The following is a 113989-nucleotide window of genomic DNA, read 5'->3' as shown; positions in this document are numbered from 1 at the left end:
TGGCCGCGATCCGCGACGCAGGCGGCGCCGCACATGCCGTTCGCACCGACGTTGCCGACGAAGCGCAAGTCGAAGCACTCGTCGCCGAGACAGTCCACACGTTCGGCAGGCTCGATTGCGCCGTCAACAACGCGGCGATCACACCCGATAATCTGCCGATCCACGAAGCGGACATGGCCGTGTTCGACAAGGTGCTCAGCGTCGACCTGCGCTCGGTCATGCTATGCATGAAATACGAGATCAGACAGTTGCTTGCGCAGGGTTCTTCAGGTTCCATCGTCAACATCGGCTCGGTCAGTTCAGTCCGTCCGCAGCCGAACAACGCAGCCTATGTCGCGGCCAAGCATGGCGTGATCGGCCTGACCAAGACCGGCAGCCTCGAATATGCAGGGCGTGGCATCCGGGTGAACGCGGTGCTGCCCGGCGCGATCGACACGCCGATGCTGCGCGGTGCGCTGGAGACGACCGGCTTCACCGAAGAGGACTTCGCCCCTGCCCTCAGCCTGTTCGGGCGCTTCGGAAGGCCCGAGGAAGTGGCAGAGGCCAGCGCTTGGCTGTGCTCCGACGCTTCAAGCTATGTCACCGGGCACAGCCTGGCCGTGGAAGGAGGATACCTGACGCGCTAGGCGCTTTCGCGGGCGACGAGCCGGAAGCCGACATCGACCCAGCGTTCGGCAGGCGGTTGATGCGGGCGATGCTTGCGGATGGCGGCGATGGCCTCGCGCGCGATACGGGCACCGTCCACTTCAACCGATGTGATCGTGGGGCGCATCTCGCCCGCAATGGAGCTGTTGCCGAAGCCGACGACAGCGATATCCTCCGGCACCCGCAGCCCGGCGGCCAGTGCCTCCACAATTACGCCTTGGGCAAGATAGTCGGACCCGCAGACCACCACGTCGGGCGTTTCGGGCAGGCGGCGGATTTCGGCGAAGATCCGACGGGCGTGGCCGAAGCTGGATGGCACCTTCACCGTGGATTCGCTGGGCGGCTCATGCCCGGTAGACTGCCATTCCTCGACAAAGCCGGCACGGCGCATGTTGGCGCGGGCGCCTTCCGCCGTGACCACATGAGGCCGACGATAGCCTCGCGACATCAGGAATCGGGCAATATCGCGCCCGGCGGCATGATGCGAGAAGCCTACCGCCATGCCGATCGGATCTTCCGGCAGGTCCCACACCTGAATGAACAGCGCCGGGCTGCGGCGCACCATGGCATCGACCTGCGGGGTGACAGGGCCGGTAAAGATGATCGCGTCGACACGGCGGCTGAGGGCAGCGCGGATCAGGTCCTCGGTGCGCTTTTCCGATACGCCCGTAAGGCCGAGCATGACCGTGGTCCCTGCAGCGGAGAGTTCCTCGACCATGGTCTGGATCGTGTCATTGAAGATCGAATCGGTGAGATAGGGGATGAGCACCGCGACCATCTTCGACTTGCTGGATGCCAGACCGCCCGCAAGCAGATTGGGAATGTAGCCGGTTGCCGCGATGGCGGAGCTGATGCGCTCAGCCGTGCCCTTGGCGACGACCTCGGGGTTGTTGATGAAGCGGCTGACCGTGGCGGTCGACACGCCGGCCATCAGCGCCACATCATCAAGGGTTGGCGTCTTCTCGATAGGTGCGCTCATCGCGCCGACGCTAGCGCGATGTTCGCCGACAATGCAATCGCTCTCTTTTGCGGATCAGGCGAAGCGCAGCGGCACCGAGAGCGCACCGATCTCTGGCCAGCGGCTCACGGTGACAGGGCCATCGAGTTCGAACCCTCTGGTCGAGGACAGAATTTCCTCGAGCGCGACGCGCAATTGCATGCGGCCAAGGTGGATGCCGGGGCAATTGTGCGGGCCGCGACCGAAGGCGAGGTGCTGCGCGATGTTGGGGCGATCGAGGATGAACTTGTCGGGTTCGGGGAACACCGCCTCGTCGCGGTTTGCCGATGCATAGATCAGCGCAATGGCCTCGCCCGGCTCGATAGTGCGACCACCAAGTTCCACAGGGCAGACCGAGGTGCGCGCAAAGCCGCGATAGGGCGTGTAGAGGCGCAGGAATTCCTCGATTGCCGCCGGGATCAGCGAAGGGTCAGACCGCAGTTGCTGCTGCAAGCCCTTGTCGCGCGAGAGGTGGACGCAGATGTTCCCGATCATCACCATGGGCGCAACCATGCCGACGACGAGAACCTGACGGACCGTGCCGACGAGCAGTTCATCGGGCAACGGCTGGCCTTCGTGGCGCGCTTCGAGAAGAGCGCTGGTGGGATCGAGCGCTGGGTCCTGCGGCTGTTCATGGCGCAGCGCGATCAGCGCGCGGGCCATGTCATAAAGCCGGAGAGAGGTTTCCTTCATCACTTCGGGACGGTTCGAGTGTACCGCCAGGATAAAGGCGCGGCCATTGTCGTGCAGCGTATCCAGCCAGTCCTCGGGAATGCGCATCCATTCGCCGAAGACGTGAACCGGAAGGTGGCTCGACAGTTCGACGCAGATGTCACCGCCGCCATTGCCCACCATCGGCGCCAGCAATGCGCGGGTCAGTTCGCGGGCGCGGGGCGCGAAGCTTTCCGCCCGTTCGGCCGACAGGAGCGGGTTCAACGCCTTGCGATAGGGCGTGTGTTCGGGCGGATCGAGGTGCAATGGCGGCCGACGCCCGGTATAGGCAACCTTGGGAATGACATTCTGGACCGAGGTGATGAATGTGGCTGAATCGGATGCCACGCGCTTGACGTCATCGTACCGCGTCACCGCCCAGAAGCTGCCAAGGCCTTCGGTCCACGCAACCGGGCATTGCTGGCGCAGGCGTGCGTATTCCGCGTGTGGGCTGTCAAAGTCTTCCGGAAGTTCGGGGTCGAAGTCCTGCAGGCGATCGGTCATGAACGGTTGCATAAGGACGCATTCACGCCCATGCAAGCGCTATCATTGTGTTGGGAAAGCATATGCGCCAAGGTACGTGCGAACATGAAATGTTGAGCACGAAGCGAGGCTACTGGGCAACCATCCTGACCCTGGCGGCGATTGCCGCAACGGGGTCGATCGCTATCCACATGCTGGTGCCTGCACTGCCGCTGATCGCTTCCGAGCTGGCAATCGGCGAAGCCAAGGCCCAGCAGGTGGTCAGCGTCTATCTTGCCGGACTGGGAGCGGGCCAACTGCTGGCCGGGCCCCTGATCGACCGCCTCGGGCGGCGGCCGCTGATGCTGGCAGGCCTGTGGCTGTTCATCATCGGCGCGCTGGCGGGAGCCTTGGCAACGACCACCGGCCTGCTGCTTGCGGCGCGAGCCATGCAGGCAGCGGGCGGCGCCTTTGGCGTCGTGACCGCGAGGGTGATGGTGGGCGATCTGTTCGGCAAGGACAAGGCAGCAGGCGTGCAGGCCACCTTGATGACCATTGTGCTGATCTCCCCTGCAATTGCACCCGTCATCGGCGGAAGTCTGGCCGATCTTGCCGGGTGGCGGGCGATTTTTGCCGTGCTGGCCCTGGGCGGTGCGGCAACGCTTGCAGCAGCGTTTCGGCGTTTGCCGGAAACGGCGCAGGCCGGAGCAGAGACGGCGCGCACAGGCCTGATCGCATCCTATGGCAAACTGGCAAGAAATCGCCAGTTCCTGCTCACGGCTGTAACCCTGGGCGCGGCCAGCAGCGGGCTTTTCATGTTCCTTGGCGCGGCTCCATTCCTGCTGATCCACCGCTTCGGCCTTTCCTCTGGTGAAGCAGGAATGGCGCTGCTGTGGGTGGCGGCAGCGAGCATCGTCGGAACACGCCTGGTCGTGCTGGTCGAGCGGCGATCGAGTGCTCTGGTCGTCGGCACTGTCAGTTCTGCAGTTGGCGCGACCATCGCGCTGGTGCTCGCACTGGCGGGGATCGAAGGCGTGGTGCCGCTGATTGCGCCAATCATGCTGCTGGGCCTTGGTGCCGGGCTCACCGGCCCGGTGGCCTTCAACGCCGTGGGCTTTGCCGAACCCGGCCTTGCAGCAACGGCAACCAGCCTCGCCGGTGCATTCCAGATGCTGGCGAGCGGCACTGCGATGAGCGTGCTGGGGCTGTTTGCCCCCATCGATCCGCTGCGGCTGGCGATGGCGATGGTAATGACCACCGCAACCGCGCTGTCTTGCGCGCTGGCACGTTCCCGGGCGGTTTAGGCCATGCTGATGTCTGCAATGACGGCATCGAGAGCTTGTGCCGCGTCCTCTCCGGCAAGAAACACCTGCAGCCCGCGCTGCCCCCCGTTGATGAAGATCGCGTCCCACAGCAGCGCGGTTTCATCGAGGACGACGGGCACCTTGCGCATCTGGCCGAACGGGCTGATCCCGCCGACCTTGTAACCGGTCAGGCGTTCGGCATCGGCGGGGCGCATCATCGTGGCGGATTTGGCGCCGAGCGCTGCGGCAACGCGCTTCATCGAAACTTCACCGTCGCTGGGAGCGATTGCACAAGCTGGCTTGCCGTCGATCAGCACCATCAGCGTCTTGAACACCTGCGCCGGTTCGACGCCGAGGGCGGACGCGGCGGCCTGCCCGATGGAGTCCGCATCGGGATCATAATCGTAGCTGCGCAGTTCGAACCGTGTACCAGCCTGTTCGAGCGCTTTCGTTGCCCGGGTTGCCTGTGCCATAGGCGGTCCTTTGGCAGGGCGTCTTCCGGAATGCCAGCCTGTTTGGAGTTCAGTGGATGAGTGTCGCGTTTCGCCGCGAAAGTGATGACGAGCATCTCGAGCCCGTGTTCGAACTGCCGATTCCGCCGGGTCCGAACCTCGTTACCGAGCGTGGCCTTGCGCTGATCCGTGCGCAAGTGGCAGCTTGCGAGGACAAGGTGCAGGCACTGGTGACGGCAGGTGCGGAGGAGGCCGAGATCAAGAAGGCGCGGCGCGAGCAGCGCTATTGGAGCACGCGGGCGGCGACCGCGGAGCTGGTGCCCGCGCCCGATGGAGAGGCCGTGGGCTTCGGGTGTTCAGTCCACTTCCGGCTGAATGGCAAGGCGCGCTGGATCACCATCGTTGGCGATGACGAGGCCGATCCGGCTGCAGGGCTGATCGCGTGGTCAGCACCGCTGGCGCGGGCCATGATGGAAGCCGAAGAAGGCGAATTGGTGGATTTCGGCGGGAAGGCAGAAGCCATCGAGGTGCTGGAAATAAAGCCCGCAAGCGTGGGGCCTGATGGAATTTACCCAGTCGGCTGAAACAGCGCGCCGACATCGTCCAGCAGATCGAGACCGAGGATCGCATCCGCAAGGCGGTCTGCGGCATCGGGCTTCAGTGGTGACGCCGCGCGGTCCACGCAATCGACGAACTTGGCCCGCTGTGCCGATGGCGGAAGCGGTCGCGTGGGGCAGCCAAGGGCATTCTTGAGCCAGGCATGCCGGCTTTCGCCATTGGTCAGCATGATCCGCATCGCGCCGCCAACGCCGGGTTGCCATTCGGGCCGATGCTCCAGCAATGGCTGGATGCGGGCAGCCATGGCCAGAACTTCGGGATCGGCGAGACTTGCGGCGTCGAAATCTTCAAGCCTGACTGCGCCGCGAACCAGAGCCAGCGCTGTCGTGAAAGGAACCGAGAACTTGGCGTCGATCGCCGTTTCCGGCGCCTGCTTGCGCGCCAATGGATCGACCAGCATGGACTGGATGCCATCGACGCTGACTTCGACGCGCTCAATTACGGACGGCGCGATGCCGTGGCGGGCGGAAAGATCGAGCGCCATTTCGATGAAGGGATGGGTGCCCCGGCACGAGGGCCATGGCTTGAACGTGAGTTCGCCGCCCCAATAGTGCACGCCAAGGCCATCGGTAAGGTCTGCCGGATCGAACTGTCCGCCTGCATAGAGCGCGAAGAAGGCAGACTTGCCCTCGAGCGGTTCTTCGAAACCGGGCACACCTTCGCGCGCCAGCAGCACGGATGTGAGCGCGGCCTGCGCGGGGAAGGCTTCGCGCACGGCGCGCAAGGTGGTGCGGCGGCTGTGCTTGATCTCGCCCGGCATCGTTACCTGGCACAGCGTGAGCGAGAGCGCGTCCCTGGTCTGCTGCGGAGACAAGCCGAGCAGATTGGCTGCGCCCGCCACTGCGCCGAACGCGGCGACGATCGGCGGCGGATACCATCCCCCCTGCTCCATCGGCTGGCGCAGCGATAGGGCAATCCGGCAGGCCACATCGCCGCCGACGGCCAGCGCCGTCAGGAAACGACGGCCATCAACCGGGCCTTCGGACTGCGCAAGCGCCAGAAGGACGGGGACGAGCGAGGCGTTGGGATGGGCGGGTGCGCGATCGAAGGCGTCCTCATAATCAACCGCGTGGGCAAGCGCGCCATTGGCAAGCGCTGCGCCGATCGGCTGGACTCGATGCTGGGTCCCGATGATGGCGCAGGGCCCTGCTCCATTAGCGCGGGCAAGCGCGATGAACGGCGCAGCCTCGGGCGCAAGGCCGCTGGCGGCATGGATCACGCCTATGGCATCGAGGGCCACGCTCCTTGCCCCTTCGCGCGCAAGATCGGGCAGAGTCTCCCAGCGGGCTGTGGCGATATGGCGGCAGAGAAGGTCGCTCAAGCTATCGGTCATCGTTTCAGCCGGGCAGAGGGCCATGCAAGCAGGGCGGGATCATGACGGCATGTCCATTCGCCACGGTCAAGCCGGGCCGATGCAGGGAAGGCACAGATCGGGCGCGTGAAGCTTGTGCCATCGGCGATCTTGCGAGCCTCGATACGCGCGGGTGCGAAGCCTTGTTCGACCCAGCGGATCAGCGCCCAGAGCATGTCGTTTTCCGGGTTTTCGCTGATTGGCACATGACCGGAAGCGCCGAACGTATCTGCACCCGGACCGCCGCGGCAGTGGTACATGCCGGGAACCATGAACAGACGCACGGCATCGGAAAGCTTGGCCAGTCCGCCGTTATCACGGGCCAGCGCGCCGTAGTAGTCGAGCGTCGGCCCGGCATTGGTCGAAGGGTCCTGCCAGCCCTGATACATGATCGCGCGGTGGCCGGCGGCGATGAACGGGCTGATCGCGGTACTGTCTGCCCGCAGCTGCGGCATCACGCGGTTGATCGTGGCAAGATCGCCGGTGCGGCTGAAGGTCAGCGCGTCCCATTCGGGATCATCGTGCGCTGCATCGGCCCACATGGCGCGCAGCAGCGGCGATGGCGGGCCGGGGCGGGTGCGAACGGCCGGGAACAGGCCCCGATCCATCGCCCTGCCCCTCTCATCGCGCAATGGGGCAATGACGGAATTGAGCATGGCAAGTTTCGGCGCGGTCAGGCAGCTTTCGCCCTGCCCCGGCTTGCACAGCAGCCTCGCCGTGCGGAAGCGGCACTGCAGGGGGTTGGTGACGATGCCATCGACCTTGCCATCCAGCGGATCGCAGGTACGGGTGACGGCGCTTTCATAGAGCGACCAGTCGGCATCGCTGAGCGCGGCGGCTGGCTTGCGCTGTGCCTCAAGCGCGAACCACATCATGCGCACCGATTGCAGCGGCATGTTCGGCCCCGGCGCACCGGCGATCACGCCATCGTAATCATGCGGATGGACCTGCATTTCCTTGAGCGACTGCCGCCCGCCGCCGGAACAGCCGGTGAAGTAGCTGCGCTCGACCGGCCTGGCATAGAACTGCGCGGCAAGTGCCTTGGCCGCCTTTGCCGCAAGATGCACGGCGCGGTGTTCGTAATCGGTGCGGGCCTTGGGCACACGCATCCAGTGCGCATCGGTTACCCTGTGTCCGCTGTCGGTGGTGATGGTGGCGAAGCCCTGTCCCACGCGCAGGCTCATGTCGAGGTAGTTGAACACCCCGGCATCGCCGCCGACACCCGCGCCCAGCAAGCGCCCGTTCCACGCCATCGGCAGCCACAGTTCGAAGCCGATGGTTCCCTCTATCCGCCCCTCGACCCGGCAGAACGCCGCATCGACGGGGACGGACTTGTAGAAGGTGGCCTTGTCATCGGGCTTGAATTTGGTCCCTGCAGGGATCGCCGTGGCCTTTTCAACCACAACGTCCCCGCTGGCGCCCTCAAGCGCGCTGCAATCGCCGGGGCTGGCATTGGCAACTGTCGCCGCCAGAACAAGCGATAGCAGCGCCGCCATCAGAACTTTACGCCCGCCGTCATCGAGAACATGCGCGGGATCGGGTTGGCCGACTGCGCATCGTAACCGCGCGTGGTATCAACGAAGGGCGGATCCTCGTTGAGAAGGTTGCGCACGTCAAAGCCGATGCGCAGGCGCTCGTTCACCTCAACGTTCAGACCCAGATCGAAAGTATCGTAGTTGGAGACCTTCTGCACCGGGGTGACCGTGGTGTTGGTGTAGGACGCCAGATGGTTCCACGTCAGGCGGCCCGAGAAGATGCCGACCTTCGCACCGATATCCGCCTGTGAGCGGAACTTCTGCGGGAAGTTGATCAGGCCGACGACGTTGGCCACAGCCGCACCCGGCAGAGGCTGGAACAGGTACTTGGTATAGTACGTACCCGAAACGCCGGCATCGAACTGTACCGCGCCCATTTCCCATTTGGCGTATGCGGAAAAATCGATCCCGCGCACGCGCGAACGGCCAAGGTTCTGGCGGCGGCCATCGACGATGAACTGCACCGCACTGGCATTGATCGGCTGGTTGATCGGCAGGCCCGAAGCAATCAGCGCGTTCACTTCGGTCTGCGAGGGATTCAGCTTCACGAACGATGCGTAGAGCGAGTTGGTGAGGATGCCGGGCGTGCCGCGCAGGGCCTGGATCTGGTCCTTGTAGTCAATATCGAAGTAGGTCAGCGACAGGCGCAGCGCACTGATCGGGCGGAACTCTGCGCCCACCGACCATGTCGTTGCCGTTTCGGGCTTCAGCCCCGGATTGCCGCCAGCGATGCCGATGCCCGTGAAGTTGCCCGAGGCGCCCGGCAGCGTATCGTAGTAAAGGCCCGCCCCGCCCGCGATGGTCGAGACTTCGGTGAAGGTCGGCGCGCGGAACGAAGTGCCGTAGCTGCCGCGCAGGGTCAGCGATTCCACCGGCTTCCACGTCAGGCCGATCTTGGGATTGGTCGTGCTGCCGAAGTCGCTGTACTTCTCATAACGCCCTGCGATCGACAGCGAGAGCTGTTCGATCCCGGGCATGGCATTGCCGCTGCCGACGATAGGCACGAACAGTTCACCAAACACCGCCTTGACGTTGCGCGTGCCGGAATCGGCCACGCTGCGCGGGGTGGCGGCCTGCCCGGTCTTGAGATCGGTGTAGGTGTACTCCTCGCGATATTCGCCGCCCAGCGCTACGCGCACTGCGCCGCCGGGAAGATCGAACAGCGAGCCATCAAGCTGGACGTTGGCAACGTCGAGCTTCGTGCGGCCGGTGATGATGAACAGGTTGTCGCGGATCTTCGCCAGCGTCGCCGGGTTGTTCGGCCCACCGAACACGTTGAGCGCCGTGGCAGGATTGGTATCGGCGAGCGCGGCGTTGAGCGCGGCAGTGTTCACGCCCAGGCGGCGGTCGGCGACATCTTCGGATTCACCGTGCGCGTAGTAGGCGGTAGCCTTGAAATCGCCGACCAGCTTGGCCTCGATCCCGCCGACGACGTTCCAGGATTCACCATGATAGGGGTTGAAATCAGGCCCCAGCGTCGGAACCATCGACCACAGCACCGTCTGCTGTGTGGTGCCGGGCACGGGGGTGACGAAGAACGGGTTGGTGCTGCGCACGGTGGCGCTGATGTTGTTGATGCCCGATATGGTGCCGTTGCGATAGGAATAGAACCCATCGGCAAAGACGCGCACGCTTTCGCCCACGTCCTGCGAGAAGGCGGCAGTAACGTTGTAGCGCTTCTGCTCCGGGATGACGGTGTCCAGCGCGTTGTAGAAGCAGCGGTTGGCGGTGCCTGCGACAAGCGAGCCGACATTGGCCGAAGTCACCCCGCCTTGCGGAATGGCATAAGTCCTGCCGCCAAGGCTGATCGTGCCCGGATCACAGTTCTGGACGCGAAGGTCGCGTCCGCCGCGGTTGCGGTTGTCATCCTGATAGAAATCGAGATCGTAGCCGCGCAGGTGGGTGTTGTGGGTGTATTCGGCGGCAATCATCGCCGAGCCGCCATCCCACTTCTTGCCGAAGAGTCCGGCGAACTGCTTTTCGGTGTATCCCCCTTCGGCCATCCCGGCGCGAGCGCGCACTTCCACGCCATCGAAGTTGCGACGCAGGATGAAGTTCACGACACCGGCAATCGCGTCCGAACCATAGACGGCCGAGGCGCCGTCAGCCACGACCTCGACACGTTCGAGCGCGATGGCGGGGAGCACCGAGGGATCGGTGTATTGCCCTTGCGTGCCCTGCGGCGGGAAGCGGCGGCCATCGTAGAGCAGCAGCGTGGCATTGGTGGAGATGCCGCGCAGGTTGATGCCCGCGCCACGCGTGGCGTTGGCCGCGCCGTTCTGGGCCGAGCCGCCGTTGCGGTTGGCCCCCAGCGAGACGACCTGCGGCACCCGGCGCAACAGGTCATTGGTCGAGGTGACCGGCTCCTGCGCGATGTCGTCTGCGCCGATGGCGATAACGTTCGAGCCGACCGGAGCGATGCCGCGGATGCGGCTTCCGGTGACCACGATCGACTGGTCGTTCGGCGCATCGGCTGCGGTGTCCTGCGCTTCCTGCGCGTGAACGGTTGAAATGCAAGCGATTGCAGAGGTTGCTGAAAGCAGCACCTTGAAAGCGTTCCGGTTCCCCATCTTCAGTCTCCCATTTGTATCTTCACAGCCCGGCGCAGATGGACGGGCAAGGCATTGCAATCAGGCGATTTCACTTCGTGCAGCAGCACGGGCTGCGTTGCGGGCCGACATCCTGGGCGCAAGCGAGAGCAGGACGATGGCACCGACGAGCACGCCTGCGCCGATCAATTCGGCATCGCGCGGCATCTTCAGGCCCCAGAACCATGCCAGCAGCACCGAGCCGCCAATTCCGGCAACAAGGCTCGCCGCGCGTTCTAGCGGCACGCAATAGGCGTTCTCGCGCGGGTCGAGCAGGATGATGATCGCCAGCACCGAGATCACGGTGAGCGTGGCACCGATCCAGAACAGGTCGAGCAGCACCGGATCGCTCCACACGCCGATGAAGCCCCAGGCAAGCTCGCCGGATTGTCCGCCGATGCCGCTGGCCGAAATAGCGCCGAGGATCACCACCGACAGCGGCAGCGCGATCATCTTTTCCTCGACGAAATAGCGCCTTACCGATGCCGGATCGCCGCTTTTCGAGATCTTGGTCATCACGAACAGGCGCAGGAAATAGCCCAGGGTGTAAAGCACCACGGTGAGAATCGCGATCGGCGGCAGCTTCAGCCCGCCCCGGTCGGACACGGTGATGACCAGCGCGAAGAGCACCATGGCCAGTGCGGTCCAGCTCCACCAGCGCACGCGGCGACCGAACAACACGTCAACCAGCGGCGCGATGATCAGGATATCGCCGCGCATGACCAGCTGGATGAAGGGAATGCTGACATTGGGGATCGTGAAGCTGAGCGGCACGGTGAACAGCACCAGCGAGGTGCCGAGGCCCGAAAGGAACGTGTAGAACCTTGGGAACGGCAGGCGGATCGGACCAATCGCGATCTTGTTGGCATCGCGGTGCCAACCCGAGAGCCAGATGAAGCCCCAGGTCAGGACCATGTTGATGATCAGCGAGGCGGGCAGCGTTTCCAGCCCTGTCAGTGGGCGGCCAAGGCCGGCATGCGGCTGAGAGGTGACCAGCTTCGTCACGATCACGTTCGGCAGATACGCCAGCAGATAGAGCAGGACGTAGCCTTCAAGCGGAAATGCGGTGGCGCGGGCCTTCATGCTGCCTGCTCCAGCACGACCATCTCATCGACCGGACGATAGCGGGCGTTCAGGCCCGCCTCTTGCGTGACTGCGGTGAGATATTCGATAACCGCGGCGTGATCCTCGCCACCCGGTTCGGCGAGGCGCGGCACAGCGTCTCGGCCGATGACGAGCGGGAGAAGACCTGCCCGCAGGACCTTGCCGCCGGCGATTTCAAGCCGCGCGATCATCGACAGGCGCGCAGCCTTGGGAAAGTTGTAGAGGCTTTCGAAATCCGGCTCCCACTCTTCGGCAAGGACGCGGATCTCGTTGAAACTCTTCGAATTGGCGTGGGCTTCGTCCATCGCAAGATCGGTGGCGAAGTTGCAGAGCGAGTAGAACACCGGCTTGCCGTCGATCAGTTCGCACCCCTTGAGGATATGGGCGTGGCCGCCGAAGATCGCGTCTGCCCCGGCGGCGATCGCAGCGCGGGCAACATCACGCTGGTAATCGGCAATCACCGCGCGAACGAAGTGGATGCCCCAGTGGTGCGAGACGAGCACCACGTCGGCCTGCTGTTTCGCGGCGCGGATATCGGCCTCCATCGCAGCCAGATCTTCGCGGTGCGGGTAAGTGTGGACGCGCGCGGGGGTGCCGGGCTGGTCATGCTCGATCTGTTCGTAGACGGTGAAGGCCCGCATCGGCGCGCAACCGGGACGGCGCTCGTCCGCCCAGTAGGAATGCGGGAGGATGCTGGAATAGGCGAGGAAGGCGACGCGGGTGCCATCGCCCAGAGTACGGATCACCGGGCGGCGGGCTTCGTCGATGTTGGCGCCGGCCCCGACGACGCTCATGCCGGCGCTTTCAAGGTGACCACGCGTTTCGAAGAAGGCTTCGTGGCCCCAGTCCATCACGTGGTTGCCTGCCATCGAGATCACATCGAAGCCTGCGCGGCCAAGCGCTGCGGCGCCTTCAGGCCGGGCGAGAACGGCGTGGCGCGCCTGGGGCAGACGGACACCCTCTTCGGCAAAGCTGGTTTCGAGCTGGCCAAACACCACGTCGGCCGCGCGCAGGAGATCGGCCGTCCCGGCAAAGCAGGCGTCATAATCATCGCGGTCCATCGCGAGATCGCCGGTGGCCAGCACGGTATGAATCACCCCTCTCCCTTCATTGTTATGACACATTGCTTAAATGCGCCCCGCGATTTACGCAAGCGCTTGCATTGCAGAATATGTTGGACAAATGTACTCGGGAAACGATGGAGGATCGCTTGAAGAACCAGATCGCTGCCACTCTTGCCCTGACCCTTGCTGCCGCGCCATTGGCGGCACAGGAACAACCCAGCGCCTATGACACGATGCCGGTCGGCCCGGGCACCGGAGCGCATCCAGCGGTCATGACGCAGGATGCAAGCCTGCCCGCGCACGTGATCTACCGCCCCGCTGACATGGCAACGTCGAAGGAGCTGGGCGTGCTCGTATGGGGTAATGGCGGGTGCAGTGCCGATGGCGCCAGCGCGCGGCAGCACCTGATCGAGATTGCCAGCCACGGCTATATCGTGATCGCGCCGGGCGAGATCATGAGCGGCCCGGGCGCGACCAGAAAGAGAGAGCCGCGCATGGCAGACAAGTCTGGCCAATTGCCCCCGGTCGCCACCACCAGCGCCGACGTCAAAGCGGGGCTCGATTGGGCTCTGACGGAGAACGCGCGCAAGGGCAGCGCGCTCTATGGCCGGATCGATACCAGGGCGCTGGCCGTCGCCGGGCACAGCTGCGGCGGACTGCAGGCGCTCGAACTCGCGCCCGATCCCCGCATTCGCGCGGTTTTGGTCCACAACAGCGGCGTGTTCACCGACGGTACCAACCCGATCCGCGGCATCAGCGTGAACAAGGCGATGCTGGAAAAGCTGCACACCCCGGTGCTCTATGTCCTTGGCGGACCGGAAGACATCGCGTTCCCCAATGGCACTGACGATTTCAAGCGGATCGCCAAGGTCCCGGCAGCGCTGGTGCAGTTGCCCGTGGGCCATGGCGGGACGTTCCATTCTGCCAACGGCGGCGCGGTAGCCGCGCTTTCGGTTGACTGGCTGGAATGGCAGCTTCGCGGTGACAGGACCGCGGCGCGGAGTTTTACGGGCAGCAATTGCCGCCTCTGCGTGGTGCCCGGTTGGACGATCGAAAAGAAGGGGATCGACTGACATCGGGCTTGGCCGACTATCGGCAGCGCGGGCCAGAGGCTCCGCCCTGCCGAACGCACAGTCGCAGCATGGGCGGCGGTGTATGGTCGACGAACTGCTGCGGGCGTGCCGGCCAATGGCCAGTGGCAAGACGCGTTTCGAGATGGGTGATCGCCGCCAGAACCTGCTCTGCGGGCAGGCGGCAATGACCTGCACCCTTGTGCCATAGCGGCTGCATCATCCTGAGCGGCGCGGCATCGGCATAGGCGCGTTGCAGTGAGGGCGAGGTCAGCCCATCCCCCACCGCCTGCAGCGATACCAGCGGCACGCGCGGACGCGCCGTGGGCGTGTAGTTTTTCAGCATGTAGCGCACGGCGGAAGGCTTGGCGGTGATGCGTGGGGTCTTGGCCAATGTGGCGAGATCGCGCGTCAGGCTCAGCCCGGCCTTGCGGTACAGCGCTTCGATGAATGGCCGGCGCCCCGAACGGTCGAGCTGCCGCGCGTAGTCGACGCCCGTGTTCCACGAGAACGCTCCGCCAGCGCGGCTCTCCTGATCGTTGCGCGGCATGAAGGTGCCCATGACCAGCGTCGCGGCGATCTCGTCGACTTGCGTTTCTACATCGTCGGCAGCGGGTTCGGGGTGGTCGGGACGGGTCCAGCCGGGAATGCCGCCGAGCACGCCAGCCAGTGCGATCCGCGCCCGCCCTTCACGGGTCTGGCGGGCAGCGTCGACTGCCGCCATCGCCTTGCGGCCATTGGCCATGTCGTCTGCCACGTTGACCAGCGACAGGCCAGAGTTGGGCGCGATCAGGGTGGCGGTAGCGAAGGCCCCGTCCAGTCCCATGTTCATCATGCCGACCGCGCCGCCGATCGACGGGCACATTGCCAGCGCGCCGTCGATCACTGGCCGATCCTGCTCGGCCAGTGCGGTGGAAATCAGGCCGCCCATCGAGGCGCCCCAGGCCAGCACCCTTGCCGGCCGGCCCTCGCGCGCGGCAAAGGCTTCGACCGTGGCGCGCTGCGACGGGACCGCCTGTTCCAGCGACCAGCCACCCGCACCATAGTCAGACGCTATTAGCGCATAGCCTTTTGCCAGAAGCAGATCGCGATATTGCGCAGGCGCGGGTTCGGCAGGATCGATGCGGGGAGAGTAGCCGTGGCTCCACAGGAGCAGGCTGCCATTGAAGTTTGCCGGAACCAGCGCCTGCCACTTCGCCCCAATGGCAAGAGTGCCTTCGATCATGCGCGGCTGCGGGCTGTCCTGCGCAAAGGTCGGTGCAGCGATCAGCGCGAGCGATGCCAGCAGCAATCGCGATTTCACGCTGCAGGCTCCTGCGCCAGCCACGCAAGGATATCGGCGCGGTCGGCATCAAGGCGCGGTGGCGCGGCGAGTGCCGGTCCAGCTTGCCCTGCCACGCGATAGCCGGGGCCGGGGATCTGCACGCGTTCCTGCGGGAGGCCGGGGATTTCAAGCTCCATCAGCGCGCCCTCGCCCGCCAGTGCGCCAGCTTCGTCAACCCGGCGCACCATGCCACAGGGGATGCCGGCACTGCTCAGGCGCTGTTCCCAGTCGGCGGCATCGCCCGTCGCGAAAACGGCAGAAAGTTCTGCATGCATCGCATCGAAATTGGCGCGGCGGCCGTCGGGCGTGGCGAAGCGTTCGTCGGTCAGCCAATCCTCATGCCTGAGTTCGCGGGCAAGCGCGGCGAACTGCAGGGGTTGCACCACGCCGAGCGAAATCTGCCTGCCATCGCGCGCGGCAAAAAGCGATGCGGTGGGAAGTCCGCTGTAGCCGGTGTTGCCCATGCGGTTCATCGGCTTACCGGTGACGAGAAACGGAGTCAGCGCCGAAGTCATGAAAGCAAGGCTGGCATCGAACATCGAAACGTCGAGCTTGCTGCCACCTCCACCGCGCTCACGCTGCATCAATGCACCAAGGATCGCCATGGCAGCGGTCTGGCCGGTAAGGGTATCGACGATCGGGAAGCCCACGCGCACCGGCGGATCGCCCTCGTCCCCGCTGAGCATCATCATGCCGCTGGTCGCCTGCACGATGTTGTCGATGGCGGGCCAATCGCGATGCGGACCGTCCTGGCCATAGCCGGAAACCGAGCAATAGATCAGATCGGGGCGCAGATCGCAGGCGGCTTCATAGCCGAGGCCGAGCCGCGCCATCACACCGGGGCGGAAATTCTCCAGCAGCACGTCGGACCGGGCGACAACGCCCCTGGCAATGGCAAGGTCGGCCTCATCCTTGAGATCGAGCGCGATGGACTTCTTGCCCGCGTTGGCAGCGATGAACGCGGGCGACATGCCATCATAGCGCCGGTCAGCGCCATAGTTGCGGAAGCCGTCACCGCCCTTAGGCTCGATCTTGATGACTTCGGCCCCCATCATCCGCAGCAGGTGCGAGGCATAGGGCCCAGCCATGACATGGCTGAAATCGGCGATCCGGATGCCGGAGAGGGGGCCGGCGGTTGAAGACGACGTCATGGCTTCTCCGGGAATTGCTTGCGGACCACGGTCCATTGCTTGTCCTTGCACAGGCCGCAGTCTGGGCCGGTAAACATCGCGCCCGCCGCTGGCTTGTGCTTCAACTGCCAATCGAGCCAAGCTGCGCCGATCCGGCCATAATCGCCGCCATTGGCGAGGCCGAAAGTACCGCCGTGGCCAATGGGCGAATTGGCGAAGAACACCGGCACATGGGCGATGCGGGCAACATCGTCAGACCCGTTGGGGTAGGCGATGTCGTCAGGTCCGCCGAGGATATAGGCGACGGGGGTGTGGAGTTTGGCAAGGTCGTCCTTGGTAATGCCCACACCGCTCAAGCCCGATCCGGCGCGGACGTAAACCCCGCTGTTGAAGGCGACCACGGCATCGATACGCGGGTCAGCCGCAGCAGCAAGAGCCTGCAACCCGCCGCAGGAATGGCCCATAACGGCAATCCGGCCGAGGTCTGCGTGACGCGCAAGATCGCTGCGCTTGACCCAGTCGATCGCGCCGAGGAGTTGGCTGGCCTGCGTCTCGTCAGGCGTCGCGCGGGGTGGCGGTGCACCGGTCGGACGCGGACCGTTGGCGGGCGGAAGCGAAGTCATGACCGGGCGCTCCTCGCGCGGGGCACCATTGGCGATGACCAGATAGCCGTGGCTGGCGATCTCGCGCAGGAAGTGGCTGGCCGAGAGGCCATTGTCGCGGCAGCCGCCATTGCCCCACAGCACCAGCGGCAGACGCTGCCTTGGCCACTTTGCAGGGCGGTAGATCGTGTAGCCCGGTGCGTCGGCCCGGCCTTGCGCGATGGCGGGCATCCGGCCTGTGCCAGCGGGGGTGCCGATCGTGCGGACGCTTTGCACATGAGCCGCGACTGGCGATACGCTGAGCGCAAAGGCGAGCGTGAGCGATGTCAGCGTCTTCATGATCCGCTCCCGCAGATAATCCGGTCCCGCCCCTTCACCGCTGCGCGGGCAGACCGGAACGCCGCTTCGCCATCGATGCCGAAGGCGGCAAGGCCGCGTGCGTTGGCTTCGGAATCGCGCAGGTAGATGGCGTCAAAGCGCTGCTGGTCTGCGGCGCTGGCAGGATTGAAGCTGACCTTGGCCGATACCGCCTCGGCTTTGCCCTTTTCCACCGCCGCGCGCACCTGCCGGGCCAGTGCCGCTTCCCACACCGCAATGCCTTCGTTCAACACCTCACGGTCAGCGTCGGACAGCGCGTTCCAGCGCTTTTCGCTCATCGCGCGGGCAGGATAGGCGCCGCGGGGCACGGCGATCTGGTAGAAATGCTTCGAGATTTCGGCGAAGTGCAGCGACTTGAAGGTGTCTTCCGGCGCAATCACCCCGTCGATCACGCCCTTGGCCATGGCCGAATAGACCTCGCCCATCGGCATGTTCACCGGGTCTGCACCCAGGGAATCCAGCACGCTCAGCAGTTCGGTCGGCGCGCGGATGCGCAGTCCCTTGATGTCGGCCAGGCTTCGCACCTGCCTGTTCGCAGTGATCACCCCCGGCAGCGTGCCGCCCTGCACCGCCAGCACTTTCAGGCCGGCCAGTTCACGCGCCACCTGGGGGTTGGCGTCCACGATGCAGCCATAGAGCGCCACCTGCGATTCAACGCTGTCCGCCCCCTGATAGAACCCGGTCTGGATACGCAGCAGGTGCGTGCCACCGCGCACATAGATCGGCGTGATCAGGCCGATGTCGGCCACCCCATGGCGCAGCTCCTCCATCGACATGTCCGACGAAAGCAGCGCGCCCGACCAAACCGGCTTGATCCGGATGCGGCCGTTCGAGCGCTTCTCGACAAAGGCCATCCATTCCTGATCCGCCTTCGAGAACGGATGGCTGGGCGTGTAGGGCGAAGCATAGGTCAGTTCCGTCACGCCCGGATCGACCGGACGGGCGCAGGCGGCCAGCAGCAGGATCAGCAGGGCAGCGAAAAGCCTCACGCCAGCCCTCGCTTCTGCAGGAATTCGGCCACCATGCCGACCATCCTGTCGTGATCCCAATTGGCGGCATCGACCATGTCGGCATCGATCATCAGCACCGGCACGCCCGCCTTTTCCAGCGCCTCGGCCGTGATCTTGGTGCCCGATTGCGACAGGCGGTTTTCCGGCGGCAGCAGCACCACGCAGGCATCGATGCCGCAGCGTTCCGCCTCGCTCGTCATCCATCCGTTCATCCATGGCGGCAGGTGCAGCACCTCGTTCATCGAACAGATGCGGCTGGCCAGCGCCTCCATCGGCCTGCCCTGCACCTCGCGGATGTACTGGGGACCTGCAAAGGGCATGTACATCGACCAGACGAACACCGCGCCCATGCGCTCTTCCAGCGCCTGATAGAAGCCGGGATCGTGCCACACCCCCGCGCCGATCCACATCAGGCGGATCTTCTCGTTGGTGGCACTGCCCTCACCCGCCGCAATGCGTTCCATCACCTCGTCGCGGAAGCGCCTGGCGTGACCCACAGCCCAGTCCGAACCGCGGTGCCATTGCGGGATCATGGTGTTGGGCATCTGTTCGGCAATAGAGACCGGGCACGGCCGCGCCGTGCCGATGGCCTGCGCCGCTTCCCAGATATAGCCTTCCTGTTCGTTGATCCGCTCCATCAGGTAATGGAGCTTGGCCTCGTCGAACTTGCGGCCGGTGCGGTTTTCCAGCAGCGTGATGAGATCGCGCATTTCCGACACCGCCAAGGCAATGCGATCTGCGTCATAGACCTGTTCCCACTGGTCCTTCGAATGGGCGAACCAGCGCGGGTCCTTGTGCTCCCACGCGGGCGCTTCCATCGGGAAGAATTCGCTGCCCAGCGCATCGGCCCACTGCCCGAACACGTGCTGGATGCAATCGCAGGTCATCCGCGCGACCAGCACAGTGGGCTTGGGCAAGCCGCCCCAGGGCGCGGTCTTCGGATCGTTGGCCAGCGTGCAGGCAAGGCCCAGCGAGCAGTACTTGCAGCTGTTCTTGGGGTAACCGGCCTGCGCCATCACTTCGAAGTAATGGTTCGAAAGCTGCTTGGCCGAGATATAGGCCGACCACCACTGGTTGGTGATGATCGGGATGCCCATAACGTGAAAGATCTCGTGCGGGGTATCGGCCTGGACAATGGCGAAGGGCTCGCCCTCGTCCACCACGCGGCGCTTGAGATCGGCGCCGAACTGCTTCTGATAGGCGCTGGCCGCGGCGGTGCAGGCAAGATCCTTGCGGCTGCGCTGGCCCGACGTTTTCGTGGTGGGTTCGGCGCTCACTGGAAAACTCCTGCGTGTTCAAGTTCGGCGATCCGGGCCTCTGACAGGCCGCACAGATCGCGCGCGATTTCATGGACGTGCTCACCCATGCCGGGCGCGCGGAACGGCTCGAACGCATCGCGCGAGAAGCGCAGCGGGGTGGCGATGTGGCCGAATGGCCCGAGCAGCGGGTGGTCAAGCGTGACCAGCGCGCCACGCCCGATCAACTGGGCATCGCACTCGATCATGTCCTCGCAATCCTGAACCACGCCGCAGGCAATGCCATGGGCCTGAAGTTCCGTGGCGATGGCGTGATCCTCGCGGGTTATCGTCCATGCGGCAGGGTCTGCGCCGGTCAGCGCCAGCAGCCTTGCGTGGTCGTCCTGCGTCGGGCAGGAAATCGCCACCCAGCGATCCTCGCCAGCCGCAGGGAGCACGTCCTGCCAGAACACCCGCGCATCGGCATTGCCCATGCGTTGCGGGCGCGCACCACTTTTCGCCATGGCGAGGTAATCGCGCATCTGCTGCACGCAGATCTCGTACATCGAAGCGTCGATATGGCAGCCACGTCCGGTCTCGCGCCGATATTGCAGCGCGCCCGCGACCCCTGCCGCCATGACATAGGGCACGATCACATCGCCGAACGGCACTGCGCCGGGGATCACCGGATCGCGATCCGGCCAGCCAGTCAGGTAGGTGCGGCCCGATAGCGCACCGCCCGTACCATCGACGCCCCACTCCTGCGCCATCAGCCCGGTCTGGCCGAACACGCTGCCCGAGACCATGACAATGCCGGGATTGCGCAGCGCAAGGCTGTCGTAATCGAGGCCCAGCTTCGCCATCGTGCCGGGCGAGAAATTCTCCACCACTACATCTGCCCAATCGATCAGCGGATCGATCAGCTCGCGTGCCTCTGCCTTCTTCATGTTGAGCGAGACACTGCGCTTGGAGGTATTGAGGTGCGCAAACCACGGCTTGTCGTCCCAGTTGCCGGGCTTCGAGGCCGAAACCTGCACGTCCAGACGCGCCAGATCGGGCCGGGTGCGCGTCTCGATCTTGACGATCTCCGCGCCAAGATCGCCCAGCGTCTTGGTGGTGATCGAGCCGACCAGCGCCCACGCGAAATCGAGCACCTTAACGCCCGAGAGCGGCCCCGGACGGGTGCCGGTGTGGATGGCGGGCGCAGCAACCTGCGTGCTGCCTTCGCGGAACGAGGCAAAGCGTTCGGGCAGGCCATCAGGCGTATCGAAGAACCCGCGCGCCGCCAGGTGCGGATCAGCCAGCACGTCAGCGGGTTCATTGGCCACGCAGGCGTTGATCCCGCGCCGCAGGCCTTCGGTCGCGATCTCGTGCTTGGTGCGCGAAAGGAAGAAGGCGGCAATGGCCGCTTCCCACACGGCGCGGGTGTCTGCAGGCAGGGTGGACCGGTTGTAGGAGAGCCAGTCTGTCCCCGCGAGCGGGTTGGGCATGCCCACTTCGTCGATCCAGTCTGACAGCGCCTGGTTGGCCGGAGCGCCGAGGCGGCCGGTCATCAGCGAATGGAAGCACCAGCCATCGGCAAGGCGCCAGATCGCCCGCACCGTCGCCTTGCCATAGGCAAGGGCGCCGCCCACGCGCATGAGCTTGCGCTTGTCGAACTGCCAGACCAGCACGCCGTTGAAATTGCGGCTGAAGGCGACCTGCTGGATCGAAACGTCGACGTGCTGCCCCTTGCCGTGCGATCCGCGCGCATAGTGCGCTGCCAGCGCGCCCGAGGCGGCAACCATGTCAGCGTGGAACGTGCAGGCGTCCCCGGCCTCCTTGACCGGCGGCAGGCCGGGTTCGCCGGTCACGCGCAAGGCCCCGCCCATGGCCGACGCGACCAGCTCACCGCCCTTCCACGCCGATTGCGGCCCGCCCGAGCCGAACGGGGTGACCGAAACATGCACGGCACCTTCCGGGATGCTCACGCCAGCGAGGCCTTCGAGCCCAAGGTCATCGATCACGAACGATGCGCCTTCGACCGGCCCGCCAAGTTCCGCGCCCAGCGAGGCGAGGAAGCGCGCCAGCGCCCGATCCGCCATGCCGCCGAGTACGGCGACGCGATGTCCAGTGAGCGGCTTCACGAGGCTACTCCTGCAAGGAAGGCGGCAATTTCGGTGTCTATCCCGTCAGCACAGGACCAATCGCGCCGGGTGGCCACCATGACAGGCAGGCCTTGCGCCTCGAGCGCGGTGCGCATCGCGGGCAGGTGCCACACGGTCGTGTCGTCCTCCTCGATCAGCCACAGGATCGCGGCATTTGCGCCCGAATTCCGCGCAACGTCTGTCAGCGCGCCCGACCGGTCGAAGAAACCGCGCGTGTCGAGGCGACGGGCGTGGAGCTGTCGGGCGAGCGCAGCGAAGGAATCACCGTCTTCATCCACCAAGTTTCCAGCGTCCTGCCATTCGTCGGCCAAGGTGCGCCCGACCGCGCTCCACCCTGATCGCGCCACCATGCGGTGCATCCGCGCATCAGGCAGCGGGCTTCCCGCGATGAGGCAGACCTTTTCGCCAAGAGGCTCGATCGTTGAAGCCGCCCGCTTTTCATTTCCGGCGAGGATGGCAACGGAAAGCGCCGCTTCGTCCACGCCGAACCGCTCCGCCAGCTTGCGCAGGGCCACCTCGTCACGGGCAATGCTGCTTTCGCGCGGGCTCTTGGCGATATCGAGCACCAGCGGTTCTGGCCCCCTGATCGACCCCGCGCGGCGCAATTCGCACAGGTAGTAGTAAAGCCGCTGCGCGCTGTCGTCGGCGCGGGAGAACACGACCGCTTCAAGATGATCGAGCGCGCCGTCCGCCCAGTCCTGCAGCGTCGAGCGGGTCCATGGCGCGAACTTGCTTTCCAGCCAGCGATCCGCCGCAGGCATCGCGCGGTCGATGTTCCACGTCAGCGGCCCGGCATTGCGGCCCGTCGCCTCGAACAGGTCATGCGGCAGGTTTGGTCCGGCGTAAGCAAACATGGTCAGTTTCCAAGCAATTCGGGCAGCCCCAGCGCGAGGGCAGGGAACAGGATCAGGATGAGGAGATGCAGCAGATCGCTTGCCAGGAACGGCAGCACGCCCTTGAAGATGCGGTTAATGGAAACGTCCTTGGCCACGCCCTGGATCACGAACAGGTTCATGCCCAGTGGCGGGTGGACGAAGCCGATTTCCATGGCGCGGCACAGGAAGATGCCGAACCAGATGGCCGACATGCCGACGCCTTCGACCACCGGCAGCAGGATCGGCGTGGTCAGCAGCATCAGCGCGAGGCCATCGAGCACCGAGCCAAGCAGCAACAGGATCACCGCGACAAGGATCAGCGTAGGTATGGTGCCGAGGCCAAGGCCCGTGACCCATGCGCCTATGGCATCGGTAAGGCCCGTTACCGAAACGAACACCGAGAACACCAGCGCACCGATGATGACCATCAGGATCAACCCGCTGGTGCGCAGGGTTTCCTCGAAGGCCTGCATCAGCATCGCGCGGTTGAGGCGCCTGCGCCACGCGGCAATGGCCAGCGCGCCCGCCGCGCCGATGGAGGCAGCCTCGGACGGGCTGAACCAGCCGAGCGCAATGCCGCCGATGACCAGCGCGATCAGCACGATCATGTCTGCGATCCTGCCGATGGCCTGCCAGCGCTCCGCCCACGAGGCACGCTCGCTGGCAGGGGCGATGTGCGGGCGCAGGCGCACGGCAATCCAGATCACCGCGCAATAGAACAGCGCCTGCGTCAGCCCCGGCACGATGGCGGCGGTGAACAGCTTGCCGATGGACTGTTCGGCGATGATCCCGAACACGATCAGCGCGCCCGAAGGCGGGATCATCTGGCCCAGCGTGCCGCCCGCCGCAACCGTACCTGTTGCCAGCGCATCCGAATAGCCGCGCTTGCGCATTTCCGGCAGGGCAACGAGGCCGATGGTCGCTGCCGTGGCGAGGCTCGACCCGTTGATCGCCCCGAAGCCCGCACAGCCGCCGACCGAAGCATAGGCCAGCCCGCCGCGCCGATGGCCGACCATCTTCGCGGCTGCATCGAACAGATCCCGGCTGGCGTTGGAGGAAAAGAACAGGTGCGCCATGAACATGAACAGCGGCAGCGTGCCGAGTTCGTAGCGGGTCAGCGTATCGACCAGCACCACGCCGCCCTTGATCAGTGCCGGTTCAAGCCCGAGCACGAGGCACAGCCCGCCAAGGCCGACGAGGCCCAATGCCACGCCGATGGGAAGGCCCGACAGCAGCAGCGCAAAAAGGATCAGGACACCGACAATGCCGGTCGTCGGAGTCGCAAACATCACTTGCGCCCCCTGACGGCCTGATTGAGGAGCACCGCGATAGTCGTCAGCAATGCAAGGTTGGCGAACAGGCGCATCAGGCGCCACGAAATGCCGAGCAGCTCGCTCTGTTCGTGTCCGTTCCACAGATCAGCCATGAGCCAAAGCGATCCGGCGAGAAGCCCGGCAAAGAACACCGCGCCCAGCATCCCGGAGAGCCGCGCCATGACGGCCTTTCCGGCATCGCCCATGCGGTCCACCACCATATGCACCTTGGCATGCGCCTGTTCCGCCGTAGCCACCAGCAAGGCCAGCGACCCGGCGATGAGGACGAAGAGCTGGACCAGTTCGATCGAGCCGCGCAGCGGCAGTCCGATATGCCGGCCGATCACGGCCACGGTATCGGTCGCGGTTGCGCCCAAAAGAGCGATGCCGCCGATCAGGATGATCGCCTTGCGCACCACGCTCATGCGCTCACCGTGCCATCATGGGCGATGGTGATGGGCGGCAGACCTGCCGCCGCGGTGATGTTTTCGATATATCGGGCGATCGCGTCTTTCCTCTCCGCTTCGGCCAGCACCGGCCTTCCGGGCGCAATCACGTCCACCGGGATGATTCCGGCTTCGATCCGTCCATCGTCATGTACCGTCAGCCGGCCCAGCATGGCATTGACCGCCTCCGGGTGAAACGGCGCGAGCGTATAGGCCGGGTCCGGTTCGAACCCGAACAGCGCCTTGCGCCGCTCTGCCCATTCGCGGCGGGCGGGATGGTCCTGTGCGGGGCTAAGCGCGCTTGTCACCACACAGCCGTTGCCAAGGCCGTGGAAGATCGGCTTGCTGCGGTGGAACTCGATCCCGCGCACGATGTGGGCATGATGCCCGATCACCACATCGGCCCCGGCATCGATGGCCGCGTGGCTGATGGCGCGCTCATAGGGTGCAAGACGCGCCGGTGTGTGGACCACCCCCTTGTGCAGCGCGATCATCACGAAATCTGCCTTCTCCCGCAGGGCTGCAATGTCCGCCCTCAAGACCTCAAGCGCCTCGTCCGTCACCCGGACAAGATCGGCGGCAGGCGCAATCGGCGCTCCATCGGCGGTCTCGATCCGCAGATAGGCGCACCCCGCCTGCCGTTCGCTCGCCCAGCTGTTCTCCGGCCCGACGCAGTTGTAGCTGAGCAAGCCGATGCGCCGATCACTGACGACAAGGATTGCCGGTTTTCGAGCCTCAGCCAGCGAGAGGCCTGCACCGGCTCCCACCAGGCCGGCATCGGCCATGAGCGAAAGCGTGTCAGCAATGCCATCGGCCCCGCAATCGGCGATGTGGTTTCCGGCAAGGCTCAGCATGTGAAACCCGGCCCCGGCAATCGCCGCGACGTTTTCAGGCGGCGCACCCGGTGCGGGAACATCGCCTTGCATTTCCTGCCCCCGCGCGGTGTGCGGCACCTCGAGATGACCGACCGCAAGGTCTGCCCCTTTCAGCGCCGGGGCGATGCCCGCCAGCCAGTGCGGGGCATCCGGCTCATCGAGCACGAGATCCCCCGCCAGCACTATCGTCACCGCCCTTTTCACTTGCGACCCTTCAGCTTTCAGAACGACTTGCGCAGGCTTACCGCAAACAGCCGTCCGATGGGATCGCTGGCCGTGGCGTCATAGCCTCCGCTGCCGTTGCCGCTTGGCGCAAGGTTCACGTAAGGCGGATCGGTATCGAACACATTGCGCACTTCGAGGCCGAGCGTCATGCCCTTCTCGAAGAAGCCGCTCGCCTGCTGGTCACCGATGCGGAACGTCAGGTTGAGGTCGACCGGGGTGTAGCTCTTCACGTTCTGCCCGCCTGCGGTCAGGTTGTTGAAGTACCCGCCCACGTGGATTGCCTGGACGCGTGCGGTCATCGGCCCGTGATCCCAGGTAATGCTGCCGCGCGCCTTGAACTTCAGCGGATTGAAAATGAAGTCCAGCCGATCGATCAGCGGGGCCTTGGGCGTCAGCGCCACGCGATACTTGGTCAGATACGTGCCCGAAGCGTTGAACGTCAGCGCATCCTCACCGCCAAGTTCGGCGCGCCATGTCGCGGTAAAATCGAAGCCGCGCGTGATCGATACGCCAAGGTTCTGGCTGCGACCGTCAACGAACAGGGTGACGTTGGCCGGATTGCCACCGGGGAAGGAGCCACCCGCTAGCGTAATCCCCTGCGCCAGCAACTGCTGCACGCGGGTTGCCGCATCGGTGCCGCGCAAGATGATGCCGGTCCCGGCATACTGCGCCTCGGTGCCAAGGATGGCGAGGTTTGAAAGATTCGCCAGCACCTGGTTCTTGTAGTTCACGTCCCAATAGGTGACCGAGAAGCGCAAGTTGCGGGTCGGTTCGAAATCCGCACCGACCGACCATGACGTTGCCGTTTCGGGCTTCAGATCAAGGTTCGGGCCCGAAAGGGCATAGCCCTGCAGCGGCGCACCGCCTGCCGGGTTTTGATAGGACTGGCCAAACAGGTTGTTCGAATTGCCGTAGATCTCGGGGATCGTCGGCGCACGGAATGACGTGCCATAGCTGCCGCGCAGCTTGATGCCATCAAACGGCACCCAGTTCACGCCGAACTTGGGGTTCGTGGTGCTGCCAACGTCGCTGTACTTGTCATGGCGGACAGCGGCGTTGATCTCGAGCCGCTGGAAACCGGGCATGGCATTGTCCGGCCCGAACACCGGGATGAACAGCTCGCCATAGAACGAGTCGACCTTGCGGCCGAAGTTGCGGAAGGTGATCGGGTTGGTGGGTGCGCCGCGTGCCGAGCCCAGGGCAACCTTGAAATCCTGCCGCTCGTATCCCGTTGCCAGCTTCACCTCGCCGCCCGGCAGCGCGAACAGCCCGCCGTTGAGGCGCGCTTCATAAGTGCGCAGGCGGCCATTGGTCGGCGCAAGGAAGATCTGGTTGGCAATGCCATCAAGCACGGCCTGGCTGGTGCGACCAAGGCCATAGGGATCGAACGCCGTCGCCGGATCGCTGCTGGCGAGCGCGGCGTTGAGCGCCGCGTTGTTCACGCCGAAGTAGGAGCCGGAAAAGTCGTTGGTCTTGCCATAGCCGAACAGGGCTTCGGCTTCCCAGCCTCCGGGCAGCTTGGCCTTGATACCCGGCGTGATCTGCCACGAACGGGCATAGCCATAGGAATCGTTGGTCGGCAGGTCGTCGCGGAAGTTGTAGTCGAGCGTGTAGCTCGAACCCGTGAACCCTGCAGGCCGCACGAAGTACGCGTTGGTCTGCGGCACCGTCAGGCGCGCGTTCGAATAGGCCGATATGCGGTAGAACGAACGCTTGGAATAGAAGCCGTCGTAGAACACGTCGAGCCAGTCGGTCAGCTCGTAGCGGCCGGTGCTGTTGACCGAGTCATACTTCTGGCGCGGGATCAGGTCCTGATTGTCCAGCTCGTCACACTTGTTGAGCGTGCCTGCAGTCAGCGAACCGGCACTGCCCTGCGTGACCCCACTGGTGGGAATCGCGTAAGTCGTGCCATTGGCGTTGATGTTGCCCGGTGCGCAGCGGACGATGCGATAATCGCCGCCGCCAAACCGGCGCTGGTCGCTGGTGAAGAAATCACGGTCGTCGCCTGAAAGGTTGGAGCGTTCGACATGCTCGTAGGCGACCATGATCTGGCCGCGTTCGAACACTTTGCCCAGCGCGGCGCCAAGGGTGTATTCATGAAAATCGCCCCGGCTCGAGATGCCGGTACGGGCAAACACTTCACCACCATCGAGCGAGCGGCGCGGGATCAGGTTGACCACGCCCGCCACCGCGTCGGACCCGTAGATTGCCGAAGCGCCATCGGCGACGACTTCCACGCGCTCGATCCCGAGCGACGGGATGACCGAGGGATCGATTGATCGGCTGTTGTTGGTGACGCGGTGCCCGTCGACCAGAACCAGCGTGGCGTAGGGCCCGATGCCGCGCAGGTTGACCGAGTTGCCATAGGTGATGTTGCCGCTGCCGCCCGATTGCCCGCGCGAGTTCTCGGACACGCCAAGGTCGAAGACCTGCGGAATTTCCTTGATCATGCGATCGACGGTGACCTGGCTCGAAGCCTCGATCTCCTTGCGGCCCAGCGTCGTGACGGTGGAGCCGACCGGCGCCTCGCCACGCACGCGGCTGCCCGTGACGATGATCTCGGCGTTGCTCGCCGCAGCCTCTTCAGGCGTGTCCTGCGCCGCTTCCTGCGCAAATGCCGCACCCGAGATTGTGATTGCCAGCGCGCAGCAACCCAGCTTCAGCATGGTCCTTGAGACCCCGATCCCCTTGCCGTTCATATTCCCCTACTCCTTCCCTGAGCCGTCAGTGCGGCTTTACATTTCGATGATAATTCAGTTGTTTACCGGCAGGTCGAGCCGGGATGCAGTGGCGCCGCCGCGATGCACCGTGATGATCGGCGCAGGCGTGACGCGAATGTCCTTGAGATTGCGCTGGCGCGGATCGGCCCCCGCCACGGTCAGCCGCAGCCGCGCACCCGCAGGCACCACGCGCGAGACCGGCGTCATGTCGATGTTGACACGCACCACCTGCCCTGGCCGGACCGGCGAGACATCAGCCTTCAACCCCGAATGCCATGGCAGGCCCATCGTGTCGTAGGGCGCCTTGGCCTCCTTGCGATGCGACAGCGCGAGGCGCCCGAATGCCACGACCTCGGCCTTGCCGGTGGCATCGACCTGATCGAGATAGACGAACACGTTGGCGTCGGTCTTGTCGGCAGAGACCGAAAGACGCGCTACCGGGAAGCCGACCAGCTTCATCGGAGCGGTCAGCGCAGGCGTCGTGTAGGACAGGCCGTTGGCATCCATCGGCTGCGCCCAGAACGCAAAATATTCAGGGTCCGGCAGGTCGTAGTTCACGGTGAAGCGATCCACGCCCCGGCCCGCTGGCGCCTTGCCCAGCACGGCATCGTTTGCCGAACGTGCCGTGCCGCTCCTGCCGCTACCGAGGAACCACGAAACCGGCTTGGCCCCCTCGCCCGGCAGCAGGTTGGAACGGACATAGCCGCCCTTGCCGTCCAGCCCTTCTAGCCAGTACGTCGCCCGCGGGGCTGACTCCATGCCGTAGGCCACGCCCTTGAGGTGAAGGTCGAAGTAGCGGGTCACTTCGCCGGTAAAGTCGAACCCCGGCGGCGGCACGCAATGGCTTCCGGGCCCTGCCAGGAACTTCGATCCCGGCATGTTGGCGGCGCTGATCAGGGCCTGCGCGGTCGGTTCGTCCTGCCAGTTGCTCCAGAAATAGGTGGCAATGCCCGCCTTGCGGATGCGATCGAGGTAGTTGAAAGTGCCGACCTCGTTCCAGAACTGGTTTCCGGTGAAGGCCGAAACGCTGTCGCGATAGGGCATACCGTACCACAGCGGAGCCATCGGCGTGTTGGCCGCATGTTCGGCGACTGCCGCCCTCAGCATCGCGCCATCGATGTCGGCGTCCAAGGGCACACTGGCGAGATCGACGTCTGCCGGTTCGTCCGGCCGCGTGTTGAACTGCGCCGGAATCCCGCCGCGCCGCACGAAGGCATACTTGTCGAGATCGGACGCGCCGATGAACACGGCTTTCAGCGACGGCGGCGTGGTCGATGTGGTGTGGAACGTCGATCCGCCGAGATAGGAACAGCCGATCATCCCGACCTTGCCGGTAGAGAACGGTTGGCGCGCCAGCCATTCGACCAGATCGTAGCCGTCATAGGCCTCCGTCCGATCCTGAAAACCCCGGCGATGCCCGAACGATGCACCCTTGCCGCGAATGTCCGCCGTGGCGACGACATAGCCCGCCCGGATCAGCGAGCGCATGGCAAGCCGGTCATCCAGGGCCAGCTCGACAACCTTGCCGTCCCCACCTCCGTTGGCCTTATCCCTGAAGCGCGCGCGATAGGGCGTGAATGAAAAGATCACCGGCAGGCGTTCTTGCGCCGCGGTCGTACCTCTTGCCGGGCGATAGATGTTCACCGCCAGCTTCGTGCCATCGCGCACCGGCACGTAGATCGACGAGCGCACGACATCGGGATAGCCGTCCGCAACCGCGGCAACGGGCATCGCCACGCTGGCCAGCGCCACGACGGCGCCTGTAAGATTGCGGAATCCCTTCACGATGCTCTCCCGGACGGATCGATCCGCCGCTCTTGCCAGCTTGTGATCACCTATCCCGCAAGCGCTTACAACCGAAAAATGGACAACGATATTGTTGACAATTTCGTCCATAACAGGAGATAGGGTTGCGCATGGCCCAAGATGCACCAATCGATCGCGCCCCCACTGGCCAGGAAATCGCCGACTGGGTGCGCCAACGCATCCGCACCGGGCGCTTCGTCCCCGGCCAGCGGCTGGTGGAGGTCGACATCATCCGTCAGACCGGGGCGAGCCGGTCAAAGGTACGCGAAGCGCTAAAACGCCTCGAAGGCGAAGGCCTTGTCGAAATCGAGGAATTCCGCGGCGCTTCCGTGCGAAGCTCGACGCTCGACGAAGTGCGCCAGATCTATCGTGCGCGCATGGCGCTCGAAGGCATGGCGGCGCACGATTTCACCGTGAACGCCGATGCCGCCACCCTCGAACGGTTGAAGGCACTGCAAGCCCAACTCGATACATGCGTGCACGAACGTGCACCCGACCGCTTCGGGCGGCTCAATAACGAATGGCATCGCCTGATCGTCGAGGGTTCTGGCAACAAGGTGATCGCCGACCACCTCCAGCGCCTCAACGTGCCGATCCACCGCCTCCTGTTCGAAAGCTTCTACGACGAGGAGCGCCTGAAGACCGCCAACGCCGATCATCAGGCCATGTTGACCTTGATTCTGGCAGGCGATGCCGAAGGCGCCGAGCGCGCCATGCGCCAGCACATCGGCGATGGTTTCGACACCCTCGCCCGCATTGAGGACGAGTTCTACAGTTGATGCATTCGCGGGTCAGTTGAATTGGATGGGCAGGTTCGGCCCGGACCTGCCCGCATGTCCTCAAATCTCATTGTCGCGACGCCGCACCAAAGTCCGTCAGACCTGACTGAACCCACCGTCCATCACGAACTCGGTGCAGGTCACGAAGCTCGCTGCGTCCGAGCAAAGATAGACCACGCCGCCGCCCATCTCGTCAGGCCGGCCCATGCGTCCGATGGGGTGGCTAGCGATCATGCCTTGGACCGCAACCTCGCGCGAAGGCACGGCGCCCAGCTCGACATACTTGTCCATGATCGAGGCGAGCATCGGCGTGTCGATCCCGCCGGGATGGACCGAGTTGACGCGGATGTTGTGGCCCAGCGCCGCGAATTCCGCACCAAGGCACTTGGACAGCATCTTCACCGCGGCCTTGCTGGTGCAATAGGCCGCGTTGAAGGCCGCGCCGCGCAATCCGCCGACGCTGGAGAAGTTGACCACCGAAGCGCCCCCTGCCCGCGCCTTGCCGCCTTCCTTCAGCAGCGGTAGCAGCACTTGCGTGCCGATGATGATCGAATCCACGTTGATCGCGTTGACCCGGTGGAAATCCGAAAGCGGCGTTTCTTCGAACTTGGTGACAATCGAATAGCCGGCATTGTTCACCAGCGCATCGAGCCTGCCATACTTGTCCTGCACGAGCGACGCCACGGCGCGCCAGTCAGCCTCGCTCGTCACGTCATGCTTGAGGTAATGCTGCGCGCCTTCGATCTGCGCTTCGGCGGCAAGGTCGGTGGCGATGACGATGGCGTTGGCCGCCTTCATTGCCTTGACCAGCTCACGCCCGATGCCGCCCGCCGCGCCGGTGACCACGGCTACCACATTATCCAGAGCAATCGTCATTGTGCGGTCCATCCCCCGTCAATCACCAGCTCCGCGCCGGTCATGTAGCTTGAATCCTCGCTGGCGAGGAAGAATGCGGCCGAGGCCAGTTCTTCTGGCTGTGCGAGACGGCCAATTGGTGTTGCGCCCACCACACCCGCCACCAGATCGTCAGGCTTTTCGGCAAAGCCCTGATCGACCCAGCGCTGGAACCCGGCCTTCAGCAGCGGGGTTTCGACAAAACCGGGATGCAGCGAATTGGCGCGGATCGGGGTCTTCTTCTGGCAGAACTCGATGGCGATGCCCTTGGTGAACAGCCGCACCGCGCCCTTGCTGGCATTGTAGGCCGAAACCTCGTTCATGCCGACGAGGCCCATGATCGAGCTGACGTTGATGATCGAGGCGCCGCCGCGGAAATCCTTGCCGCTTTCTGCCATCAGCGGCACGAAATGCTTGGTGCCAAGGAACACGCCATCGACGTTGATCGACATGATCCGCCGCCAGCCTTCCATGCTCAGGCTCTCGACCGGACCGGTCAGATCGATCCCGGCATTGTTGACGAGCACGTGGCACTTGCCGTGGCGTTCCTTGACCAGGGCGACCGCGCGCTCCCAGTCCTCTTCCTTCGCCACGTTGGCGCTGATGTAGCTGGCAGCCTGCCCCAGCTTGCCCATCACCTCACGCGCGGTATCGCTGTCCTCTGCATCAAGGTCGGACAGCACCACCTCGGCACCTTCGGCGAGGAAACGGGTCGCACAGGCAAGGCCGATGCCGCGAAGGCCGCCCGAGATGAAGGCGACGCGCCCTTTCAGGCGCTGTGCGAGAAGTTCCATGGTACTCAGACCCCCATCATGCCGGCGGTCGTCGCGCCATCGATTGCGTATTCCGCGCCGGAGATGAATCCGGCCTCATCGCTCGAAAGGTAGGCAACGAGGCCCGCCACCTCGTTCAGCTGCGCCATGCGCTTCAGCGGGGCCATGCCTTCGTAGATCGCGCGCGCCGCGGCGGGATCGGGTTGCGCGTTCATGATCTGCTGGATCAGCGGCGTTTCCACCACGCCGGGCAGGATCGCGTTGACGCGAATGGCATAGCCCTGCTGCCCGCAATGGACGGCGGCGGACTTGGCAAGTGCACAAACAGCCGCCTTCGTCACCGAATAGGTCACGTAATTGCCCAGGGGGCGCGTGGCGTTCATCGACGAGTTGATGATGATCGAGCCTTTGGGCCCATCGGGATTGCGCTTCATACCCCTTATCGCGGCCTGCACGGTCAGCATCACGCCGGTCTGGTTGACCGCCACGACATTGTCCCACCCTTCGATGGAAACGTCCTCGATGCTGGCATCGCCGCTTTCGGTCCCGGCATTGGCAAACACGATGTCAAGGCGACCTTCGGCAACAATGATCTCGTCGATCAGGCCCGGCCAGCCCGCAGCGTCCTGCACGCGCAGCTTGCGAAACACTGCGCCCGTTTCCGCGCAGAGCGCAGTGGCCGCCTCTTCCTTCGATCCGGTGAACCAGACCTTGGCACCTTCCTGCGTCAACCGGGCCACGGTGGCCGCGCCGATGCCGGTGGTGCCGCCAGTGATTAGGGCGACTTTCCCTTCAAGCCTCTTGGACAATTGCTCTCTCCCGCGAGATTCCGCATGCATTTATAGCGTCAGTGGTTACGCCCGCGCGTACCTTCTGCAACCTATGCTTTCAGCAAGGTGACGCGCGTGCGCGGGACCGGCAAAACCGGCAGGAATACCGGAAATCTGGGTGAGGAATCATAATGGCTGACAGCGATCCGAACATGGGCGGCGGCAAGAATCGTTGCGAGGCAATCAGCTGGCAGGAACTGCTGGCGCAGGATTCGCGCCCTGCTCCCGCCATCCTGACCGAAGAAAGCTACCAGTATCGCGGGTCCGACCCGATTGCTGCAGAGCGCTATACCTCGGAAGAATTTGCCAAGCTCGAACGCGAGAAGATGTGGCCCCACGTCTGGCAGTTTGCCGCGCGCGAGGAGGACATTCCCGAACCCGGCGATTACACCGTGTTCGAGAATGCGGGCCGGTCGTGGCTGATCTCCCGCCAGGAAGACGGCAGCGTCAAGGCGATGCACAACGTCTGCCTCCACCGCGGACGCAAGCTGCGGACAGAGGACGGCACGGCGGACAAGTTCACCTGCCCCTTCCACGGCTTTGCCTGGAACAAGGACGGCAGCTTTGCCGGGATGCCCTGTTCGTGGGACTTCAAGCACCTGTCCGCCGAGAAGATGCAGTTGCCCGAAGCCGAAGTCGGCCGCTGGGGCGGATATATCTTCCTGCGCGAGGAACCGGGCGGCCCCACCCTCGAGGAATATCTCGCCCCCATCCCCGAATTCTTCAAGCGCTGGCGGCATGAGGAATGCACCACGGTGATCTGGGTAGCCAAGGAAGTCCCGGCCAACTGGAAGGTCACGGCCGAAGCCTTCATGGAAGCCTGGCACACCGTCGTCACCCACCCGCAATTGCTGCCGTTCACCGGAGACGCCAACGCCGCCTACTGGACCTATGGCGACAACGTGAACGTCAACCATGTGCCCTTCGGCATCATGTCCCCGCACGTCGATCCGAACGGCAAGACCCAGCAGTGGATCGTCGACGAGTTCTGCAAGTACAATGGCCGCTCGGCTGACAACTACGATGCCTCGGGCGATCCCTTCGCCGTCAGCGTGCCCGAAGGCATGACAGCCCGCGCGGCGTTGGGCGCCGCGATGCGCGCAGGCTACACGGCGCAGACCGGCTATGATCACGACCATGCCACCGATGCCGAACTGCTCGATGGCCTCGTCTACAACGTCTTCCCCAACTTCGCGCCATGGGGCGGGTTCATGCCGAACATCGTCTATCGCTGGCGCCCCGGAAAGACGCCCGACACCTGCCTGATGGAAGTGCGCATCCTCGCCCGCGTGAAGAAGGGTGATCCGATGCCGCACGGCGTGCCGATGAAGCTGCTGTCGCCCGATCAGAAGTGGACCGATGCGCCCGAACTCGGCGTGCTGGGCCACGTGTTCGAACAGGACATGGACAACCTGCCCTACGTGCAGACCGGCCTCCACGCCTCGAAGACCGGCGAGGTCAACCTTGGCGACTATCAGGAAATCCGCATCCGCCAGTTCCACCAGACGCTCGACAAGTACCTGAACGGCGAACTTGGAGCCAAGGCGTGAGCGAGCAGGCTGAGGTCCGCCCGCCCCGGATCGATTGCGTCCTCGTCTGCGGCGGGGTGTGGCATGACATGGACTTCGCCCGGCTTGAACTGCTCAAGCTGCTGGCCGAAGACCCGGCGATCCGCACCCGCGTGTTCGAGGATTACGAGAATATCGAGGCGATCCGCGCGGCAGACATCCTGATCACCTACACCTGCGACGTCACGCCCTCATTGAAGGCGCAGGAAGCCTTGCGGGACTGGCTGCAGGCGGGCGGGCGCTGGTATGCGCTCCACGGCACCAATTCGGTCCTGCGCTTCCTGACGGAAGGACCCAACAAGGACCTGTGGGACGCGCCGCGCTGGGCCCCGCTGATGATGGACCTGCTCGGCAGCCAGTTCCTCAGCCACCCCCCGATCGCACCATACACGGTGACGGTTGCCGATCCCGATCACCCGCTGGTTCAGGGCATCGAGCCATTCGAGACGACCGACGAACTCTATCACATGGAGTACCACGGAAACATGCACGTCCTGCTCGAAACCGACTGCACAGTTGAAGGGACCGGCTTTGTCGAGGCGGCTGACGCCATCGGCAAGCATGCCGTCATGTACCTGAAGGATCACGGAAAAGGCGGCGTGCTCTATAACACGCTGGGCCATTGCCGCGGGCATTACGATCTGCAACCCATGCTCGACTGGTGGCCCACGGTGGACCGCTGCGCCTGGGACCTGCCGGTGTTCTACGATCTGCTGCGGCGCGGGATTGTCTGGCTGAAGGAGCGTCCAGCGAAAGCTTGATCCTAAGTCCAATTTTTGCGGCAAGGGGGTCGTGTCAAACCTCTCGGGGTAACGAATCCGGGAGAGACGACATGACCAACCTCCGCCTCGCGCTCATCGCCGGCGCCCTTTTGACCGCAACCGCTGCGCAAGCTGGTCCCGCCGCGCCGCCATCGACCTGGGCACGCTGCGCCGTCTGCCACAGCAACACCAAAGGCGCGCCCGACAAGATCGGACCCAACCTCTATGGCGTCTACGGCCACAAGATGGGCGTGAAGGGCACCTACAAGTTCTCCGACGCGGTGAAGAAATCGGGCCTCAAGCTTGATGACGCCACGCTCGACAAGTGGCTGGAAAGCCCCGCAAAACTCGTCCCCGGCAACCGCATGAGCTTCCCCGGAATCAAGGACAAGGCCAAGCGCGCCGAATTGATCGCCTACCTCAAGACGCTGAAGTAATCAGGGGGCAATAACAACTGGCCGGGCAGGCACCAGCGCCCGGCCAGCATCGTGCCAGCCCTCGATCCCCTCGGCGAGCCAGAGGACGTTGCCGAAACCATCGCGGGCAAGGCGGCGGGCGGCGTTCCAGCCCATCCAGCAATCTGTGCGGCAGAACAGCACGACCGGCATCCCCGGCGACTTCTCGCGCACCGCCGCCACCGCATCGTGCAGACCGTGCCACAACGCCACCTCCGGCTGGCCGCGCCCGGTTTCCGGATGCCAGAGCGCGCCGGGGATAGTCTCGTGCGCGCTCGCCAGAGTCCAGATTCCGGTGGCGGGATCGCGGACGCCACCTTCGGCGGGAAGGACATCGATGAACAGGGCATCGACTCCTGGTTTGAGCTTCAGCGCCTTCTCCAGCGCGATGCGGGTCGCAGGTGTCGGCAGGCGATCGACCGGAGCGCGGTAACGGGCGATGCGATAGCCGTTTGCGTCGAAGACATCGCTGAGAGTTGGGGGGGAGTTGGCGGTTTGCCCCGCAGAGTTGCCGGGGAGTTGGAGAATGCCGACAAGAGCCAGCGCAAGGGTTCGGATCGTGACTGCCATGTGCCCTTCCCGCCCCTCGTTGTCATTGGTCCAAGGTCCAATATGCCCGCGCGCGCGATGGCGGCATAGTGAACTTTGGGAGAATGCGTGAAATGCGAAGACTGACGATTGCCGCCCTGTCATCTGTCGCGTCATTTGTCGTTGCCGCCAATGCGCAGGCAGCGCCGGTTGACCCGCTGAAATCGCCGATGTGGGAGCATCACGCCGCGCGCCTGTTCGGTTCCGACAAGATCGTGTTCGATCCCCGCGTGGCTGTGCGCATTCCAGAAATCGCTGAAAATCAACGTGTTTTCCCGGTCACGGTCGATGCACGCAGCGTGCCGGACGTGCGGCGCATCGTGCTCTTCGCCGATCTCAATCCGATCCCGGTCGCCCTCGATTATCGCCTCGCCGAGGCTGAACCCTTTGTCGCCACGCGGATCAAGCTTGACCAGCGCACGCCGGTGCGGGCAGCGGTGCAGACGGCCGACGGGACGTGGCATGTGGGCGGCGCGTGGATCGATGCGGCGGGCGGCGGCTGCTCGGCCCCGCCGGTTTCCCGCGTGAAGGGGGACTGGGCGGACCATCTGGGCGAAGTGCGGGGCGCGCAATGGCTTGAAAAGGCTGGCGAAACGCGGCTGCGCATGACCTTCCGCCACCCGATGGACACCGGGCTGGTCGAGAACATCCCGGCCTACAACATCGAGCACCTGTCGATCCGCGATGACAGCGGCAAGTCGCTGGGCGAAATGGAAATTTTCGGCTCAGTGGCCGAAGACCCGGCCTTCACCGTGGTGGTCAATGCGCGCGGCGCGATCAGCTTCGAGGCGCGCGACAGCGCAGGCCTGCGCTTCCCCGGCAAGGTCGGCGCATGAGGCTTGACCGGCGGGCTTTGGTGCTGGCGGGACTGCTCTCCCCAATCGCCGCGTTCGCTGAGCAATTCGCAGGCAAATACAATCCCTTGGCCGATCCCGTAGGCGATGGCCTGTGGATGGTGCGCGGGGCGGACGAGGCGATCGGCTTTGCCAATGGCGGAGCAATTGCCAACAGCGCGATCATCGCCACGGACGCAGGCGCGGTGCTGTTCGATCCCGGCGTCTCGCGCGAACATGGGCTGGCGCTGGGCGCATTGGCGCAGCGGCTGACGGGCAAGGCGGTGGGGCGGGTCTATGTCAGCCACCTGCATCCCGACCATGCGATGGGTGCGGCCGCGTTTGATCCGGCGATTGTCCACGCCCTGCCCGCCACCCGCGCCGAACTGGAGCGCGATGGTGAGGGGTTTTCGGACGCGATGTATCGCCTGCTCGCCGACTGGATGAAAGGCACCGCCGTGGTCCTGCCGCAGGGCGATCTGTCTGACGGACAAGCCGAATTCGGCGGGCGCAAGTTTCGCCTGCTGGCGTTGAAGGGCCATTCGGGCGGCGATCTGGCATTGCTCGACGAGGCGACCGGCACACTGATCGCGGGTGACCTGGTGTTCCACGACCGCGCGCCGTCAACGCCGCACGCGAGCCTGCCCGACTGGCGCAAGTCACTCGATGTCCTCGCCGCCCTGCCCCACAGGCTGCTGCTGCCGGGGCACGGGCCGATTGACCGCGATGGCAGCGCGATTGCGCAGACGCGGGATTGGCTGGACTGGCTTGAGGCTACCCTGCGGGACTCTGTGGCTCAAGGCTTCGACATGAGCGAGGCGGGCGAATTGCCGATCCCACCGCGCTTCGCGGCGCTCAAGGCCGCGCGCTATGAATTGCAGCGCAGCGTCTCGCACTTCTATCCAGCACTTGAGGCGGAACTGTTGCCGAGGTTGTGACTGACCGGCCTCCAGCCCTGTGATCGTCATTGCGAGCCCGCGCAGCGGGAGAAGCAATCCAGGGCGGTTTGCGCGACTCTGGATTGCTTCGTCGGCTTTGCCTCCTCGCAATGACGAAGGGACGGTCAGAATTCCGCGCGGAGCGACACCGTCAGCCTGCGCGGGGCGCCGGGGGCGTAGGCGCGGGGGTTTTCGGCGCCGGGGGCCTCGGCAAGGTCGATCTCGTCAACTTCGGAGAAGGTGCCGAACGTGGCGTAGCGCTTGTCCAGCACGTTGCGCAGTTGGGCGACGAGGCGGATGCCCGGAGCGAGATTTACCGCGCCGTCGAGATCGAACACGGCATAGCCAGGAGTGCGGGGATTGTCATTGCCTTCGTCTCCCGCAAGATACTGGCCTGAACGAGCGCGCAGGGTGAGGCCTGCCGACCATGAGCGTTCCTCGCGCGCGAGGCGCAGGTTCAGGGCGTGGCGTGGCACGGCGGGGAGCTGGTCGCCGCGGCGGACCATGATCGCACCTTCGTCGTCCGCCGCCGGGTTGGACGGGCTCGACATGGTGAAGGCATCGCGGAAGCGCGCGTCGGTGAAGGCGTAATTGGCCGAGGCGTGCCAGCCATCGCGGCGCCATTCAGCCGAGGCTTCCACGCCTTGCCTGCGGGTGTGGCCGAGATTGGCGAAATAGGCACGGCCACGCACGGTGGAGGCAATCATGCGGATGTCGTTGCTGGTTTGCGACCGCCACACATTGATGCGCCAGGCAAACGCCTTGCCCATGGCATTGATCCCGCCGTGCCAGTTGGTTGCCGTCACCTGGCTGAGGTGAGGGTCGGCGATAAAGAAGTTGGCCAGCGTGCACGGGGCGTCGGGATCGGCGCAGCTCAATTCTGCAGGCGTGGGATTACGGCTGGTGAGCGCGAAACCTGCGGTGGCGTGAATGCCCTCGGCCAGTGCATAGTCGAACTCGACCGAAGGGTTGAACCGGTCAAACGTGTGGTTGCCATCGAGCGCGGTGCCGAGGCGGTCATCCATGACGACGCGGTTGCGGGAATAGCGCGCACCGGCCTCGACCGAGAGTGCTCTCGTCAGCGGGATCTGCGCGCTGGCAAAGAGGGCTACGTCATCCAAACGGGTGACCAGATCGACGGGCAGGATCGCGCCGCCTGCCGAAACCAGCGGCAAGCCGAGGTCCTCGACCGAGCGGTCCTCTTCCAGCTCGCCAAGGTCGGTCTGTGCGCCGAAGCGCGTTCTGGCGCGTTCCCATGTGCCGCCAAGCGCGATGCGGCGAGGGCCGATGGCGGTTTCGTGCACGTCGAGCCATTGCAGGGTGGCGCCATAGGCGTGGGTGCGCTCCTTGCCGCGATTGAACACGGCGGGATCATCGCCTGCTGCGTCGGCCGCAATAGGAGTGCCGCCCGAAAATAGCGGGTCGCTGAAACCGTCGTCGTCATCCTCGACGCAGAGCCGCGCCAGGTTGGCATCGCAGGCGCCGAAATCGGCAAGGTCACCGTTGGCATTGCGGCGATCGAGGTATTGCCAGTGGGCGCGCAGTTCCAGGCGGCCGGTATCGCCCGTGGCCAGCCATGGCGCCGCAATCAGCCGGGCAAAGCGGGTGCGGGTGGTATCGGGCCGGGTGAACACTGCGTTGTATTTGGCGTCGAGCAGTTCGATCGGGGCGACGCCGTTGCCGGTAAGGTCGGTCGATGCGCCGAGCGCGGAGAGTTCGACGCCCCAGCCATCGCCCTGATGGATGCCCTTGGCGAAGGCGCGATAGAGCTTCGAGGGGCTGGCGACGCGCCAGCCCGCGTCGCGGCGGGCCTCAAAAGCGACGAGCAGATTGCTTTGGGCGGTGCCGGTGCCGTAGCTGACCGCGCCGCCGACCATGCCTTCGCTATCCAGATCGCCCTGCGCCTTGAGGCCGGCAAGGCTCAGTCCATCGCCGGTCTGGACGAGCAGCGATCCGGCGAGAGCATTGCGGCCAAGGACCGGGTTGGCATCATTGACCTGCGCGCTGACCAGCACGGTATCGGGCATGAGATCGAGCAGGACGACATCGCCGAACGGCTGGTTGAAGCGCACGCCATCGAGATAGACGGCAAGGCCCTGCTCCATGCCCTGCAGTGCGCCAGCGGAAAACCCGCGCCAGTTCAGCGTCGCCTGCCACGGATTGCCCGCGGCCTCGCCCAGCGTCATGCCGGGGATGGCGCGTTCGAGCGCGCGGCCGAGATCGGCACGGCCCGAGGCGTCGATGGCGGCAAGATCGAGTCCCCGCGCTTCATCAAGGTCAATCGTGCCGCCCGGCGCGTTGACGACGATCTGCTGCGCTTCCTGCGCGAGGGCCGGAATGGGAGCGACGGAAATGAGAAGGGGGATCAGCTTACGCATCGCTTCAGATCTTCACGCGAAGGCCCGCCCATACCGTGCGCGGGTTGCCAAGGTCCATCGAGCCGCCCGCATTGCGCGTGACGATATCGGTATCGAACACGTTCTCCGCCCGCAGGATCAGGCTGATGCCCTTGGGCAAGGGCACTTGCGCGAAGAGATCGAGCGTTGTCGCAGCCTTGAGGCTGTCGATCTGGAGATCGTCTTCATACTGCTGGCCGACGTGGCGGAGCGTGGCAGCGAAGTCCCACCCTGCGGCAGGTGCAAGGCCGAGCGTGGCCGATGCGGCGATGCGCGGGGTCTGGGCGGGGCGCTTGCCGGTGAGCGTGGACGCAGCACCGTTGCGCACTTCCGCATCGGTCCATGCCAGCGAGCCGTCGAAGCGGACGATGCCGATTTCGGCATGGGCTGCAGCCTCGATGCCGCGGGCGCGGATCTGGTCGACATTCTGGCGCTGGCGCAAGTTGGTGCCGATGGTCACGTTGGCCACGGCGTTCTCGATCCGGTTGTCGAACCCGGTAACCGAGAGGCGGATGCCCTCGGCAGGGGTGAGGTCGATCCCGGCCTCGAAGCCTTTCTGCTTTTCGTTGCGCAGAGCTGCGTTGGCCTGTGTCGTCACCGGGAAGACGGTGAACGGGCGGTAGAGTTCGTTCAAGGTCGGCTGGCGCAGGCCGGTGTAGGCTGCGGCGCGCAGGGCGATCATGTCGTTGGCGCGGAAGACCGCGCCGCCGCGCCAGGTGACGGTCCAGTCGCTCTGCGTCGCATAGTCGCTACGGCTGGTGACGGCGCCCGCGTTGTTGCGTACCTCGAAGTAGCCATCGGCAATCACGGTGCGGTCGGCCCGCAGGCCGCCGGTGAGGACGAGCTTGCCCAGCGTCAGGTCGTTCTCGGCGTAGAAGCCGAGGTCGGTATTGACACCCCCTGCCCGGCGGCGCGCGGTGATCGCGCCGGTGGCAGCGCTGATCGCGTTTTCCTTCATCGTGCCCGATGCGCGGCGCCAATCCACGCCGAGGCGCAAGACATCGTTCTGCCCCATCGGCGGGCGCAGTTCGAACTTCCCGCCGAGGCCTTGGGCGGGCGTATCGTACTGATCCAGCGTGGGTTTGAAACTGGTGGCGGAGACGACGATGTTGTCGAAATTGCGAACCTGGACATAGGCAAGCGCATCGAACTGCCAATCGCCGCGACCGACGAGGCGCAGGCTGGCGTCCTGCCCTTCGCTGGAGGTGGTAGCACCCTTGAAGCGCAGCAGGCGGTCATCGCGATAGACAAGCGCGCGGGCCTGAAGCTCTACCGTATCGGTCAGCGGGGCGACGGCGCGGATCTGGGTGGACCACGATTCGTAGCGGGCGCGGACGGTGGCGGGGACGCGCTGGGCTTGCGGAGTCGTGAAGAAGCCCTTGCCCCGATCCCAGCGGCCCGAGACGACCGCAAAGCCGGAGCCGAGGCGGGGCGCGATGCTCAGGGCGGCTTCCGTCTCGCCGCGCTGGCTGGCGAGGACTTGGCCATTGATCAGGCCGAGCTGGTCTGGGCCTGCACTCTCCAGTTCGATGGTGCCGGAAAGGGCACCGGCGCCGAACGGGCCGGAGCCGCCACCTCGCGTCACGCGGATCGAGCCGAGCGTATCGGGGACAAGTGCCGGGAGCGGGACATAGCCGAAGAACGGATCGGCCATCGGCACGCCATCGAGCAGGACGAGCGCGCGGCTGGTGGCGTTGCCGCCCAATGCGCGCAAGGTAACGCCCTGGGCCGAGGGGTTGGACGAGCGGCTGTCTGACCGGCGGAATTGCTGGAATCCTGCGACCGAGGTCAGCACATCCTCGATGCGGCCAGAGGCAGACGTGGTGATGGCATCGCGGCCGATCTCGACCGTGGAATAGGCGGGCGTGCCGGGGGTCTTCTCCAGGCCCTTGCCGGAAACGACGATCTCGCCATTGGGGCCTTCGTCCGCAAATGCGGGCAGAGCAGTCGATGCGAGGGCGGCTGCGGCCAGGAGGCTGCAGGCACGCAGGAAGCGGTTGTCGTCCATCTGCTGCGACTTTCCGGATGACGATGTGAAAACGGGTATGTCGGCGGCGCTTTGGGAGCAATCGACGCCGCCGACAAGGGTGGACTTGGGTACCGGATGTTAAGTTTTTGAAATCCGGCTCAGAAGAACAGGATTCCGCCGACTGCAACGGCATCGCTTTCAGCCTTGTTGCCCGAGTGGGCGACGGCCTTCGAATGCACGTATTCGCCGATCAGCGTGACCCACGAGGTCAGGCCATAGCGCACTTGCCCGACGTAGCTCGAGTTGACGTCGAGCAGGTTGGGGTTGGCGAGGCGGTCGGCGTTGCTGGCGTAATCGAGGCGGCTTTCGCCATAGCTGCCGCCGACCGAGAGCTTGCCGAAGGTGGCGAGCGCCTGGGCATAGAAGCCGCTGGAATCGCGCTTGGCGATGCCGGGGCCGGTCTGCGGGGCACCCGTGTCGAACAGGCCGAGCACGGTCGTGCCAAGGCCGCTGGCGGTGTAGTAGTAGCCGGTCGCGGTGACCGGGCCGACGGTGACCTTGCCACCGAAGTCCACGCCGCTGCCGGTGTATTCACCGCCGCCAACCAGATCGTGCTTCTGGGTGATACCCGAGACCCAAAGGCGCGCGGCAACGTCGCCGAACTTGCCGTCATAGGTGACCTTGCCCTGGAAGCCGGGAGCCGAATTGCTTTCGGCCGGGCCGGTGAGCGAGGACAGCGGCTGGAACACGCCGACCGAGGCCTGCAGGCCCTTGAAGTTGGGTGAAGTGTAGGTGATCTGCGGCTGGAAATCGGTGTAGATATAGCCGACGCCGATGCGGCCCAGTGTAGTGTTGCCGGGTGCGACATTGTTTCCGGGGGTGCCCGAGGACAGCAGGGTGATGTCATTCAGGATCGCTTCGGAGGCGAAGAGGCCGATATCGCGGCCGATCTTGAAAGTGCCGACGTTGGGCTTTCCGAAGGTCATGAAGGTCTGGCGGAAGTCGATCCCGGCAGTGGCAAGCGCGGTCGGCTGGCCGCCGTTGTTGGCGCCAAGCGCACCATAGGCGGTGGAGTTGATGCCCGGATACATGCCGAACGTGGCGCCCACGTCCCAGCCCGACTGCTTGGCCGCGACCGAAACCTTGAGAAAGCCGGGGAGCAACCCGTTGCGGATGGCGCTGGAGTTGTTCGAGCCGACGCTGGCGATGCCGCCGGTGACGGCCGTGCGGGCGGTTGGCGTGGCGGGGTTGTCGTGAACGTAGAAGCCGTTGACCGAGCCTGAGAAGGTGATGGTTGCCGGGCCGACCTCAAGGCCGATGCCGCTGGAAGCCATGCGTACCATGCGGCTGGAATCGACCGATTCCGTGGCGCGGGTCATGGTGTCGCCGGAAGGCGCGGCGGCGGCTGGCGAAGGCTTGTTTTCCTCGGCGAGCAGTTCGGCATATTCCTCGTCGGAGAGGATGCCCTTTTCGTGCAGTCGCTTGAGAAGTTCGGCAGTGCCGGCATAGGCGGGCGTGGTGGCGAGCGCCATGGTGGCGAGCGCAACCGAGGCGCAAAGCGCCTTCTTCATGTTCATTTCCATCCCCTCCTTGAAAGGTCGTGTCGATTATTCTGCGACTGAGCGGGGACAATGCTGCGCGGAAACAAACTGCGATATTGGACTTTGGGCGTTGGACTTTGGGATAATGCCGAAGGTCAGTCAGCGCCCCAGCGCGACGCCCCAGGGGCCACCGCCAGCCTTGATCGTGGACGTGACCTGCATCGCCGCAATATCCACGAACGAGACGGTATCGCTCGCCCCGTTGGCGACGATGGCACGGGCGCCGTCCGGCGTGATGGCAAGGTGCCATGGGCGGTCGCCTACCTTGACGTAACCGCGCACAGTGCGGGTGGGCACGTCGACCACGGCGATGCTGTCTGCGCGGCCCAAAGCGACGATCGCCGTCTTGCCGTCTGGCGTGAAGCGGATGCCGCAGGGCATGACCTTGTAGGCCGGGACGCCCGGAGGGGCGAAAGTCAGGGTCTGTTCGATGGCCTTGGTGGCGACGTCGGCGATCTGCACGGTGCCGGCCATTTCGGCGGCAATCCACACCTTTGCGCCATCCGCCTCGAACTCGATGTGGCGCGGCCTCGCGTCCGTCTCCATTTCCTCGGCCACGGTGCGCGTGGCAAGGTCTATCCAGGCGACGGTATTGTCTTCCTCGCTTGTGACGAGCAGCCACTTGCCATCGGGGCTTTGCGCGACGCCTTCGGGTTCATCACCGACGGTTACCTGCCAGGCGACCCTCCGGCTGACGAGATCTATCGCGGTGACGGCGGCATTGTCCTCATTCGCGGCAAAGAGAAGGTCTCCGGCATAGGCCGGGAAGAACTGTTCAGGGTCAGCGCCGGACGGCAGCGTGGCGATCAGCGCGCCGGTTGCGGGATCGCGCATCTCGACCGCGTTGTCGGCACTTGCAGCGACCAGCAGGGTCTTGCCGTCGCGAGAGACTGCGATGCCGCGAGGACGCTTGCCGACGGGCCATTCAGCTTCGACGGTGCCCTTGTCGAGATCGATCACCGTGACGGTCGAGGACCGTTCGTTGCTGACATAGGCGCGGCTCGCGTGAGCAGCTGGTGCGAGTGCGGTGCCGAGCAGCAGGGCTGCAGCAATGGCCTTCAGTTTTCTCTCCATGTTGCGCACAATATCGCTTCAAGGGCCTTGCGCATATCACACCTTGGTCTTGTACCATGGTTCAATTTGAAGAACGCCGTAAGCGCGATAAGCAAGGCACATCATCGGGGCGGACGATCATTCGCACCCGTGTCGCAGAGGATGACTGATGATCAAGATATCCAAGGGCCGAGCCGCCCTGCTGGCAGCGGCTGTGCTCGCCACCGGCGCCATCGCATCGAGCCTTTCCGCCCATGGCAACGTGACGCCGCAGGCTGTCGATACATCTGCCCTGCCCGATATTGCCGGTGGCAACGATGCGTGGGTGACGGTCAACCCTTATCGTGGCAACGAGAAGGCGCTGGAAATCGGCCAGTCAGCCTATGGCCAGAACTGCGCCCGTTGCCACGGACTCGACGCAATCTCAGGCGGCATCGCCCCTGACCTGCGTTACCTCGAAACTGGCGACAGTGGTGATGAATGGTTCGTCCAGCGCTTCCAGCACGGCTCTTCGCGCGACGGCAAGGTATATATGCCACCGTTTGGCGAAGTGCTGGGCCAGAAGGCCGGATGGGCGATCCGCACCTGGATCGAATCAAAGCATACCGACGAGTGAACGGTATTTGCATCAACAGGCGCTCTCTCCTGCAGGGGTTGACGCTTACCGCGCTTGCCAGCGCAACTTCGGCCTTTGCCGCGCCGCTTGAGAAGGTCAAAGACCTCGGAGTCCTTCGGGTCGGACTCTATGCGGACAACCGGCCATGGTCTTGGGATCAGGGCGGCAAGGTGGCGGGGATCGACGCGGACATCGCGCGTGCGCTTGCTGAGGCGCTTGGCGTGCGGGCGGATGTCCAGCTGTTCTTCGCGGGCGAGGACATTTCCGACGACTTGCGCAACGTGGTCTGGCGCGGCGGGCTGCTCGGCTTCCAGCCCTGCGACGTGATGCTGCACGTGCCATTCGAACGCCATTTGATGCAGGCCGAGGACAACGTGGTGTTCCTCGCGCCCTATTATCGCGAAACGTTCGGCGCGGCCTGTTCGCGTGATGGCGGCAATTGCGAGGCGGTTCCAGCAGCCTTCAAGGGGCGGCCGATCACGGTGGAGCTGGCCTCGATCCCCGACTTTTACCTGCTTGGCCACGCTGGGGGAGTTCTGGCGAAAGACCTCGTCCACGTGCCGACGGGATACGATGCTGCAGCCGCGCTCGCCAATGGCAGCGCGGAATTCACCGTGGCGACGACAGCGCAGATCGAGTCGGCCGTTGCCGACCATGCCGATGCCGGGATCAAGGTGCGCAAGGGCCCGCTGCCGATGATGATGTCTCCCGGTTGGGACATCGGCATCGCGGTGAAGGAAAACTCGCGCAACCTGGGGTTCCGGCTGGAGGAAATCCTCGAGCAGATGATCGCTGACGGGCGGATGGCTGCGATCTTCAAGAGCCATGGCGTAACCTGGAAGCCTGCGCTTTCCGCGCAATCCTGACGTATCATTCGCGCCTGCCTCTCCTCGATCGGCAGGCAAACGGGGGGACGGGAACACCGACTGCGACCGGTGTTCCCCGAACCGTTTTTGCTGCGCCTGTGTTGCGCAGTATGATACCAGTTGTCGATCTTATCCCAAGGTTCAATTGTGCGCGGGACCGCAGCAGATAGGCTCCATTGTGACGATCGGGGACAAGTGGCGAACCGGGGGGATTCCCGCATGACCGCACTCCATCGCAGAACAAGACCCCATAACAGGAGGGACAGGATGAAGCGGCGTTTCACAACTTTCATGGCAGGCCTTGCGGCCGCCACAAGCCTTGCAGCAGCACCGGCCCTTGCGGGTGGCCCGACCAGCGCGGACATCGTCAACGACGCGGCAACGCCCGGTGACGTGATCAGCTATGGCATGGGCCCGCAGCAGCAGCGGTTCAGTTCGCTCGACAAGATCAACACCGCAAACGTCAAGGGCCTCGTACCTGTGTTCGCGGCATCGCTGGGCGGCGAGAAGCAGCGCGGACAGGAATCGCAGCCGCTGGTCTATGACGGCACGATCTACGTGACCGGCTCGTACTCGCGCCTCTTTGCCTTCGATGCGCGCACCGGCGAGAAGAAGTGGGAATACAACGCCCGCCTGCCCGACGGCATCATGCCCTGTTGCGACGTGGTCAACCGCGGTGCGGCGATCCATGGCGACAAGGTGATCTTCGCCACGCTCGACGCACACCTGATCGCGCTTGATCGCCACACCGGCAAGGTAATCTGGAACAAGAAGCTGGCCGACTATCAGGCGGGCTACTCGGCGACGGCCGCGCCGCTGATCGTCAAGGACATGGTGATCACCGGCAATTCGGGCGGCGAGTTCGGGATCATCGGCGAGGTATCGGCGCGCAATGTCGAAACCGGCGAGCTGATCTGGACGCGTCCGACCATCGAGGGCCACATGGGCACGCTGGCCGGCAAGCCTTCGACGATGACCGGCAAGCTCAACGCATCGTGGACCGGCGACCTGTGGAAGACCGGCGGCGGCGCGACCTGGCTGGGCGGCACCTACGACCCGGAAACCAATCTGCTCTACTTCGGCACCGGCAATCCCGGCCCGTGGAACAGCAACCTGCGTCCCGGTGACAACCTCTACACCGCTTCGACGCTGGCGATCGATCCCGATACCGGCGAGATCAAGTGGCACTACCAGACCACGCCGCACGATGGCTGGGACTTCGACGGGGTGAACGAGTTCATTCCGTTTGACGCCACGATCAAGGGCAAGCCGATGAAGCTCGGCGCGAAGGCTGACCGCAACGGCTACTTCTATGTGCTCGACCGCACCAACGGCAAGCTGGTTGGCGCCAGCAAGTTCGTGATGCAGACGACCTGGGCCGATGGCATCAACCTGAAGACGGGCCGCCCCAACTTCATCCCCGCCAACCGTCCGGGCGCGCCCAACGGTGCGGAGAAGGGCACGACCGTGTTTGCCAGCCCGTCGTTCCTCGGCGGCAAGAACTGGATGCCGATGGCCTATTCCAAGGATACCGGCCTGTTCTACGTTCCCAGCAACGACTGGGGCATGGACATCTGGAACGAGCCCATCGCCTACAAGAAGGGTGCGGCCTATCTGGGTGCAGGCTTCACCATCAAGCCGATCGCCGAGGACCATATCGGCGCGCTGCGTGCGATGGACCCGGTGACCGGCAAGATCGTGTGGGAATACAAGAACAAGGCTCCGCTGTGGGGCGGCGTTCTGGCCACGCGCGGCAACCTGGTGTTCACCGGCACGCCTGAAGGTTACCTCAAGGCGTTCGACGCCAAGACGGGTACGGAACTGTGGAAGTTCCAGACCGGCTCGGGCGTGGTCGGCTCGCCCGTCACCTGGGAGCAGGATGGCGAGCAGTACGTCGCCGTCATGTCCGGCTGGGGTGGCGCGGTGCCGCTGTGGGGCGGCGAAGTGGCCAAGACCTTCAAGGAAATCAGCCAGGGCGGTTCGCTCTGGGTGTTCAAGCTGCCGAAGTGATGTTTCCCCGGAGCGCCGGACTTCTCCTCAGGTCTGGCGCTCCACCCCCTCCCCGGGTAGAGACCAATGACGAATACCGCCACACTAACCGCATTCGCACTCGATGGGGGGAGCGCTGCCATGGCAGAGAACGGATCGCCTGAACGCGTTCTCATCGTGGATGACCATTCACTGGTCCGCGATGGCCTGCGCTCGATCTTCGACGATGCCTTCCCCAACTGCACCATCCTTGAGGCGGACAGCCTGGAAGCGGCGCTGAATACGCTGGCGGCAGAAGGCGATGTCGACCTCGTCCTGCTCGACCTCAACATTCCCGATGTTTCGCACCTCTCCGGCCTTGAAGCCCTGCGCGACCGGTTTCCGGCAACGCCCGTGGTGATGGTCTCGGGCGTGACCGACCGCAAGGTGGTGCGCGATGCTCTGGCCGCTGGCGCTGCGGGCTTTGTCCCCAAGAGCCTGAAACGTGCGGCGATCGTCGACGCGCTGCATCAGGTGCTTTCGGGCGAGATCTACATGCCCGAGCTGGAAGGCGATGACAGCGCGGCTGCCGAGGAAGACCTGATCCGGAGCCGCATCGACAGCCTGACCCCGCAGCAGCGCGTGGTGCTGGGGCATCTCGTGGCAGGGCGGCTCAACAAGCAGATCGCCTATGAACTCGACGTATCGATGACGACAGTGAAGGCGCACGTTTCCGCGATCCTGCAGAAGATGAATGTCTTCTCGCGCACGCAGGCTGTCATCATGGCCGGGAAGATCGGCTTCAAGGGATAATCGGTCACGAAGGGGCAATTGCTCTTCGCCGCGCGTCTGGCAGATTGCGCGCGGGAGACTGCCATGTTGATCGAAACACCTCTTGCCCTGCCGTGCGGGATCGTGATCCCAAATCGCCTTGCCAAGGGTGCGATGACCGAGGGTCTGGCCGATCCCGCAGGCAGGCCGACGCCCGAACTGGACCGTCTCTATGGCGTCTGGGCCGACGGCGGCGCAGGGCTGCTGATTACCGGCAACGTGCAGATCGACGGCGACCATCTCGAGCGACCCGGCAACGTGATCGTGGACCGCGCGCCCGATACAGCGATGAAGGCGGCGCTGGCGCGCTGGGCCGAGGCGGGGACGCGCGGCGGCAACCTGTTGTGGATGCAGATCAGCCATGCGGGTCGCCAGACGCAGAGCACGGTCAATCCGCACCCAAAGGCACCCTCGGCGGTGAAGCTCGGGCTTCCCGGCGGGCAATTCGGCGAGCCGGTGCCGCTGGAAGAGGCAGAGATCCTCGACCTGATCGGCCGCTTCGCTACCTGTGCCAAGGCTGCGCAGGAGGCGGGCTTTCACGGGGTGCAGGTCCATGCCGCGCACGGCTACCTGCTCTCGCAGTTCCTCAGCCCGCGCAGCAACCAGCGTACAGACCGGTGGGGCGGATCGCTGGAGAACCGGGCGCGGTTCCTGATGGAGGCGGTGCGCGCGGTGCGTGACGCGGTGGGACCGGCCTTCGGCATTTCGGTCAAGCTCAATTCGGCAGACTTCCAGCGCGGCGGATTTGCCTTCGAGGAGAGCCTTGAAGTGGCGCGCTGGCTGGAAGCGGCAGGCGTCGATCTGCTGGAGGTTTCGGGCGGGTCCTATGAACAGCCCGCGATGATGGACATGGAAGGACTGGAGGCCGTGGAGCGGCCCGACGTGCCTGCCTCCACCGCCGCGCGCGAGGCCTATTTCGTCGACTTCGCAAAGGCGATGAAGGCAAGCCTGACGAAGATGCCGCTGATGGTCACAGGTGGCTTTCGCAGCAGGGCGGCGATGCAGCATGCGCTGGAGACGGGCGCGGCAGACCTGATCGGCATCGGCCGTCCGCTGTGCGGTGCGCCTGCGGCCTGCCGCGACCTTCTGGAAGACCGGGCGGACTTGCCGCGCTTCGAGAGCACTCTTCGCTTGTTGCCCCCTGCCCTGCGCTGGCTTGAGCGGTTCGACATGCTGCGCACGATCGCGGGCTTTGGCGTGCAGATGTGGTACTACGCCCAGATCGATGCGCTGGGTCGAACCGGGCGGCCCGATCCGGACAAATCGGTCTTTGCCTCATTGTTGCAGGTGCAGGGCCAAGCCAAGGCGTGGATGAAGGCGCGGCGTCTGCTATAGATTGCTGGGCCCTAGAGCACGTCCCTCTGCCGCAGGAAGGCGCGCAGTTGGGCGGGCTTTACCGGCTTGTTGAGGAGCGGGAGCGCCAGGGCGGCGAGGCGGATCTTGGTTTCCTCGCCACGGTCGGCGGTGATGACCATTGCGGGCAGGTCGTAGCCCGCGCGGCGGCGCAGGGCGGCGATGGCTTCCTCGCCGGTCTGACCGTCATCGAGATGGTAGTCGACGATGGTCATGGCCGGTTTGCGCGCCAGGGCGGCGCTGACGCTGTCGTCCGCCGGATCGCGCGCGGTAACCACTTCGAGCCCCCAGTTCTCCAGCAAGGCCTCCATGCCGGAGAGGATCGCCGGATCGTTGTCGATCACCAGCACGAGACCGCCGTTTCCGGTTGGCGCGGCGGATACTGGCTCGGTGGGCGCAGGGGCGGCGACCGGCTCGACCAAGGGCAGCAAGATCGAGAAGGCGGAGCCTAGGCCGGGCACGGAATCCAGCTCAATCTGGTGGCCGAGCATCGTGGAGACGCGGCGCACAATGGCAAGGCCAAGGCCCTTGCCGGGGATCTTCTGCGTCTTGCCGACGCGGCGGAACTCGCCGAAGATTTCCTCACGGTCCTGCGCGGCGATGCCGGGGCCGGTATCGCGCACGGTCACGCGCACCTGCCCGTCAAGCTCTGCCACTTCGACCGAGACCCGGCCCGCATCGGTATAGCGGATTGCGTTGGAGACGAAGTTCTGGAGGACACGGCGCAGCAGGCGTGCGTCGGACATGACCCAGGCGTCAGTTTCCACCACGTCGAACTGAAGACCCCCGGCCGCAGCAAGCGGGGCGAATTCCACGCGCAAGGTCTGCAGGATCGAGCCCAGCGACTGGTGGCCGATCTCGGGCTGGATGGCGCCAGCATCGAGGCGCGAGATTTCGAACAGGGCTTCGAGCAGGTCCTCGACCGAATCCAGTGCGGTGGATGCCTGGGCAACCAATGCCTGCGGACGTTCGGGCAGGCGCAAACCGTCCATCGCGGAGACGAACAGACGCGCGGCGTTGAGCGGCTGGAGCAGATCATGGCTGGCGGCGGCAAGGAAGCTGGTCTTGGAACGGTTGGCGGTCTCGGCTTCGTTCTTGGCCTCGACCAGCTGGCGGTTGACCTCCACCAGTTCGGCCGTTCGCTCCTGCACCCGGCGTTCGAGCAGTTCGGCGGTTTCGGTGAGCGAGCGCTGCAGGCTGACATGGTCGGTCACATCATCGAAGGTGAAGACCATGCCGCCATTGCCGAGCGGGACCGAGCGGATCACGAAGTGCCGTCCGTCCATCAGGCATTCGGCAGAAAGCTGGCGCGTATCGCCCTCGCGCCAGGCGAGGCTGTCGGCACATTCGAGGCCCAAGCGCCAGCTGCACCATTCGACCAGCTGGGCATGGCTTTCGACATGGCGCAGCAGGTCTCCGCCCGACAGGCCAAGCACGCGGACCAGCCCCTCGTTCCAGGCCTGCATCCGGCGCTGCGCATCGAACAGGCAGACGCCTTCGGACAGGGTATCGAGCGTGGCCTGAAGGGCGAGGTTCCGCTCTGCCAGTTCCAGCGCGCGCTGGCGGGCGTCCTCGGCCTTGACCGAGGTGATGTCGGTATAGATGCCGACGATGCCACCGTCGCTGGTGCGCAGCTCGTTGATCTGGATCCAGCGCCCATCATTCAGCGCCTGAACGTGCGCTCCTTCGGCACGGCGGTGCCAGTCGACGCGGTCGCTCAGCCAGCGGTCAGGCGCCATGGCCGCGCCCTTCGTCGATCCGGTCAGGGCGACGCGGCTGGCCATTTCGGAGAATTCCGGACTGTCGCCCGAAATCGGCTCAACCGCGGGGAATATCTTCAGGAACGCGCGGTTGCACAGGATAAGCCGATCGCCTGAATCGAACAGGGCGAAGCCGTCGCTCAGCGATTCAATGGCGTCGCGCAGGAGGACGCGGGCGGCGGTGGCGTCTTCGTTCGCGGCGGCGAGTTCGGCCATCGCCGCTTCGAGCGCGCTGGTGCGGTCCCGCACCACGGATTCGAGCGCAATGGCCGTCTCGAACATCGAGAACGCGCCGCCCTCCATGTCGACCGAGCGTTCGACCCGGTCCATGAGCGCGGCATTGATCTTTTCCAGCTGGCGCACGCGGGCGCGCAGGGCGGTCACCTCGTCCTCGCCGTTGACCATCGCGGGTGCGAGGATGCCGGTGAGGCCCGAATTGCTCATCGGCCGACCGCAAGACCGGTGAAGGTCTGGTTCATGTGCGCGGCGCGGAACTGTTCGCCATAAGTGTTGAAGCCGAACACGCGGTTGGCGACGTACATCCGCGAGACCGCGCCTGCCTGCTGGCGGTCTTCGGCGTCCAAGCGATTGAGCACGCAATCGAAGCCGACGACGTGGTCGATCTCGCCCACCTTGCGGCCGATCTCGTCAAATAGAACTTCCATTTCCGCGAGCCGGTCCACCGGCTCGCCGATCGAGAGAACCACTCCGGTATCGATCGCGCAGTAGAAGGTCAGCGAACCGTCGTCGTTCGCGGTCTGAATCGAGCGGACGTGGAACTGGCCGCCGGTGCGCACGATCGGGGGATAGGCGGCGAAGAACTGGGCGTTGAGCTCGGATAGCGGGCTGCCGGCAAGGCGACGGTATTCCTCGGCAGCAGGCGCAGCGTTGATTTCGGTGACAACGCGCGATTCAGCATCGGCCTCGGTGATCACCATCTTGGCCGGACCAGGGCGGTAGAAGCTCTTGCAGAAGACGTGCATGGGGCGGCGGCTGGTGAGCAGGACGATCACGGCGGCGTCCTTGTGGAAGGCGCCTTCGTGGAAGATCGCCGTATCCCGGAACGACAGGCCATCACCGCTCGATCCGCCGATGAGCTGGATATCGCCCAGCGCGTGCTGCGCGGTCATCGTCAGCAGTTCCTCGCGGTGGGACAGGCCATCGACGAAGAACAGGGCGACCTGATGGAGCCCCTCGCCCGCGCCGTTGTCGCGCCGGGACTGGGCAACAAGCTGGCGGATCGCGCCCTGGGCGGCGGCGGGATCGAAGCGGTCGAGATCGTCGAAGCGCAGCGAGGCCATCGAAAACGGCCCTTCGGGAAAGCCGATGAGGACGACCGAATGGGTATCGTAGCCCTGCTCGGTCAGTTCGCCCGCGCTGGTGCAGCCATAGAGACGGACATCTGGCATGCGCTCGGCCAGGGCCTGCTGCAGGGCTTCGCGCGGATAGGCGTTGGAGCAGAACAGCAGCGCGCCTGCGAGCTTGCGGCCATCCAAGCCTTCGGCAAGTTCGGCAACTGCAGCCTGCGGATCGGCGGCACGCGACGTGCAAGCGATCATCCGCGCATCATCGCCAGATGTCGCCATCTCCGTCGCCATTTCCATCACTGCATCCTCCATGGGCGACCTCTTGCGGGTTCTCCTGCATTTGCCAGCTTAGGGCGATAGTGCGCCTTCGCCAAGCGCTGGCGCATCGCCGCGCAAGGGTTCGCCAGCCGCTTCGAGCGCAGCGCTCTCCTCATCGGTGAAGACCCGGCTGCGAACAATGAAGCGGACCCCTTCGGGCGCCTCAAGGCTCATGCCCGCACCCCGTCCCGGCACGACATCGATGGTGACCTGCGTGTGACGCCAGTATTCGAACTGCGCGGCCCCGATCCACACCGGCGTGGCTTCAGCAACATGGCCAAGCAGCACGTCCTGCCCGCCGACGCGGAATTCCCCGGCGACGAAGCACATCGGGGCAGAGCCATCGCAGCAGCCGCCCGACTGGTGGAACATCAGCGGCCCATGGGTTGCCGTCAGCCGGGAAATCCACTCCCCGGCCTCGGGCGTGTTCAGAATGCGGGGCGGCAGGTCGCTCACCCTGCCTCCGATATCATGACCGAAGCGCCGCCCGTGGCGAAGTTCGGAATGTCGCCGGTGGCCGCCTGCGCTTCGACCGAGCCCATGCCCGCGGCCATCGCGGCGGCATCGGCGAACCAGATCTGCGTCAGGCGGTAGTATGGCGGAGGGCTGCCATCAGGTCCGGGCAGGCCCTTGAGTAGGACCACTTTTTCAACCGACGGAATCTTTTCGGCAATGGGCATGTGCGTGCCGAAGTAATAGGCCTCGAACGCCTCCGCATCGGTTGGGGCGTTGTAGAACACGTTGACGACGACCTGGGCCATCCGTTCATCCTCTCATTGTTGTCGCTTCATCTTTGCGCTCTTGTGGCGCATTGGCAAAGGGCAGAACACAAACGGTGACGGCGCGGGCGGGACCTTCCTCCCTGCACCGCGCCGTCTCCCGCCCAGCGATCACGCCAGAATTGTTTGGGGTATCATTCAGGCCAGCCTCAGAAGAACCCGAGCTTCTTGGGGCTGTAGCTGACCAGCAGGTTCTTGGTCTGTTGGTAGTGATCGAGCATCATCTTGTGCGTTTCGCGCCCGATGCCCGACTGCTTGTAGCCACCGAAAGCGGCGTGGGCCGGATAGGCGTGATAGCAGTTGGTCCACACGCGGCCCGCCTGGATGCCGCGGCCGAAGCGGTAGGCGCGGGTTCCGTCGCGGGTCCACACGCCGGCGCCAAGGCCGTAGAGCGTGTCGTTGGCGATCTCGAGCGCTTCCTCGTCGGTCGAGAACTTGGTCACGGCAAGGACCGGACCGAAGATCTCTTCCTGGAAGACGCGCATCTTGTTGTGGCCTTCGAGCACGGTCGGCTGCACATAGTAGCCCTGCGCCAGATCGCCCTCATGCATGGCACGCTCGCCGCCGGTCAGAACCTTGGCGCCCTCGTCGCGGCCGATCTGGATGTAGGAGAGGATCTTCTCCATCTGGTCGTTCGAAGCCTGCGCGCCGATCATCGTTCCGGCATCGAGCGGGCTGCCGAGCTTGATTGCCTCGACGCGGGCAATCGCCTTTTCCATGAAGCGGTCATAGATCGACTCGTGCACCAGAGCGCGGCTCGGGCAGGTGCAGACCTCGCCCTGGTTGAGCGCGAACATGGTGAAGCCTTCGAGCGCCTTGTCGAGGAAGTCGTCGTCGTGATCCATCACGTCGGCAAAGAAGATGTTCGGGCTCTTGCCGCCCAGTTCCAGCGTGCAGGGGATCAGGTTCTCGGACGCATACTGCATGATCAGGCGGCCAGTCGTCGTCTCGCCCGTAAACGCGATCTTGGCGATGCGCTTGTTGGTGGCGAGCGGCTTGCCTGCTTCGATGCCGAAGCCGTTGACGATGTTGAGCGTGCCTGCCGGCAGAATGTCGGCGATGAGTTCAGCGAGCACGAGGATCGACATCGGGGTCTGTTCGGCGGGCTTCAGCACCACGCAGTTGCCTGCGGCAAGCGCAGGAGCGAGCTTCCATGCCGCCATCAGGATCGGGAAGTTCCACGGGATGATCTGGCCGACCACGCCCAGCGGTTCATGGAAGTGGTAGGCAACAGTGTCGTGATCGATCTCGGCGATCGAGCCTTCCTGCGCCCGCACGCAGGCGGCGAAATAGCGGAAGTGATCGATGGCGAGCGGAATGTCGGCAGCGGTCGTCTCGCGGATCGGCTTGCCGTTGTCGATCGTCTCGGCCATCGCGAGGAGATCGAGGTTGGCCTCCAGCTTGTCGGCGACCTTGAGCAGGATGTTGGAGCGCTCGGTGGTGGACATCTTCCCCCACGCGTCCTTGGCGGCGTGTGCGGCGTCGAGCGCCAGCTCGATATCCTCTGCCGTGCCCCGCGCCACCTTGCACACGACCTGGCCGGTCACCGGCGAGATATTGTCGAAGTACGCACCCTTGACCGGGGCAACCCACTTGCCGCCGATGAAGTTGTCGAACTTTTCGCGAATGAGCGATACGCCAGTGAACTGGCTAAGGGCCTGCTGCAACATCCTCGGTACTCCGGGTCGATTGTCGTTGAGATCGACCCGGAACATGCGCCTGCATCAGCGCGCCGCCAATTGTACCTTGGAAGGATAGACCGGGGGCGTCAGCGGGCTCCGGCGAAGCGGTCGAGCGCGGCAACGCCATCGTCTGGCCAGCGCGAGAGCATCAGCAGGCGCTTGTGTCCGTGGCCGATGAACAGCTCATCGGTGACGCCCATGCCGCCGTGGAACTGGATCATCTCGTGACCAAGCTCGACCGAGGCCGGAGCAACGAAAGCGCGCAGGCCATCGACGGCGGCAGCAAAGCTGTCCGACCCCTGGCTGACGATGGCGAGATCGAGCAGCGCGCGGCCCTGCTCGATCGCGGCATATTGCGCGACCATGCGGTGCTGGATCGCCTGGAACGAGCCGAGCGGCGTGCCGAACTGCTGGCGGGTGCGCAGGTAATCGAGCGTAGCATCAAACAGCGACTGCATCACGCCCAGCGCTTCGGCCGAGCGGGCGAGCGAGGCGAGCACGCCCACTTCGGCCACATCGGCCGGCGAACCGCCGAGGCGCAGGGCGGGCGCTGCATCGAGCGAGAGCGCGACGGCGAGCGAGCCATCGACCATGCGCCAGGGATTGGGCGACAGGCCGGGTGCGTCGGCGGCGACGAGATAGAGAGCAACGCCGGCGTCATCGGTGGCCGAGCCGCTATCGCGGGCGGAGACGATGTAGCCGTCAACCCCGGCACCTGCAGGAACGCAGGACTTGGCGCCGGTCAGCGATCCGTCCGCATTGGCGCGGGTCTCCACGAAAGTACGCCCACCGCGTGCGCCCTGTTCGGCGTGGGCCAGGGCAAGACGGCGCGTGCCCATGGCGAGCGCATCCATCCACTGCGTGGCAAGCTCGGCGGGAGCGACGCGCTCGAAAAGTCGGGCTGCGACCATAACGTTTTCGATCAGCGGTTCGACCACGAGGCCCTTGCCGAGCGCCTGAAACACCGTGGCGATGGCCGTGGCATCGAGCGACATGCCGCCACTCTCGAACGAAAGCGGGGCCGCAACAAGGCCCAGTTCGGCCAGCAGGGCCCACATCTGTGGCGAAAAGCCGTTCGGTCCACCAAGATAGGCCCGGCGGCGATCAAGGTCGTAATTGTCGTCGACGAAACGCTCGGCCAGTGCCTTGAGCATTTCCTCGTCTTCGTTCAGGTCGAAATTCACGTCCCTCTCCTCAAGGGCATGACCTGTAACAAGTTCGCACGGCTCGCCATGCTGCGCAAATGACTAGGCGTCTGCGGCAATAGCGTCGTTGTTTCCAGAAGCTGCGCCCGGTATGGGTACGGCCATAAGGACAGGAGAGGTGAGTTGCAGCTTTCGGTGGAGTCCATCGATTCGGTCAGGATCAGCACATCGCAGGACGTGCGCCGCGCGGCTGAGGCCCTGCACCAGATCGCGACCAGTGCCGGAATGCGTGCGGCCCCGGCTCACGACATTGCGGACAAGCGCACGCCGGTAGATGCCGATGGCAACATCCTGGCGCGCGACGTATTCGGCTGGAACGACGAGAAGGTGTGGTGGCGCAATTCAAGGATCGCGCTGGATTCGCCGCTGACATCGGCCTGCCGGTTCGAGAGCGAGCCGTTCTGGGTCAACGCAAACGGCTTTCACACCCGCCAGCCGAACCATTACCTGACCGCGATCGACCTCACAAACTTCGAGACGCGGGCGATGACGCGCGCGGCCATCGTGGTGCCCGTGCACCTGCCGTTCGGGCAGATCGGTGCGGTCAGCTTTAACCCCCTCGACCCCGAGTTAACCGAGCTGGACGACGTGTTCCTCGAGAACGGCGATGCCTTCGGTATCTATGCCCGGACCTTCATCGCCAGCTATGTCCATGCGATGGGCTCGGCCCAGGCTCTGCCCTCGGGCTCGCGCCTGTCCAAGCGCGAGGTCGAATGCCTTCGCTGGGCAGCCATCGGCAAGACCGACCTTGAAATCAGCATGATCATGGGCCGCAGCCGCGCCACGGTGCGGTTCCACATTCACAACGCCTCGATGAAGCTGAACGCGGTCAACCGCAGTCAGACCGTCTTCAAGGCCGCGCAGCTGGGTTATATCTCGCTGGCGACCTGAAGGCGGCGCTGGACTGGCTCATTCATCCCAAGGCGGAATCTCGCCCGCGCCAACCTGGCTGGAGATGCCCAGCAGGAAACCGCCGTAGACTTCGGTGGCATTGGGATACTTCGCGGCCATGATCGCGGCGAGTTCCTTCGAGGTCTTCGACCGGCTGCGCGCATCGGCGAAGGCCTTGATATAGGCGCGGGTCCAGCCGATGCTCATGCTGTCATCGGGAAGGCCGGGCTTCGAGTGGCCTGCAACGACCCGCACCGGATTCAGCGCTTCCAGTTGATCCAGCACCTTGAGCCATGCGTCGTACTGGGCGGGGCCGTGTTCGCCGAGCCAGACGTAGACACCGTTGTAGAGCACGTCGCCCGCGATCAGGGTGCGTGTTTCCTCGTCCCAGACGACGGTCGAATGAACATGGTCGCCCTGCATCGGCCCCATGACCTGCAGCCTGTGACCTTCAAGATCGAAGCTGTCACCGGTCATCGCAACGGGCTGAACCGGGCGCTTGGGCGCATTGGTGCCAAGCTGGCCGCTCCAGCGCTTGAACTTGATCGGGATCGAGCGGCCCATGTCCTTGGCCGCCACCGGATTGGCGATGATCTTCGCGTCGGGGAAAGCATCCTGCAGCACGTCGAGCCCGAAGAAGTGATCGGGGTGATCGTGCGTGATGATGATCGCCTTCAGGCTCTTGCCGCTGTCGAGCACTTCGGCGGCAACGCGCATGGCATCGGAGCGGGCGAAGGGCACGTCGACCAGCACTGCGTCCTTCTCACCGGTGATCAGCGTGACATTGGCGACCATGCTGACCGGGCTGGTCGGTATGACCTTGTAATCCAAGGGTTTCGCCTGTGCTGCGCAGATGGAAAGCGCTGACGCTGCGAGCAATGCGATGAACTTGCGCATGGTGTGTCTCCTCAATGGGCCGTCTGGCCGCCATCGATGGTGAAGGTCGCCCCGTTGATGAAGCTTGCGCCGTCGGAGCAAAGGTGAAGCACGGTGGGGGCAATTTCCTCGGGGCGAGCGGCGCGGCCGGAGATGTTCTGGGCGAAGAACATGTCGGTGAAGGCGTTGCTGTCAGCCCAGTGCTGGGTCATCGGCGTCACCACGAAGCCCGGCGCGATGGCGTTCACGCGGATACCTTGTTGCGCATATTCCACCGCCGCCGCCTTGGTCAGACCCGAAACCGCGTGCTTCATCGCGCAATAGGCGCTCATGTTGGGGTCCGCGATCAGCGCGCCGACGCTGGCGGTGTTGACGATAGCCCCGCCGCCGACGCTCAGGAAATGGCGGATTTCCGCCTGCATCGCAAAGAACACGCCCTTGAAATCGACATCGATGGCAAGGTCCAGCTCTTCCTCTGTCACCTCATGGATCGGGCGCTGCGGGGGCAGGACACCGGCGTTGTTGAACGCTGCATCCATCCTCCCGTACCGGTCGAGGCACTGCGCGACCAGTTCGTCGAGATCAGCGGCCTTGCGCACATCGGTGCGGCGAAAGGCGGCGCGACCGCCTTCGCCGAGGATCAACGCTACGGTCTCGTCGGCGCGGTCGTCAATGTCGCCGATCATCACCGCAGCACCTTCGCGCGCGAATGCGAGAGCAGTTGCACGGCCAATGCCGGTGGCGGCACCCGTCACGAGGACGGCCTTTCCTTCGAAGCGCATCATATCAGATGATCCCTGATTTGCCGGGGGCGAGAATGCCGTTGGGGTCGACCGCGTGCTTGATCCTGGCGTTGAAATCGCGATTCACGGCCCCGTACTGCTGCGCGACGAGGTCCATCGAGTTGACCCCGGTGCGGTAACTCGCCCAGCCCTGCGCGCCGAAGCGGGTGACCAGTTCGCGGTAGCAGGAATCTGCCTTCTTCTCCTGTTCGGCATCGGACTTGTCGAACAGCAGGGCGAGAATGTGGTGCAGGTCACGCCAGCCGATGGCGTAGGCGGCGGTATAGTCGAAGCCCCATTTCTCGACGATTTCCCTGGCGAGCGCGGTCTGCCGCTCCGCCTCCACGCCGCGCGCGGCGGCAACCGGCGCAAACCAGGCAAGGCCCCCTCCCGCCCCTCGCCAGCGCAGCAGGCCGATTTCGTCCAGGTTCAGCCCGCCTTCCATCAACGTGGCGTGGTGGTGGAACCATGGGTTGTCGCCCATCTCGGCCGCGGTCAGCACTTCGCCCCCGCTGGCCGTCAGGCTGGCGCGGATGATCGGCTCGATCGCGCCGACGGTCTGCTCGGTGCCGTAGAGCGCGAAATAGGTGTTCCACATGCCGAGGCCATTGGCCTTGGCCGCCTTCTTCAGCGAAACTTCGTCCAGCGGCGCACCATCGGGGACGATCTCGTTGCGGCGCTTGAACATGGCGAGCTGGTAGGACGCGCTCATCATCAGGTTGCAATTGGCGACGAGGTTGGAGACGCGCAGCGGGCGCATAGCCTCGATGATCTTCGGCGTGTCTTCCATGTTGGGGTGCCGGATCATGAACGGCTTGTAGACCGGGGGCTTTGGCATCAGCCACAGACCCATCTTGGTCACCACGCCGAAGTTCGACTGGGTGAACAGCCCGTCGAGATAGGGTCCGTAACCCCACTTGAACGCCTGCCAGGCCGTGCTGCCCTTGATCGAGCCCATGCCTGTGCGCATGACTTGCCCATCAGCCAGCACCACTTCCATGCCGCACTGGAACATGAAGTGCTCGCCATAAGGCGTATAGCCTACCCCGCGATCGAGCGTGTTGCCCACCGGCGAGGCAATCGGCCCCACGGTCGGCACGTCGATCCATAGCGGGATATTGTTCTCGACCAGATAGTCCTTGAGCTGCTGGTAGGTGACGCCCGGCTCCAGCAGGCAGGTGCCAAGATCGGCATCGACTTCAAGGATCCGGTTCATCCGCTTGAGATCGAGCACGACCTGCCCCGGCGTGGCGGGTGCTGTCATGCCATAGCCCATGTTCTTGCCGGTGGAGACTGGCCAGAGCGGCTGCTTGTACTGGTTGGCGATCCGGACGAGTTCCTGCACCTGCTCGACCGATTCCGGGCAAACCGCGCCGATGGGAACGTGGCGGTTCATCGGATCAGGGACATAGACCTTGGCATAGGGCGCGACGGCCTCTTCATCACCGAAGACCCATTCAGCCCCGACGACGCCGCGAAACGCCTTCATCGCACCGGCATAATCCGCCTTGGTCATGTGGGGGGCGAGTGGGGCGGGATTCTTCGCGCTGGCGCCGGTGCCAAGCCCGAAGCTTGCCGCGCCAATGATGCCTGCGCCGAGAAGGCCGCGACGATCGAGGTTCAGATCACTCATTGTCCGTGCTCCCCCTTGCGCGCATCGCTTTTCTCGACCCATGCGGCGAGGGCTTCGAGTTCCTCCGGCTTCACCTCGGTCGGGCGGAAGGCTGGCATGCCGTTCTGGCCATGGCGGACGATGTACTTGACGCTCTCAGCGGGCAGGCCGCGCCCGAGGATGATCGGGCCGACATTGCGCCCGTGGCAATAGCCGCAGGTCTTGGCGTAGATGACCTCCGGCGCGCGGATGCTTTGCGGTTCGCCCAGCTTCTGCCCCGCGATGGCAGGCGCGGCGAGCGCCATTGCCGCCACTGCTCCGCTTGCAAGAAGGCCGCGCAACAGCCCGGTCGAATCGGTTTCCGGCATATGTCCCCTCCGGTTGGCGATGCGGCCTTCGCGGCCGTCTTCGCGTTACAGGAGAGTTATCGCGCAGAGCCTTTGCCTGCCATCGGCGGTCTTCGCGAGCGTTGCACGCAGCGAAACTCTGTTGCGACTATCAACCAATCGCTGCCAGCACCAGAGTCAGGGACCCGAGCCCGCTCGCCATCCAAACGCGCAGGCGCAGCCAGCCTGCGGGCAGGGTGACATCGCCGGAAAGCTTGCGGTCTACCAAGGGGCTCGCCAGCAGCAGCAGGCCGAGCGCCACCAGCGATGGCCCCGGCCAATGCCAGCCCTCGCTCCACGGCAGGAGCGCAGCCCATGCGGCCAAGCTCGGCAGGACCGAGACGACGTAGAGCCCGGATTTGCGGACGCCGCCCAGCAGACCGGCCATCCACCACAGTCCGCCAAGGAACGACAGGATCAGCGCGGCATAGAAGCAGCCCGCTGCCTTGGCGGTCCACTGGTACGGTCCCCTGTCGAGCACGGCCCAGATACAAAGTGCCTGTGGCAACCAGCCGGCAAGGCCGAGCACGGTGACGGCGCGCGGGAGGGGCGAACTTGGCATGTGGGCGGACTCCTTGACCTGACGTGCGCTTTTGCCCTGTTGCCATGGCACCGCAACAGGCCCGTTTAGCCGCGTTGTGTCGGCCCCGGCGCAGGGCTAAGCGTAAGCAATGGACGACTTTCCCCTCACGCGTGTTGCCGCGCTCAAGCGGCTGACCCGGTTCCTGCCCAAGGCTGGCAGTGCTTATGGCACGCAGCGCAATCTGGTCGACCCGAACGGGCAGCACGACAATGTCTCGCGCCTTTCCGCCGCCTTGCGTCGCCGCCTGATCGGCGAGGATGAAGTCGTGCGCGCAGTGCTTAGTGCCCACCGGATCGAAAGTTGCACCAAGTTCATCGACGAGGTGTTCTGGCGCACCTACTGGAAGGGCTGGCTCGAACAGCGGCCAGGCGTGTGGCGAAACTACCTTGCCGACTGTACGGCCATGCGACCCGGCACTGCCGTTACCGAGGCTATGGCCGAGGCAATCGCCGGGCGCACGGGGATCGACGCTTTCGACCACTGGGCGCAGGAACTGGCCGAAACGGGTTACCTTCACAACTGGGCACGGATGCAGGTTGCCTCGATCTGGGTGTTCACGCTGGATCTGCCGTGGCAATTCGGCGCGCAGTGGTTCGAGGACAAGCTGGTGGACGCAGACCCAGCTTCCAACACGCTAAGCTGGCGCTGGGTGGCGGGGCTGCACACGGCCGACAAGACCTACCTTGCCGATGCAGACCGCATCGCCGCGATGACCGGGGGGAAGTTCCGGCCTCAAGGTCTGGCACAGACAGCGCAGGTGCCGTATGACCGGCCACTGCCGCCACAAGAGCTTATGCGAGAGCCCAAGGCCATCGATCCGGCATTGCCGACTCTAGTGCTGATCACACCGGAGGACTGCTCGCTCGAAACCGTGCTGCCAACGTTGGACGTGCGGATCGTCATCGTGGCGGCCGACATGGCGCGAAATCCCTGGGACCAGACCGCGCTGGGCGATGCCGCATCGCGGGCGGCAGCACATTGGCAATGCCCGGTTGGCAGCGGCGACGTTGCTACGCTGGCAAAGCAGCATGGCTGCAGTCAGGTCGTCACGGGCTTTGCGCCCATCGGGCATGTCGCTTCAGCGCTCGAGGACCTGGGCACCGCGCTCGAGCGGAGGGGAATAAGCCTTGCCGAACATCAGCGGAATTGGGACCGGCTGTGCTGGCATCACTGCGGCAAGAGCTTCTTCAATCTAAAATCCCGAATTCCGCTCTTTCTTGAGGATCTGGCACTGGCCTGATCCCGAGCTGTTCATTTCACCACCCTAGCGTTTTGCCCACCCTAGCGTTTTGCCCACCCTAGCGTTTTGCCCACCCTAGCGTTTTGCAGAGTCGGCAAACGACGCTGCTGCGGGTCTAGTGCAGGAAACCGGAATCGCGCCGATCGGATTTAGGCGGGCCGGAATTGCACGGACGGGAGTGGAATGCACGTTATCGCCGAAGGGCTCATTACCGAGGACAACCCACCGCACCTGATCGGCGGGCGCGAGCGGGATACCGGGCGCGTCGTTTTCCCGTGCCCTCCCGGTGAGAGGTTCGAGCAGGTTGCCCTTTCGCGCACCGGCACGCTGTGGTCCTACACCATCCAGCGCTACCGTCCGAAGTCGCCACCCTACAAGGGGCCCGAGGCGTTCCGCCCGTGGGCCGTCGCCTATGTCGAACTGCCGGGCGAAGTGATCGTGGAATCGCGCCTGACTGACATTGCCTTCGAGGACATCCGCATCGGCATGCCGCTTGAGCTTACCATGATCCCGCTCGATCCCGATGCGGCCGACACCGTGCTGATCCCAGCATTTCGTCCTGTTGGAGGCGCCGCATGAGCGGTGATGTCTGCATCGTCGGCGTGGGCATCCACCCGTTCGGGCGCACCGATGGCCTTTCGGGCCTGGAACAAGGCGTGTTCGCCGTGCGCGAAGCGCTGGCCGATGCCGGAATCGACTGGCCGCAAGTCCAGTTTGCCTATGGCAGCTCGGACGCAGCGGGCAATCCCGATACCATGGTCGAGCGCTTGGGCCTGACCGGCGTGCAGTTCATCAACGTGCGCAATGGATGCGCGGCGGGTGGCTCGGCGCTTTTCTCGGCGCAGATGGCGATCAAATCTGGCGAGTTCGACATCGGCCTTGCCGTGGGCTTCGATAAGCATCCGCGCGGCGCGTTCAACGCCCTGCCATCGGAATACAACCTCCCAGAATGGTATGGCGATGCGGGCTACATGATCACCACGCAGTTCTTCGCGGCGAAGATCATGCGCTACATGCACGAACACGGCATCAGCCAGACGAGCCTTGCGCGCGTGGCCAACAAGGCGTTCCGCAATGCCGTGCACGCCCCGCACGCCTGGCGGCGCGAGCCGGTGGACATCGAGACGATCCTCGAAGCGCCGCTGGTTTCGGACCCTTATACCAAGTACATGTTCTGCTCCCCGGCAGAGGGCGGCGTCGCGCTGATCCTCGCCAGCGAGAAGAAGGCGCGCGAATTGGGCAAGCCGCTGGTTCGTCTGAAGGCTGCGACCATGCGCACCCGCCCGCCCAAGTCGTTCGAGGTGTTCGCGCCTTCCATCGACATCGGCGGCGGCAAGGCCACGGCCACGCAGATCGCCAGCGCAGACGCTTTCCGCATGGCCGGGATCGGGCCTGAGGACATCGCGCTCGCCCAGTTGCAGGACACCGAATGCGGCGCCGAAATCATGCACATGGCCGAAAATGGCTTTTGCAAGGATGGCGAGCAGGAAGCCTGGCTAGCCGACGGACGTACCGAAATCCGAGGCCCATTGCCGGTCAACACCGATGGCGGCTGCCTTGCCTGCGGCGAACCGATCGGTGCATCTGGCCTGCGACAGGTCTACGAAAACGTCGTGCAATTGCGCGGGGATGGTGGCGGACGGCAAGTCCTCGGCAATCCCAAGACCGCTTACAGCCATGTCTATGGCGCCCCCGGCGTCTCTGCCGTAACAATCCTTGAGCGCTGACACACATGGATATCGATCTTTCCCCTGAAGAACTGGCCTTCCGCGACGAGGTTCGCGCGTTTCTGGCCGAGAACCTGCCGGCCGAGGTGAAGGACGGCGCTGCCGCCTCGCCCACCGTGTTTGTCGAGCCGGACATCGGCCAGCGCTGGAACGCTGTGCTGAACGCGAAAGGCTGGCTCGCCTATCAATGGCCGAAGGAGGTTGGCGGCACCGGCTGGACGCCGACGCAGCGCTACATCTTCGAAAAGGAATGCGCGCTGGCAGGAGCACCCAACCTCACCGTGCTCGGTCTCAAGCTGGTCGCGCCGGTCATCTACACCTTCGGGACGCCTGCGCAGAAGGCCAAGTACCTGCCCAAGATCCTCTCCGGCGAGGACTACTGGTGCCAAGGCTTCTCCGAGCCCGGCTCGGGATCGGACCTAGCCAGCCTGCAATGCCGTGCCACGCTTTCGGAAGACGGCACGCACTACAAGCTGAACGGCTCCAAGATCTGGACCACGCACGCGCACTGGGCGAACAAGATGTTCGCGCTCGTGCGCACCGATGCCAATGTGAAGAAGCAGGCGGGCATCTCGTTCCTGCTGGTCGACATGAACCAGCCCGGCGTTTCGGTGCGCCCGCTGCTGACGCTGGCGGGGGACCACGAGGTCAACCAGGTGTTCCTCGAAGACGCCATCGTTCCGGTCGAGGACCGCGTAGCCGAGGAAGGCGATGGCTGGAAACTCGCCAAATTCCTGCTCGAGAACGAGCGTGGCGGATCGTGCCATTCGCCCAAGCTGGAATATGATCTCGCCCAGATCGAACAGGCTGCGCGTGACGAGCCAGACGGCGCTGGCGGCAAATTGGCGGACGACAAGGATTGGAAGCGCCGCGTCGCCAAGGTGCGGCTCGGTATCCAGAGCCTTGAGATGATCGAGCTGAAGATCCTCTCGGAAATCGCCAAGGGCCGCGCGCCCGGGCCGCAGACCTCACTGTGCAAGCTGCTCGCATCCAACCTGCGGCAGGATGTCGATCTGCTGGCCGTCGACCTTTACGGGCCCGCAGGGCTTCAGCTCGATTTCGCGCGGCCGCTCTATGGCGACAATGCGCCTGCCCCCATCCACTCCAAGGGCGCGCAAGTCGCCTCGGCACGCTATCTCAACAGCCGTGCCTGGACCATTTTCGGCGGAACCAACGAAGTGCAGGCGGGCATCATCGCCCGCACTGTGCTCGGACTTTAAGGGAAGAAAAGGATGCAGCTGAGCCGTGAGGCGCTATTGCGCGCCTATCGCCAGATGAAGGTGATCCGCGAATTCGAGGAACGCCTTCACGTCGATATCCAGACTGGCGAAATCGCCGGGTTTACCCACCTTTATTGCGGACAGGAAGCCGTGGCGGTGGGCGTGTGTGAACACCTTTCGGTAGACGACAAGATCGTCTCGACTCATCGCGGCCACGGCCACTGCCTTGCCAAGGGCTGTGACGTAAACGGGATGATGAAGGAGATCTGGGGCAGCCGTGAAGGCCTGTGCAAGGGCAAAGGCGGATCGATGCACATCGCCGATGTCGACAAGGGCATGCTCGGCGCCAATGGCATCGTCGGTGCAGGCGCGCCTATCGCGGTGGGCGCAGGCATCGCTGCCAAGATCGACGGCAAGGGCAAGGTCGCCATCACCTTCTCGGGCGACGGTGCCTGCAACCAGGGCACCACGTTCGAAGCGATGAACATGGCCGTGGTGACCAAGGCCGCGACGATCTTCGTGTTCGAGAACAACCACTATTCCGAACACACCGGCTTCGAATATGCGGTGGGCACCAACAAGGACATCGCCAGCCGCGCCGAAGCCTTCGGCATGAAGGTGTGGCGCGGGGACGGGACCGACTTCTTCTCGGTTTACGAAACCATGCGCGAAGTGCTCGATTACGTGCGCGTCCCCGGCAATGGCCCGGCAGCGGTCGAGTTCGACACCGAACGCTTCTTCGGCCACTTCGAGGGCGACCCGCAGCGCTATCGCGGTCCGGGTGAACTGGATCGCATCCGCGAGATGCGCGATTGCCTCAAGAACTTCCGCAAGTCGGTCACCGATGCGGGCCTGCTCGAACACGCCGATCTCGATGCCTTGGACGCCGAAGTACTCGAAGTGATCGAGGAGTCCGTGCGCCAGGCCAAGGCTGCTGACCGGCCCACCGCCGAAGACGTCCTGACCGACGTCTATATCTCGTACTGAGCCGGGGAGCGGACAAATGGCAAAAATGATGTACCGCGACGCCGTCGTCTCGACGATCGCAGAGGAAATGGAGCGCGACGAGAACGTCGTCTGCCTGGGTGAAGATATTGTCGGCGGCATGGGTACGCCCGGTGGCCCCGAAGCCATCGGTGGAATCTGGTCAACCTCGACCGGACTGTTCGGAAAGTTCGGTGCGGACCGCGTGATCGACACGCCGATCTCGGAAAGCGCGATCATGGGCGCGGCGGCAGGGCTCGCACTGTCGGGCAAGCGCCCGATTGCCGAGCTGATGTTTGCAGACTTCATCGGCGTCTCGCTCGACCAGATCTGGAACCAGCTGGCCAAGTTCCGCTACATGTTCGGCGGCAAGACCAAGTGCCCGGCGGTGATCCGCATGGCGTACGGCGCGGGCTACAATGCCGCAGCCCAGCACAGCCAGGCCGTCCACCAGATCCTCACCGGGATGCCCGGCCTCAAGGTGGTGATGCCGACCACGCCCGCCGACGTAAAAGGCCTGTTGCGCACCGCAATCCGCGACGACGATCCGGTGATCTTCCTCGAGCACAAGGCGCTCTATGGCGTCTCGGGCGAAGTGCCTGACGATCCGGACTTCATGATCCCGTTCGGGCACGCCCGCCTTTCGCGCGCCGGGCAGGACGTGACCATCGTCTCGACCGGGCTTCTGCTCGGCTTCTGCGAGGCCGTGGCCGACAAGCTTGCCGCCGAAGGCATCGGCTGTGACGTGATCGACCTGCGCACCACCAGCCCGCTGGACGAGGAAGCGATCCTCGACTCCGTCGAAGTGACCGGGCGTCTGGTCGTGGTCGACGAAGCGCCGCCGCGCTGCAGCCTGGGTGCAGACATTTGCGCGCTGGTGGCTGAAAAGGCCTTCGCCAGCCTGAAGGCCCCGCCGCTGTCGGTGAACCCGCCGCACACTCCCATCCCGTTCGCGCGCGAGCTGGAATCTGCTTACCTCCCCTCGGTCGACAAGATCGAAGCGGCGGTGCGCAAGGTTCTGGGCTACCGCTGAGGAGCCGCGACATGGCCAATATACGCCCGTTCTGCATGCCCAAATGGGGCATCGAGATGACCGAGGGCACGATCGCCGAATGGATGGTCAAGGAAGGGGATGCCTTTTCCAAGGGCCAGGTCCTGTGCCTGATCGAAACCGCCAAGATCACCAACGAAGTCGAAGCCGAATACGATGCGGTGCTGGGGCGCCTGCTGACGCCTGCCAGCGACGAGGCGCACCCGGTGGGCGCGCTGCTGGCGGTCTTTGCCGATCCGGGCACACCCGATGACGAGATCGACGCCTTCATTGCCGGGTTCAAGCCCGCCGAGACATCGGTCGCGGCCAAAGGCGGCGGTTCTTCGCCTGCTCCCACACCGGCACCTGCCGCGCCTGCCCAGGCACGGACTCCGCAGAAGATCGTTACCAACCGTGCGATCAGCCCCGAAGCCCTGAAGCTGGCCGAAGCCGAAGGCGTGGACATCGAACCCATCGAGGGTTCGGGCCGCAACGGGCGCATCACGTATCAGGACGTGGTCCAGGCCCTGCGCCCCGAACGTGCCGTGTCTTTCAAGGGCAGCGCGCGACTGGTGGAGGACACGCCCGAAGCCTTCGCTTCCCCCCTCGCCCGCCGCATCGCCGCACAGCACGGCATTGCGCTGGCGGGTATCAAGGGAACGGGCGCACGCGGACGCATCTCCAAGGCTGACGTGCTGGCGCTGGTCAAGCCGACGACTGCCACAACCCCGGTCTTTGGCGCGCCGTTCGAACTGGTTGCCAACCAGCCCAGCGTCCTGCCTTTCGACAAGGTGCGCAAGGTCGTCGCCCGTCGCCTGACCGAAGCCAAGCAGACCATCCCGCACTTCTACCTGCGGGTTTCCGCCTCGGTCGATGCGTTGATGGACTTGCGCAAGACGGCAAACCTTGTGCTCGGCACGAAAGCCTCAATCAACGACTACATCGTCAAGGCCGTGGCACTGGCGCTGGTCAGTCATCCTGATGTCAACGTGCAGGTCCATGGTGACAGCGTGCATTCCTTCCCGCACGCAGATGTTGCCATTGCCGTGGCCAGCCCCAAGGGCCTTGTCACGCCAATCGTCCGCCAGGCAGACCGGATGCACATCGCCCATATCGCGGCGACCACACGCGCGCTGATCGACAAGGCCCAAGCCGGCAAGCTGGGGTATGAGGACATGGACGGCGGCACCTTCTCGGTCTCCAACCTCGGCATGTTCGGGATCGAGGAGTTCGATGCAATCATCAATCCGCCGCAGGGCGCAATCCTTGCCGTGGGCGGGGTGAACTGCGTGGCAGTGGAAACGGCCAACGGCGACATCGCTTTCGAAAGCCGTATCGGCCTTACGATGTCGGTCGACCATCGCGCCATCGACGGTGCGGCGGGCGCACAGTTCCTGCAGACTTTGAAGGGCCTGCTCGAAGCGCCGGAGGGCCTGTTCGCATGACCCGCAAGATCACCCAGCTCGGCCCGGTCGGCCAGCTCGCCTACCTGCCGCAAGATTTCGATGCGGCGGTGCGCTATTGGACCGAGACGATGGGCGTGGGCCCGTTCTACCTGATGGAGAACGTTGCGCTCGGGGAGTGCAAGTACAAGGGCGTGCCGACCGGCGCGGTCTTCTCCATCGCCATCGCCTATTGGGGTGACGTGCAGATCGAGCTGATCCGGCCCGAGAACAGCGAACCGTCGATCTACACCGGCGAATATGCGGTGACAGACAGCCTCCACCACATCTGCATCTTCGTCGATTCCATCGAGGAAGCCCGCGCGGCCTGTGCAGAGGCGGGCGCGGAGATTCTTGTCGAAGGCACGGTCGGTGCAGACGGCGAAGTGATCTATGTGGACGCAGGCCAAGGCCCCGGCCACGTGATCGAACTGCTGCAGAACATGACCGGTGCCGATGCCATCTTCCAGATGATAAAGGACGCCGGGCAGGACTGGGATGGGTCGGAGCCGCTGCGCAAGCTGGGATGACAAGCGCACTCTTGGCAGGCGTTGCTATATTCTATAACAATGTCGCCGGAGAGTCCTGAAGCCGGCGGTAAAACCATGCTCGAAGTTCTCAGCACCCGCGAACTCGCTCCGGTGGAGCGGCTCGATTACTGGAACGATCTCATCGCATCGACCTACACCGGCATGGTCGTCGATGCCCCGCGTGATCGCTTCGACGCGCGGTTGACAGTGTGGCAGATGGGAACGCTGCGCATGGTCCGCCCCTATTCACGCGCCGCGGTGATTTCCCGCCATGCCGAGAGGCACACCCGACCGACCGATCAGGCGCTTGTCGCGCACCTGCTGACGCGCGGCTCTGCGCGGCTTGAACAGCGCGGCCGCAGCGTCGATCTGGTGGAAGGTGACATGGTGCTCTGCGCGGCAGAGGAATTCTACCGCTTCGACACCAAGGCCACGCACGAAATGATGGTGGTGGAGTTCGACCGGCGCACGCTGGCCGAACGCGTTCCGGGGATCGACGATTTCGTGGCGCGGCGCATTTCGGGGCAACTGCCCTCGACACGCCTTGCCCACCGCTACATGTCTTCGCTGTGGCAGGAAGCTTCGGAAACGCTGCCAGGAGCGCACTGGCAGATGCATGCCGGGATTCTGGGCGACATCATCGCCTCGTGCATCGAGGGAAGCCGCGAGGTGGCGGAGGCCCCCGGCCACGCCCTGCTGTCGCGTGCCGAAGCGGTCATACGCGAGAGGATCGGCGATGCCGGTCTCACGCCCTCGGCCGTGGCGATGGAGATAGGCGTGCCGCTGCGCACGCTGCAAGCCGCTGCCGCGAGTGCCGGCACCACGCCCAGCGCACTGATCATGCGCCGACGGTTGCAACGCGCAGCCAAGCGGCTCCTGTCGGAACCTGGCGCAAGCGTGACCAGCATCGCCCTGGAATCCGGCTTTGCCGATTCCGCGCACTTCGCCCGCCGCTTTCAACAGCATTTCGGTGCAACGCCCAGCCACTATCGCCGCATGAACTGAGGTGCCTTGCGCATCCGTCCGGTTTTCTGCGCGTCCAGACAGGCGCGATTCGCCATAAGCCCTAGACCGCTCCCATAAACATGGGAGGTACTGCATGAAGGCTCGATTCACTTCGGCAAGCGTCGCCGCGCTTGCTGCATCCATCATCGCCATGCCCGCAGTTGCGCAGGAAACTGCACAAGCCGAGGCTTCGGGCGGCATCGAACAGATCGTCGTCACCGCACAGAAGCGCGTCGAGAACGTGCAGGACGTGCCGATTGCCATCTCGGCCTTCGGCGGCACCGCGCTGAAGGAGCGCGCCGTCGCCGACATCTCGGCGTTGAGCGGCATAGCGCCCAACGTCAACCTCGATGGTGGCACGCCGTTCTCAGGCTCGTCGGCTGTGCTTTCAGCCACGATCCGCGGCATCGGTTCGGACGACTTCGCGTTCAACATTGATCCAGGCGTGGGCATCTATCTCGATGGCGTGTTCCTTGCGCGCACCGTCGGCGCGAACCAGGACCTGCCCGATGTCGAGCGCATCGAAGTTCTCAAGGGTCCGCAGGGCACCCTGTTCGGGCGCAACACCATCGGCGGCGCGATCTCGATCGTCACCCACAACCCTGGCAAGACCTTCCGCCTCTCGGGTGATCTCACCACGGGCAGCTTCGACCTGCTGCGCGCACGCGCCACGATCGACTTGCCGCTCACCGACAGCCTTGCCGCCTCGGTCACCGGCGCAGTCACCAGCCGCAGCGGCTTTCAGAAGCGCATCCCATACAACGGAACGGCGGCGGAAATGCGCGCCATCGCCAATTCCGATCCATTCACCTCGTTCAACAATGCCGACTATTCGACTTCCAGCCGGCAGAGTGCAGACAACAACATGAGCCTGCGCGGCAAGCTGCGCTGGGACAATGGTGGCGCCTTCCGTGCCACGCTGTCGGGCGACTACACAAATCAGGATTCCTCGGGCCAGAACAACTCGCTGCTCGGCGTGTCCTTCCCGGCCGGCCCCTTCGCGCCAACCAATCCGCTGCCCGGCACCGGCATCAACCCGGTCAACCCCTCGGGCGGGTTCCTCTTCGCCGGGCTGTACAACTTCTGCATCGGATCGACGCAGGCCGAGATCGCCGCGCGTGGCGCCAGCGCCATCTGCGGCGCACGCGGAACGAGCGTAAACCCTGGCCGCCTGCTCGGCTCGCTGGCAGGCGTGAACACCGATGCCGATCCCAGCAACAACCGCCTGCCGTGGGATGGCCGTTTCATCACCGGCGATCCGGACAAGACCTACGCCACCGGCCCGACGCTCAACAAGCTGCGCGCCTGGGGCATTGCCAGCAATCTGGAATATGACCTTGCCGAAGGCCTGATGGTCCGCTCGATCACCAGCTACCGCAAGACCAACTGGAAGGCCGGCACCGACCTCGACGGCTCTCCGCTGTCGATGCTCGAACTGACCTTCAGCCAGAACCAGCAGCAGTTCAGCCAGGAGGTCCAGCTGCTTGGCAACAACCTGCTCGACGGCAAGCTGAACTTCGTGGCAGGCGCATACTACTTCAAGGAAGACGGCGACCTTCACGATTACGTGACCTTCGACGAGGGCCTGCTTCAGGTCGACGGCCCGAATGAATTCGACACCAAGAACTATGCGTTCTTCGGCCAGGTCGACTTCCGCGTTAACGACTGGATCGGCATCACGCTGGGCGGTCGCTACACCAAGGAAACCAAGCTGTTCGAAGGTGGGCAGCAGGACCTGAACGGCGGCAACTACAAGTTCTTCGGTTGCGCCAATGCATCGGGCACGATCTTCCCGTTCGGCGATTTCCCGCTGGCCCCGCCGCAGGCCGCTGGCGGTCCGCCCTGCTTTGCCGCGCTGTCCTATCCCGATCCCAGCAATCCGGTGCGGGTCTATGTGCCCGGCGTGAACCGCAAGACCTTCTCGAACTTCGCGCCCAAGATCGGTGTGCAGTTGCACCCAAGCGACGACGTGATGGTCTATGGCAGCTATTCTGAAGGCTACAAGACCGGCGGATGGACCACCCGCCTGACCAACCCGCAAGGAAATGTCGCGCCTGATTTCGACGAGGAAATCGCCGAAACCTTCGAAGTGGGCGTGAAGTCCACCTGGCTTGACCGAAAGCTGCAGGTGAACGTCGCGGCCTTCACCACCAACTACAAGAACGTCCAGCTCAACCAGCAGGTCGGCACCTCGCCCACAATCGACAACGCCGGTACCGCGCGGATCAAGGGCGTGGAACTCGAAGCCATCGTCGCACCGGTCAAGGGCCTGACGATCACCGGCTCGGTCGGTTATCTCGATGCCTACTTCACCGCATTGTCGGCGAGCGTGCTGCGCCCCGACGTGGCAGGGCCAATCCCGGGCCTGCGCGAAGGGGCCGTGGTCGGCGGGCAGCTGCCCAAGACGGCGAAGTGGTCCACCAATCTTGCGCCGCGTTATGAGCTTGGCCTTGGCAACGGCGGATCGCTGGTATTCCTTGCCGATTGGACCCACAAGAGTGCTGTGTGGAACGACGTCGCGCGTTATCTGCCGCTGCGGCGCCAGCCGATCGACATCGTCAACGCCAGCCTCACCTACCGCGAACCTGACGGCAAGTGGGACCTGACAGTTGGCGGCACCAACCTGACCGACGAGCGCTACCTCGTCTCGGCAGGGGCGAACGATGCCGCCGGTGTCTACTTCGGCAGCTACAACCGCCCGCGCGAATGGTACGCCCGCGTCGGCTTCAAGTTCTGATCGACCGGAGCCCCGCCACACGGCGGCGGGGCTCCGGCAACCTTGCCTTCGCAATCCACAGGAAGAAGCCCATGACGACTGCCGCGACGGCGGCCATCCTGCGCACGGCAGGAGCGGCACCGCAACTCGAACCCGTCACCATCGAAGCGCCCCGTCCCGACGAAGTGCTGGTTGAAATACGTGGTGTCGGCGTGTGTCACACCGACATGGTGATGCGCGATGGACATCTGCCTGTGCCACTTCCCGTCGTATTGGGCCATGAAGGCTCGGGCGTCGTCATGGCGGTGGGCAGCGATGTGACCGACCTCGATGTGGGCGATCACGTGGTGCTGAGCTTCATGTCATGCAGCCATTGCTCAAGTTGCGACGAACATGCGCCTGCCTATTGCCATTCGTGGGTGCCACTCAACTTCTTCGGTGCAAGAGGCGATGGATCGACTGCGCTGACCGATGCCGAGGGCGGAGCCGTGCACAGCCACGTTTTCGGCCAATCCTCCTTCGCCACGCACGCGGTGGTCAACCGCCGCAATGCGGTCAAGGTCGACAAGGACCTGCCGATAGAACTCCTCGGGCCCTTGGGATGCGGCATCCAGACCGGCGCAGGAGCCGTGCTGAACGCTTGTCGCGTGCGTGCAGGATCGAGCGTGGCGGTGATTGGCGTGGGCGCCGTCGGTCTCTCGGCGATCATGGCGGCGGGAATAGCCGGGGCCACGACCATCGCCGCGATAGACATCAACTTCGCCCGGCTTGACCTTGCCATCGAACTTGGCGCTACCCACGCGCTGCGCAGCGGGGATGACTTCGTGGCGCTCGCTGCGCAGGCCGGATGCCCGGCAGGCTTCGACTACGTGATCGACACGACCGGCATTGCCCAGCTCGTCAACGCAGCGATCCTGGCGTTGGCCCCCCGCGGCGAGATCGCACTTGTCGGAGCCTATGCCCCCGGCACCGAAGTCCGCGCGGATACGACCCATGTCATGAGCGCTGGCCGCGTGATCCGGGGCGTTGTCGAAGGCAGTGCCGATCCGCAGAGCTTCATCCCCGAACTCATCGCACATCATCGCGAAGGCCGCTTCCCATTCGACCGGCTTGTCGAATGGTTCGCGTTCGAGAACATTGAAGAAGCCATCGAGGCTGGCGAATCTGGACGGGTCGTCAAACCCATCATCCGGTTCTGAAAGGCGGCAGGCTGACCGAAGACTGGCCAGTCCTGCCTACCTGACTTACGCGATATCGTTGATCCGCAGCCGTGGCTTCACTTCGGCCGCTGCCTTTTCGGCCTTCTTGCGCCGTTCGAACACGGCCAGCATGTGCTTGCGATCGGCTGCGGTCAGGATCTTCTCGCTTTCGACGAATTGCTCCTGCTCTTCCTCGCGGATGTGATGGAGGTATTCCTCCTTCAGCGCGGCAAAGCGCTCCAACCACTTCTTGCTGCCCATATCGCGCGCGGCAAGGTCGTCGAGCATCTTGTCGATGTCCTTGTGCTCGGCCACGGCGTGACGGGCGAACTCGGTGGTTTCCGGGTTGCGCAACACGGTTGACCACAGCGCCTGTTCCTCGGCAGCGGCGTGGCCCTTCAGTTCGTACACCAGTTCCTCGAACAGCGCCGTCGCCTCTTCACCCTTGCCACCGGTTGCTTCCAGCATGGCGAGCAGCGCACGGTGCCTGTCATGGTCCTCCACGAGCCGCCCGAACACGTCGGGCAGCCCGCGCAGGTCAGTGGCCGGAGTCTGACCGATATGGGCCGGAACTTCCGGTGCAATCGCCTTCGCCTTTGCTACTGCCTTCGCTTTTGCTTCAGCAGGCTTCATCTTTGCAGCAGTTGCCATCTTCGTTTCTCCTCAGGAGAGATCGCGGATATTGGGTTCGCGCACGAAGTGCCTCACCGGTCCGACATCCATCAGCTTTTCATTGGGAACGACGCCCTCGTCGGGCTCCACACCGGCCTTCTCAAGAATGACCTTCGTCCCGTTGCAGTGGGCGATGGTCTTGCAATGGCCATAGGCGTCCATGAACCACTGCACCGCTGCCCCCTGCTTCGCGAGCTTTTCGGCCTCAGCGGGCATCAGCACCGAAGCGACAGCATCGAACAGCATCGAGGGCGAACCTTCCAGCTTGCCATCGGCCTTCAGCGTCCCGCCCTTGACCGGGATGCCGCCGACCTTCTGCGCAACGAGGAACACGCTGCCACCAGCGGCCTCGACATCGGCCTTCATCTTGTCGATCGTCGCCTTGTCCGATCCCTCGGCAAAGAGGATCCCGACCTTGCGGCCCTCGAAGGTGCTCTTCGCCTGCTTCTGGATAGAAAGCGCATCCGATGGCTTCATCTCCACCGGCTTGCGCGCGGCAGGAGCCTTTTCCGGCAAGTCCATGGCAAGGCCATCGGCCACGCGGGCAGCCAGATCCTCGTCAACGTTGCGCAGGCGGGAGAGCACCCGGACGCGAACGTGTTCAAGCGTGACCTTCGACAGTTCAAAGACCAGTGCCGAGGCAATATGCGCCTGCTCGTTTTCGGTCTGCGAGTGGTAGAACAGCGCCGCCTGACTATAGTGATCGGCAAAGAGTTCGGCACGCACGCGCACCTTCTCGGTCGGATCGTTGCGCTCGCCATTCTCGCGGAACGAGGTGAAGCCTGTGTCCGGGCTGGCACGCGGGCCGCTGTCCTCGCCCGCTTCGTTCAGCGAGTTGGGCTCATAGTTGGCACGGCCCGTCGGCACCAGCGTCTGCATCAGGCCATCGCGCTGCATGTTGTGGAACGGGCATTTGGGCGCATTGATCGGAATCTGGTGGAAGTTCGTCGTGCCAAGGCGCGACTTCTGCGTATCGAGATACGAGAACAGACGCCCCTGCAGCAGCGGGTCGTTGGAGAAATCGATGCCGGGGATCACGTTGCTCGGCAAGAACGCCACCTGCTCGGTCTCGGCGAAGAAGTTGTCGACGTTGCGGTTGAGCGTCATGCGCCCGACGATCTCCACCGGCACGTCCTCTTCGGGGATCAGCTTGGTCGCATCGAGCACGTCATAGGGCTGTGCTGCGGCAAACTCCTCGTCGAACACCTGCACACCAAGGTCCCATGCCGGGAAGCTGCCTGCGGCAATGCTTTCGAACAGGTCGCGGCGGTGGAAGTCCTGATCGGCCCCGGCGATCTTCACTGCCTCGTCCCAGATCAGCGATTCCATGCCAAGCACCGGCTTCCAGTGGAACTTGACGAACTTGCCCACACCGTTGGCATTTACGAGGCGGAAGGTGTGCACGCCGAAACCCTCCATCATGCGCAGCGTTCGGGGGATGGCGCGGTCGCTCATCGCCCACATGATCATGTGCATGGTCTCGGGCATCAGGCCGACGAAATCCCAGAACGTGTCGTGCGCACTTCCCGCCTGCGGGTAGCCGCGATCGGCTTCCATCTTCACCGAATGGACAAGGTCGGGAAACTTCATCGCATCCTGAATGAAGAACACCGGGATGTTGTTGCCGACCAGATCCCAATTGCCTTCGTCGGTATAGAACTTGACCGCAAACCCGCGCACGTCACGCGGGGTGTCGACCGATCCGGCCCCGCCCGCGACCGTGGAAAAGCGCGTGAAGACGGGGCAGGTCGTGCCCGCCTTCTGGAACAGGCCTGCGCGGGTCAGCTCAGGGATCGCTTTCGTCACCTCGAACACGCCATGCGCGCCTGATCCGCGCGCGTGAACGATACGCTCAGGGATGCGTTCGTGGTCGAAGTGGAAGATCTTCTCGCGCAGGATGAAGTCTTCAAGCAGCGTCAGGCCGCGCTCACCAGCCTTGAGGCTGTTCTGGTTGTCGGACAGGCGATGGCCGAAATTGTCGGTCAGGAAACCTGCAGGCGCGGTACCGGCATCGGCGTCCTGATGGGTTTCCCCGGCATTGCCAAGGTCCGTGGCATAGCCGGGCTGACCTGCGCCGGGCTGATGATCGCGCAGCGCATTGTCGAGAGCAGGCGAGCGGTTCGCGTCAGCCTTGCCGTTGCGGGGAGTAGCCATGTTTCGATCCTTCGTGAGAGCTTGCAGAAGCAGCCCCTCACGTGGTGCCGTCCGCACACCCAAGAACCGGAAGCGCGCTTGAAGGTTCCACCTTTCGCGCTCAGCAATGAAATGATTGCCGGGGATTGACGCACCCGCCTGCCCCCGAGCAGAGAGAGCCGATGACAGCCCCTGAACAAATGCATGACCTGCAGGACCACTTCGCCCACTGCATTCAGGTGCTGGGCGGCGTCACCACTTCATCGCGCCGCCTCGGCATAGACGAACGCTCACTGCGGCGATTCATCAACGGCGAAAAGCCGATCAGCGAGCGTCTCATGGCCGACACCGCAGCCGCCCTGCGCGCGCTCATTGCCGAAGCCAGCGCGGCAGAGGCGGCCATATCTGCAGGATCTGGCCGCTGACACTACCAGCGGCGGCGAAGTTGTGATCCCGTCAGTCTCTCTCTCATGGCCTGGGCACGCTCTTCCGGAGTGATGCGGGGGCTCCGATCACCAAGGTAGGTGGCGACATCCGAAAGCTTCATTCGGATGGCCTGCGGCTCGGGCTGATCGCTGCATCGATACCAGCGGCCGATCATCATGCCATAGCTATGGCCACAAGTGTCCAGCCAGTTGGCAAAGCCCGGATCCCGATGCGACAGGACCGCGCGAAAACGACCGTCGCCGTCGACTTTCGCGGTGTGACCGTTGAGGCTGGTTTGCCGGTAAAGCACTTCCAACTGGTTCCACAGTCCGTCGATCACCTGAATATTCCAGTATGAACGCTGTTCCGGAAGGTCCGTTTCAATCACCAATGCCTCGTCCGGACCGATGTCGAACACCGTCTCGAAATAGGCCTGGGGCCAGTCCTGTCCGTTGCCAAGATCCTGGAACGTGGTCAGCCCGAATTTGTTGACGAGCCCCTTGTCATGCGGCGCCCTGACAGCGCCAAGGCCGATTTCCGACAGGCGGCGCGCATAACTGCCAAAAAGCTTGCGCAGTTGCCGGTCCACTTCTGCGGGCGTAATGACCGACTTTGGTGGTTGCGGATCAAGCCGTTCGATGGCCAGCCGCATATCCGTTTCGCGGCCCCAGGCGTAACTGAACTGGCGCACCATGATGAAATCCGATTCAGGATCGAGATGGAGCCAATCGCCCGACCACCCTGCAGGGCGTTCAGCGCTGAAGATCACCTCGAACGCGCCGTCCTCGCCAATGGTCAGATCATCAAGGTCATAATTGCCAAAGCCTTTGCCGAAACCTTCGGTCATCCCGATAATCCGGTTTCCGACGGCAAAGCCTGCCACCGGTGCGGTGCCACGCTGCCCAGTGACACGGTAGGTCCCCGCACCATCCACCGCCGTGTAAAAATAGACCGCATCCGGGTTGGGCTGGAGCAGAAAGGCCGAGTTTTCGAAGGGCACCCATTCCGGATAACGAGGATCGGTCTGGAAAATCAGGAAGTAGCCCTGCGACAAGTTCATCGCCAGTTGGCGATAGAAGTTGGCCCGCAGGTTTTCGTCAACAGGCGCGGTCCCGCTGCCGAAAATGTCGGCGGCCGGCTTCAGAAGATCGACGTATTCGCTCCAGTCTTGCATGACGTGTTCCTTCGCGGAGTTCCTGATCAGTTCTGTCCGGTTGCAGCGCGCATGATTTCAGCCGCAGTCGGGTTGCGGCGAAGGGTAAGCCCGCCGGTGACATGGAAGGTCTGCCCGGTCATGAAACATTCGTCCCCAGCCATGAACAGGGCGGCGTTGGCTACATCGTCCACGGTGGTGATCCGCCCAAGTGGATATTCGCGCGCGAACGCATCGATCATGGCCGGCGTAAACGAACCGCCCAGCATTGGCGTTTCGGTCAGCCCCGGAGACAGGATATTTGCGCGAATGCCGAACTGGCCGAACTCGTTTGCTACTGCACGCGTCATGTGATTGAGGCCAGCCTTGGCCCCCATATAGGCTACGTGGTTTTCAAACATGATGTCCGCCACGGCGGAAGAAACATTGACGATGGCGCCACCTCCCGATGCTTTCATTGCACCGATCGCGGCTTGCATGAACCAGATGCCACCTTTGAAGATGATGGCCAGCATCTCGTCGATCTCGGCCTCTGTCATTTCCTCGAACGGCCCGTACTGTGCGGTTGCGGCAGCATTCACTGCAATATCAACTTGCCCGAACCGCTCCTGAACATTCTGGAAAAGAGCGGACACTGCCTCGCGGTTCGAAACGTCTGCCGGAATCGCCATCGCCCCGGTTGCGCTGGCGAATGCGTCGAGCCCCGCAGCGCTCCGCCCGGACACGACAACATTTGCCCCCTCGTCGAGAAACCGCCGCGCAATGGCCTGTCCCATGTTCCCTTCACGGGTTGCCCCCATGACGATTGCGACTTTGCCAGCAAGACTCTTCATCGGATCATGACCTCACCCATATTTGCAGCGATGCTTCCATGTCATGAAACACGCCGCAGTCCCCGTTCGGGGGGGCCTGTATCGGGGATGCGATCACACGACCTTGCGCTTCCCTCGCCTTGTCAGTCGCGGCAATGTCCAGACATCAAGCGGGCGCTTGCGCGGAATCGCCAACAGGAGGCAACATGACGGAATATCGCGGAAAATGGCTGTACGAGCCTGAACAGATCCTCTTCGAGGTCGAGGACGCAGTTGCCACGATCACATTCAACCGTCCGGACAAGCGCAATGCGCTCAACGGCAAGATGCTGAAGGAAATGCATGACGCATTGCTGGAAGCCGATGACCGGATGGACGTCAATGCCATCGTCCTTTGCGGTGCAGGCAAGGATTTTTGCGCCGGATACGACCTTGAGCAGGCCTATGAAGGACGGGGCGAGAAGACGAAGCTCGGCAATTACCAATATCGCGAGGCTGGAAAGCGCTTTGACGATGACTGCTTCTCGATGGAGCGGACTCAACAATACACGCTGATCATTCCGGCCATCCACAAGCCGGTGATCGCAAAGGTCCACGGCAATTGCCTTGCCGGTGGCACAGACATCGCGCTGTCGTGCGATCTTGTAATCATGGCTGACGATGCGCGCATCGGCTTCCCTGCCACCCGTGCCAACGGATCGCCGCCTGCGCACATGTGGATTTATCACTGCGGCCCTCAATGGGCGAAGCGGATGCTGTTCACTGGCGACAAGATGACTGGTGCCGACGCGGTCAAAATCGGTTTGGCATTGGAATCGTGGCCTGCAGCGGAACTGGATGCTGCGGTGGATGCGCTTGCGCGCCGCGTGGCAGCAGTCGATCAGGAACTGTTGTCTGCCCACAAGCGCATCGTGAACCTGGCGCTGGAGCAGATGGGGGCCGGAACGATCCAGCGTCTTGCCGCAGAGGCTGACGCTCGCGCCCACCTGGCCGCCGGTCCGCGCCGCACGCAGTTCAAGTCCGACATGAAGGAGCATGGCCTCAAGGTCGCGCTGACCAATCGCGACGCTCCCTTTGGGGATGGCTATGTCCGCGTGAAGGGGAGTTGAGCCAAACTACCCGCCTTTTCTGTCTGGACCGACGGCTGCTGCCACCGGTCCAGACAGAAGAAGCACGGCACGTCAGCCCAGCGTTGCCAGTTTCGTGTTAAGATAGGCCTGAAGCCCTTCCGTTCCGCCTTCAGAACCAAATCCACTCTCTTTGATGCCGCCGAATGGGGTCTCAGGCGTAGACACGGTGAGGTTGTTGATCCCGATCATGCCAGTCTGCACACCATGCATGATCCGGTGTGCGCTTGCGAGCCCCATGGTGAAGGCATAACCGGCTAACCCGGCTTCTACCGCGTTGGCACGAGCAATTGCATCTTCCAGCGAGGAAAACGTCTGGATCGGCACGATCGGGCCAAAGCACTCTTCCGAGAACAGCAGCGCATCCTGATCCAGCCCGGTCACGACCGTGGGCGCAAAGAAATTGCCTGCGTTGCCCCGCCGCGCACCACCTGCCAGCACTTTGCCTCCATGCGCCTCGGCATCTGCCACGAAGCGTTCCATCGCCTCCACCCTTCGGGCATTGGCAAGCGGACCCATCTGTGATTCAGCATCGACGCCGGCGCCAAGTTGCAACGCATCCGCTCGCGCGGCGACATCTGCGGCAAAACGCTCTGCCAGACTTTCATGCACGAAGAAGCGCCCCGGACTGACGCAAACCTGGCCCGCGTTTCGAAACTTGCCCGCTGCAAGCGTGGTCACAGCCAAATCATAATCGGCATCGGCGCAGACAATCACCGGGGCGTTCCCGCCTAGTTCCATGGTCGATCGCTTCACCCCATCGGCCGCGAGCCGCATCAGGTGCTTGCCCACCGCGGTTGAGCCGGTGAACGAAATCTTGCGGATGGTGGGCGCGCCAATGAGGTGCGCCGAAATCGCTGCAGGATCGCCGAACACCAATTGCGCGCAGCCTTTGGGCAGGCCTGCATCGTGCAGCGCCCGCATCAGTTCGACAGCGGTTCCGGGGGTCTCTTCCGCAGCCTTGAGAATGACCGTACACCCTGCCGCCAGCGCACCGCCAACCTTGCGCGCAGGGGTGAGCGAGGGGAAATTCCACGGGGTAAAGGCTGCGCAGGGGCCCACCGGCTCGTGCAGCACGATGTGTTCGACCCCCGGAACGCGCGCGGTAATCACCCGGCCATAGATTCGCCGTCCTTCCTCGGCATACCACTCCAGCAGTTCGGCTGAATGCGTCAGCTCGCCGCGCGCTTCTGCAAGAGGCTTGCCCTGCTCCAGTGTCAGAATGCGGGCATGCTCGCTCATCCGTTCGCGCAACAGGGCGGCAGCGCGGCGCAGAATGTTGCTGCGCTCCAGCGGACTGGTCGCGGCCCAGATGGGAAACGCGCGCTGGGCCGAGGCAAGAGCCTCGTCCAGCTCTGCTGCGGTCGCATGTGGGAGTTCGGCCAGCGTTTCTCCCGTTGCCGGGTTAAGTACAGGCTCCCGTGCCCGCCCCGGTCCGGCTGGAATGAAGCGACCGTCAATGCAGAGGGCAAGTTCACAGTACATCGCAGTTTCCTTGTTCACACCCCGGCACGGATCATGTCTGCGGCCTTTTCGCCGATGACGATGGCGGCAGCGTTGGTATTGCCCGAAACGACGGCGGGCATGATCGATGCATCTGCGACGCGCAGGCCATCAAGGCCGATTACGCGCAGAGAACCGTCAACCACCTTGCCCATCGCCGCAGTGCAACTGGGATGATAGATCGACCCGGCAGACGCCCGCGCATACGCCAGCAGACTAGCGTCGTCGTTGTGGTCAGCGCCGGGCAGAAATTCGCTTTCGACATGGCGCGAGAGTGCCGGCTGCGCTGCGATTCCGCGGATCATCCGCAGGCCCGCCACCACATCGCGCCGGTCTTTTTCCGTGCCGAGAAAGTTCACGAAGATTTCCGGGGCGACCGCAGGATCAGGCGACAGTGCGCGGACATGCCCCCTGCTTTCAGGGCGCAGCGGGCAGGCAGACATTGTGAATGCAGAAAACGGGTGCAGCTTGTCACCCATCTTGTTCGTACTGAACGTGATGAACAGCAGTTGCATGTCCGGCCGCGTATCGACCGCCTCGGCAGAGCGCAGGAACGCTCCGGCATAGCCTGCCGAGACAGTCAGCGGTCCCTTGCGCTGCAGGCCGTAGCGCAGGCCCACTCCAACAGTTCGCAGGAGAGAGGCCATGTCATCGTTGAAGGTGAGCCTTCCTTTTGCCTTGTAGACCGTGCGGACCTGAATGTGGTCCTGCAGATTTGCACCGACGTGCGGATTGTGGTGCACTACCGGCAACCCCAGCGACAGAATATGCACGCCATCGCCTACACCGGAAAGTTGCAGGATATGCGGGCTGCCAAAAGCGCCGGCGGACAGGATCACCTCGCGTGATGCCCTTGCGCTGCGCAGAGCGCCATTCTGGCTCCATTCGACCCCGACTGCCCGCTTGCCTTCAAAGAGCACGCGGTGCACCAGCGCTTTGGTGATGATCGTCAGGTTGCGACGACTGCGCGCCGGATTGAGATAGGCGACCGCAGTGCTGATCCTTCGGCCATTGCGCGAAGTCGTCTGATAGTAGCCTGCGCCTTCCTGCGTCGCCCCGTTGAAATCTGGATTTTCCGGATAGCCTGCCTCCTGCGCTGCAGCGATGAATGCATCGCACAGCACGTGTGGCTCTGTTGCATCCGAAACCGCCTGCGGCCCGCCCACCCCATGCCATGGATTGGCCCCGCGCTGCTGGTCTTCAGACCGGATGAAATAGGGTAGCAGATCGTCATACCCCCATCCATGGTTGCCAAGCCGCGCCCATGAATCGAAGTCCTCGCGCTGGCCGCGAATATAGATCAGTCCGTTGATCGAGGACGAACCGCCCAGCACCTTCCCCCGCGGCTGCCCAATGCGGCGGTTGTCGAGGTTAGGCTCTGGTATCGTCTGGTACAGCCAGTTCAGCCGCTTGTGTTTGAACAACTTGCCATAGCCGAGAGGAACATGAATCCACGGATTGGTATCGCGCGGGCCCGCTTCGAGCAGCAGAACGCGAACGGCTGGGTCTTCTGTCAGCCGAGCCGCGATGACACAGCCAGCGCTGCCTCCGCCAACAATGATGAAATCGTAAAGCTGGCTCATCGGACCATCCCCGCCACTTGTGCGGCAATGGCCATGCTGGCGGTAAGGCCCGGAGATTCGATGCCGAACAGATTGACCAGACCTTCCTGTCCGTGGACTGCTGGTCCCTGGATCATGAAGTCGGCTGCGGCTTCGCCCGGACCGGATAGCTTTGGCCTTATCCCGGCATAGCCGGGTTGCAACCGCTCCGGATTGAGCGCGGGCCAGATACGCTGCGCAGCAGCCGCAAACTTGGCGTGGCGTGCAGGATCAACGGTATAGTCCAATCCATAGATCCATTCGACATCCGGTCCGAACCGTGCCTGCCCGGCAAGGTCCAGCGTCAGGTGCGTGCCCAGTCCGCCCGGTTCGGGCACCGGGTAGATCAGGTGCGAAAATGGCACTCTTCCCGAATGCGTGAAGTAGACTCCACGAGCGAAATGGAGTGGCGGCACGAAGGCCGGGTCCAACCCCTGCGTGACAGCGGCGACCGCCTGCGCCCCCAGCCCGCCGGAATTGACAAGGATTGGCGCACTGACAACAGGTTCAGCCTCACCCTGAATGTGCACCTGCCAAAGGCCGCCATTGCGGGAAATCCGGTCGACTTGCGTGTTGGTGACCAGCATCGCGCCATTCGCTTCGGCCTCACCCAAGAGGGCCTGCATCAGACTGTGGCTGTCGACAATGCCGGTCGATGGGGAAAGCAGGGCAGCCGCACAATCAAGTTCGGGCTCCAGCGCGCGAGCGGCAGCACGATCCAGCCAGACAAGATCATGAACACCCGCAGCCTTAGCGGCGGCCTGGATCTTTTCAAGTTCACCAAACTGGTCTGAGGTGTGGGCAAATATCAGTTTTCCAAGCCGACTGTGCGGCACGCCACGCTGCGCGCAGAAAGCATAGAGCATGGCCTTGCCTTCAACGCAGAGTCGTGCCTTGAGCGAACCTTGCGGATAATAGATGCCCGCATGGATCACCTCGCTGTTGCGGCTGCTGGTCCATGATCCTAAGTCGGCTTCACCTTCGAGGATCAACGGTGCGTGTCCCGCAAGCGCAAGCGCCCGCCCGATGGCAAGGCCGACCACTCCGGCCCCGATCACGACCGAGCCAACCTGGTCGGTCATTCCTGTAGGGCCCTGTGATTCATCGTCATCGTCAGCGTTCCGCACAGATGGCGGGCACCATCACGCATCACGTAGACGTCCGCAGCCGTTGTGCTGATGGTTCGCCCCCTGGCGATCACCCGACCTTCAGCAATCAGCCGATCGCCGCGCGCTGCGCCGACGAAGTGAATTGTCTGCTGCAAGGTCAAGCTGTCCTTGTCTGGCGCGGTGGTTGCCCCGCTCATTGCCGCAGCACATTCGGCGATGGCAGTTGTTACCGTGCCCTGAAACCAGCCCGGCGCATGACCAAGTTCAGGCCGGTGATCGAGCCCGAGCGTGACACTGCCCACTTCGAATCCAACGAGGTCGAACCGGAACAGGTCACGAATATGCGGACGCGCCATCAGTTTTTGCAGCAGATCATCCAGCAGCGGATCGCCTACCGTTACCGTCACCGCAAAACCCCCTCAGGCGCCGCGATATACCGGCTTGCGCTTTTCCTTGAACGCGGTCGTGCCCTCCTTGAAATCCTCGGTCCAGGTCATCAGTGCCTGAACTGCAGCTTCATATTCGAGCGCCTCGTCATAGGACTGCGTGGGCGCACTATCGAACTGGCGCTTGATGTGTGCGAGCGCAATCGTCGGCGCGGTGGCAAAGCTCTCTGCCATTTCGCGAGCACGGGCCTGTACCTGATCCTGGGGGAGAGCTTCCAGGGCAAAGCCAAGGCGCGCTGCTTCTTCACCGCTGACAAACCGCCCGCTGTAGGCGATCTCCTTTGCCCGCATCACGCCAACATGGCGCTCGAGAAGCCAGCCTGCGCCACCATCCATGGCCAGCCCGATGTGGCGGAACGCAAACTGGAACCTCGCATTTTCGGCGCAAATGATGAAATCGCTGGCGAGCGCCAAGGCGAATGCCACACCGATGCACACGCCTTCGACTGCAGCAATGACCGGCTTGTTCGTATGGACGACGCTGCGTGTCATGCGATGCAAGGTACGATACTTGATCACATTGCCGCGCACGCCGCCCGTGCCCATTTCGCCCACATCAGCACCAGCTGCAAAATCGCCACCTGCTCCGGTGAGGATAATGGCGCGCACGTCGTCATCATCTTGCAACGCCTGAAACACGGCCTGAAACTCGCTCCGCATCGCCATTGTGATGGCGTTCTTGCGTTCAGGACGATTGATGGTGACGATGGCGACCCCACCGTCCCGGATAACGTCGATCGACATGGCGGCATAACTCCCGTGAACTTAGCAAAATGGGTCTGGCTGGACCACGATCATACTGCTGCCTAGCAGGGCGACCGCAGCCGACCATCCCTGAAGGACAGCATATCGCCGGTGCGATAATGGACTGGTTGGAGTTGGCGGGGCAAGGCGTCATCCCCACTAGAGGCCTCTAATCAGGAGGCGGGAACTGCCGTGCAGACTTTTGCAATCGAAGCACTGTCGTGGCCGAAACAAGGCGCTGACCTGCGCCGGCAGGTGCGAGATCTTGTGGCCGAACACGTTCACCCGGCCAACCCGGCAGACCTGACCAATTGCTGGGCCGTGGCCGACCCCAAGTTCAGTCGAACGCTCGGGCAAGCAGGCCTGCTGGGCATGACATGGCCAAAGGAATACGGCGGTCACGAGCGCAGCCCGCTTGAGCGCTATATCGTGCTTGAAGAACTGCTCGCGGCAGGGGCCCCCGTGGGTGCGCATTGGATCGCCGACCGGCAGACCGGCACGCTCCTCTTGCGCTATGGCCATGAGGAAGAGCGCCGCCGTTGGGTCCCCGGCATGGCGCGAGGGGAGATATACGCCTGTATCGGTCTTTCAGAACCGAATGCTGGGTCCGACCTTGCTGCCGTGCGCACCACGGCTCGGCGCGACGGTGATGGCTGGGTGCTTGATGGCCAGAAAGTGTGGACGACCAACGCCCACAATGCTCACGTCATGATCGCCCTTATTCGTTCCGAGGAAGGTTCTGAACGCAATGCCGGCCTTAGCCAGTTCATCATTCCGATGGATGCGCCGGGGCTTACGGTTCGCCCGATCTACGACCTCACCGGTGGCCACGATTTCAACGAGGTGTTCTTCGATGGTGTCCGCCTGCCCGCCACCGCGCTTTTGGGGGTGGAAGGCGAAGGCTGGAAGCAGGCGACCGCAGAGCTTTCGCTCGAACGGTCCGGGCCGGAACGTTATCTGTCGTGCTTGACGCTGTTGACAGAATTGATCCGAGCGGTGGGGCCATCGCCAAGCGACTCCATCCGTACCCTGATCGGCCAACTTGTTTCCGAAACGTGGACGTTGCGATTGATGTCCGCATCGGTAGCAGCACAGATTGCGCAAGGTCAGGACCCTGCGCTCGAGGCGACAATCGTCAAGGATCTGGGCAACAGCTTCGAACAGGCGATGCCGGCGCTGATACAGGCAGCGGTCGAAACGGACCTTGCCAGCGATGCTGCGCTGCCGATCATGCTGGGGCATCTGCTTCAGGTTTCACCATCCTTCTCGCTGCGCGGCGGTACGCGGGAAATCTTGAAGGGCATCATCGCACGGGGATTGGGGCTTCGATGAACGAACAGCAACATATGCTCACCGAGATGGTCGATGGCCTGTTCGCCGGGCTTGGACCATCGGCCACGATCGAGAAGAACTGGCCGCAGATCGAAGAACTGGGGCTGACGACGCTTCTGTTGCCCGAAGCGGACGGCGGATTTGGGGGATCGTGGCAGGACGCGCTGATCGTATTCCGGCTTTCCGGTTATCACGCTCTGTCCCTGCCCGTGCCGGAGGCGGTGATCGCTGCCAGGCTCGCTTCGGGCTGCGGATTGCAAGGACGCGGCACAATCGCATCTCGCAGCGACGGGAGGCTTGAGGGCGGCCGCTTTACCGGCACCGTCCATGGCGCGGTGCAAAGCGCAGGCGCGGCATATATCGTCGCCCCCGCGACCGATGGCGGGTCAATTGTGCTTTCAACCGAAGGCGCTCAACGAAAGCCCGCCAACAATCTTGCTGGTGAAGGGCGTGATGTGTGGGCCTTTGATGGCGCATCTGCCTTTGCCGTCACCGAAGACGTTTTCGAACTTGGCGCATTTGCCCGCGTCGCGCAGATTGCAGGCGGGCTGGACGCAGCTTTGGGCATGTCTGTCAGCTATGCGAACGACCGCAAGCAGTTCGGTCGCCCCTTGGCCAAGTTTCAGGCAGTACAGCAATCTCTTGCCACTTTTGCAGGCGAGGCGGCAGCGGCCAATTGCGCTGCCATGGGCCTTGCACAGGCGCTGGACCGGGGCAATGCAGACTATGAAGTGGCTGCAGCCAAGCTGCGTGCCAACCGTGCAGTTGGCGTGGGCACGTCGTCAGCCCATCAGGCCCACGGTGCCATTGGATTCACCAAGGAATATGACCTTCATCCGATCACCAGGAGACTGTGGTCAGCCCGCTCCGAATTTGGGGGCGACAGCCATTGGGCGACAGTGCTGGGCGGCAAGGTCATCACGGCGGGCGCCCACCGGTTCTGGGCAGACCTGACCGCTCTCACCGATTGACAGAAAAAGAGCACAGATCATGTCACAAGCAGTCATCGTCTCCACTGCCCGCACCGCCATCGGAAAGGCCGGACGCGGCGCGCTCAACAATCTCGATGGGGCCGAACTAGGCGCTCTCGTCATCCGCGAGGCGGTAAAGCGTGCCGGTCTTGAAGGGCCCGAGGTCGAGGACGTGCTACTCGGCGCGGCGCGGCTGGAAGGCCCGCAGGGCGGCAACGTGGCACGCATGGCGGCCCTGCGCGCGGGACTGCCGATCACTGTCCCGGGCTTTGCCCTGGATCGCAAATGCGCTTCGGGCCTGAACACCATCGCCCTTGCAGCGCAGCGGATCATGGCAGGCGAAGGCGACATATACGTTGCAGGCGGGCTCGACAGTTGCTCGCTCGCACTGCCCAACACGCGCACTGACAGGCTGGAAAACCCGTGGCTCAAAGCCAACGTGCGCGGAATCTATGACAGCATGATCCAGACGGCGGAGACTGTGGCGAGCCGCTATGGCATCAGCCGCGATGTTCAGGATGAGTACTCCCTGCTCAGCCAGCAGCGCATAGCCGCAGCACAGGCGGAGGGCCGCCTCGATGCGGAGATCGTGCCGGTCACCGTAACCAAGCTGGTCAAGGACAAAAGCGGTGCCGTGACCGGCGAAGAAGAGGTAACCCTGACGAAGGATGAAGGGAATCGGCCAGAAACTACGCTTGAGGGCCTGTCCTCCTTGCGGACAGTGGTAGAAGGTGGCTGCATTACTGCTGGCAACGCCAGCCAGCTCTCCGACGGATCGAGCGTCTGCGTGGTGATGAGCGATACAGAGGCCGCGCGGCGCGGTTTGGAGCCACTGGGCATCTTTCGCGGCTTCGCCATTGCCGCTTGCGAGCCGGACGAAATGGGGATCGGACCTGTGTTTGCCGTGCCGAAGCTGCTGAAGCGCGCCGGGCTTACAGTCGGTGACATCGGGATCTGGGAACTGAACGAAGCCTTTGCCGTGCAGGTTCTCTATTGCCGTGATCAGCTCGGCGTTGATCCTGCGCGTCTCAACGTCGATGGCGGAGCCATTGCGATCGGCCATCCGTTTGGCATGTCCGGCTCGCGAATGACCGGCCATGCCCTGATCGAAGGCAAACGCAGGGGCGAAAAATACGCCGTGGTCACGATGTGCGTGGCCGGCGGCATGGGTGCTGCCGGTCTGTTCGAGATCGTTTGAACATGCCGTAAAAGACCCAAACGCGTCGTGGCACAATTATCAGCCATACGATGGCTGGCAAAGTCCCCTCGACAGCACGGCGGCCGCTTGGCATCGCGGACACTGTATCAGATAGTCGGGCCTCGCCCGCGTGGCCAAATCGGCAATCCCGCTTCCGGTGTTGGTCTGTCAGATGGAGAAGGCAAGGCATGACAAGCAACTACGCCCCGGACGGCGCGACGCAGTTGGAGATCTACAAGCGGGTTGCCCTGCTGAAAGCGAACGACGAGCGCAGCCGCAAGGTGATCATGAACGGTCGCCTTGTCATGCCCTATTACAGCTATCGCGGGCAGGAAGTGATTCCTTCTGCCATGGCTGCGGCACTGACTGATGATGACTACTGGGTCACCATCTATCGCGGCATTCACGATATGCTGGCCAAGGGCATGCCGCTCAATGACCTGTGGGCAGAGATTGCCGGGCGCGTGGATGGCACCTGCAAGGGCAAGGGTGGCCCGATGCACCTGACCTATCCCAAAAAGGGGATCATGGTCACCACGGGCATCGTCGGCTCATCCATGCCGATCGCCAATGGCATTGCCTGGGGATCGCAGCTTTCCGGAAATGACCGCGTAACAGTGGCCACATTCGGTGATGGAGCGTCCAACATTGGCGCGTTCCACGAAAGCCTCAACCTGGCTGCCGTCTGGAAGCTGCCGGTCATCTTCCTGTGCCAGAACAACCTTTATGGCGAGCACACGACCTACGAGAAGGCGACTTCGGCCAAGCGTGTGGCAGACCGCGCTGCGGCCTACAACATGCCCGGCGTGCGGGTGAACGGCAACGATCCGATCGAGATGTATGCCGCCGCGCGTGAGGCGGTGGAGCGTGCCCGCGCCGGTGAGGGCCCGACCCTGATCGAGGCCATGACCTTCCGCTTCCACGGCCACGTTTTCGGCGATGCCGATGCCTATATGGACAAGGCGCAGAAAAAGGCCGCGATGGAGGCCGATCCGGCCCCCATCTTCCGCGCGCGCCTGATCGCTGAGGGAATTGCGACCGAGGAAGAGCTTTCCGCGATCGAGGCCGCCATCGAGGTCCAACTGGACGAAGCGGTTGAGTTCGCACTCGCATCGCCGTTCCCGGAACTCGATGAACTTACCAAGGATGTCTACGCCGAAGGAGTGGTGGCATGAGCGATACTGCAACCAAGACCAAGCCGGTCACCATACTTCAGGCCATCAACACTGCCATTGCCGATGCGATGGAAGCAGACAGCTCGGTCGTTGTGCTGGGTGAAGACGTGGCAGATCCCGAAGATGGCGGCGTTGTCGGAGTCACCAAAGGGCTCTCATCGCGCTTTGGGGATCATCGCGTCCGCTCTACGCCAATCGCGGAACAGGCGATCATCGGGGCCGCTATCGGTGCCAGCCTTGTCGGCTACAAGCCGGTGGCTGAAATCATGCTGATGAACTTCACCACCGTGGCAATGGACATGATCGTCAATCACGCGGCAAAGCTGCGCTTCATGTCCGGCGGGCAGACCAACGTGCCGATCGTTGTGCGGACAATGACCGGCACCGGCTTCGGTTCTGGCGGCCAGCATTGTGATTATCTTGAAGCCTGGTTTGCACACACTGCGGGCATGAAGGTCGTTGCGCCATCGAATCCGGCTGATGCCTACGGCCTGATGCGCGCGGCAATCGATGATCCCGATCCGGTTCTCTACATCGAGAACCTGCCTGCATACTGGACTCCGGGCGCACCTCCAGAAACGGGCCATGTGGTTCCACTTGGCAAGGCCAAAGTCGTCAAGGAAGGCACTGACGTTACCATCGTCAGCTATTCGCGCGTGCTTAACGAGGCCGTGGCGGCAGTCGAGGCCATGGAAGCTGCCGGTGTATCGGCCGAGATTATCGATCTGCGCACGATCTCTCCGTGGGACAGGGAGACCGTCTTCACCTCGGTTGCCAAGACCGGACGCTGCCTGATAGCTCACGAGGCGGTGACCCAGTTCGGCGTCGGTGCGGAAATCGCCGCCACACTGCAGAGCGAATTCTTCGGCAAGCTGAAGGCTCCGATTGGCCGCCTTGGCGCACCTTATGCGCCGGTGCCCTTCTCCAAACCGCTGGAAAGCGCCTATGCGCCCGATGCCAAGCGGATTGCCGAAGCCGCAATCTCTCTCAAGAAGTAGGAAGCACCATTCATGGCAACTGAAGTTCTCCTGCCCAAGATCGGTTTCTCGATGAACGAAGGCACCCTTGCCGAGTGGATGGTCGCTGATGGCGGACAGGCCGTCGAAGGACAGCCGTTGTTCGCACTCGAAAGCGACAAGTCCACCAACGAAGTCGACAGCCCGGCAACCGGCACGCTCAAGATCATCGCCCAGCCCGGCGAGGTCTATGAAGTTGGCACTGTCCTCGGTATCATCGAATAACGACTACCGGGCGCGGTGGCCACACGCACCGCGCCCATATCCTGTTACCCCTGCGTGGCTGCTTGCGGCTGCAATTTGTCGCCAAGACAACCAGCCCATCGGGCGCCCCTTCCCCGCAGTTTCCTGAAGTTCTTGACTAGGGCGGCGTTGACCTGACCCTTGCGAGGTCAGCCTCGATAATCAGTGCTGAGGCCGGACGAAGATGGCTGTGCCATGGTCGTGGGCCACGAACACCCGACTGCCGATCCGGGCCAGCTCGGGGATCTGCGAGAGTGGCACCGGCATGCCGGTTTCCCTTCCACGGTAGATGCGGAAGAAAGTGTCCTCATCGAGGCGGAAAACGTGGCGCTGCCCTTCATCGTCATCAATCGCAATGGCGTTTCTGTCCACTTCCGCCAAGGTTCCCAGCAACGGAACGCCATCCGACTTGCGAGTGCACCGGATGTCCATCGACATGCGGAAGAAACTTTCGGACCGGTTGGCAAGGCCACTATGGGGCGATTCCAAGGCAAACATCAGTAGATCGCCTGGCTGATACTCGGCTCGGCGCCAACTATCCTGCGGCACATCAGAGAGCTTGATGCCCTGTGGCGGGCGCGGAAAATCTCCCATTCGCGGACGATGCAGCCCCTCGGTCACGGCCAGGCCACCTGTGGCTTCATCTATTGGCGCAATCGGAATCCACGCCACGCGCAGTTTCAGACCCTTGTTGTTCGCACCGTCAGCATGAACATAGTTGAAGCGGCTGGCCTGGCTCGAGCCACTGGGTGGAACGGCATGAAACTCGGTGTTGGGTACCCAAACCACTTCGTCCCCCAGCAATTCCTCAAAGAACGCCTTTATCTTCGGATTGCTGATGAAGCTCTTTGAAGGATAGCGTGCCAGCAACGGGTCCAATTCGGGATCACCGCCCATCTTGATGGGATAGTCGTCCAGCGGCGCACCGTTATAGATCGCAACATCCGAACGGCCTGGCTCCACCACGCCAAGTTCGTTCAAAACATCCATGAACACGGCCCGCACATCAGCAATGGCGTCCTTGTCCAGAACATCCCGGAAGAACCAGTAGCCATCACGCTCCCACGCTGCGTCAAGCGCTGACCTGTCCCCCAGAAGGTGGTTCGACGTGTTGAACTCTGGCATGGAAGGCGTATCCGCGAAGGATGATTTGATGCAGTTCCCTGAACTGGTAGTCATGCCTGCTCTCCTGAACATCTTGCCCGTTTCCTGGGGTGCTTGAGCGTTGCCCCATGACGGGGTGAAATTTCGTCAGCTATCGTCTGTAACCAGGGCCATGCCTGCCAGTGCGCCAAGCATGGTCACCCCGCCGTCGACCGGCAGTTCAACTCCGCTGATGAAGCGTGCCTCGTCACTGGACAGGAACAGAACTGCGCGCGCCACATCCCACGCATCGCCTTCGATCCCCAGCGGGCCCACTTTCCGACGACTCTCGCGCATGGATTCCGGCAAGAGGCGCGCCACCATAGGGGTCGCCAAGTGGCCCGGTGCCACGGTGTTGGCGCGGATGCCTTTTCGGCCAAGCATCAGCGCCAGTTCGCAGGTCAAATGGTGCAGTGCTGCCTTCGACGTACCGTAGGCCAGTGACCCCATCGTCACCATTCCGGCTATCGAAGAAATGTTGACGATGCTGCCTCTGCCAGACGCGGTCAACGCTTCGGCCGAAGCGCGTGCCATCAACATGGCTGAGAGAAGGTTTGTATCGAAAACACGCTGCCAAAGCGCTTGATCGAACTGCTCAACTGTCATGCCGACCGATATGCCGACGTTGTTGACCAATGCGTCAAGGCCGCCAAACGCCTCGACCGCAAGGGCAACGGCGGTGTCGCAATCCTTACGGCTGGTGACATCTCCGGCGATGGCAATGGCTTCACCGCCTTCGTTGCGGATCCATGCCGCGGTCGCTTCGGCCTTTGCTGCTTCAAGGTCTAAGCACGCGACACGCGCCCCCTCTCGTGCGAAGGCAAGGGCAATGGCTCGCCCGATCCCGATCTCATCTCCTTCAGAACCGGCACCCGTGACCAGCGCTGCGCGACCACTCATGCGGCCGCGCCCAATCGTGTCTGATTCCATGGCTTATGGTTCTCCTCTCGATCCGCCTTTTCGCACGGACCAGGCCTCCCTATAAGGATGATTATTTACAGGAAGCGGATGATTTTGCATGGCTTTGATATGATCAATGTAGCGGCGGTTGTTCTTCCCGGCACATTCATGAGCAGCCTTGCTCCCCTGATCGACGCCTTCGACCTTACGCAAGAGCGAGGCGAACGGTTGATTGGCGCCGATGTCGGATCGATGCCCAACGTGCGACTGACCCTGCTATCCGCCGATGGGCAGGATATGCCGACAAGTCGTCACGGCAGGCTTCGGATCGAACGGCCTATCTCCTCGGATGACGATTTCGATTTTATCTGGATTCCATCATTTCGCTCGCACGGGGAAGCCGGATTGCGAGGAACTATGGCGGGCAACCGTCCATTGATCGAATGGCTGCAACGCATAGCAGAACGCGGCACCGTCATCGGGGCGAGTGGCGCGGCTGCTGCCCTGCCCATGTCAGCGCATTTGGCAGAGGGAGTGAAGGTTCCGGTAGCTGCACCGCTTGTTCCAGTATTCCGCGCCCTGTTTCCGCGATTCCGGCATGCTGCAGATACCGGAATTGTGCACCAACGCGGCCTGCTTCTTTCGCGTGGAATCGGTCACGACGTGCATGCCGTCACGGAACTGTTCACCCGATTCTTCTCACCAGAAACCGGACGGTGGCTGCGATCTGTATTCGGCAATGAAGCCCTGCAGGACGAAGGGCTGCCAGATGGAGAGCCTCGTGACCAACTGGTAGCGACCGCACGGCTGATGCTGGAGCAGCGCTTTTCCTCGACTGTATCAATCGCGGCGCTGGCGGCCGAACTGGCCGTCAGCCATGCCGTGCTCATCCGCCATTTCAGGAACGAGATGGGCATGACGCCATCACGCTATGTCCAGCAGTTGCGGCTGGGAGCCGCCCAGAGGATGCTGGTGCACACAACGCGGTCGATCGACAGCATTGCGGCGGCAGTCGGCTATGGAGATGCACGGCTGTTCCGTGAAATGTTCCGCAAGGCGACCGGCATCAGTGCGACTGAATGGCGCAAATCGCAGTAGAATATCAGCCTGCGGATTCGGTCGACTGGCTGGAGGCAAGTTCGCCAAATGCACTTGGCGACAACTCCACTGGCAAGCACTCTGAAAGAGACTGGTATCACACTGGCGTTGAATCCAGAGACGACGGTGAGCGTGCCGATCTGAGCCTGTGCCGACAGCCTCATTCTGATATGCCCGGCAGGTAATATGACCTGTGGGAGAGAACCGCATGACAGAAGCGACTTTGACGCCCGAACTTGTGGAATTCGTCAAACAGTCCAAGGACCGGCAAGAAATCCGCGACTGTCTGCTGCGTTATACACGCGGAGTGGACCGGCATGACCTGGAACTCATGAAGTCCGCCTACCACCCGGACGCTTGGGACGAACATGGCGTTGCGGAGGGTGATCCTGAATCCTTTTGCAACTGGGCGATTGGCTGGCACGCAGAGTTCCAGCATCGCCACCAACACGTCATCAACAACCAGACGATCGAACTGGATGGCGATATGGCGCATTCGGAAACGTATTATCTGTTCTTCGGGGAAAACCGGGAAGGCCCGCCCACTCTTGCTTTTGGGCGCTATGTGGACAGGCTGGAAAAGCGCCAAGGTAGATGGGCCATCGCCCACCGTGTCTGCGTTAACGAATATGCCGGCTCGTTCAACTCGATGGACTATCCTGCCGAGTATCAGGCAATGATGAAGGCAACCGGACCTGATACCCGTGACAAGAACGATGTATCGTATGTCCGCCCCCTGACAAAGGACCGTGCGCGGCTTGGCTGAGAATGAAGGCGCGCGGCGTCAATGAGCTGCAGCGATGCTCAGGACAGATTCAGGAAGTTGCCCATGAATGACCTTGCCAAATCGCAACGGTTACCAGTGGAAGGTGCCCGAAACTTGCGCGATCTGGGCGGCTATTGCACGTCAGATGGGCGCACCGTTCGGAAAGGCATGGTTCTTCGAAGTGGGCATCCCGGAGGCCTGACCGCGACTGGGCAGCACGCTCTGGGCGCGCTTGCCTTACGTGCAATCGTTGATCTGCGCAGCAATTCGGAACGAATGATTACGCCATTTCCGCCGGGCGTCATGTCCAGAACGCACTACTGGGCGCGCGATCATGACCACAGCACATCCGACTTCGTCACCATTCTGCGAAATCCGGCCACATCTGGCGAGGCCATGCGCCAGTTCATGCTTTCAACGTACGAGCAACTGCCGTTCGATCAATCCGAAAGCATTGCGGCGATGTTGCGTTTGCTGGCCACAGGAGAAGTGCCCCTGCTGGTCAACTGCACGGCAGGCAAGGATCGTACCGGGGTAGCATGCGCTGTCTTGCTCACCACGCTCGGCGTGGAACGGGAACAGGTGATCGAGGACTATGCCTTGACGGAACAACTGGAAGACCCCGCCGCCAGTCTGTTCACGTCCGCAAGCAATAATCCGCTGGCAATGATTCCGCAGATCAACCCGGATGTCTGGCATGCCATGAATAGATCTGATCCGGACTATCTGCACCGTGCCTTTGCCGTCATCGAAGAGCGACACGGAACGGTTGCTGCATTTGTATCGGACCATCTCGGCCTCTCCTCTCAAGAGATCGCCTGTCTCCATAACCATCTGCTTGAAGGTTGAAGCATGAATAACAATGCTTTTCAGTCGCTCTGGGAAGAGACCCGGAGTTTAAAAGACATCGTTGCCTCATGCCGCGCCGATACAGACATTGAGCGGCGCTTGCCGGATCGAGTAGCGCAGGCGTTTCTTGACCTCGATGTCTATCGCCTGATCCTGCCACGTGATCTTGGCGGCAAAGGCGTCGATCCTCTGACCCTGTTCGATCTGGTTGAGGAAGTCTCGACCTATGACGGTTCGGTAGGGTGGAACTATGCGCTGGGCAGCAACGGCGGTTCCATGGCCGGCGCACTTGCTCCTTCGGTAGCCGCCAAACTGTTTGCCACGAAGGACTCCGCAATGTGCGGGTCCGGTCCGCCGCAAGGCCGGGCTGTTGCGACCGAGGGTGGATACCGCGTGACCGGCCGTTACGCGTGGGCCAGCGGTATACACCAGGCCAAGTGGGTCATGGGCGGCTGCTTCGTATTCGATGGCGAGGAGCGTCGGGTGGGGCCGCATGGCGGTCCGGTGGTAATCCACATGCTCGCTCCCCGGTCCGACGCCAATGTGCTGGATACATGGCACACCGGCGGGATGCGTGGAACCGGCAGTACAGAGTTCGAACTGAATGACGTGTTCGTCCCCAATGAACACACCTTCATGATGTTCGGAGCTGAGCCCACCCATCCAGATCCACTTTACCGTGTCCCGACCAGCTTCTTCGGGTTCACGCTCACAGCAGTCCCGCTCGGCATCGCCCGTGCCACTATCGAAGCGCTTCGTCAGTTGGCGGCAAACCGGCCATCCATGCCGGGCCGCGCAGGCCTGCGCGATCAGCCGCACGTCCACTACACCCTGGGCAAGGCGCGAGCTATGGTGGAGGCATCGCGTCTAGGCGTCCGCGATGCCTTCACCCGGATGTGGGATGAAGTGCGCGGAGACGGCGCGACGCTCGAAAGCCGCGCAAGGCTGCGCAGCGCAGCTGTCCATGCAGTCGAAACCTCGATCGAAGCGGTAGGCATGTGCTACCGGGCGGCCGGCGGCACTGCCCTGTTTGAGCAATTCCCGTTCGAACGCGCGTTGCGCGATGTGAACGCAACTGGCGGACATGTCGTATTCCAGCGGGCCATGATGGAGGACTGCGGACGGGTCTGCCTCGACCTGCCCCCGCTCCTCCCCATGTTCTGAGCGATCAGCGCAGGCTCAACCCGTTGGTCAGGTTCGACCCGAGCGCGCAGACCGGCTCGGAGTTGCCACCGGTGGCGTTGGTGCAAACCTCGAGGTTGGACATGCCGCGCCGTCCATCGAGCAGCGCAGTGCCCAGCGTTTCCACTGCTGTGTAGCCGCGCACGTGCATGACGACAGCATCGGCGCGATCGCAGCTTATGTTGAGCGTCTCGCCGTTTGCCAGATGCAGCACGCCATGCCCGCTCCGCGGGGTCATGGCGTCGGATTCCATTGCCACCACTACATCGCTGTCGGCAAGCGGGATCGTCTTTCCATCCCGCCAGATATAACCAGCCTTGATGATGCCACCATCGCGAGCGACCTGGACCACGTGAGTGGACAAGTCCGGACCGAATACGCAGGGCCACCACCGCGTGCCCCGCAGCCACGTCCAATCGCGCACCGACCACGAGCGGTCGCGGTAACCCAGCGCATCGACTGTGATTTCCCGGTCTCCAATTCGTACCGTACCGGTCATTCGGCCCGCAACCTCGAAATGATGGCCCAAACCTTCAACGCTGCCACCCTCGAGAGCGATCGACTGATAATCAAATCGAGGGTGGAAATCGACGAACTTCAAATCCGCACCACACTCAGGGAAATCAGCCTTTATCTTCGCATGACCGTCAAAATCGACGCGCAGGTGACTGCCCCATCCCATGTGACCCTCGCCCCGATCTGCCGCATTCATCGGCACGCCTGTCACGTTTGATCTGAAGCGATTCCCGTCGCGGTCGAACACGCCGAAACATGAGTTTATCGCCTGTGCGATGGGTTCTTGCCCCAGGCGCCAGAAGCCTCCAGTCCCGCTTTCGATATCGTACCAGCAAAACAACGAGCTTTCCTGCCACAACGGGTTGTCGTCGTGCTGATGCGGACGATCGTCTGCTTCTGAAAACACTTGCATCCCATTCTCCCTTGGTCATCCAATTACGAAACGAGAGGACCACGATAACGATGAATGGACAAGCCGCCTCCATCACCGAGCTATCGGCCCGGATCGAGCAATGGCTGATGGGATTGGACCTGGGCATTTCCAGATTGTGCGAAGTCCGGCGAGCAGACGGTGGCAAATCAAGCGAAACCTGGCTGATAACTGCCGAGGGAAATGACGGGAACCGTCTTGACTGGGTCTTGCGAGTGCAGGCGCGCGTTCGCCAGGTTTATGAAGACCCGTCCGTGGCGCGGCAGTTCCAGCTCATCCGTGCGCTTTCTACCTGCTCCAGCTTGCCAATTCCAGCAGCGGTAGCGCTGGAAGAAGATACGAGCATCCTTGGCGCTCCGTTTTTCCTGATGGAGCGGGCAGAGGGCAAGGCAGCCCCGGACGGTTATCACAGCGAAGGGCTGTTCACACAGATCAACCCTGCGGCTCGCGAGGCAATGTGGGTGGAGGGCATCCAGATGCTCGCCCGGCTCAATTGCGTAGACCCTGCCCCACTGGCATTTCTGGGATGGCCCAATGGCCCAACGGACGATGGCGTGGCGCAAGAACTTGCCCGTTGGGACTCCTATCTTCGCTGGACAAGGGTGCCTCACCTTCCGATCTACGAAAAGGCTCTGCGTTGGCTGGACGATCACCGCCCTGCCCCCAATGGCATTGGCCTTGCCTGGGGTGATGCACGTCCTTGCAACATCCTGTACTTCGATGGGCGTGCCTCTGCCCTGCTTGATTGGGAAACCGCTTCGCTGGGTACGGCAGAAACCGATCTGGGCTGGTGGATCTTCTATGACCGGATGATGTCAGATGCGATCGGTGTGCCCCGACTGGACGGGCTTCCCGATGCCCACACGACAATTGCCATTTGGGAAGCCGAAAGCGGACGCAAGGCCCAGGCGATGGAATGGCACATTGCATTCGCAGGCTATCGCTTTGCGATGATCAGTGAACACGCAATCCGAATGGGAATCCGCGACGGGCTGATGCCAAGCGGGATGGAGGGCGATGGCAACCCAGCTGTTCGTCTGTTGGCCGAACTGGTTTCGAAATGAGGACGTCGAAAACAGCGAAATATCCGACAAGTTGCAACAAGGGATCAGGCGATGATTGAATGCGTACCGCAACTGACTGGCAAGGCAGCGCGCACGATGGCTGAAGCAGCCTTGAATGAGGCGGATCGCCTTGGTTGTTCGGTAGTCGTTGCCGTGCTGGATGCTGGTGGTCATATTCTGCTTGTCCAACGAGGCGCAGGAGCACCCCCGGCTTCGATCGAAGTTGCGCGGCGAAAAGCAGAGACGGCCGTAATGTTTCGAATGGCGACCAGCCATCTGGCGCATGCAGCGAAAGAGAACCCCACCCTTGCGTCCATACCGCAAATGCTTCCATTTGAAGGCGGCATTCCGGTCATCATCGACGGCCATGTCGCCGGAGCGATCGGTGTTTCGGGGGCCTTGCAGCACGAAGACCTGGCCTGCGCCGAAATCGGCGTCGCTGCATTGGGGCTAGCTGATCGATCGTCGTGAACGCGCGCTGCAAGTCCGACAAAGAAGGACTTTCGATCTTCACTTATCGTTCTTGGACCACGGAAATCTCTCCAATCACAGCGCATGAGCGATAGTTCGGCCTCCGAGCCCGCGCGCACTTGCGTAGCTGCGCGGCCGGATGCTCTAACCGCGGCAATGGAGAGCTTCGCAGAGCGTCAGTTCTCTGGCTAAACATTGATCAGGGAGGCGGCGCTGGACTTGAACCTTGCAGGTTGCAGATGCCTTGTGACTGGAAGCAGCTCAGGCATCGGCGCTGGCATTGCCCAGCTTCTTGCCGATGAAGGCGCGATCGTGATCGTGCATGGGCGTGATAGGGCCAAGACAGAAGCCGTTGTCGCGTCCATTCGCGAAGCAGGCGGCCAAGCGCGTAGCGTTATCGGCAGTCTCGACACTTCTGATGGCTGCGAAACTGTTGCGGGGGCCTGCATCGACATGCTCGGCGGCATCGATGTGCTCGTTAACAATGCTGGAGGAAAGGCCAGCGGGCACTTGCAGGATGGCAAGCAACGCCTGCCTAATGCTCCTTGGCTGGAAACCCCATGGGAAGACTGGCGCTGGACCTATGAACAGAACATGGGCGCTGCCGTTCGGCTGATCCAGAAGCTCGCTCCCGGCATGATCGAGCGTGGGTTCGGCCGTATCATCAACATCGCCAGCGCATCAGGCACGCAGCCACCACCGGATCTGGCAGACTATTGTCCGGCGAAAGCGGCCATGATCAATATGAGTTCCGGCCTCGCCAAAACGTTGGGAAGCACTGGCGTTACAGTGAACACTGTTACGCCCGGCACAATCATGTCTCCTGCAGTAAAGGAGAACTTCACTGGGTGGGCCAAGCAACTGGGCTGGGCGGATTCAGGATGGGAAGACCTTGAACGCAGGTTTACCACTGAACTCATGCCCCAACCGATCAAGCGCTTTGGTCGCCCGGACGACATAGCTCGAATGGTAGCGCTGATTGCCAGCCCACTATCTTCGTACATGACCGGCTCGAATTATCGCGTCGACGGTGGCTTTTGTCTCTCGGTCAACTGACAAGGATTCTGCAATGGACGTTGGTCAACGGCTGCTTGCCATCGAAGACATCAAGAAAGTGAAAGCTCGCTACTGCAGGTTTGTCGACACGAAGCAATGGGATGAGCTACGCAATCTTTTTTCCGAAGACGCGATTTTCGACGGTCAATCTGCGGGCATGGGTGATATTGCCGACCGTGAGCAGTTCGTCGCTATGGCACAGGCGGGATTGATCAATGCGGTAAGCGTTCACCACGTGCATGGGCACGAGATCGAATTCACGTCGGACACATCCGCCGATGCCATCTGCGCGATGGAAGACATGCTGCAGTGGGCACAAGGCTCGGGCAGCCCGATCAGCACGCTCCATGGTATGGGCCATTACCACGAAACCTATACCAAGGTGGGTGATTGTTGGAAAATCACTTCATGGCAGCTTACGCGGCTTCGGGTTGATACGGTGGCCGCCTGACGCGATCCGATTTTCGTAGCTGGTCGCCAGCGTTGCTCTCTCTGACCGAGCTTTGTGTGAGCCGATACGCAAGACCTGCCACTGGATGTTTAGACGATCGACTTCTCGTCGAACCGAGTTGATCCGAGCGTCGCCTGTCTCATGCACATAAGCCACGCCAACTTTGCTTGAGTTGCAGAGGCGATCAGCCCGCTACGACCATTTCGCCCTACAGCAGGATGGATTCATCACCCTTCGGCGGCAGCATTGCCCAGTCCACGCAGATAAGCGTTCTGTATGAATGTCACCCGCTTGCCCGTGAAATCGGGCAGTGTTTCACGAAAATGATCACCAACATTTGCAGAGCTACGCCGGGTCAACACTGCGCATTAAAGTCTTTCCAGCCATTGCATTGGCGATGTTTTACATGACTGATCGCCAACCTCAGGTTTCCGTCCGATGCATCACCACCGTCGACGCAACTGCACACCGATGTTGCGGGTGCGGAGCACCTTCTCGCGCTCGGCCCGTGAGAACTTGGGCGTATCTTTGGGCAGGAACTTGCTAACGTCCTGAAGCGGAACCTTGCGGATCGTTGGCATCGGATAGCTTTCCGCCCGGTGCCAGCGTCCGACCAGCATCCCGCGCGTTGAGCCACCTGTATCCAGCCAGTTGGGTATGCCGGGATCTTCCATGGCAATGACGGCGCGGAACTTTCCATCAGAATCCATCCGGGCCTGATGGCCGTTCAAACTGCTCTGGCGATGGGCGAATTCTACCTGATTCCACAGCAGATCGTTGATCTGGACGTTCCAGTACTTCGCCTTGGGAATGTCTGTCTCGATGATCAGCGCTTCCCCTGGCTTGAAATCATAGACACAGCGCCAATACTTCTGAGGCCATTCGGGGCTGTTACCCATGTCCTCAAAACCGCTGAGTTCCATGACGTTGAATCCAAGTTTGCCTCCCAATTGCTGCTGGAAACCCGCCACGAACTTGCTGAACCGGCCCACGAAATCACCCAGCAGAAGATCGAGGCGCTCGCTGATCTGAACGGCTGTGAGTGCGGGCTTCAGCGGAGCGACGTCGAGACGCTCGATTGCGAAACGCGCCTCAGGCTCATTCCCCCAATCATACGAGAATTGCCGGATCAGAATGGTTTCTGCCATCGGGTCGAGAAAGCGCCAGTCTCCGGTCCAGCCGTCCGGGCGCCTGGCACTGAAAATCACTTCGAATGCTCCGTTTTCGCCCAACACAAGACCATCGGCATCGTAGTTGTTGAACGCTGGCTTACCGCGCGCCATGGCATCAGCGTGGGCGCGCGTACCGAGCATTCCCGCCCCCGTTGCAAATCCCATGACCTTGTTACCGCCGCGGTTGCCAACGATGCGGTAGACACCGCGACCGTCGACGGGTGCAATGTGATAGATGCCATCGGGATTGGGTTGCAGCAGAAAAACAGAATTCTCGAACGGCATCCAGTCCGGATGTTCGGGTGTTGCCTGAAAATACCAGAAGTATCCTTGGGCAATGTTCATGACCAACTGCTGGTAGACTTTGGCTCGGGTCAGATCGTCTTGTCGAAACCACGGCATTTGGGCCACTGCGCCTGCAGGCTTCAGGGCATCAAGATAGTCATTCCATGCCTTGATTCCGGGCAACGCCAGAACAGGTGTGGTGACACTGTTTGCACTTGCTGCGGCAGCAGGCCATGTCGCCATTGCTGCACCGACTCCTAAACATTTGAGCAGGTCGCGGCGCAGGAAATGCAGCAAATCTTGCTCAGCTCCATCCGGAGAACCATCCAGCAAGTCGATCTGTTTTGACATCGCGCGCTCCCATGACAGAGATACTGCCTTCCCATCATTGTGCATTGTTGCAAACTGAAGTGCGCGTCCCAGGTTGTCTCGGCCAGAAATCGCGCTCGCATATCGCGACCATGATCGAAACGGCCAGATTCGGCTCAGCGTTTGCACGCACCGCAAACGCCGGGTTAGTGAACGTCCGAGAAAGGCGGGCCGCAAAAGGCTTGCGGAAAGGACTTCGCATGACCGACATCGCAGATCTAGCGCGCAGGATCGAACGCACGGAAGCGAGGCAGGCTATTGGCGAACTACCCTGCCGCTATGCCATCGCGGTAGACTCGCGCGATATCGATTCCTGGCTGAACTTGTTCGTCGAGGACGTGGATTGCGGTCGGCGTGGGAAGGGGCGCGAAGCCCTGCGAACATTCATCGCACCCAGTGTGAAGACATTCTACCGCTCGGTCCATCAAATCTGCGGCCATGTGGTTGACTTCATTGATGACGATACCGCTACTGGCACAGTCTATTGCCGAGCCGAGCACGAGGATGGCGACCAGTGGGTTGTCATGGCGATCATCTACTTCGACCGCTATGTCCGCCGAGATGGGCAATGGTTCTTTGAACGCCGCCACGAAAAGCACTGGTATTCGGCAGACGTGCTTGAACGCCCTGCATCACCGTTTCAGTTGTGGGAAAAGTGGTCCAGCCGCTTGCCGGACCTCCCGGGGGATTTCCCGACCTGGCAGCCCTTCTGGGCCGAAATGGACAGTGAAGCACTGGCCGAGATAACCAGACAACCGTGAGGTAATCCAAGGGATTCCGGTCGTTCGGCCGCACTGTCGCCTCACGAGACTACGTCCCCGGCCCCGAGAACGAGATCGCTTAGTGCCCACTTCAGCGCGGGCAAAATTTAAAGGGAGACAAACCGTGAGCGGCAGCACGATACAATTCACCAGCCAAGGCACTGTCTGCGAAGGCGATCTGTATCTTCCGGCGAATTTTAACACCAATGGCAGCTATCCTGCCTTGGTGATTGGTCACGGCTTCACTGTTTCCCGGACCAGTCTGGTAGAGGAAGGCAGGCTGTTCGCAGAAGCTGGCTTTGTTACGCTGGCGATCGATTACAGGCATTTCGGTACATCGGGCGGCGAACCACGCGGGCGTCTCTATCCGATGCAGGAAGTCGAGGATTTCCGAGCCGCAATTGATTGGCTCGAGGCCCAGCCTGGTGTTGATGCGGACCGGATCGGGATCTGGGGAACCAGCTTCGGCGGAGGGATCGTTACGCACGTAGCTGCGCACGATATTCGCGTCCGGGCTTGCGTGGCGCAGGCACCGATCCTTGACGGCGACAACTGGATCCGATCGCTCAACCGCGAAACCGATTACCTTGCTGTCCGCAAATACCTGCTCGAGGCGCGGCGCAAGCGTTTTGCCGAAGGCGGTGATCCATCGATGCCCATGGGCGCCCCGCCGGAAGATGGCTTCACGCCTATGCCAGCAGATCCGGCGATGATCGAAGACGTGATGGGATGGTATGCCAAGACCGGCGATATGCTGATGCACTCCGCTCCGTCGATCACCATCGAGAGCTTTGAACATGTCATGCAATTCGACGCGAGTCATACCTCGCGCAAGATCGCGCCGAGGGCATACTGCATCGTGCAGTTGACGGGTCACGACGTTTACCATCCCAACGAGCCGATCCAGACCGCTTACCGCGAAGCTGGCGAACCCAAGCGCATGGTATCGCTGAAAATGGATCAGTTGGACTGCTACAAGCCAGGCTTCCGCGAACAGACGATCGGTGCAGCTGCCAGCTTCTTTCGTGAATACCTGATCTGACACAATCTGGCCGGGGGTACCCTTCCCCCGGCGAGACCCGCATGGAGGTTTGCCCGATGTCTGATGTAACCGAGCGCGGTCTTAAGTTTTTTGCCGAAATCATGGGAGATGAGCGGGCCGAACAGATGCGCCAAGGCATCACTTCGGATGGCTTTGGCGCTGCGATCGGCAAGCTGGCGACGGATTATGCGTTCGGTGCCGTCTGGACCCGTGACGGACTGGAACGGAAGCAGCGCAGCCTTGTCGTAATCGGTGTCCTCATCGCCCAGCGTCAATTGCTGGAATTGAAGAACCACATCCGCATCGGTCTGACCAACGGCCTGACGGTGCGCGAAATCGAAGAAGCGCTGATCCAGACACTGCCCTATGTCGGATTTCCGGCGGTTGCCAGCGCGACCACTGCGATTGTCGAGGTGCTGCGCGAACAGGGTCTCGATACAACGACCCGCACGGCTGAAGAGCGCGGAATGCTTTGACCGCAGCGCTCAGACAAGACTGAGCGTGCTGGTGAGCAATGTCCGAACAAGTTCGGCCTGCCGTCGCGTGCCCGTCTTCTGAAAGATTCGCTTGGAATAGGTCCGAGCGGTCTGGAGAGTCACGCCAAGCCTTTCAGCTGACTCGGCAAGTGTGTGCCCCTCGCACAAAGCAAATGCCAGTTTTGCTTCTGAGCGAGTCAGTCGAAACATTTCCATGAGGGATTCCAGGCTGTCGCCGGCCGTTTCATGATCGATATGAACGTAGGCACGCAGGACCGGGGTGAAAGGCCCGGTCACAGGGCGTTCTGCAACCGGAAGCAACAGCATATCTGCCCGCTTCCCTTCGCTCAGCCGGACGGCCCTGGAACGGCCCGTCCGATCACGGGTGAAATCACGCAAAGCGGCACCGAGCGCTCGAGCGGCAGTTCCATCTGCAAGCGTCAGACGCCCATGCGGATCGCGGCCCATGATTTCGCCCTGGATGAGCAGGCGGCTCACGACATGGTCTGCATCGATGATCCTTCCATCGGCGGTAAGCGTGACGATCCCCACATTGAGGCGGCCCATCGCGCTGGTGTACGCAGCCAAGCGCGCTTGGGTGTCATTCAGCCTGACATAGGCTTGCAGTGCGATACCCAGATGTCGTCCCAGGGCCTCGATCAATTCTCGCTCTGTCCTGGAAAACTCCGGCGTATCGCGGATAACGGTCAGCCAAGCATTAGCTCCACCGGGCTCGGTGATGCGCAAAATCAGCAGATGTGGCTCGCCAAACGGCTGTAGCAGCAAGCGAAGCTGATCCTGAGCAGATTTGTCATCCGGCGCGAAGATGTCTGCCAATCCATACGATCTCCCGGGCATCAAGCGATAGTACGGCAAGGGATCAGTGCGGTGGAACCCTCCGAAATAGAACCGGCTCATATCCTCGGTTGGCCCACCACTGACATAGGATGTAAGATCAGACATCGGCGCATCGGTTCGCCTGAAGGTAAGGTTGGCATGTGCTGCGCCAACCGCCTGGCGCAGGGCATCGGTGAGCGCCTGCCAGCCGTTCTCGGCAATGACGCCCTCGTGCACAAGCGCGATGAGATCCTTCTCCATACTGGCATTCATCAGGCTATCTCTCCTCATGTCACATTGCCATTTGGGGACAGCAGGAGGCAACATTACGAGTACTACTGGTGGTGGAGATTTTGCGAAAGGAATGTCAGGTGCGCACAGCCGCTGAAGTGAGCGAGGTATCTCTGGTTGGCGCAACCAGAGAACAGATGTGCGAGCAAGCGGCCCGCCGCACAGGGCTTGATGATTTCGGAGACTCCGACTTTCATGCAGGCTTGGATCTGTTGCTGGCAGATCTTAAAGAAGCTGGCCTTTCGGCACAAGGCATGGTTGCCGCGCGGGAGAATGTGCTGGGCCATCTGGCAGGGCGACTGCGCTCAGTCGAAGGATTCAAGCAGCATCCTGAAGCGATGAAGCGACCGATTGTCCGACCACTCATCGTATGTGGCATCGTAAGGTCCGGAACAACGGCGCTGCATAAGCTTCTTTCCATGGACCCGCAGTTTCAGGGCGTGGAGCGCTGGCTTTGCTCTGCCCCCCAACCCCGTCCGCCGCGTGCCGAATGGGCGGCCAATCCCGATTTCCAGCAGGCCAAGGCAAGTCTTGATGCGATGCTGGCGCAAGCACCTGAAATGCTGGAAGATCACGGAATGGCCGTCGACACGGTAGAGGAATCTCTGGATCTTCTGGCACAGAGCTTTCGATCAAATATGTTCTGTTCCCAATTCGTTATTCCAAACTACGATCGCTGGTATCGTGCGCAGGATGATACTCCAAGTTATCTGCGCCTTGCGGACAATCTGAGACTGGTTGGTGCCCACGATCCGCACCGCACATGGCTGCTCAAGAACCCTACAGACACTTTTTCCCTGCAGGAAGTTCTGAACGTGTTCCCGGATGCCATGATCGTGCAGACGCACCGTGATCCACTGCAGGCCATCCCCTCTGTGGTAAACCTGATCGGTAGTGCCCACCGCATCTTCCGCGGTGAACAGGCCGACATCCAAGGCGTTTTCGCTCGCGAAGAGGAGTTCTGGCAACAGGCGATGAGCCGTGCAGATGCGGTCAAGGACGCTCATCCTGGACGAGTTCTCGACGTCCAGTTCAATGATTTCGTCAAAGATCAAATCGGCTTCGTCAGAAAAATCTACGATCAGTTCGGATTGGTTCTGTCTGAAGAAGCAGAGACGGCAATGCTCGGTTGGCTCGCTGCCAATCCCAGGCGATCTTCAACGATGCAACGATTTACGCCCGAAGACTACGGCCACAGTTCCGACGCATTGAAGGAACGCTACAGCACTTACCGCGCACGGTACGGATACTAGCTTTCGGCCAGGCAATCGCGCTTGCGATGATGTTGGATCGCTCTTTCGTCGGCCCTTTTACGCCCCTAGCATTTCGGAAACGGGAAAATGGAGAGTGCAGCAGTGGCTCAAATCAGGTTCGATGACCGCGTCGCAATTGTGACTGGTGCTGGCAATGGTCTTGGTCGCGAGTATGCGCTCGAACTTGCCCGTCGCGGGGCTAAGGTTGTGGTGAATGATCTTGGCGGCAGCGGATCCGGGGTTGGTGCTTCGGCGACGGCAGCAGAACGCGTGGTCGAGGAAATCCGTGATCTTGGTGGTACCGCAGTCGCGAACACAGATAGTGTTGCCACGCGCGCCGGTGGCGCTTCTGTGGTTCAAACCGCCCTTGACGCATGGGGCCGCGTTGACGTGCTGATCAGCAATGCCGGTTTTCTGCGGAATTCCCGGTTCGAAGATCTTACCGACGAGCAGATTGACCCGATCATAGACGTTCATCTCAAGGCCGCATTCTACGTGGGACAGCCCGCCTATCGTGCAATGCGTGCCAACGGTTACGGGCGTATGCTGTTCACAGGGTCTGCATCAGCCATGTTCGGACATGCATGGCAGGCCAACTATGCTTCTGGGAAAGGAGCCATGGTGGGGCTGTCGAACGTGATCGCGCTTGAAGGCTCAGCTTACGGCATCCAGTCGAACGTCCTACTGCCCACTGCGGTTTCACGCTTGGCTGACGAGATGGATCAGGGATTCATGGAAATCCCCGAGTTCGCCAAGTCGATACAGACGGCCGACTTCTCGGCAAGCGACGGGCGCGTGGTGCCAGAATTCAACACTCCCCTGGCACTCTATCTTGTTAGCGAGAATTGCCAGGCCACACACGGCTTGTATTCGTCAAATAGCGGTCGGTATGCCCGTGTGCGCATTTGTGCAGGTGAAGGCTGGGTTGCTCCCAAAGGCAGCGTTCCACCGACCCTGGAAGACATCTCCACCCATTTTGACAAGATCAGTGAGCTTGGCGAATTCAGCCAGCCGATGACCGTCTACGAGGAGTTTACCGCCGTTGCCGCCGCCGCTCGCAAGCAGGGCGTGTATCCCTGAGCCTGTCGTCACTGCACAAGGAGAGCGGCACAATGCCAACCAAGGTCGGGATCATAGGCGCGAACTGGAGCCTGAAGGTTCACGGTACCGTGTGGCGTCAGATGGCGAACGTAGAAGTTGCCGCTGTATGCACCGCACATCAGGAAACAGCCGAGGCTGCGGCTGCAGCCTTTGGCGTGCCAAAAGCATACTGGAACGTTGCCGAAATGGCAGCCGATCCCGATCTCGATATCATCGACGTCGGTAGTCGCCCGGCGTATCGGCCAGAAATGGTCATGGCAGCATTGGACAATGGCAAGCATGTCTACAATGCCCTGCCGTTTGCGGTAACGCTTGATCAGGCCAAGGATCAGACGGCCCGTGCCAAGGAGAAGGGACTGATCGGCACAGTTGACGCTCAGTTCCGCTGGGTGCCTGCTGCCTTGCAGATGAAGGCGATGATCGACGAGGGTTTTCTCGGCAATATCCTTGGCTTCAATGTCCAGTTGCTTATGCCATTGTGGGAAAGGGACGGAGATTACTATCCCGCATGCACCTTTCCCGAAGGCGGCGTTTCGCCCTATCTCTGGCTGGCCGACAAGGCGAGCGGCGGTAGCGCCTGGCGCAATTTCGGCATGCACACCACGTTGCTGCTGACTCACCTGATCGGCCCTGTCGCAAACTTATCCGGCTTGCTGACCACCGGCGTGAAGGAATGGAATCTTCCCGACGGCACAGTCTTGAAGCCGGACACTGCCGATCTTGCCTGCGCCACCCTGCAGATGGAGAACGGCGCGATCGGAAATCTCCAGACGGGTTGGTGCGTGCCAGACTCTGAAGTGCTGCGAGTTGAAATCTGGGGTGATAGAGGCCGTCTGCTCTACACCGATCCCACTTTTGGCGATGGCGCCAGTGCTCGCCTCTATGCTGGCCCGGCAAGACAGAAGGAATACGGGGAACTGGCTGGCAGTCTGGTCGATATCTCACCTGAATACTATGCCGTGCCGGGCACGCCCTGGAGCAAGGAGAACGCCCCTCCCTACATGGTGTCAATGAGCTGGATGTTCCACAACATGCTGGCTGCCATTCGCGGTGAAGCGCAAGCATCACCGAGCTTCGAGGAAGCGCTTCACGCCCACAAGGTCGTGACGGCACTTGAAATGTCTAGCGAGAACGGAAAGCGCATAACGCTCGCAGATCTGTAAGACGATCAATGTTCAGACGAGATCTTGTGCAGCGCTTCTTGGGCTAGAGATCTCGTCTAAATCCTGACGACCGCAATCGGCGGGATCAAGCTCGTCTACAAGGTGCTAGGCGGCGTGGACAAATTCGTTTCACGGTTGCGGCCACGCCAGCTATGATATCGCGATGAGTGATAAGCGGTCCGAAAGCGTGTATGTCACCGGCCAACGGCATATGCTTTGGACGATCGTCGCAATGTTTGCGATCATTTGGGGCATTCCGCTGGCGCTCAGCGCCTTTGGCTTGTCGTCTCAGACGATATTCGCGGTGATTGTTCCGCTCGGGCTTGCGTGGGTGTTGATAGGAGGTATCCGCTCATTCATGATTGCATGCCCGTCCTGTGGTAAATCCTTGTTTGTGAGAGGTTTTATCAGTGTGCCATGGCCAGCGAAGCGATGCAGCCGGTGCGGGGCTGATCTTACGACGACGGCCCGCTAATGCCGGTTTTTCATTGACGCGATGAGTGTGGATTGATTCAAGGCTGCCTTTTGGAGGCAGGCTTGAGCAGGGGCGATCTCACTGAAGCAGAATGGCGCGTTCTGAAGGGTTTGTTGCCTATCGAGCCTGAGAACCGTGGTCGAGGCAGGCCGCCCGAACAGAGCCGCTCGATCATCAACGGTATCCTGTGGCGTCTCCGCTGCGGCGCTCCATGGCGCGACGTGCCGCCCAAATACGGTAGCTGGAATACCATCTATCGGAGGTTCCGTCGTTGGAGTGAAGCCGGGGTCTGGGAGACCGTCGCCGTGACGCTGGCGGAGATCATGGCGGACAGCGGCCACTACAGCATCGACAGCACCACGGTTCGCGCCCACGTCTCGGCAGCGGGCGGAAAAGGGGGACTCATCGACGAGCTCTTGGCCGCTCGCGGGGCGGGTTCACCAGTAAGCTTCACTGCCTGGCTGATGCCCTCGGGCGACCGCTCGCATTCCATCTGACGGTCGGCGAGGCGGCCGATTGCAAAGCTTATGATCACCTGATCGACCTACCAGAGCGAACACCTGACGCTTTGCTCGCCGACAAGGGCTACGACGCTGACGCAATCCGTGCCGACCTTGCCGAACGGAATATCGAGGCCGTCATTCCTGGCAGGTCAAACCGCCGTGTGAAAATCGACCACAATCGGGCGCTATACAAGCAGCGCAATCGCATCGAGCGCATGTTCGGGCAGCTTAAAATCAACCGCGCCATCGCCACCCGATACGATCAACTGGCCAACAGCTTCCTCGGGATGGTCCATCTCGCCACCGCCAGATACTGGCTCAAATTTGTCCACGCCGCCTAA

The 113989-nt window shown here is 63.0% G+C and carries 103 protein-coding genes (1 of these 103 cut by a window edge); 50 read left to right on the top strand and 53 right to left on the bottom strand.

The window, feature by feature from the left end:
• A protein-coding gene (locus IQ25_RS11800) for an SDR family NAD(P)-dependent oxidoreductase (protein WP_220094542.1) crosses the window boundary here: on the top strand, positions 1-626 show its 3' portion. It extends 151 nt beyond the left edge of the window; the window shows 626 of its 777 coding nt (coding positions 152-777); the start codon falls outside the window, past its left edge; the stop codon is at positions 624-626.
• On the opposite strand, the gene IQ25_RS11795 is transcribed toward IQ25_RS11800, so the two are convergent.
• Together IQ25_RS11795 and IQ25_RS11790 are read right to left on the bottom strand one after the other, a co-directional pair.
• Positions 623-1624, bottom strand: a complete 1002-nt coding sequence (locus IQ25_RS11795; protein WP_144906022.1) for a LacI family DNA-binding transcriptional regulator — start codon at positions 1622-1624, stop codon at positions 623-625. The two genes, IQ25_RS11800 and IQ25_RS11795, sit on opposite strands and share 4 nt — an antisense overlap.
• A 54-nt stretch (positions 1625-1678) precedes the next feature.
• On the bottom strand, positions 1679-2857 hold the full coding sequence (locus IQ25_RS11790) for a cytochrome P450 (RefSeq protein ID WP_144906020.1): 1179 nt from the start codon (positions 2855-2857) through the stop codon (positions 1679-1681).
• Between the two features lie 89 nt (positions 2858-2946).
• Between IQ25_RS11790 and IQ25_RS11785 the strand changes: the two genes are divergently transcribed.
• A complete protein-coding gene (locus tag IQ25_RS11785; protein WP_144906018.1) occupies positions 2947-4119 on the top strand; it encodes a Bcr/CflA family efflux MFS transporter in 1173 nt (390 codons plus the stop codon).
• Here the strand turns inward: IQ25_RS11785 and ybaK are convergent.
• Complete coding sequence (gene ybaK, locus IQ25_RS11780) at positions 4116-4592, bottom strand: Cys-tRNA(Pro) deacylase (RefSeq protein WP_144906016.1); 477 nt, start codon at positions 4590-4592, stop codon at positions 4116-4118. The genes IQ25_RS11785 and ybaK overlap by 4 nt on opposite strands.
• A gap of 56 nt (positions 4593-4648) precedes the next feature.
• Between ybaK and IQ25_RS11775 the strand changes: the two genes are divergently transcribed.
• Complete coding sequence (locus IQ25_RS11775; RefSeq protein ID WP_144906014.1) at positions 4649-5155, top strand: GreA/GreB family elongation factor; 507 nt, start codon at positions 4649-4651, stop codon at positions 5153-5155.
• Here the strand turns inward: IQ25_RS11775 and IQ25_RS11770 are convergent.
• From IQ25_RS11770 to IQ25_RS11750, 5 genes are read right to left on the bottom strand one after another with little or no spacing between them, the layout of a single operon-like run.
• Positions 5140-6522, bottom strand: coding sequence for an MmgE/PrpD family protein (locus tag IQ25_RS11770; protein ID WP_144906012.1), 1383 nt, complete (start codon positions 6520-6522; stop codon positions 5140-5142). The two genes, IQ25_RS11775 and IQ25_RS11770, sit on opposite strands and share 16 nt — an antisense overlap.
• A complete protein-coding gene (locus IQ25_RS11765) occupies positions 6519-8036 on the bottom strand; it encodes a tannase/feruloyl esterase family alpha/beta hydrolase (RefSeq protein ID WP_144906010.1) in 1518 nt (505 codons plus the stop codon). The genes IQ25_RS11770 and IQ25_RS11765 overlap by 4 nt, the downstream gene beginning before the upstream one ends.
• Entirely contained in the window at positions 8036-10645 is a 2610-nt protein-coding gene (locus IQ25_RS11760; RefSeq protein WP_144906008.1) for a TonB-dependent receptor, read from the bottom strand. Before IQ25_RS11760 ends, IQ25_RS11765 begins: the two co-directional genes overlap by 1 nt.
• 60 nt (positions 10646-10705) lie before the next feature.
• Positions 10706-11746, bottom strand: a complete 1041-nt coding sequence (locus tag IQ25_RS11755; protein ID WP_144906006.1) for a hypothetical protein — start codon at positions 11744-11746, stop codon at positions 10706-10708.
• Positions 11743-12864, bottom strand: a complete 1122-nt coding sequence (locus tag IQ25_RS11750; protein ID WP_144906004.1) for a CapA family protein — start codon at positions 12862-12864, stop codon at positions 11743-11745. Before IQ25_RS11750 ends, IQ25_RS11755 begins: the two co-directional genes overlap by 4 nt.
• 113 nt (positions 12865-12977) lie before the next feature.
• On the opposite strand from IQ25_RS11750, the gene IQ25_RS11745 reads away from it, so the two are divergent.
• Complete coding sequence (locus IQ25_RS11745; protein ID WP_258537018.1) at positions 12978-13904, top strand: alpha/beta hydrolase; 927 nt, start codon at positions 12978-12980, stop codon at positions 13902-13904.
• Between the two features lie 16 nt (positions 13905-13920).
• Here the strand turns inward: IQ25_RS11745 and IQ25_RS11740 are convergent, their stop codons facing one another.
• The 12 genes from IQ25_RS11740 to IQ25_RS11685 are packed head-to-tail and all read right to left on the bottom strand — an operon-like array spanning position 13921 to position 29966.
• Positions 13921-15204, bottom strand: coding sequence for an alpha/beta hydrolase (locus IQ25_RS11740; protein WP_144906002.1), 1284 nt, complete (start codon positions 15202-15204; stop codon positions 13921-13923).
• The gene (locus tag IQ25_RS11735; protein WP_144906000.1) at positions 15201-16376 is read right to left on the bottom strand and encodes a CaiB/BaiF CoA transferase family protein; all 1176 of its coding nucleotides are present in this window, start codon (positions 16374-16376) and stop codon (positions 15201-15203) included. Before IQ25_RS11735 ends, IQ25_RS11740 begins: the two co-directional genes overlap by 4 nt.
• Positions 16373-17296, bottom strand: coding sequence for an alpha/beta hydrolase (locus IQ25_RS11730; RefSeq protein WP_144905998.1), 924 nt, complete (start codon positions 17294-17296; stop codon positions 16373-16375). Before IQ25_RS11730 ends, IQ25_RS11735 begins: the two co-directional genes overlap by 4 nt.
• A complete protein-coding gene (gene dctP, locus IQ25_RS11725; protein ID WP_144905996.1) occupies positions 17293-18324 on the bottom strand; it encodes a TRAP transporter substrate-binding protein DctP in 1032 nt (343 codons plus the stop codon). The genes IQ25_RS11730 and dctP overlap by 4 nt, the downstream gene beginning before the upstream one ends.
• Positions 18321-19622 carry a 2-hydroxyacyl-CoA dehydratase subunit D gene (locus IQ25_RS11720; protein WP_144905994.1) on the bottom strand — a complete coding sequence of 434 codons (1302 nt, stop codon included), beginning with the start codon at positions 19620-19622 and terminating at the stop codon, positions 18321-18323. The genes dctP and IQ25_RS11720 overlap by 4 nt, the downstream gene beginning before the upstream one ends.
• Positions 19619-21706: a CaiB/BaiF CoA-transferase family protein gene (locus IQ25_RS11715; RefSeq protein WP_144905992.1), complete on the bottom strand. Its 2088-nt coding sequence runs from the start codon at positions 21704-21706 to the stop codon at positions 19619-19621. The genes IQ25_RS11720 and IQ25_RS11715 overlap by 4 nt, the downstream gene beginning before the upstream one ends.
• Entirely contained in the window at positions 21703-22581 is an 879-nt protein-coding gene (locus IQ25_RS11710; RefSeq protein ID WP_246415747.1) for a hypothetical protein, read from the bottom strand. Before IQ25_RS11710 ends, IQ25_RS11715 begins: the two co-directional genes overlap by 4 nt.
• A 2-nt stretch (positions 22582-22583) precedes the next feature.
• Positions 22584-23891: a TRAP transporter large permease gene (locus IQ25_RS11705; protein WP_246415748.1), complete on the bottom strand. Its 1308-nt coding sequence runs from the start codon at positions 23889-23891 to the stop codon at positions 22584-22586.
• Complete coding sequence (locus tag IQ25_RS11700) at positions 23891-24340, bottom strand: TRAP transporter small permease (protein WP_144905988.1); 450 nt, start codon at positions 24338-24340, stop codon at positions 23891-23893. Before IQ25_RS11700 ends, IQ25_RS11705 begins: the two co-directional genes overlap by 1 nt.
• Entirely contained in the window at positions 24337-25428 is a 1092-nt protein-coding gene (locus IQ25_RS11695) for a CapA family protein (protein WP_258537017.1), read from the bottom strand. Before IQ25_RS11695 ends, IQ25_RS11700 begins: the two co-directional genes overlap by 4 nt.
• Before the next feature lie 29 nt (positions 25429-25457).
• On the bottom strand, positions 25458-28160 hold the full coding sequence (locus IQ25_RS11690; protein WP_144905985.1) for a TonB-dependent receptor domain-containing protein: 2703 nt from the start codon (positions 28158-28160) through the stop codon (positions 25458-25460).
• A 54-nt stretch (positions 28161-28214) separates the two neighbouring features.
• Complete coding sequence (locus IQ25_RS11685) at positions 28215-29966, bottom strand: CocE/NonD family hydrolase (RefSeq protein WP_258537016.1); 1752 nt, start codon at positions 29964-29966, stop codon at positions 28215-28217.
• 131 nt (positions 29967-30097) lie between these two features.
• Here IQ25_RS11685 and IQ25_RS11680 point away from each other — a divergent pair, with 131 nt between their 5' ends.
• Positions 30098-30766 carry a GntR family transcriptional regulator gene (locus tag IQ25_RS11680; RefSeq protein ID WP_144905983.1) on the top strand — a complete coding sequence of 223 codons (669 nt, stop codon included), beginning with the start codon at positions 30098-30100 and terminating at the stop codon, positions 30764-30766.
• A 96-nt stretch (positions 30767-30862) separates the two neighbouring features.
• On the opposite strand, the gene IQ25_RS11675 is transcribed toward IQ25_RS11680, so the two are convergent.
• The 3 genes from IQ25_RS11675 to IQ25_RS11665 are packed head-to-tail and all read right to left on the bottom strand — an operon-like array spanning position 30863 to position 33242.
• Complete coding sequence (locus IQ25_RS11675; RefSeq protein ID WP_144905981.1) at positions 30863-31642, bottom strand: SDR family NAD(P)-dependent oxidoreductase; 780 nt, start codon at positions 31640-31642, stop codon at positions 30863-30865.
• Positions 31639-32454: an SDR family NAD(P)-dependent oxidoreductase gene (locus IQ25_RS11670; protein ID WP_144905979.1), complete on the bottom strand. Its 816-nt coding sequence runs from the start codon at positions 32452-32454 to the stop codon at positions 31639-31641. Before IQ25_RS11670 ends, IQ25_RS11675 begins: the two co-directional genes overlap by 4 nt.
• A 5-nt stretch (positions 32455-32459) precedes the next feature.
• A complete protein-coding gene (locus tag IQ25_RS11665) occupies positions 32460-33242 on the bottom strand; it encodes an SDR family NAD(P)-dependent oxidoreductase (RefSeq protein WP_181447235.1) in 783 nt (260 codons plus the stop codon).
• A gap of 152 nt (positions 33243-33394) precedes the next feature.
• Here IQ25_RS11665 and IQ25_RS11660 point away from each other — a divergent pair, with 152 nt between their 5' ends.
• The 3 genes from IQ25_RS11660 to IQ25_RS11650 all read left to right on the top strand — a co-directional run bounded on the left by IQ25_RS11660 (position 33395) and on the right by IQ25_RS11650 (position 36029).
• Positions 33395-34813, top strand: coding sequence for an aromatic ring-hydroxylating oxygenase subunit alpha (locus IQ25_RS11660; RefSeq protein WP_144905975.1), 1419 nt, complete (start codon positions 33395-33397; stop codon positions 34811-34813).
• Positions 34814-34881: 68 nt separating this feature from the next.
• Complete coding sequence (locus tag IQ25_RS11655) at positions 34882-35592, top strand: ThuA domain-containing protein (RefSeq protein ID WP_407070593.1); 711 nt, start codon at positions 34882-34884, stop codon at positions 35590-35592.
• 71 nt (positions 35593-35663) lie between these two features.
• Positions 35664-36029: a c-type cytochrome gene (locus IQ25_RS11650; protein ID WP_144905971.1), complete on the top strand. Its 366-nt coding sequence runs from the start codon at positions 35664-35666 to the stop codon at positions 36027-36029.
• Here IQ25_RS11650 and IQ25_RS11645 read toward each other — a convergent pair whose 3' ends face one another.
• On the bottom strand, positions 36030-36617 hold the full coding sequence (locus IQ25_RS11645; protein ID WP_246415749.1) for a rhodanese-like domain-containing protein: 588 nt from the start codon (positions 36615-36617) through the stop codon (positions 36030-36032).
• Positions 36618-36700: 83 nt separating this feature from the next.
• Here IQ25_RS11645 and IQ25_RS11640 point away from each other — a divergent pair, with 83 nt between their 5' ends.
• A complete protein-coding gene (locus IQ25_RS11640; protein ID WP_144905969.1) occupies positions 36701-37471 on the top strand; it encodes a quinoprotein dehydrogenase-associated SoxYZ-like carrier in 771 nt (256 codons plus the stop codon).
• Positions 37468-38406 carry a quinoprotein relay system zinc metallohydrolase 1 gene (locus IQ25_RS11635; RefSeq protein ID WP_144905967.1) on the top strand — a complete coding sequence of 313 codons (939 nt, stop codon included), beginning with the start codon at positions 37468-37470 and terminating at the stop codon, positions 38404-38406. Before IQ25_RS11640 ends, IQ25_RS11635 begins: the two co-directional genes overlap by 4 nt.
• A gap of 125 nt (positions 38407-38531) precedes the next feature.
• Here the strand turns inward: IQ25_RS11635 and IQ25_RS11630 are convergent, their stop codons facing one another.
• The 4 genes from IQ25_RS11630 to IQ25_RS11615 all read right to left on the bottom strand — a co-directional run bounded on the left by IQ25_RS11630 (position 38532) and on the right by IQ25_RS11615 (position 45446).
• Positions 38532-40784: a TonB-dependent receptor gene (locus IQ25_RS11630; RefSeq protein WP_144905965.1), complete on the bottom strand. Its 2253-nt coding sequence runs from the start codon at positions 40782-40784 to the stop codon at positions 38532-38534.
• 4 nt (positions 40785-40788) lie between these two features.
• Complete coding sequence (locus tag IQ25_RS11625) at positions 40789-42810, bottom strand: TonB-dependent receptor (RefSeq protein WP_144905963.1); 2022 nt, start codon at positions 42808-42810, stop codon at positions 40789-40791.
• Between the two features lie 119 nt (positions 42811-42929).
• Positions 42930-44342, bottom strand: a complete 1413-nt coding sequence (locus IQ25_RS11620; protein WP_144906328.1) for a porin family protein — start codon at positions 44340-44342, stop codon at positions 42930-42932.
• A 129-nt stretch (positions 44343-44471) separates the two neighbouring features.
• Entirely contained in the window at positions 44472-45446 is a 975-nt protein-coding gene (locus tag IQ25_RS11615; RefSeq protein ID WP_144905961.1) for a PQQ-dependent catabolism-associated beta-propeller protein, read from the bottom strand.
• A 148-nt stretch (positions 45447-45594) separates the two neighbouring features.
• On the opposite strand from IQ25_RS11615, the gene pedF reads away from it, so the two are divergent.
• The 5 genes from pedF (at position 45595) to IQ25_RS11590 (ending at position 51041) form a co-directional block, all read left to right on the top strand.
• Complete coding sequence (pedF, locus tag IQ25_RS11610; protein ID WP_144905958.1) at positions 45595-46041, top strand: cytochrome c-550 PedF; 447 nt, start codon at positions 45595-45597, stop codon at positions 46039-46041.
• Complete coding sequence (locus tag IQ25_RS11605) at positions 45996-46907, top strand: substrate-binding periplasmic protein (RefSeq protein WP_144905956.1); 912 nt, start codon at positions 45996-45998, stop codon at positions 46905-46907. The genes pedF and IQ25_RS11605 overlap by 46 nt, the downstream gene beginning before the upstream one ends.
• A gap of 267 nt (positions 46908-47174) precedes the next feature.
• Entirely contained in the window at positions 47175-48917 is a 1743-nt protein-coding gene (locus IQ25_RS11600; protein WP_144905954.1) for a methanol/ethanol family PQQ-dependent dehydrogenase, read from the top strand.
• 120 nt (positions 48918-49037) lie between these two features.
• Positions 49038-49688, top strand: a complete 651-nt coding sequence (locus IQ25_RS11595; protein WP_181447238.1) for a response regulator — start codon at positions 49038-49040, stop codon at positions 49686-49688.
• Between the two features lie 63 nt (positions 49689-49751).
• Positions 49752-51041, top strand: coding sequence for an NADH:flavin oxidoreductase/NADH oxidase family protein (locus IQ25_RS11590; RefSeq protein ID WP_144905952.1), 1290 nt, complete (start codon positions 49752-49754; stop codon positions 51039-51041).
• 11 nt (positions 51042-51052) lie between these two features.
• Here IQ25_RS11590 and IQ25_RS11585 read toward each other — a convergent pair whose 3' ends face one another.
• From IQ25_RS11585 to IQ25_RS11560, 6 genes are all read right to left on the bottom strand, one after another.
• On the bottom strand, positions 51053-53263 hold the full coding sequence (locus tag IQ25_RS11585; protein WP_246415751.1) for a hybrid sensor histidine kinase/response regulator: 2211 nt from the start codon (positions 53261-53263) through the stop codon (positions 51053-51055).
• Positions 53260-54405 (bottom strand): FIST N-terminal domain-containing protein, encoded by a 1146-nt coding sequence (locus tag IQ25_RS11580; protein ID WP_144906321.1) that lies wholly within the window; start codon positions 54403-54405, stop codon positions 53260-53262. The genes IQ25_RS11585 and IQ25_RS11580 overlap by 4 nt, the downstream gene beginning before the upstream one ends.
• 69 nt (positions 54406-54474) lie before the next feature.
• Positions 54475-54900 (bottom strand): DUF779 domain-containing protein, encoded by a 426-nt coding sequence (locus tag IQ25_RS11575; protein ID WP_144905950.1) that lies wholly within the window; start codon positions 54898-54900, stop codon positions 54475-54477.
• Positions 54897-55205, bottom strand: coding sequence for an EthD family reductase (locus tag IQ25_RS11570; RefSeq protein ID WP_144905948.1), 309 nt, complete (start codon positions 55203-55205; stop codon positions 54897-54899). The genes IQ25_RS11575 and IQ25_RS11570 overlap by 4 nt, the downstream gene beginning before the upstream one ends.
• A gap of 167 nt (positions 55206-55372) precedes the next feature.
• A complete protein-coding gene (gene adh / locus IQ25_RS11565; RefSeq protein WP_144905946.1) occupies positions 55373-56893 on the bottom strand; it encodes an aldehyde dehydrogenase in 1521 nt (506 codons plus the stop codon).
• Between the two features lie 98 nt (positions 56894-56991).
• The gene (locus IQ25_RS11560; RefSeq protein WP_144905944.1) at positions 56992-58089 is read right to left on the bottom strand and encodes an acyl-CoA dehydrogenase family protein; all 1098 of its coding nucleotides are present in this window, start codon (positions 58087-58089) and stop codon (positions 56992-56994) included.
• A 144-nt stretch (positions 58090-58233) separates the two neighbouring features.
• On the opposite strand from IQ25_RS11560, the gene IQ25_RS11555 reads away from it, so the two are divergent.
• On the top strand, positions 58234-59001 hold the full coding sequence (locus IQ25_RS11555) for a helix-turn-helix transcriptional regulator (RefSeq protein ID WP_144905942.1): 768 nt from the start codon (positions 58234-58236) through the stop codon (positions 58999-59001).
• An 18-nt stretch (positions 59002-59019) separates the two neighbouring features.
• On the opposite strand, the gene IQ25_RS11550 is transcribed toward IQ25_RS11555, so the two are convergent.
• The 5 genes from IQ25_RS11550 to IQ25_RS11530 form a co-directional block, all read right to left on the bottom strand.
• Positions 59020-59898, bottom strand: a complete 879-nt coding sequence (locus IQ25_RS11550; RefSeq protein ID WP_144905940.1) for an MBL fold metallo-hydrolase — start codon at positions 59896-59898, stop codon at positions 59020-59022.
• An 11-nt stretch (positions 59899-59909) separates the two neighbouring features.
• Entirely contained in the window at positions 59910-60662 is a 753-nt protein-coding gene (locus IQ25_RS11545; RefSeq protein WP_144905938.1) for an SDR family NAD(P)-dependent oxidoreductase, read from the bottom strand.
• 1 nt (position 60663) lies between these two features.
• Complete coding sequence (locus IQ25_RS11540; RefSeq protein ID WP_144905936.1) at positions 60664-62292, bottom strand: FAD-binding oxidoreductase; 1629 nt, start codon at positions 62290-62292, stop codon at positions 60664-60666.
• Positions 62289-62639: a c-type cytochrome gene (locus IQ25_RS11535; RefSeq protein ID WP_144905933.1), complete on the bottom strand. Its 351-nt coding sequence runs from the start codon at positions 62637-62639 to the stop codon at positions 62289-62291. The genes IQ25_RS11540 and IQ25_RS11535 overlap by 4 nt, the downstream gene beginning before the upstream one ends.
• 130 nt (positions 62640-62769) lie before the next feature.
• Positions 62770-63219: a DUF3429 domain-containing protein gene (locus tag IQ25_RS11530; protein ID WP_144905931.1), complete on the bottom strand. Its 450-nt coding sequence runs from the start codon at positions 63217-63219 to the stop codon at positions 62770-62772.
• A 109-nt stretch (positions 63220-63328) separates the two neighbouring features.
• On the opposite strand from IQ25_RS11530, the gene IQ25_RS11525 reads away from it, so the two are divergent.
• The 11 genes from IQ25_RS11525 (at position 63329) to IQ25_RS11475 (ending at position 76333) form a co-directional block, all read left to right on the top strand.
• The gene (locus tag IQ25_RS11525; RefSeq protein ID WP_144905929.1) at positions 63329-64480 is read left to right on the top strand and encodes an FAD-binding domain-containing protein; all 1152 of its coding nucleotides are present in this window, start codon (positions 63329-63331) and stop codon (positions 64478-64480) included.
• Between the two features lie 183 nt (positions 64481-64663).
• Positions 64664-65059, top strand: coding sequence for a Zn-ribbon domain-containing OB-fold protein (locus tag IQ25_RS11520; protein WP_144905927.1), 396 nt, complete (start codon positions 64664-64666; stop codon positions 65057-65059).
• Positions 65056-66207 (top strand): thiolase family protein, encoded by a 1152-nt coding sequence (locus IQ25_RS11515; RefSeq protein ID WP_144905925.1) that lies wholly within the window; start codon positions 65056-65058, stop codon positions 66205-66207. Before IQ25_RS11520 ends, IQ25_RS11515 begins: the two co-directional genes overlap by 4 nt.
• Positions 66208-66212: 5 nt before the next feature.
• A complete protein-coding gene (locus tag IQ25_RS11510; RefSeq protein ID WP_144905923.1) occupies positions 66213-67427 on the top strand; it encodes an acyl-CoA dehydrogenase family protein in 1215 nt (404 codons plus the stop codon).
• A gap of 12 nt (positions 67428-67439) precedes the next feature.
• Positions 67440-68414 (top strand): thiamine pyrophosphate-dependent dehydrogenase E1 component subunit alpha, encoded by a 975-nt coding sequence (locus IQ25_RS11505; RefSeq protein ID WP_144905921.1) that lies wholly within the window; start codon positions 67440-67442, stop codon positions 68412-68414.
• A 16-nt stretch (positions 68415-68430) separates the two neighbouring features.
• Positions 68431-69444 (top strand): alpha-ketoacid dehydrogenase subunit beta, encoded by a 1014-nt coding sequence (locus IQ25_RS11500; RefSeq protein WP_144905919.1) that lies wholly within the window; start codon positions 68431-68433, stop codon positions 69442-69444.
• 11 nt (positions 69445-69455) lie between these two features.
• Positions 69456-70886, top strand: a complete 1431-nt coding sequence (locus IQ25_RS11495) for a dihydrolipoamide acetyltransferase family protein (RefSeq protein WP_144905917.1) — start codon at positions 69456-69458, stop codon at positions 70884-70886.
• Positions 70883-71413 carry a VOC family protein gene (locus IQ25_RS11490; protein WP_144905915.1) on the top strand — a complete coding sequence of 177 codons (531 nt, stop codon included), beginning with the start codon at positions 70883-70885 and terminating at the stop codon, positions 71411-71413. Before IQ25_RS11495 ends, IQ25_RS11490 begins: the two co-directional genes overlap by 4 nt.
• A 75-nt stretch (positions 71414-71488) precedes the next feature.
• On the top strand, positions 71489-72418 hold the full coding sequence (locus tag IQ25_RS11485; RefSeq protein WP_158637739.1) for an AraC-like ligand-binding domain-containing protein: 930 nt from the start codon (positions 71489-71491) through the stop codon (positions 72416-72418).
• A gap of 94 nt (positions 72419-72512) precedes the next feature.
• Complete coding sequence (locus tag IQ25_RS11480) at positions 72513-75155, top strand: TonB-dependent receptor (protein ID WP_144905911.1); 2643 nt, start codon at positions 72513-72515, stop codon at positions 75153-75155.
• Between the two features lie 71 nt (positions 75156-75226).
• Positions 75227-76333: an NAD(P)-dependent alcohol dehydrogenase gene (locus IQ25_RS11475; RefSeq protein WP_144905909.1), complete on the top strand. Its 1107-nt coding sequence runs from the start codon at positions 75227-75229 to the stop codon at positions 76331-76333.
• A 45-nt stretch (positions 76334-76378) separates the two neighbouring features.
• On the opposite strand, the gene IQ25_RS11470 is transcribed toward IQ25_RS11475, so the two are convergent.
• Positions 76379-76984: a hemerythrin domain-containing protein gene (locus tag IQ25_RS11470; RefSeq protein WP_144905908.1), complete on the bottom strand. Its 606-nt coding sequence runs from the start codon at positions 76982-76984 to the stop codon at positions 76379-76381.
• A gap of 12 nt (positions 76985-76996) precedes the next feature.
• Complete coding sequence (locus tag IQ25_RS11465; RefSeq protein ID WP_181447234.1) at positions 76997-79159, bottom strand: catalase; 2163 nt, start codon at positions 79157-79159, stop codon at positions 76997-76999.
• A 161-nt stretch (positions 79160-79320) separates the two neighbouring features.
• Between IQ25_RS11465 and IQ25_RS11460 the strand changes: the two genes are divergently transcribed.
• Complete coding sequence (locus IQ25_RS11460; RefSeq protein ID WP_144905906.1) at positions 79321-79563, top strand: hypothetical protein; 243 nt, start codon at positions 79321-79323, stop codon at positions 79561-79563.
• A gap of 2 nt (positions 79564-79565) precedes the next feature.
• Here the strand turns inward: IQ25_RS11460 and IQ25_RS11455 are convergent, their stop codons facing one another.
• Together IQ25_RS11455 and IQ25_RS11450 are read right to left on the bottom strand one after the other, a co-directional pair.
• Entirely contained in the window at positions 79566-80738 is a 1173-nt protein-coding gene (locus IQ25_RS11455; protein WP_144905904.1) for a DUF1214 domain-containing protein, read from the bottom strand.
• Positions 80739-80764: 26 nt separating this feature from the next.
• Positions 80765-81550 (bottom strand): SDR family NAD(P)-dependent oxidoreductase, encoded by a 786-nt coding sequence (locus IQ25_RS11450; protein WP_144905902.1) that lies wholly within the window; start codon positions 81548-81550, stop codon positions 80765-80767.
• Positions 81551-81735: 185 nt separating this feature from the next.
• On the opposite strand from IQ25_RS11450, the gene IQ25_RS11445 reads away from it, so the two are divergent.
• A complete protein-coding gene (locus IQ25_RS11445) occupies positions 81736-82638 on the top strand; it encodes a crotonase/enoyl-CoA hydratase family protein (RefSeq protein ID WP_144905900.1) in 903 nt (300 codons plus the stop codon).
• 72 nt (positions 82639-82710) lie between these two features.
• Here IQ25_RS11445 and IQ25_RS11440 read toward each other — a convergent pair whose 3' ends face one another.
• The 5 genes from IQ25_RS11440 to IQ25_RS11420 are packed head-to-tail and all read right to left on the bottom strand — an operon-like array spanning position 82711 to position 88059.
• Entirely contained in the window at positions 82711-84141 is a 1431-nt protein-coding gene (locus IQ25_RS11440) for an NAD-dependent succinate-semialdehyde dehydrogenase (RefSeq protein WP_144905897.1), read from the bottom strand.
• Positions 84142-84155: 14 nt separating this feature from the next.
• Positions 84156-85742 (bottom strand): GMC family oxidoreductase, encoded by a 1587-nt coding sequence (locus IQ25_RS11435; protein ID WP_144905895.1) that lies wholly within the window; start codon positions 85740-85742, stop codon positions 84156-84158.
• Complete coding sequence (locus IQ25_RS11430) at positions 85739-86842, bottom strand: NAD(P)/FAD-dependent oxidoreductase (protein ID WP_144905893.1); 1104 nt, start codon at positions 86840-86842, stop codon at positions 85739-85741. The genes IQ25_RS11435 and IQ25_RS11430 overlap by 4 nt, the downstream gene beginning before the upstream one ends.
• The gene (locus tag IQ25_RS11425; RefSeq protein ID WP_144905891.1) at positions 86839-87276 is read right to left on the bottom strand and encodes a PaaI family thioesterase; all 438 of its coding nucleotides are present in this window, start codon (positions 87274-87276) and stop codon (positions 86839-86841) included. Before IQ25_RS11425 ends, IQ25_RS11430 begins: the two co-directional genes overlap by 4 nt.
• 12 nt (positions 87277-87288) lie before the next feature.
• Positions 87289-88059, bottom strand: a complete 771-nt coding sequence (locus tag IQ25_RS11420; protein WP_144905889.1) for an enoyl-CoA hydratase/isomerase family protein — start codon at positions 88057-88059, stop codon at positions 87289-87291.
• A 192-nt stretch (positions 88060-88251) separates the two neighbouring features.
• Between IQ25_RS11420 and IQ25_RS11415 the strand changes: the two genes are divergently transcribed.
• From IQ25_RS11415 to IQ25_RS11390, 6 genes are all read left to right on the top strand, one after another.
• Positions 88252-89391 (top strand): acyl-CoA dehydrogenase family protein, encoded by a 1140-nt coding sequence (locus tag IQ25_RS11415; RefSeq protein WP_144905887.1) that lies wholly within the window; start codon positions 88252-88254, stop codon positions 89389-89391.
• Entirely contained in the window at positions 89388-90362 is a 975-nt protein-coding gene (locus IQ25_RS11410) for an acyl-CoA dehydrogenase family protein (protein WP_144905885.1), read from the top strand. Before IQ25_RS11415 ends, IQ25_RS11410 begins: the two co-directional genes overlap by 4 nt.
• A 19-nt stretch (positions 90363-90381) precedes the next feature.
• Positions 90382-91560, top strand: coding sequence for an acetyl-CoA C-acyltransferase (locus IQ25_RS11405; RefSeq protein WP_144905883.1), 1179 nt, complete (start codon positions 90382-90384; stop codon positions 91558-91560).
• Positions 91561-91748: 188 nt separating this feature from the next.
• Positions 91749-92735: a thiamine pyrophosphate-dependent dehydrogenase E1 component subunit alpha gene (locus tag IQ25_RS11400; RefSeq protein WP_144905881.1), complete on the top strand. Its 987-nt coding sequence runs from the start codon at positions 91749-91751 to the stop codon at positions 92733-92735.
• Positions 92732-93733, top strand: a complete 1002-nt coding sequence (locus IQ25_RS11395; RefSeq protein WP_144905878.1) for an alpha-ketoacid dehydrogenase subunit beta — start codon at positions 92732-92734, stop codon at positions 93731-93733. Before IQ25_RS11400 ends, IQ25_RS11395 begins: the two co-directional genes overlap by 4 nt.
• A 12-nt stretch (positions 93734-93745) precedes the next feature.
• Positions 93746-93976, top strand: a complete 231-nt coding sequence (locus tag IQ25_RS11390; RefSeq protein ID WP_144905876.1) for a biotin/lipoyl-containing protein — start codon at positions 93746-93748, stop codon at positions 93974-93976.
• 180 nt (positions 93977-94156) lie between these two features.
• On the opposite strand, the gene IQ25_RS11385 is transcribed toward IQ25_RS11390, so the two are convergent.
• Positions 94157-95173, bottom strand: coding sequence for a phytanoyl-CoA dioxygenase family protein (locus tag IQ25_RS11385; RefSeq protein ID WP_158637738.1), 1017 nt, complete (start codon positions 95171-95173; stop codon positions 94157-94159).
• Positions 95174-95245: 72 nt separating this feature from the next.
• Complete coding sequence (locus IQ25_RS11380) at positions 95246-96067, bottom strand: SDR family NAD(P)-dependent oxidoreductase (RefSeq protein ID WP_144905872.1); 822 nt, start codon at positions 96065-96067, stop codon at positions 95246-95248.
• Positions 96068-96124: 57 nt separating this feature from the next.
• Here IQ25_RS11380 and IQ25_RS11375 point away from each other — a divergent pair, with 57 nt between their 5' ends.
• From IQ25_RS11375 to IQ25_RS11360, 4 genes are all read left to right on the top strand, one after another.
• Complete coding sequence (locus IQ25_RS11375; RefSeq protein ID WP_144905870.1) at positions 96125-97135, top strand: helix-turn-helix domain-containing protein; 1011 nt, start codon at positions 96125-96127, stop codon at positions 97133-97135.
• Between the two features lie 208 nt (positions 97136-97343).
• Positions 97344-97901 (top strand): nuclear transport factor 2 family protein, encoded by a 558-nt coding sequence (locus IQ25_RS11370; protein WP_144905868.1) that lies wholly within the window; start codon positions 97344-97346, stop codon positions 97899-97901.
• Positions 97902-97964: 63 nt separating this feature from the next.
• Entirely contained in the window at positions 97965-98750 is a 786-nt protein-coding gene (locus IQ25_RS11365; protein WP_158637737.1) for a tyrosine-protein phosphatase, read from the top strand.
• Positions 98751-98849: 99 nt separating this feature from the next.
• A complete protein-coding gene (locus IQ25_RS11360) occupies positions 98850-99914 on the top strand; it encodes an acyl-CoA dehydrogenase family protein (RefSeq protein WP_158637736.1) in 1065 nt (354 codons plus the stop codon).
• A 4-nt stretch (positions 99915-99918) separates the two neighbouring features.
• On the opposite strand, the gene IQ25_RS11355 is transcribed toward IQ25_RS11360, so the two are convergent.
• A complete protein-coding gene (locus IQ25_RS11355; protein WP_158637735.1) occupies positions 99919-100860 on the bottom strand; it encodes a DUF7064 domain-containing protein in 942 nt (313 codons plus the stop codon).
• 50 nt (positions 100861-100910) lie between these two features.
• On the opposite strand from IQ25_RS11355, the gene IQ25_RS11350 reads away from it, so the two are divergent.
• From IQ25_RS11350 to IQ25_RS11335, 4 genes are all read left to right on the top strand, one after another.
• Positions 100911-101942 (top strand): phosphotransferase family protein, encoded by a 1032-nt coding sequence (locus tag IQ25_RS11350; protein WP_158637734.1) that lies wholly within the window; start codon positions 100911-100913, stop codon positions 101940-101942.
• Positions 101943-101993: 51 nt separating this feature from the next.
• A complete protein-coding gene (locus IQ25_RS11345) occupies positions 101994-102413 on the top strand; it encodes a GlcG/HbpS family heme-binding protein (protein WP_144905858.1) in 420 nt (139 codons plus the stop codon).
• 246 nt (positions 102414-102659) lie between these two features.
• On the top strand, positions 102660-103469 hold the full coding sequence (locus IQ25_RS11340) for an SDR family NAD(P)-dependent oxidoreductase (protein ID WP_258537014.1): 810 nt from the start codon (positions 102660-102662) through the stop codon (positions 103467-103469).
• A gap of 13 nt (positions 103470-103482) precedes the next feature.
• Positions 103483-103920 (top strand): nuclear transport factor 2 family protein, encoded by a 438-nt coding sequence (locus IQ25_RS11335; protein WP_144905856.1) that lies wholly within the window; start codon positions 103483-103485, stop codon positions 103918-103920.
• 443 nt (positions 103921-104363) lie between these two features.
• Here the strand turns inward: IQ25_RS11335 and IQ25_RS11330 are convergent, their stop codons facing one another.
• Positions 104364-105728 (bottom strand): hypothetical protein, encoded by a 1365-nt coding sequence (locus IQ25_RS11330; RefSeq protein WP_144905854.1) that lies wholly within the window; start codon positions 105726-105728, stop codon positions 104364-104366.
• A gap of 218 nt (positions 105729-105946) precedes the next feature.
• On the opposite strand from IQ25_RS11330, the gene IQ25_RS11325 reads away from it, so the two are divergent.
• From IQ25_RS11325 to IQ25_RS11315, 3 genes are all read left to right on the top strand, one after another.
• Positions 105947-106507 (top strand): nuclear transport factor 2 family protein, encoded by a 561-nt coding sequence (locus tag IQ25_RS11325; protein ID WP_144905852.1) that lies wholly within the window; start codon positions 105947-105949, stop codon positions 106505-106507.
• Positions 106508-106589: 82 nt separating this feature from the next.
• The gene (locus IQ25_RS11320) at positions 106590-107549 is read left to right on the top strand and encodes an alpha/beta fold hydrolase (protein ID WP_183661230.1); all 960 of its coding nucleotides are present in this window, start codon (positions 106590-106592) and stop codon (positions 107547-107549) included.
• Positions 107550-107605: 56 nt separating this feature from the next.
• Positions 107606-108025: a carboxymuconolactone decarboxylase family protein gene (locus IQ25_RS11315; RefSeq protein WP_144905848.1), complete on the top strand. Its 420-nt coding sequence runs from the start codon at positions 107606-107608 to the stop codon at positions 108023-108025.
• A 9-nt stretch (positions 108026-108034) separates the two neighbouring features.
• Here the strand turns inward: IQ25_RS11315 and IQ25_RS11310 are convergent, their stop codons facing one another.
• Positions 108035-109135 carry a helix-turn-helix transcriptional regulator gene (locus tag IQ25_RS11310; protein WP_144905846.1) on the bottom strand — a complete coding sequence of 367 codons (1101 nt, stop codon included), beginning with the start codon at positions 109133-109135 and terminating at the stop codon, positions 108035-108037.
• Between the two features lie 98 nt (positions 109136-109233).
• Here IQ25_RS11310 and IQ25_RS11305 point away from each other — a divergent pair, with 98 nt between their 5' ends.
• The 4 genes from IQ25_RS11305 to IQ25_RS11290 all read left to right on the top strand — a co-directional run bounded on the left by IQ25_RS11305 (position 109234) and on the right by IQ25_RS11290 (position 113989).
• Positions 109234-110406, top strand: a complete 1173-nt coding sequence (locus IQ25_RS11305) for a sulfotransferase family protein (protein WP_258537013.1) — start codon at positions 109234-109236, stop codon at positions 110404-110406.
• An 87-nt stretch (positions 110407-110493) separates the two neighbouring features.
• Positions 110494-111486 carry an SDR family NAD(P)-dependent oxidoreductase gene (locus tag IQ25_RS11300; RefSeq protein WP_144905844.1) on the top strand — a complete coding sequence of 331 codons (993 nt, stop codon included), beginning with the start codon at positions 110494-110496 and terminating at the stop codon, positions 111484-111486.
• Between the two features lie 32 nt (positions 111487-111518).
• Positions 111519-112670, top strand: a complete 1152-nt coding sequence (locus IQ25_RS11295; RefSeq protein WP_144905843.1) for a Gfo/Idh/MocA family protein — start codon at positions 111519-111521, stop codon at positions 112668-112670.
• A gap of 537 nt (positions 112671-113207) precedes the next feature.
• Positions 113208-113989, top strand: a protein-coding gene (locus tag IQ25_RS11290) for an IS5 family transposase (protein ID WP_220094543.1) whose coding sequence is annotated in 2 segments (ribosomal slippage) — positions 113208-113532 and positions 113532-113989 — 783 coding nt in all. Because the reading frame shifts where the segments join, the coding sequence is not laid out codon by codon here.

Origin of the sequence: Novosphingobium taihuense (genome assembly GCF_007830315.1) — a bacterium.
Taxonomy (GTDB): domain Bacteria; phylum Pseudomonadota; class Alphaproteobacteria; order Sphingomonadales; family Sphingomonadaceae; genus Novosphingobium; species Novosphingobium taihuense.
Note: the sequence above shows the minus strand (reverse complement) of the source record. Positions and strands in the feature narration are given on the sequence as shown.

Excerpts from the sequence above, each read along its gene's own strand:
- IQ25_RS11795 (WP_144906022.1), bottom strand. The coding sequence starts at position 1,624 with ATGAGCGCACCTATCGAGAAGACGCCAACCCTTGATGATGTGGCGCTG.
- IQ25_RS11790 (WP_144906020.1), bottom strand. The coding sequence starts at position 2,857 with ATGACCGATCGCCTGCAGGACTTCGACCCCGAACTTCCGGAAGACTTT.
- IQ25_RS11785 (WP_144906018.1), top strand. The coding sequence starts at position 2,947 with ATGTTGAGCACGAAGCGAGGCTACTGGGCAACCATCCTGACCCTGGCG.
- ybaK (WP_144906016.1), bottom strand. The coding sequence starts at position 4,592 with ATGGCACAGGCAACCCGGGCAACGAAAGCGCTCGAACAGGCTGGTACA.
- IQ25_RS11775 (WP_144906014.1), top strand. The coding sequence starts at position 4,649 with ATGAGTGTCGCGTTTCGCCGCGAAAGTGATGACGAGCATCTCGAGCCC.
- IQ25_RS11770 (WP_144906012.1), bottom strand. The coding sequence starts at position 6,522 with ATGACCGATAGCTTGAGCGACCTTCTCTGCCGCCATATCGCCACAGCC.
- IQ25_RS11765 (WP_144906010.1), bottom strand. The coding sequence starts at position 8,036 with ATGGCGGCGCTGCTATCGCTTGTTCTGGCGGCGACAGTTGCCAATGCC.
- IQ25_RS11760 (WP_144906008.1), bottom strand. The coding sequence starts at position 10,645 with ATGGGGAACCGGAACGCTTTCAAGGTGCTGCTTTCAGCAACCTCTGCA.
- IQ25_RS11755 (WP_144906006.1), bottom strand. The coding sequence starts at position 11,746 with ATGAAGGCCCGCGCCACCGCATTTCCGCTTGAAGGCTACGTCCTGCTC.
- IQ25_RS11735 (WP_144906000.1), bottom strand. The coding sequence starts at position 16,376 with ATGACGTCGTCTTCAACCGCCGGCCCCCTCTCCGGCATCCGGATCGCC.
- IQ25_RS11730 (WP_144905998.1), bottom strand. The coding sequence starts at position 17,296 with ATGAAGACGCTGACATCGCTCACGCTCGCCTTTGCGCTCAGCGTATCG.
- IQ25_RS11710 (WP_246415747.1), bottom strand. The coding sequence starts at position 22,581 with ATGTTTGCTTACGCCGGACCAAACCTGCCGCATGACCTGTTCGAGGCG.
- IQ25_RS11705 (WP_246415748.1), bottom strand. The coding sequence starts at position 23,891 with ATGTTTGCGACTCCGACGACCGGCATTGTCGGTGTCCTGATCCTTTTT.
- IQ25_RS11700 (WP_144905988.1), bottom strand. The coding sequence starts at position 24,340 with ATGAGCGTGGTGCGCAAGGCGATCATCCTGATCGGCGGCATCGCTCTT.
- IQ25_RS11690 (WP_144905985.1), bottom strand. The coding sequence starts at position 28,160 with ATGAACGGCAAGGGGATCGGGGTCTCAAGGACCATGCTGAAGCTGGGT.
- IQ25_RS11680 (WP_144905983.1), top strand. The coding sequence starts at position 30,098 with ATGGCCCAAGATGCACCAATCGATCGCGCCCCCACTGGCCAGGAAATC.
- IQ25_RS11675 (WP_144905981.1), bottom strand. The coding sequence starts at position 31,642 with ATGACGATTGCTCTGGATAATGTGGTAGCCGTGGTCACCGGCGCGGCG.
- IQ25_RS11670 (WP_144905979.1), bottom strand. The coding sequence starts at position 32,454 with ATGGAACTTCTCGCACAGCGCCTGAAAGGGCGCGTCGCCTTCATCTCG.
- IQ25_RS11660 (WP_144905975.1), top strand. The coding sequence starts at position 33,395 with ATGGCTGACAGCGATCCGAACATGGGCGGCGGCAAGAATCGTTGCGAG.
- IQ25_RS11655 (WP_407070593.1), top strand. The coding sequence starts at position 34,882 with ATGGACTTCGCCCGGCTTGAACTGCTCAAGCTGCTGGCCGAAGACCCG.
- IQ25_RS11650 (WP_144905971.1), top strand. The coding sequence starts at position 35,664 with ATGACCAACCTCCGCCTCGCGCTCATCGCCGGCGCCCTTTTGACCGCA.
- IQ25_RS11645 (WP_246415749.1), bottom strand. The coding sequence starts at position 36,617 with ATGGCAGTCACGATCCGAACCCTTGCGCTGGCTCTTGTCGGCATTCTC.
- IQ25_RS11640 (WP_144905969.1), top strand. The coding sequence starts at position 36,701 with ATGCGTGAAATGCGAAGACTGACGATTGCCGCCCTGTCATCTGTCGCG.
- IQ25_RS11635 (WP_144905967.1), top strand. The coding sequence starts at position 37,468 with ATGAGGCTTGACCGGCGGGCTTTGGTGCTGGCGGGACTGCTCTCCCCA.
- IQ25_RS11630 (WP_144905965.1), bottom strand. The coding sequence starts at position 40,784 with ATGCGTAAGCTGATCCCCCTTCTCATTTCCGTCGCTCCCATTCCGGCC.
- IQ25_RS11625 (WP_144905963.1), bottom strand. The coding sequence starts at position 42,810 with ATGGACGACAACCGCTTCCTGCGTGCCTGCAGCCTCCTGGCCGCAGCC.
- IQ25_RS11620 (WP_144906328.1), bottom strand. The coding sequence starts at position 44,342 with ATGAAGAAGGCGCTTTGCGCCTCGGTTGCGCTCGCCACCATGGCGCTC.
- IQ25_RS11615 (WP_144905961.1), bottom strand. The coding sequence starts at position 45,446 with ATGGAGAGAAAACTGAAGGCCATTGCTGCAGCCCTGCTGCTCGGCACC.
- pedF (WP_144905958.1), top strand. The coding sequence starts at position 45,595 with ATGATCAAGATATCCAAGGGCCGAGCCGCCCTGCTGGCAGCGGCTGTG.
- IQ25_RS11605 (WP_144905956.1), top strand. The coding sequence starts at position 45,996 with ATGGGCGATCCGCACCTGGATCGAATCAAAGCATACCGACGAGTGAAC.
- IQ25_RS11600 (WP_144905954.1), top strand. The coding sequence starts at position 47,175 with ATGAAGCGGCGTTTCACAACTTTCATGGCAGGCCTTGCGGCCGCCACA.
- IQ25_RS11595 (WP_181447238.1), top strand. The coding sequence starts at position 49,038 with ATGGCAGAGAACGGATCGCCTGAACGCGTTCTCATCGTGGATGACCAT.
- IQ25_RS11590 (WP_144905952.1), top strand. The coding sequence starts at position 49,752 with ATGTTGATCGAAACACCTCTTGCCCTGCCGTGCGGGATCGTGATCCCA.
- IQ25_RS11585 (WP_246415751.1), bottom strand. The coding sequence starts at position 53,263 with ATGAGCAATTCGGGCCTCACCGGCATCCTCGCACCCGCGATGGTCAAC.
- IQ25_RS11580 (WP_144906321.1), bottom strand. The coding sequence starts at position 54,405 with ATGGCGACATCTGGCGATGATGCGCGGATGATCGCTTGCACGTCGCGT.
- IQ25_RS11570 (WP_144905948.1), bottom strand. The coding sequence starts at position 55,205 with ATGGCCCAGGTCGTCGTCAACGTGTTCTACAACGCCCCAACCGATGCG.
- adh (WP_144905946.1), bottom strand. The coding sequence starts at position 56,893 with ATGTTGCAGCAGGCCCTTAGCCAGTTCACTGGCGTATCGCTCATTCGC.
- IQ25_RS11550 (WP_144905940.1), bottom strand. The coding sequence starts at position 59,898 with ATGCGCAAGTTCATCGCATTGCTCGCAGCGTCAGCGCTTTCCATCTGC.
- IQ25_RS11545 (WP_144905938.1), bottom strand. The coding sequence starts at position 60,662 with ATGATGCGCTTCGAAGGAAAGGCCGTCCTCGTGACGGGTGCCGCCACC.
- IQ25_RS11540 (WP_144905936.1), bottom strand. The coding sequence starts at position 62,292 with ATGAGTGATCTGAACCTCGATCGTCGCGGCCTTCTCGGCGCAGGCATC.
- IQ25_RS11535 (WP_144905933.1), bottom strand. The coding sequence starts at position 62,639 with ATGCCGGAAACCGATTCGACCGGGCTGTTGCGCGGCCTTCTTGCAAGC.
- IQ25_RS11530 (WP_144905931.1), bottom strand. The coding sequence starts at position 63,219 with ATGCCAAGTTCGCCCCTCCCGCGCGCCGTCACCGTGCTCGGCCTTGCC.
- IQ25_RS11525 (WP_144905929.1), top strand. The coding sequence starts at position 63,329 with ATGGACGACTTTCCCCTCACGCGTGTTGCCGCGCTCAAGCGGCTGACC.
- IQ25_RS11520 (WP_144905927.1), top strand. The coding sequence starts at position 64,664 with ATGCACGTTATCGCCGAAGGGCTCATTACCGAGGACAACCCACCGCAC.
- IQ25_RS11515 (WP_144905925.1), top strand. The coding sequence starts at position 65,056 with ATGAGCGGTGATGTCTGCATCGTCGGCGTGGGCATCCACCCGTTCGGG.
- IQ25_RS11510 (WP_144905923.1), top strand. The coding sequence starts at position 66,213 with ATGGATATCGATCTTTCCCCTGAAGAACTGGCCTTCCGCGACGAGGTT.
- IQ25_RS11505 (WP_144905921.1), top strand. The coding sequence starts at position 67,440 with ATGCAGCTGAGCCGTGAGGCGCTATTGCGCGCCTATCGCCAGATGAAG.
- IQ25_RS11500 (WP_144905919.1), top strand. The coding sequence starts at position 68,431 with ATGGCAAAAATGATGTACCGCGACGCCGTCGTCTCGACGATCGCAGAG.
- IQ25_RS11495 (WP_144905917.1), top strand. The coding sequence starts at position 69,456 with ATGGCCAATATACGCCCGTTCTGCATGCCCAAATGGGGCATCGAGATG.
- IQ25_RS11490 (WP_144905915.1), top strand. The coding sequence starts at position 70,883 with ATGACCCGCAAGATCACCCAGCTCGGCCCGGTCGGCCAGCTCGCCTAC.
- IQ25_RS11485 (WP_158637739.1), top strand. The coding sequence starts at position 71,489 with ATGCTCGAAGTTCTCAGCACCCGCGAACTCGCTCCGGTGGAGCGGCTC.
- IQ25_RS11480 (WP_144905911.1), top strand. The coding sequence starts at position 72,513 with ATGAAGGCTCGATTCACTTCGGCAAGCGTCGCCGCGCTTGCTGCATCC.
- IQ25_RS11475 (WP_144905909.1), top strand. The coding sequence starts at position 75,227 with ATGACGACTGCCGCGACGGCGGCCATCCTGCGCACGGCAGGAGCGGCA.
- IQ25_RS11470 (WP_144905908.1), bottom strand. The coding sequence starts at position 76,984 with ATGGCAACTGCTGCAAAGATGAAGCCTGCTGAAGCAAAAGCGAAGGCA.
- IQ25_RS11465 (WP_181447234.1), bottom strand. The coding sequence starts at position 79,159 with ATGGCTACTCCCCGCAACGGCAAGGCTGACGCGAACCGCTCGCCTGCT.
- IQ25_RS11460 (WP_144905906.1), top strand. The coding sequence starts at position 79,321 with ATGACAGCCCCTGAACAAATGCATGACCTGCAGGACCACTTCGCCCAC.
- IQ25_RS11455 (WP_144905904.1), bottom strand. The coding sequence starts at position 80,738 with ATGCAAGACTGGAGCGAATACGTCGATCTTCTGAAGCCGGCCGCCGAC.
- IQ25_RS11450 (WP_144905902.1), bottom strand. The coding sequence starts at position 81,550 with ATGAAGAGTCTTGCTGGCAAAGTCGCAATCGTCATGGGGGCAACCCGT.
- IQ25_RS11445 (WP_144905900.1), top strand. The coding sequence starts at position 81,736 with ATGACGGAATATCGCGGAAAATGGCTGTACGAGCCTGAACAGATCCTC.
- IQ25_RS11440 (WP_144905897.1), bottom strand. The coding sequence starts at position 84,141 with ATGTACTGTGAACTTGCCCTCTGCATTGACGGTCGCTTCATTCCAGCC.
- IQ25_RS11435 (WP_144905895.1), bottom strand. The coding sequence starts at position 85,742 with ATGAGCCAGCTTTACGATTTCATCATTGTTGGCGGAGGCAGCGCTGGC.
- IQ25_RS11430 (WP_144905893.1), bottom strand. The coding sequence starts at position 86,842 with ATGACCGACCAGGTTGGCTCGGTCGTGATCGGGGCCGGAGTGGTCGGC.
- IQ25_RS11420 (WP_144905889.1), bottom strand. The coding sequence starts at position 88,059 with ATGTCGATCGACGTTATCCGGGACGGTGGGGTCGCCATCGTCACCATC.
- IQ25_RS11410 (WP_144905885.1), top strand. The coding sequence starts at position 89,388 with ATGAACGAACAGCAACATATGCTCACCGAGATGGTCGATGGCCTGTTC.
- IQ25_RS11405 (WP_144905883.1), top strand. The coding sequence starts at position 90,382 with ATGTCACAAGCAGTCATCGTCTCCACTGCCCGCACCGCCATCGGAAAG.
- IQ25_RS11400 (WP_144905881.1), top strand. The coding sequence starts at position 91,749 with ATGACAAGCAACTACGCCCCGGACGGCGCGACGCAGTTGGAGATCTAC.
- IQ25_RS11395 (WP_144905878.1), top strand. The coding sequence starts at position 92,732 with ATGAGCGATACTGCAACCAAGACCAAGCCGGTCACCATACTTCAGGCC.
- IQ25_RS11390 (WP_144905876.1), top strand. The coding sequence starts at position 93,746 with ATGGCAACTGAAGTTCTCCTGCCCAAGATCGGTTTCTCGATGAACGAA.
- IQ25_RS11385 (WP_158637738.1), bottom strand. The coding sequence starts at position 95,173 with ATGACTACCAGTTCAGGGAACTGCATCAAATCATCCTTCGCGGATACG.
- IQ25_RS11380 (WP_144905872.1), bottom strand. The coding sequence starts at position 96,067 with ATGGAATCAGACACGATTGGGCGCGGCCGCATGAGTGGTCGCGCAGCG.
- IQ25_RS11375 (WP_144905870.1), top strand. The coding sequence starts at position 96,125 with ATGATTATTTACAGGAAGCGGATGATTTTGCATGGCTTTGATATGATC.
- IQ25_RS11370 (WP_144905868.1), top strand. The coding sequence starts at position 97,344 with ATGACAGAAGCGACTTTGACGCCCGAACTTGTGGAATTCGTCAAACAG.
- IQ25_RS11365 (WP_158637737.1), top strand. The coding sequence starts at position 97,965 with ATGAATGACCTTGCCAAATCGCAACGGTTACCAGTGGAAGGTGCCCGA.
- IQ25_RS11355 (WP_158637735.1), bottom strand. The coding sequence starts at position 100,860 with ATGCAAGTGTTTTCAGAAGCAGACGATCGTCCGCATCAGCACGACGAC.
- IQ25_RS11350 (WP_158637734.1), top strand. The coding sequence starts at position 100,911 with ATGAATGGACAAGCCGCCTCCATCACCGAGCTATCGGCCCGGATCGAG.
- IQ25_RS11345 (WP_144905858.1), top strand. The coding sequence starts at position 101,994 with ATGATTGAATGCGTACCGCAACTGACTGGCAAGGCAGCGCGCACGATG.
- IQ25_RS11335 (WP_144905856.1), top strand. The coding sequence starts at position 103,483 with ATGGACGTTGGTCAACGGCTGCTTGCCATCGAAGACATCAAGAAAGTG.
- IQ25_RS11330 (WP_144905854.1), bottom strand. The coding sequence starts at position 105,728 with ATGTCAAAACAGATCGACTTGCTGGATGGTTCTCCGGATGGAGCTGAG.
- IQ25_RS11325 (WP_144905852.1), top strand. The coding sequence starts at position 105,947 with ATGACCGACATCGCAGATCTAGCGCGCAGGATCGAACGCACGGAAGCG.
- IQ25_RS11315 (WP_144905848.1), top strand. The coding sequence starts at position 107,606 with ATGTCTGATGTAACCGAGCGCGGTCTTAAGTTTTTTGCCGAAATCATG.
- IQ25_RS11310 (WP_144905846.1), bottom strand. The coding sequence starts at position 109,135 with ATGAATGCCAGTATGGAGAAGGATCTCATCGCGCTTGTGCACGAGGGC.
- IQ25_RS11300 (WP_144905844.1), top strand. The coding sequence starts at position 110,494 with ATGGAGAGTGCAGCAGTGGCTCAAATCAGGTTCGATGACCGCGTCGCA.
- IQ25_RS11295 (WP_144905843.1), top strand. The coding sequence starts at position 111,519 with ATGCCAACCAAGGTCGGGATCATAGGCGCGAACTGGAGCCTGAAGGTT.